This window comes from Rhizobium hidalgonense (assembly GCF_005862185.2).
Taxonomy (GTDB): Bacteria; Pseudomonadota; Alphaproteobacteria; order Rhizobiales; family Rhizobiaceae; genus Rhizobium; species Rhizobium hidalgonense.
The window spans coordinates 567,021-682,363 of the sequence record NZ_CP054027.1 but is presented as its reverse complement, the minus strand read 5'-3'; the positions used below and the strand labels follow the sequence as shown (position 1 = coordinate 682,363).

Below are 115,343 nucleotides of genomic sequence, written 5' to 3'. Positions count from 1 at the left end.
GGAGCCGGCGGTGCAGAAGCTCGGCGATGCCAAGAAGATTCTGATCGTCGGCGATTTCATGGCCAGCGGCCTCGGCGACGGCCTGACCGCCGCCTTCGAGACCTCGCCGGGGGTCGTCGTCGAAGCCCGCGGCAATGTCTCATCGGGTCTCGTCCGCGACGATTATTACAATTGGCCGGAGCAGCTGCCGCCGATGATCGACGAGCTGAAGCCGGCAATGGTCGTCGTCATGATCGGCGCCAACGACCGCCAGCAGATGGTGACCGATACCGCCAAGGAGAAGTTCCGCACCGACGGCTGGTTTAGCGAATACCGGCACCGTGTTCTTTCTTTCGGCAAGGAGATCACCGACCGCAAGATTCCGCTGCTCTGGGTCGGCCTTCCCGCCTTCGAATCCGATCAGATGACGGCAGATGCCGTGCAGATGAACCAGCTTTACCGCAACCAGGTCGAAAGCATCGGCGGCGAATTTGTCGACATCTGGGATGGTTTCGTCGATGAAAACGGCAACTTCATCGTCACCGGCTCGGATGTGAACGGCCAGCAGGTGCGCCTGCGCACCTCCGATGGCATCAACCTGACGCAGGCCGGCCGACGCAAGCTTGCCTTTTATGTGGAAAAACCGGCGCGACGTCTTCTCGGCACGCAGGCAAGCCCCGATTTGGTCCGCCTCGACTCCAGCAGTCTCCCCGGTCTCGGCCTTCCCACCAATCCGGTCGAACATACCGTGCCGATCAGCCTCTCCGATCCTAATCTCGACGGCGGCGCCGAGCTTCTCGGAGCCCGGCCCCCGCCGATGGTTTTGACGCGGTCGCCGCGCGATCTCCTGGTCGAGCAGGGCGAAATGACGCCGCCCCCTCCCGGCCGCGTCGATGACTACCGCCTGCCGGCAGCCAAGACGCCGGCCGAAGTCTCGGTCAAATGAGAAGGCCGCGCAAGACGGCCTTCCCGTAGGGGCAAATGCCTTTCGAAACGACAAATGATGTGTTCATCGTGGACCGAATTGCCTCGCGGCAAGCAGTCGCATCAGCCTGTAATCCCAAAATTGGATTTGATTTTCGCAGGCGCGGCACCTGATAATAAACTCCGCCCGGAGAGGCGGAGTCTCTATCTTCACATCTCCATACGACGGGCCATCAATTCGGCAGAACGGTGGAGCCCATCAACGCCTCGTCGATGGCACGTGCCGCCTGGCGGCCTTCGCGGATCGCCCAGACCACCAGCGACTGGCCGCGGCGCACGTCGCCCGCTGTCCAGAACTTGTCGACCGAAGTCTTGTAGTCACGGTCGTTGGCGACGACATTGGTCGAGCCGCGCTTGTCGGTGTTGAGCGTCAGCTTTCCCTCGAGTTCCTTCAGCACGCTTGTCGTGAACGGGCCGCGGAAACCGATGGCGATGAAGGCGAGATCGGCGCGGATGACGAATTCCGTGCCCGGAACCGGCCGCCGGCGCTCGTCGACCTCGCAGCACTTGACCCCGGTCAGCACGCCGTCTTCGCCGACGAATTCGAGTGTCGCCACCTGGAATTCGCGCACGGCGCCCTCGGCCTGTGAGGAGGAGGTGCGCATCTTCGTCGCCCAGAAGGGCCAGACGGCAAGCTTGTCTTCCTTCTCAGGCGGCTGCGGCCGGATGTCGAGCTGAGTGACCTTGACGGCTCCCTGGCGGAACGCCGTGCCGACGCAGTCCGAAGCCGTATCGCCGCCGCCGACGACGACGATGTGTTTGGCGCCGGCAAGGATCGGATCCGACGGCCAGCCGACGCTGTCGATGTTCTCGCGCCCAACGCGGCGGTTCTGCTGAACCAGATAAGGCATCGCATCGTGCACACCGGCAAGGTCGGTACCCGGAATGCCGGCCTCGCGCGGCGTCTCGGAACCGCCGCAATAGAGGACGGCGTCGTGATCGGCGAGCAGTTGCTCGACCTTGATGTCGACGCCGACATTGGCGCCGCAATGGAAAGTGACGCCCTCGCCCTTCATCTGCTCAACGCGGCGGTCGATGAAGTTCTTCTCCATCTTGAAGTCGGGAATGCCATAACGCAGCAGGCCGCCCGGCTTGGTCTCGCGCTCATAGACATGCACCTCGTGGCCGGCCCGGCCGAGCTGCTGGGCAGCCGCCATGCCGGCCGGGCCTGAGCCGATCACCGCGACCTTCTTGCCGGTATGGACTGTTGCCGGCTGCGGCCGGATGAAGCCGAGCTCATAGGCCTTGTCGGCGATCGCCTGTTCGACCGTCTTGATGGCGACCGGCGCATCCTCGAGATTCAAGGTGCAGGCTTCCTCGCAGGGCGCCGGGCAGACGCGGCCGGTGAACTCCGGGAAGTTGTTGGTCGAATGCAGGTTCTGGATCGCCGCTTCCCAATTGTTGTTGTAGACGAGGTCGTTCCAGTCGGGGATCTGGTTGTGAACAGGGCAGCCCGTGGGGCCGTGACAATAGGGGATGCCACAGTCCATGCAGCGCGCAGCCTGTTTCTGCACTTCCGGGTCCGACATCGGGATCGTGAACTCGCGGAAATGGCGGATACGATCCGACGCCGGCTGGTACTTCGCCACTTGCCGGTCGATTTCCAGAAACCCTGTTACCTTACCCATATCTTCGTCCCTTACCCTCATGACCGCCTCACCGCAGCCAATCTGTCTATCGTCAGTCCCGGTATCCCGAGCGAGTTGCTTATCTTGACCGCCATAGATCATATCCCTTGCAAGACATCCGTGTGATCTGGCCGGCCTTCGCTGTCGGTGTCACACGGGTCATCGAGATATTCGCCATCCGTCACCTCAGTCAGCAGGTGACGGATGTCCTGGTGCAATCATTCCGCGGCGATGCCCATCCGGCTGCGTTCCATTTCCTCGAGCGCACGTCGGTATTCCACAGGCATGACCTTGCGGAACTTCGGGCGGTAGTCGGCCCAGCTGTCGAGGATCTGCTTGGCGCGGGTGGAGCCCGTATAGTGCAGATGGTTGGAGATCAGCTGGTAAAGGCGCTCCTCGTCATGGCGGGTCATGTCGCCCGAGACGTCGACGCGTCCCTTGTGCATGAGATCGCCGCCGTGATGATGCAGCTTCTCCAGCATGTCATCCTCCTCGGGCACCGGCTCGAGTTCGACCATGGCCATGTTGCAGCGGCTGGCGAAATCGCCGGTTTCGTCGAGCACATAGGCGACACCGCCGGACATGCCGGCCGCGAAGTTGCGGCCCGTGGCGCCGAGCACGACGACGACGCCGCCGGTCATGTATTCGCAGCCATGGTCGCCGACACCTTCGACGATTGCGATCGCACCCGAATTGCGCACGGCGAAACGTTCGCCCGCCACGCCGCGGAAATAGCATTCGCCCTCAGTCGCACCGTAAAGCACGGTGTTGCCGACGATGATCGAGTTTTCAGCGACGATCCGCGAATTCTCCGGCGGCCGGATGATGATCTTGCCGCCCGAAAGCCCCTTGCCGACATAGTCGTTGCCGTCGCCGATAAGGTTGAAAGTGACGCCGCGCGCCAGGAACGCGCCGAAGCTCTGGCCTGCCGTGCCGCGAAGCGTCACATTGATCGTGTCTTCCTTCAGCCCGCGGTGGCGATAACGCTTGGCGACCTCGCCGGAAAGCATCGCGCCCACCGAACGGTCGACGTTCTTGATGCCGACCTCGAAGGCAACGGGTGTCTTGGCGGTCAGTGCCGGCTGCGCCTGCTCGATCAGCACGCGGTCGAGAATATCGTCGATGGGGTGCTTCTGCCGGATCGTCCAGAAGGTCTCCTCCTTGGGGGCGTCGACCTTGTGGAAGATGCGGCTGAAGTCGAGGCCCTTGGTCTTCCAGTGCGACAGCATCTCGTCCTTCTCGAGCAGCTCCGAAGCGCCGATGATCTCGTCGAGCCGGGTGAACCCGAGCGAGGCGAGGATTTCGCGCACTTCATTGGCGACGAAGAAGAAGTAGTTGATGACGTGCTCTGGCGCGCCCTTGAAGCGCTTGCGAAGCACCGGATCCTGGGTCGCCACACCGACCGGACAGGTGTTGAGATGGCACTTGCGCATCATGATGCAGCCGGCCGCAATCAGCGGCGCGGTGGCGAAGCCGAACTCGTCGGCTCCGAGCAGCGCCCCGATGATCACGTCGCGGCCGGTCTTCAGACCGCCGTCCACCTGCAGCGCCACGCGCGACCGCAGGCCGTTCAGCACCAGCGTCTGCTGGGTTTCGGCAAGGCCGATCTCCCAGGGGCTGCCGGCATGTTTGAGCGAGGTCAGCGGCGACGCGCCCGTGCCGCCGTCGAAACCCGCGACGGTGATGTGGTCGGCGCGCGCCTTGGCGACACCGGCAGCAACGGTGCCGACGCCGACTTCCGAGACCAGCTTGACCGAGACATCCGAGGTCGGGTTGACGTTCTTCAGGTCGTAGATCAGCTGCGCCAGATCCTCGATCGAATAGATGTCGTGGTGCGGCGGCGGCGAAATCAGGCCGACACCCGGCGTCGAGTGGCGGGTCTTGGCAACCGTCGCATCGACCTTGTGACCCGGCAGCTGGCCGCCTTCGCCAGGCTTGGCGCCCTGCGCCACCTTGATCTGTAGCACGTCGGCATTGACGAGATATTCGGTGGTGACGCCAAAGCGGCCCGAGGCGATCTGCTTGATCGCCGAGCGTTCCGGGTTCATCGAACCGTCGGAAAGCGGCATATAGCGGTCGGATTCCTCGCCACCCTCGCCAGTGTTCGACTTGCCGCCGATCTGGTTCATGGCGATCGCCAGCGTCGTGTGCGCCTCGCGGGAGATCGAGCCGAAGGACATCGCCCCCGTCGAGAAACGCCTGACGATATCGGCCGCCGGCTCGACCTCATCGATCGAAACAGGCTTGCGGCCGAGCGCCTCGGCGCTCTTGACGCTGAAGAGCCCGCGGATCGTGTTCATCCGCAGCGCCGAGGCGTTCACCATTTCGGCGAATTCGCGGTAGCGGTCCTCGGCATTGCCGCGCACGGCATGCTGAAGGGCGGCGACCGCATCCGGCGTCCAGGCATGGCTTTCGCCGCGCATGCGGTAGGCATACTCGCCGCCGATGTCGAGTGTCGTCGCCAGCAGCGGATCCGTGCCGAAGGCCGCGTTGTGGCGGTCGACGGTCTCGGCAGCGATCGCCTCCAGGCCGATGCCTTCGATCATCGTCGCGGTGCCGAAGAAATACTTGTCGACCAGTTCCGACGACAGGCCGATCGCGTCGAAGATCTGCGCGCCGCAATAGGACTGATAGGTCGAGATGCCCATCTTCGACATGACCTTGAGGATGCCTTTGCCGACCGCCTTGATGTAGCGGTAGACGACCTCGGAAGCATCCACTTCCTTCGGGAATTCGCCCTTGGCATGCATGTCGAGCAGCGTGTCGAAGGCGAGATAGGGGTTGATCGCCTCGGCGCCGTAGCCGGCGAGCAGGCAGAAATGATGGACCTCGCGCGGCTCGCCGGTCTCGACGACGAGACCGACCGAAGTGCGAAGCCCCTTGCGGATCAGGTGATGGTGCACGGCAGCCGTCGCCAGCAGCGCCGGAATGGCGATTCTATCAGGCCCGATCTGACGGTCGGAGAGCACGATGATGTTGTAGCCACCCTTGACGGCGGCTTCCGCGCGCTCGCAGAGCCGGTCGAGCATTTCGGGCATGCCGGCCGCACCGCGCTCGATATCATAGGTGAAATCGAGCGTCTTGGTGTCGAAACGGTCTTCCGTATGCCCGATCGAGCGGATCTTTTCGAGATCGCCATTGGTCAGGATCGGCTGACGCACTTCGAGTCGCTTGGCGTTGGCCATGCCTTCGTGGTCGAGAATATTCGGCCGCGGGCCGATGAAGGAGACCAGGCTCATCACCAGCTCCTCGCGGATCGGGTCGATCGGCGGGTTCGTCACCTGCGCGAAGTTCTGCTTGAAATAGGTGTAGAGCAGCTTCGGCTTTTCCGACATCGCCGAGATCGGCGTGTCCGTGCCCATCGAGCCGATCGCCTCCTGCCCCGTCGTCGCCATCGGCGACATCAGGATGCGTGTATCTTCGAGCGTGTAGCCGAAGGCCTGCTGACGGTCGAGCAGCGACACGTCGCGGCGCAGCGCCCGCGGCTCCACCGGCTTCAGCTCTTCGAGGATCAACTGGGTGCGGCCGAGCCAGCTGCGATAAGGATGCGCCGTCGCAAGCTTCGACTTCACCTCGTCGTCGGAGATGATGCGGCCTTCTTCCATGTCGATCAGCAGCATCTTGCCCGGCTGCAGGCGCCACTTCTGGATGATCTTCTCCTCCGGAACCGGCAAGACCCCGGCTTCGGACGCCATGATGACACGATCGTCATCGGTGACGAGGTAGCGCGCCGGCCGCAGGCCGTTGCGGTCGAGCGTGGCGCCGATCTGCTTGCCGTCGGTGAAGGCAACGGCAGCCGGCCCGTCCCAGGGCTCCATCAATGCGGCGTGATACTCGTAGAAGGCCTTGCGTTCGGCGGCCATCGACTGGTTGCCGGCCCACGCCTCCGGGATCAGCATCATCACGGCATGCGCCATCGAATACCCGCCGCGCACCAGGAATTCGAGCGCATTGTCGAAACAGGCCGTGTCGGACTGGCCTTCATAGGAAATCGGCCAGAGCTTGGAGATATCCTCGCCGAACAGCGGCGAGGAGACCGAGGCCTGGCGCGCCGCCATCCAGTTGACGTTACCGCGCAACGTGTTGATTTCGCCGTTATGGGCGACCATGCGGTAGGGATGCGCGAGCTTCCACGACGGGAAGGTGTTCGTCGAGAAGCGCTGGTGCACCAGGGCGACCGCGCTTTCGAAACGCGGGTCTGTCAAGTCCTTGTAATAGGCGCCGACCTGATAGGCCAGGAACATGCCCTTGTAGACCACCGTCGCCGACGACAGCGACACCGGATAGAAATTGCTCTCTTCGCCGTCGAACTCATCATAGATGCGGTTGGAGATCACCTTGCGTAGCGTGAACAGCCGGCGCTCGAACTCGTCATTGTTTTCGGCATCCTCGCCGGCGCCGATGAAGACCTGCACGTGATGCGGCTCGGTGGCGGCAATCGCTGGCGCCTTGGAGAGCGAGGAATTATCGACCGGCACGTCACGAAACCCGATGAGGACCTGACCTTCCTCGGTGACGACGTCCTTGATCACCTTCTTGAAGTGCTCGATCTGCTTTTCATCGCGCGGCATGAAGATATGGCCGACGCCATATTCGCCGGCCGGCGGCAGGGTGATGCCCTGCGCGGCCATTTCCTCGCGGAAGAACTGGTCGGGGATCTGCACCAGGATGCCGGCGCCGTCGCCCATCAGCGGATCGGCGCCGACGGCGCCGCGATGCGTCAGGTTCTCGAGCATGAACAGGCCGTCCTTGACGATCTGGTGCGACTTCTCACCCTTCATATGCGCTACGAAGCCGACGCCGCAGGCGTCATGTTCGTTGCGCGGGTCGTAGAGGCCTTGTTTCTTCGGCAGGCCGGAGGCGGATTTGGACATATTGGCCGTAGCGCGCGCCTCGGCAGCAGCAAACCGGTCAAATTCCATGGATGGCGTCTTCGTCATCATCTTTCCTCCTGTCGAAGCCCGCGAGGCCGCGGGCGGCTTTTCGTCCTGTGCCGCAACCAGAATAGGTTCGGCGCACGACAGCGCTGTTGCATGGTGAAGATCGGCCGCAGACATCTGCTTATTAAGGAAAGCAAACCGTCGCGTTCCGCGCCTGCCATTCGCCTCCGCGCGCCGCCTGGGGCTTGACGCTTGGGAGAACTATAGCGTGAAAGCCCGTCGCTGCCAGGGTTTTCGGCGCCTCTTCGGCCACAAGGGCCAAAATAGGACAGCAACACTGTCCTAATTCATCAGTTCTATGCCAGAAACGATCTCGGTCCGCAAGAGCGCCCGTTTAAAAATCGTGATTTTGCGACGGAAGATTGCCAGATAAACCCCATAGGCGAAATAAAATTACGCATTTATGTCTCATTCTTTTTATTGATTGCGTAGTTCGATTTTCGTGATGTGTCAGGGGCGATAAACTTGATCCGGTGAAGCTTTGGCGTAAGGTCCGCTGCGAACCTCCCAGCACATCCACTCCCCACGGTCTCCGCCATGTTCTTTGCTTCCGATAACTGGGCCGGCGCCCACAGATCCATTGCCGAACGTCTGCTGGCGGAATCGGCCGGCTATGCTCCTGCCTATGGCGCCGGCGATCTCGACAAGAAGGTCGAAACCCGCTTCTGCGAGATCTTCGAACGTGAGGTTTCGGTTTTCTTCGTCGCCACCGGCACGGCCGCCAATTCCCTGTCGCTGGCAAGCGTCCAGCGCCCGGGCGGCATTACCTTCTGCCATACCGAGTCGCATGTGATCGAAGATGAATGCGGGGCGCCGGAATTCTTCTCCGGCTCCGCCAGGCTCATGGCGATCGACGGCGAAGCCGGCAAGATCGATCCGGCCGGGCTTTCCAAAAAAATCGCAAACTTTCCGGAGGACGCTCTCCGCCATGGCCGCGCCAGCGCCGTGACCATCACCCAGGCAACTGAAATCGGCACGGTCTATTCCCTGCCGGAGATCGGCGAAATCGCCGCCATATCGAGGAAGCGCAACCTGCCGCTTCACATGGATGGCGCCCGCTTCGCCAATGCACTGATTGCGCTCGGCGCAACCCCGGCCGAAATGACGTGGAAACGCGGCGTCGACATGCTCTCCTTCGGCGGCACCAAGAACGGCTGCTGGTGCGCGGAAGCGATCGTCTTCTTCAATCCGGAGCAGGCAAGGGAAATGCCCTTCATCCGCAAGCGCGCCGCTCAGCACTTCTCCAAGTCACGTTTCATCGCAGCCCAGTTCGACGCCTATTTCGAAAACGGCCTCTGGCTCGACCTCGCACGCCATTCGAACGCCATGGCCGACCGGCTGCGCGCCGGTATTGCCGCCAGCAGCGCCGGGCGTCTCGCCTGGCGGACCGCTTCCAACGAGGTCTTTGCCGTCATCAGCAAGAGCGCTGCGAAAACAGCAGGGGAAAAAGGTGCGAAATTTTATGAATGGCCGGTGCCTGCGGCAGCGCCGGAACTCGTTTCCGAAAGCGAGAACCTGATCCGCCTCGTTACCAGCTTCGCAACCACGGAAGCCGATGTGGATGGTTTCCTGAAGTGCCTGGCCGCCTGACCGCCTTGCGATGCCTGCCTCCGGCGGGCCTCTCGGCGACAGCCGTGGCTCACGCCGACTTCAGCCTTCTCACCCTCTGCAGAATATCATCCGAAAGGGCGGCGACCAGCGCCTGATCGGCCCCTTTGCGCGGCACCAGCACGAATTCCACATCTTCCAGCGCCGGCAGTTTTCCCGCAGCAATCTCTTTTAATCCAGACGGAGCCATGCTGCGCGGCTGCACCAAAACGCCCATGCCGGCCCGCGCCGCCGCCGTCAATCCGCTGAGGCTCCCACAGGTGCAGACGATCCGCCACGCCACACCGTTCCGCCCGAGCGCTTCCAGCGCGATCGCCCGCGTGACGCTCGGTGGTGGGAAGGCGATTAGCGGCAAAGGGCCGGAGGTAAGCACACGCTCGGGGTCGCGTGCCAGCCAGACGAGCGGCTCACGATAGACGAGTTTTCCACGGGCATCGCCGAGCCGGCGTTTGGCGAGCACCAGATCGATCTCGCCATTGTCCTGCATTTCATAGAGGACGCCGGATAGTGCCACCGTCAGTTCGAGATCGACGGAGGGATGCGACCGGACGAAATCCTCCAGCACCGCCGGCAGCTGGCTGGTGACGAAATCCTCCGACACCCCGAGCCGCAGGCTACCGCGCAGGCTGTGGCCCCGAAACAGCGATTGCACCTGACCTTCGATGGCGAGCATGCTGCGTGCATGCGACAACAGCGATTCGCCATCGCCGGTCAGGATGACCTTATGCGTATCGCGCGCCAGGAGCTTTCGGCCGAGTGCGGCCTCCAACCGCTGGATGTGCTGGCTGACCGTCGACTGGCCGAGGCCGAGCCTTTCTGCGGCGAGCGTAAAACTGCCCATCTGCTCGACGGCGACAAAGCTGCGCAATTGCGAAAGGTCCAGCATGGAAATCCAGTTTCTCGATAACTGTTATTCCTTGCATCCTGGATCACAATGGACGACAAAACAAGGACTGTTTATTACGCCGCGAGACCGCCATGCGCCGCTTTCTGCCCGATACCTTCACCATCCTGCTCGTCTGCACGGTCATCCTCGCCTCGCTGTTTCCGGCAAGCGGGACCTTCGCGGGCTATTTCGGCATCGCCACCGATCTTGCCATCGCGCTGTTATTCTTCCTGCATGGCGCCCGCCTCTCACGTGATGTCGTCATTGCGGGCCTGCTGCACTGGCGCCTGCATCTGGTCATTCTGTTGACCACCTTCGGCATCTTCCCGCTGCTCGGCCTCGGGCTCGGATTGATCCCCGACACGATCCTGCCGCAGCCGCTATATCTCGGCATCCTCTTCCTCTGCGTGCTGCCCTCGACGGTACAGTCGTCGATCGCCTTCACCTCGATGGCCGGCGGCAACGTGCCCGCCGCCATCTGCTCGGCCTCGGCCTCCAACATTTTCGGCATGTTCCTGACGCCGCTACTCGTCGGCCTACTATTTTCCATCGGCGGCCATGGCGGCTTCTCCTTCGACGCTTTGCAGCAGATCCTATTGCAGCTGCTTGCCCCCTTCATCGTCGGCCAGATCCTGCAGCCCTGGATCGGCGACTGGATTCGCGCCAAGAAAAAGGTCCTGATGCCTGTCGACCGCGGCTCGATCCTGATGGTCGTTTATCTCGCCTTCTCGACGGCGGTGGTCGAAGGTCTGTGGCATACCTTCTCGATCGCCGATATCGCCGTCGTCATCGTCGCCGATATGATCCTTCTGGGGATCGTGCTGGTGCTGACGATGTTCGGCAGCCGCAGGCTCGGCTTCAACAAGGCCGACGAGATCACCATCACTTTCTGCGGCTCGAAGAAAAGTCTTGCAAGCGGTGTGCCGATGGCAAACGTCATATTTTCAGGCCAGTCGATCGGCGCGATCGTGCTGCCGCTGATGCTCTTCCATCAGATCCAGCTGATGGTCTGCGCCGTCATCGCCCAAAAATACGCCGCCGCGGCGGCCCGCCGCGCAACGGAACAGCAGATGAAGGACGCCGCCAGCCCGGCCTGAGGCATCATAAAAAACGGCGCCCCGATCGGAGCGCCGTCCATTTTATCCATAAGGGATAACGATCAGCCGTTGATGACCTGCGCCTCGATGGCCTTCGGAGCCTCGACCGGCTCTGCAGCGATCGCAATCTTGCGGGGCTTCATGGCCTCGGGAATGTTGCGTAGAAGGTCGATATGCAGCAGGCCGTTCTTCAGCGAAGCGGCGGTCACCTCGACATGGTCGGCAAGCTGGAAGCGGCGCTCGAAGGCGCGCTTGGCAATGCCGCGGTAAAGGTATTCACCGCTTTCGGCAGGTTCCTCGGCCTTTTCACCCTTGACGGACAGCACATGGGCATGGGCTTCGATCGAAAGTTCGGTCTCGTCGAAACCGGCTACCGCCATGGTGATCCGATAGGTGTTTTCACCGGTGCGCTCGATATTATAGGGCGGATAGGTCTGGGCCTGCTCCGGCTGGGCGAGGCTGTCGAGCATGGTGAAGAGCCGGTCGAAACCGACGGTGGAACGATAAAGGGGAGAGAAGTCTACGTGACGCATGATGTCCTCCTGTGGAAGCGACGTGTTGCGATAAATGCCCCTGAAACCCCATCTTTGGCGGCCTCGGGACGGCTGCGCGGGCCCTCTTCGGCACCCGCTGAAAGGAGATGGTGATGGGATTTGACGAGTTCAAGACCCTCCCGAAATCGCGGGACCTGCCCCGTGAACCCCGCATGAACAGCCGGTTCGGCGCGCATTCACGCGCCTTAGCCTAAAGATCGCAGCGTCGGGTGAATCTGGTCCCGATGGCTGAAGTGCATCGTCCCTTCTTCTTCAGTCTTAAACTCGGCCGGCTGCGAGCACCCTCATGCTCCTGCCGGCCCTTTTCGCACCCACCGCGTTGCAGGGTCGCCGCTTTCCAAGCCGGATGGCATGCGTTATCCCTAACGCATCGTGCTTCCGAAAATCGGAATCGATTTTCGGAAGCACGATGCGTAGATTCAGGGAATTAGAACGTCCTTTGTGCGTCCGAAAGGATGCGCGGCGCTCTAATAGGCGAAGCAGTCACCAGCGGCGCATTGGCAAAGTCATGGAACAGGTTCTCTATTCGACGCTCGACAATCCCGCCCCGGAAAACCGCACGGAGGGGTTCTTCGAAACCTATGACGGCCACCGGCTGCGTTATGCCGTCTTCCGCGCCGGCGCCCAGGTAGCCAAGGGCACGGTCGTCATCCTGCACGGCCGCAATGAATATATCGAGAAATATTTCGAGACGATCCGCGACCTGACGGCGAGAGGTCTCTGGGTCGCCACCTTCGACATGCGCGGCCAGGGCGGTTCGGCGCGGCTCTTGAAGCGCCGTAACCACGGCCACATCCGCCGCTTCGTCGATTACGAACGTGATCTCGACACCTTCCTCGAAAAGGTGGTGCTGCCGGATACCCGCCTGCCCTTCTACCTGCTCGCCCATTCGACCGGCGGGCTGATCGCGCTCTCGGCCGCGCCTTATCTTACCACCCGTATCGATCGCATGGTGCTGTCGGCACCCTTCATCGGCCTGACCGGCCAGTTGGCCTCGCCCCGTGTCATCCGCACCCTGGCCGGCATGTTGACGGCAATCGGTCTTGGTTCCTTGCCGCTGACCTCGAAACTCAAAGAGCCGGATTTCCGCGATAATCCGTTGACTTCGGACGAAACCCGCTTCGAGCGGAATGTCGCGATGATGAAGGCCCATCCGGAGCTGACACTCGGGCCGCCGACGGCCCGCTGGCTGACCGAGGCTTTTCACACGATGGACCGGGTCACCTCGCCCTACCATCTCTTTTCGATCACCATCCCGACCATCATCATCGCTCCGACGCGTGACAGCGTCGTGCCCTACACCGCGCAGGAGCGCCTCTCGCGTTATTTCCGCGCCGGCCAGCTGGTGCCGATCAACGGCGCCCGTCACGAGATCTTCCAAGAACGGGATACCTATCGTGCGGCCGCCCTTGCCGCCTTCCATGCCTTCATTCCCGGCAGTGATGCCGAAGAAAACCAGGAGGTCGCCGCCCTCGGGACCTGAGCGGGATTAGCTAGCGCTGCAGCACGGCGATCGCCTGCTCGTAAACCGCCCGGCTGCCGGCGGCGATAATCGAGCCGCCGTTTTCCGGCCGTCCGCCATCCCATGTGGTGATGATGCCCCCCGCCCCCTCGATGACGGGAATGATGCCGCCGACGTCATAGGGCTTCAGGCTGTTTTCGACGACGAGATCGATATGGCCGGCGGCAAGCAGCGCATAGGCGTAGCAGTCGCAGCCGTAGCGGAAGAGCCGCACCTGGCCTTCGATCTCGCGGTATTTCTCCATCTCCTCGCCGGCGAAGAGATGCGGTGAAGTCGTGAACAGGATGGCGTTCGAAAGCGCGTCGCACTGGCGCGTCGCCAGCCGCCGTTCGCCCTCAGGCCCGCTATAGATCGAACCATTCTGGTCGGCGAAATAACGCTCGCCGGTAAAAGGCTGTTCGATCATGCCCATGATCGCCCGCCCTTCCTTCTGCAGGCCAATCAGCGTCCCCCACACCGGCAGGCCTGATATGAAGGCGCGCGTGCCGTCGATCGGATCGATCACCCAGATGTAATCGCGGTCGAGGCCGATATTGCCGTGCTCTTCGCCGAGAATGCCATGGTCGGGGAAATTCTCTTCGATCAGCGCCCGGATGGCGAGTTCGGCCGCCCGGTCGCCCTCCGTGACCGGATCGAAACCGGAGGAAAGCTTGTTGGTGACATCGAGGCCGGAGCGGAAACGCGGCAGCGTTTCGGCCCTGGCGGCCTCCGCCAGACGGTTGAAGAACGAGCGGTCAGGAAGCATGGTCGATCCGTTTGCTGGCGGGAGTAGTGCTGTCATATCGAAAAGTAGAAGGAATGCAAACGCGGGGCGTTCGGCGGGGGCTGCCCAAAGATATCGCAACGCAATATATTGCTTGACATTTGTGCAACGCAATAGTAGCGTCTTCCGTACAGTCTTCTGACTGTAAATACCCTCCTTGGGTGTTTCCTCCCTAGACTAGCCGCGCTTCGAGCGCGGTTTTTTTTGGCCGGAAAGACTGGCCGGAAAATCTTGGCGAAATCGACGGAGGCTATTCGGCGGCCAGCGCCCGATCGCCGGCGAATTTCTCGACGTAATCCGCCATCTGCTGCATGAAGCCCGTGACCGCGTCAGCGACCGCGGCGAAGTCGGCGCGTTTTTCCAGCGTCACCTCATCGACATAGATCGCCCGGTTCACTTCGATCTGCAGCGCATGCAGGCCGCGCGAGGGCCGGCCATAATGTTCGGTGATGAAGCCGCCGGCATAGGGCTTGTTGCGGATCGCCGCGAAGCCCATTTCCTCGAGGATAGCAATGGCGGCGCGCGAAAGTTCGGCCGAAGCGCTGGTGCCGTAGCGATCGCCGATGATGAAATCGGGCCGCGAGGTGCAGCCGGCGACGCGCACATTGCCGGGCATCGAGTGGCAGTCGATCAGCACGCCGAAGCCGAACTGCACGTGGGTGCGGGCGATCAGCCGGCGCAGCGCCGCATGATAGGGCTTGTAGACCGCTTCGACGCGGTCGAGCCCTTCCTGCACCGGCAGGCGCCGCGCATAAATCTCCATGTTCTCGGCGACGATACGCGGAATGGTGCCGAGCCCGCCGGCGACCCTCAGGGAATTGATATTGGCATAGGGCGGCAGCAGCCCGTCGAACATGCGCGGATCGAGTTCGTAGGGCTCGCGATTAACGTCGAGATAGGCGCGCGGAAAGTTGGCGGCCAGGAGCGGCGCACCGAGCGCGACGGCCGATCCGAACAGCTCGTCGACATAGTGATCCTCGGAACGGCGGATGGCGATGCCCTCGAGCCTGGACTGCGCGATAAATTCCGGTGGATAAATACGGCCGCTATGAGGGGAGTTGTAGACGAAGGGAATGGTCTGCGACACGGGCTCATGAACCTCAAAAAGCTCGTATTCGCGTATCTCCGGCACTTTCGGCCCTCTTTACCATGTCATGAACTGGCTGCTTTGCGCATGTTGCCAGTTGCCCGGCCCCAAGTCCATACTATGTAGGAGGGATGCGGCCGCGCACAGGCAATTCACCGGTTGTTTACCGGGTCAAGACTAGTGTAAACGCCGGGCAGCCCACCAAAACTTATTGATCAGCGGTCTGGATTGATGACTCAGAAGATACTTCTCGCAGAAGACGACAACGACATGCGCCGCTTCCTGGTGAAAGCGCTTGAAAAGGCCGGTTACAAGGTCCTTTCCTATGACAATGGCGCCAGCGCCTATGACCGGCTGCGCGAGGAGCCGTTTTCCCTGTTGCTGACCGATATCGTCATGCCCGAGATGGACGGCATCGAACTGGCGCGCCGCGCCACCGAACTCGACCCCGACCTGAAGGTGATGTTCATCACCGGTTTTGCTGCCGTGGCGCTGAACCCTGATTCGAAGGCGCCGAAGGATGCCAAGGTCCTTTCCAAGCCTTTCCACCTGCGTGATCTCGTCGACGAGGTCAACAAAATGCTTGCCGCGTAAGGCTTGCCGGGCGGCGTATCACAAAACTGAAAAAAGCCTATTGACGGCTCCGAAGGTTTTGTGATCTATGCGCCGCCATCGGATGGGCGTGTAGCTCAGCGGGAGAGCACTACGTTGACATCGTAGGGGTCACAGGTTCAATCCCTGTCACGCCCACCATCCGATCTCCCTGACATTGTTGACAGATCCCCGGCCCGGGGACTTCCGGCCTAATCTGAGCACGCGGGTTTTCAATTGGTCGCGGGATGACCCGTGCACATGGAAAATGGGGGGAGGCATGGCGCAAAGGACTGGGACACGTAAGGCAATATCCATCATCCTTGGCCTCGTGCTGGCAGGGGTTGGCCTGCTCGGTTTCGGCTATATGCTGTTTCATGCTGTCGAACCCGTCAGCATAAAGATCTGGCTGCTTCCGATCACGTTATTCGCGGCTGGATCAGCGATCCTCTGGGACGACTTCAAAAGTTCCTAGCCTCCTCAACGTCCGTGTGACGACGGAGTAGACCAAAATTAGTCACAGAACAGTGCCAAAGGGTGGCTATAAACGCATGGCCGATTCGCCGTCGCAGACAGATGGGGTTAGACAGACAATGAGACTTTTCGCACCGGCAGCCGCCCTTTTTTCCGCCGCCCTTGCCCTGCCGGCCTCCGCTGCACCGGCCTCCCCGCCTGAGACATTTCCGGGCGCGCCCGGCGTCATTACGCTTTCCGGCAAATGCGCCAAGCTTGTTGTCGCCAAGTTCGACGCCACCAAGGGCTGCAAGAACGAGCTTGCCAGTGTCACTCTGGCCAACGGCACGGTGACGTTCATCTTCACCTCGGATGGTAAGGCGCTCGGCTTCCAAGGCGACGGCAGCGGCATCAAGCCTGCCTCCAACGGCAATGCGCGTCTGCCGCTTACCCTCGTCACCACGGGTGTCGGCAACAAGATGACCGGGGAGGTCAAAGTCGCCGGCTTCTGCACTTTCGGCAATCCCTATGCCGGCAAGCCGATCGCCATCGAATGCACGGCCGAAAGCAAGGATTCCTCGTTCACCGGCAGCTTCCGCACCGGCGGCAAGCTGGTGAAAAAGGGCAAATAGTCCCTATCAGGCGCACCATGCGCCGCCGGCGGCCCCCGGCTTGCGCGCCAGCCCCTCATTGATCAACTGCGCGCCGAAAGAGCGCCCGTCGCGCGAGACGACTCGCGGCGCGCCCGAAGGCTCCGTCTTGCCCGCGGCATTCATGGTGAAGGGGCCGGCGTTCAGAAGCCCCAGCAGCCGGGACTTGGCGGCAAAGGCCACCCGGCGTTCGCCGTCACAACGTGCCTGGTCGACGACAGGGCTTGCCATATCGGCGATCACGATCTTCTCGCCCTTGTACCAGAAGACACCGCCATCCCCGACACAGTTGATATGTGCGCCCTGGCCGCAATAGCCGAAGGCGGCCGTCCCCGTTTCCGCCGCGGAAGAGGTCTGGGCCGGCACGGCTTTGACCGGCTGGATCGCCGGCGTCGGGATCGTCGCCGGCGGCAGCAGTTGCGATTGATTTACCGGCGGTGCTGCTTTCGGCGTGGGTGTGGCAAGCGCCACCTGCTTTGGCGGCACGTCTTTCCTGGCTAGAGGTTTCGGCTCCGCCGCTTCCCGCGCGATCGGCGCCGATTGCCGAGCAAGCATCGGCTGGATACTCTTCCAGTGGTCGTGCGCGACGATACCGCCGATCGCGGCGATGCCGATTACTGCCCAGGGCAGCAATCCGCCACCGCTGCTGCGCGTTTTGCTCTTTCCTCTCGCCGGCGCCTTGCGGCGGCCGCGTGTCGCTGTCTTGGCCATCTGTCCGATTCCCGTGAGGCCGCAATTATCGCCGCCCAATCCTTTCTGAAAGGTTGGCGCGGCGGCAGGACAATGCCGGGTTCACCGATCTTTGTCTCGAAAGACCTGCGAGCAGCAGAAGCGCATCGGCGAATCCATGCGCATCAGGGAAAAAAGCCGAACAAATCCAGCGCTCACACGTTAGCCAGCGAAAAATTCACACGTTATAGGAAAAATCCATGGATCTGATCCTCGCCGACATGATACCGGCGTCGCGTATCCACTACCCCGTCATCTTCGCCCGCCTGCTCGGCGCCATCGTCTTCGGCGGGCTGATCGGCTTCGAGCGTGAGGCACGCGACCGCCCGGCAGGCTTCCGCACTCATATTCTGATCAGTCTCGCAGCCGCCCTTTTCGCCATCATTTCGATCGAGGCAGTGCACATGCCGGGTTTTGCCGATGACGAGCAGGTGCGGATCGATCCGCTGCGTGTCATCGAAGCCGTGACCGCCGGCGTCGCCTTCCTTGCCGCCGGCATGATCGTCTTTGCCAGAGGCCGGGTGCACGGGCTGACGACGGGGGCCGGCATGTGGCTGTCCGGCGCGATCGGCCTTGCCATGGGTTTCGGTTACTGGCCTGTCGCCTTCATGACGACGCTAGGCGCCATCTGCGTGCTCTTCGCCTTCGGCAAGCTGGAGCAACGGTTCGGCTACAATTCCGCACGGCGCGCCGATCGGGATGACAACCAATAGAAAAAGAGAGGCCCGGCATATGCCGGGCGCCCGTATCGAGGTGACTGTCTGCTGGTCATTCCGAGCGTGTGGCCGGAGGATCGCTTTTCCCAGTCGGTGCAGTGCCGCCGATGGAGACCAGCGGCTTCGGGCGTTTGCCGATATCGATGCGCTCGTCCGCCGCCTCGCGTAAGGCCTGCCATTCGTTTTCGTGCCGGATAAAGATCTCGCGGGGCACAAAGTTGATCGTCATATTGTTTTTACCCTGTTTCAATTCTGCCGTCAGCGCGCCAAGCAGGCTTGCGGAATTCTGGTTATTTCTTGGCGTCTCGGCCTTTGATGTCGGGACCGCCCTTGGAAAGATCGGCACCGGTAACATGGGCCGGCACGTGAATGTCGTGATAGACGCCCGGTGTCAGCGTCAGGTCGACATGATGCGGCGGCAGCACCTGCGCCCTCTGCATGCGGTTCGGCTTCGCCCGCTTCATGCGGTCGGACGCCTCGGTGCGTTTGTCGGGAACATGGGTCGAAGTGTGCATCATCGGCCTCCTTTTTTAAGCTCAACCAGGGTCTAACGAGCAGGCGCCGGGATGGTTCCAAAAAAACACTTCATCTCAGCGCGGCCGCCGGCCTTGACTGGCTGGGGAAGTTTATTAACTAAGGCCTGTCCCGCAGCCTTCCAGACATCGGCTACGGGTAATTTGGTGCCGGGCCCCTCTGGCGAGAGTTTTTTACGGCGCTCTCGTGATGTCGGTACCGCCTGCAGCTTAGCCGGCGGATTTTTCATCGATGAACAAGCTCAACATGCCTGATCCGCATGCCCGTTGTGGCATGCCGCGTTTCCCCCTCTCCCTCTCCACCATGATTTGCGGGCGCGAGGTGCGGCCATGAACCAGCCCGCGACCCACCACTCCTCACTCAGCTATTTCCGCTGGGCCTTCATCGTCACTGCCCTCGGCCTCGTTCTCGGCGCCGTGCTCGGCTGGCAGACCACAGGCACGATCGGCGGCATGGCGACCGTCTTCTTCATCTGCACGGTGCTCGCGGTGCTGGAGATTTCGCTCTCCTTCGACAATGCCATCGTCAACGCCAACAAATTGAAGGAGATGACGCCGGTCTGGCAAAAGCGCTTCCTCACCTGGGGCATCATTATCGCCGTCTTCGGCATGCGCATTGTCTTCCCGCTGGCGATCGTTGCGATCGCGGCGCGGATCGGCCCCTGGGATGCGCTTGTCCTTGCCGCCCGTGAGCCGGAAGAATATGCCCGCATCATGAATGACGCGCATCTGCCGATCGCAGCCTTCGGCGGCACCTTCCTGATGATGGTCGGCCTCAGCTATTTCTTCGACAATGAGAAGAAAATCCATTGGCTCCGCGGCCTGGAAAAGGTGATGGCGCGCTCGGCCACCATCAGGGGCATCGAGATCGCTTTCGTTCTGGCGCTGATGCTGGCTTTCTCCTGGCTGATCGGTGGCGACGAGGCCAGCGTCTTCGTCCATTGCGCCATCTACGGGCTGCTCACCTTCCTCGCGGTCGAAGTGGTTGGTGAGTTGCTCGATGCCTCGCAACAGACGATGAGCGCTGCCGCCAAGGGCGGCCTCGGCGCCTTCATCTATCTCGAGGTGCTGGACGCCAGCTTCTCCTTCGACGGCGTCATCGGCGCCTTTGCGCTGACGCAGAACCTCTTCGTCATCGCCATCGGCCTCGGTATCGGCGCCATGTATGTGCGCTCGATGACGATCATGCTGGTGGAGAAGGGGACGCTTGCCGAATACCGCTATCTCGAGCACGGCGCCTTCTACGCCATCCTGATCCTATCGGTGATCATGTATGCCCAGACCCTTGTGCACATCCCCGAAGTCATCACCGGGCTCGGCGGGGCGACGCTGATCGGTCTGTCGCTCTGGTCGTCCATTCGCCACAACAAGCGCGAGCGGGTAGAAGATCACGGCTCCGGGCAGGAAGAGCTTCACGCCTGATGTCACAGGCTGCGGCGCCGCTTCAGCCAAAAATAAAGCCCGCGACCATCCGGTTGCGGGCTAATTCATTCATGCAAGGCTTGAAGTTTTAGCGGGAGAACTGGCCGAAGGAGCTGGGCTCGATGCCGAGTTCCCTCAGGTCGGCGGCGCGTGGCCGGCGGCCGGCTTCAACGGCGGCGCTGACAGCATTTGCGGCCCCAAGCACGGCAAATGCGCGACCAAAGAAACCCGTGCGGACTGAATTGCGGATGGCGGACATTGTCCATTTCCTCTTTTTTTGATTGACTGCTTGTAGATGGTATCGCGCGGATATCTCCACAATGCTCAGAAAATCACCTCAGCTATGCAGAAACAGGAGGCCGACGCATGTCTCCATGGCCGGCCTCGAGGGAGGGGTATGTCGTGGTCTTTTTCTTGGTTCTAGTCTTCGTTTGCAGCCAGCTGCGACAGCACTTGGCCCCTGCCGCGAATCCGCAGGATCAGCGGGATGAGAAAGGCAGCCGCCGCCACGATGAGCAGGCCCGCCGCGATCGGCGACATCACCAGCGTCGTGACATCGCCCTGGCTGATCGCCAGCGCCCGGCGGAGCTGCTGCTCGGCAAGCGGCCCAAGGATCAGGCCGACGACCGCAGGCGCGATCGGATAACCGAAGAGCCGCATCAGATAGCCGAGCAGGCCGAAGGCGAGCAGCATGCCGAGTTCGAACACGGATGGATTGGCACCGATCGTTCCAAGCGTCGCAAACAGCAGGATGCCCGCATAAAGCCACGGCTTCGGGATCGTCAGCAGTTTTACCCAGAGCCCGATCATCGGCAGGTTCAAGACCAGCAGCATTGCGTTGGCGATGAGCAGGCTGGCGATCAGACCCCAGACGAGCTGCGGATTGGTGGCAAACAGCAGCGGCCCCGGCTGCAAGCCATATTGCTGGAAGCCGGCAAGCATGATGGCCGCGGTTGCCGTCGTCGGCAGGCCGAGTGTCAGAAGCGGCACCAGCGTGCCGGCGGCCGACGCGTTATTGGCCGCCTCAGGACCGGCCACGCCTTCGATCGCGCCGTGGCCGAACTCCTCCGGGTTCTTGGCCAGCCGCTTTTCGGTGGCATAGGAGAGGAACGTGCCGATCTCGGCGCCGCCTGCCGGCATGGCGCCGATCGGGAAACCGATCAGCGTGCCGCGCAGCCATGGCTTCCACGAACGTGACCAGTCCTGCGCCGTCATCCAGAGCGAACCCTTGACCGCCTCGACCTTCTCCGCGATCCGGTTGCCCTGCGCGGCAATATAAAGCGTCTCGCCGATCGCAAACATCGCCACCGCAAGCGTCGTCACCTCGACACCGTCGAGCAGGTCGGGGATGCCGAAGGACAGTCGCGCCTGCCCCGTCTGCTGGTCGATGCCGACCATGGCGAGCGCGAAACCGATGAACAGCGACGTCAACCCTCTCAATGCCGAATCGCCGAAGGCCGACGAGACGGTGACGAAGGCAAGCACCATCAGCGCGAAATATTCGCGCGGCCCGAAGACCAGCGCCAGCTTGACGATATAGGGAGCGATGAAGGCGAGCCCGAGCGTGGCGATCAGGCCGGCGACGAAGGAGCCGATCGCCGCGGTCGCCAGCGCCGGCCCGCCACGCCCGGCGCGCGCCATCTTGTTGCCCTCGAGCGCAGTGACGATCGAGGCGCTTTCACCCGGTGTATTGAGCAGGATCGAGGTTGTCGAACCGCCATACATGCCGCCGTAATAGATGCCGGCGAACATGATCAGCGAGCCGCCGGGATCGAGTTTGTAGGTGACGGGCAACAGCAGCGCCACGGTGAGTGCCGGGCCGATGCCGGGAAGGACGCCGACGGCGGTGCCGAGTGTCACGCCAACTAGCGCATAAATCAGGTTCATCGGCTGCATCGCAACCAGGATACCCTGCCATAGGAATTCGAATGTGCTCATCTTGGTGTCCCAATCGGCGTTCCCGACCATGCGATTTCAGGGTCAGGCGCCGCGCAAAATCAAAAGAGCTGACAGCGCGTCCCGCGCGGTCAGAAGAACAGATGCTCGAGTGGGCCGGCCGGCAGCGTCAGCTGTAGGAGCTGCGAGAAGATCGCCCAGACGACGAAGCTGAGGACGATGCCGAGCGGCAGCGAGATCCAGAGCTTGCGTTTGCCGAAGCCGCGTGCCGTCAGCGCGAAGAGGACGCCGGTTGCAATCGAGAAGCCGGCGACGCGCAGAAGCAGCATCTGGCCGGCCAGACCGGCGACGATCCAGATGACCGGCGCCACTTCCTGCTGCTCGCGTTCCGGAAAATCGCCGCGCCAGGCTTCGAAAGCGGTCCAGATCCCGAGACAGAAGAGGCCGAACGCCACCACTTCGGGCACCGTCGCCGGGCCGATGCGGTCGTATTGTGCGATCGTTTTCAGATGTGAGGCATCCCAGGCCATCACGCCGGCGACGACGAAGAGGAAAACGGCAATGATGAACGCCGCCCAATCAGGGCGGCGTGTCGTTGCCGAGGAGGTGTTATCCTCGCTCATTGAACAAGTCCGATATCTTTGAGAATGCCTTCAGTGGCAGAGACATCCTTTTCCAGCTGCGCCTTGAAGGCGTCGCCAGACAGATAGGTGTCGGCCCAGCCCTTGGTCTTCAGAGTTTCCTGCCAGGTGGCGGAGCTATGCAGCTTCTCGAAATCGGCGGTGACGCTTGCCACCTGCTCCGGCGAAAGGCCGGGGGCCGCGGCAACCATGCGCCAGTTCTGGATGGTGACGTCGGTGCCGGCTTCCTTCAGCGTCGGGGCATCGACGCCGTCGATGCGCTTGTCGCTGGATACGGCGAGAAGACGAAGCGTGCCGGATTTCACCTGCGATTCGAACTCGCTGTAGCTCGAGACGCCGGCCGTGACCTGGCCGCCGAGAATGGCGGCAAGCGCTTCACCGCCGCCGGAGAAGGCGACATAGTTGATCTTCGTGGGGTCGACGCCGGAGGCCTTGGCAATCAGGCCGACGGTGATGTGGTCGGTACCACCGGCCGAACCGCCACCCCATGAAACCGCGCCCGGATCCTTCTTCAGCGCCGCAACCAGATCGGCCATGGTCTTGATCTCGGACGCAGCAGGAACGACGACGGCTTCATATTCACCGGTCAGACGGGCGATCGGCGTGACGTCCTTGAGCGTCACCGGCGACTTGTTGGTGAGGATCGCCCCGACCATGACATAGCCGCCGACGATCAACGAGTTCGGATTGCCGGCAGCCTGGCTGGCAAACTGTGCCAGGCCGATGGTGCCGCCGGCGCCAGGCACGTTCTGGACCTGCACGTTGCCGGAGATCTTCTCCTGCTGCAATGCGGTCTGCAGCGAACGGGCCGTCTGGTCCCAGCCGCCGCCGGGCGCCGCAGGCGCGATGATGGTGTAGTCGGCGGCATAGGCTGGCAGCGCGATGGTCGCTGCAAGAAGAGTTGCGATGAAAGTGTGCTTCACGATGTGTCCTCCGTGGGCGGCTGAGCAAACCGCCTGTTATTCTCAAGGGAATCGGAAGGAATGGCCGGCCAGCGGACGCAGGTCCTAAATGACGAGCAGAATACCTCCCAAGGCTTCAGCTCTCCGCCTCCACGGAGAAGAAGTAGCCAAAGCCACCACAACAAGCTGTCATTTAGCTGACATCGGCGAGATATCCAGGAGAAGAGGCCACTTTTTTGCCGTAATTGGTAGCTGCCGGCCCGAATCCCGGCTCCCAAATGCGGACCGGCTCAAGCTGGCGACTTCACTGCGCCCGCAGAACCTCGTTCCAGTGCGCAATCAGCCGCGCCCGTTTCACCTGGTCGAGATAGACCATCAGCCCGGGGCTGACCGGCACTGGCCGAAGTTGGGCGCCGAGCAGTTCCTGCAGCGTATTGGCGGTATTCTCTCCCGCCACCTCTGGGCTGACGGCCGGGATCTGCAGCTCGCGCGCCATGATCGTCTGCCCCTCCCTCGACATGAAGAAGGTGAGATAGCGCCGGCCGAGCTCCGGTTCGGCGGCGGCCTGCGGCACCAGGCCGATGCGCGACATCACCACGGTATAGTCCTTCGGCAGCACGATGCCGACATGCGGATAGCGCGAGGCCCAATCGGCCGCATAGGAGCCGAGAATATTGTAGCCGAGCACGAAGCGCCCATCGGCAACACGCTCGAGGATCGCCGAACTCGTCGAATAGAGCTTGACGCCGGCCGCCCCCATCGCGCCGATCACCGACCAGATGTCGCCGAACTGCTCCTGGTCGCGGGCCATGAACAGAAAACCGACGCCGGAGCGCTCGATATCGTAGGTGCCGATCCGCCCATAGACATCATTGCCCTTGCGCTTCAGGTAATCGACGAATTCCGCCCGCGAGCTCGGAACCGGCTCATGCGCAAAACTCGGCTTATGGTAGACGAACACCGCCGGCTCAAAGGTCAGCGCATAGGCGGTGTTGCGCCAGTTTGCCCATTTCGGCCATGCAGCGCTCATCGGCAGATTGCTGACCTGCGCATATCCGTCATTGGACAGCTTCACCTGCAGGTCCATCGCCGAGGAAAAGGCGAAATCCGCCGTCTTCTTGCCGGCATCCGTCTCCCTGACGATCCGATCGTAGATATCACCGGTCAGCATGTCCTCGTATTTGACCGCAACGTCGGGATTGGCGTCCTGGAAACCCCGAATCATCGGCTGCGCCAACGGCTCGTCGAGCGAGGAATAAACCGTCAGCACCGGCGCATCGGCCTTGCCCGATTTCGCCGCATAGAAGGCCTGATCGGCCAGCGCAAAGCCCGGCCAGAACGCCAGCAGCAAGACGTAAACTCTCCACATGCCCCAACAATGCCTGAGGGCGCCGGGAGGAGCAAGGGCGGTGGACCTAGGCGACGACCCATTCCATCAGCGCATTTTGTGCATGCAGCAGAAAAGCCTTGGCGGCGCGGCATTGGCAGCGCGGATGCTCCATCGCTTCGGCCGTCACCTCCTCGCCGCGTCTAACCGGCGGGCATGGCAGGAAGATCGCATCCTTGCACAACCGATCGAGAATATCGGTACCGATCCGGTAGCCGGCGAGCACGTCTCCGGCCACGTCACCCGGCCACGAATCGGTGATGACCACGTCGGCATCCGATAGCTCGCCCATATCGGTGCTCACGCGAAAACGCTTGTTGAGCAGCGCGGCATTCCTTATGTGCCAGCGTTCGGGGTAGACCTGCACCACCTCGATCGGCAATGCGATCGACGCTTCGGCCCAGGAGCGCAGGATATTTGCATCCGCCGCCAAGCCAACGACCTTCAACCCCTCGATCGAGCCACGCCGGCTCTCGATATAGGCAAGGTCGCCGAGCGTCTCGCAAGGATGGTTGGAGCGTGTGCGCGCATTAATGACAGACACGGGCGCGGCTGCCGCCACCGCCTTCAATGTCGCAAGCTCTTTCGTGCGGATCACCAGCATGTCGAACCAGTTGCCGAGATAACCGCCAAGATCGCCGGTCTCCTCTCTGACATTGAAACCGATCGGCACCTGCACGCAGAGACCGCCCATCGCCTGGATGCCGAGATCGAAGGCACTCGTATTGCGCCAGCCGCCGTCGTCGGCAATCAACCCGACGCGTTTGCCCGCAAGGCTCTGCGGCATGGTGCGCTCATGCCAGGCTTTGGCGAGCACACCGGCACGAGCGATAATCGATCGAAGTCCGGCCTCCGGAAGATCATGAAACTCCAGAAAATTCCCGGCCGAACCTGCCATCCAAAATCTCCGCCGCTAGGAAACGTCGCCACAATAACCGGCGCCGGCCTCACGGCAACCGCGAATCACATTCCTTCCGGTGTTGGATAATCGTCCTCCCGGCCGCGCCCCTGAGCCTGCTTACGCGTCAAACTCATCGACGGCCAATTTTATAGTGTCGATCCCGAAGCATCCATCAAAGCAAATCGCGCCACCGCCTCCGATTAGAATCGTCTTTTTTATCACAAAGGATTAGAGCTGGATGCCATCCTTCACCCATTCAGAGTATTGATGAAGAGCGGCGACGCTATATGGTCGCGCTGCCGCGTCGAACCGTCGAATCCGCCCGAATTTCTATTCAGGGGGCGACTCTGCACGACAAAAACTCTATAAAAAACTGGGCTAAACTGGGAAGATCCATGGGAGGGGTCATGGAACGCCGACTGAGCGCTATTCTTGCTGCAGACGTCGTCGGCTACAGCCGACTGATGGGCATCGATGAATCCGGCACGCTGCAGGCGCTGAACCGCCATCGTTGTGAACTGGTCGACGTTCGTATTTCAGACTATAAGGGCCGCATCGTCAAACTCACCGGCGACGGCATCCTTGCCGAATTCCAGAGCGTGGTGAATGCGGTCGCCTGCGCCGCCGAAATCCAGCGCAGCATGGCCGCCCGCAACGAGAACGTGCCCCAGGATGAGCGCGTCGAATTCCGCATCGGCATCAATCTGGGCGACGTCGTGGTCGAGAACGGCGATATCTTCGGAGACGGCGTTAATCTTGCCGCCAGACTTGAGCGTATCGCAGCACCAGGCGGCATTGCCGTGTCGGCCTCGGTGCGCGATCAGGTCGGCTCCCGCCTCAATCTCGGTTTCGATTTCATCGGCGAGCATATGCTGAAGAACATCCGGCAGCCCGTGCAGGTCTATACCGTCTCCCTGACGCCGCCCTCCTCGGCGAAATTGGTCGCGCAGAACCGCAATACCTGCTTCATCGCGGTACTGCCCTTCACCAATATGAGCGGCGATGCCGACCAGGACTATTTCTCCGACGGCATCACCGAAGACATCATCACCGATCTCTCCAAGATCTCCAGCCTGCACGTCGTGCCGCGCAATACCATCTTCACCTACAAGGGCATATCGGTGAAGGTGAAGCGGCTTGCCCAGGAATTGGGCGTGCGCTACGTGCTCGAGGGAAGCGTGCGCATCTTCGGCAATCGCGTGCGCATTTCCGGCCAACTGATCGACACCGCCAATGGCGATCATCTCTGGGCCGAGCGTTATGACCGCGACCTGACCGACATCTTCGCCATCCAGGACGAGATCACCCATGCGATCGTCGGCCAGTTGAAGGTGCGCCTGCTGCCGGAAGAAAAGAAGGCGATCGCCAATGAGCCGACCGCCAATGTCGAGGCTTATACCTATTATCTCCGGGGCCGCCAGCTTTCCCACACCTGGACCAAATCCTATCTGCAGCTTGCAAGGCGCATGTTCTGCAAGGCCGTCGAACTCGACCCGGACTATGCCCGCGCCTATGCCGGTATCGCCGATTGCGACGCGGCGATCCGCGACTGGGCCCCTGACGACGTGCCGCTGAGGCGCATCCTCGACATGAGCGCCCGCGCGCTTGCGCTTGATCCCGACCTTCCCGAGGCCCACGCCTCTCACGGTCTCGCCCTGCATCAGAGCGGTTACGACGACAGGGCGGCGGCGGCCTTCGAACGTGCCCTGGCGCTCGACCCGAACCTCTTCGAGGCGAATTTCCATTATGCCCGGTTCTTCTTCATGCACGGCAACTTTGCCGAATCGGTTCAATATTTCACCCGCGCCGCTGCGATCCGCCCCGACGACTATGTCTCGCCGATCCACCTGATGTCCGCCTACCGCTCGCTCGGCCGAGTGTTGGATACGGAAAATTGGGCGCGTCTCGGCTTGCTGCGCGCCGAACGCGCGCTGAACCTCAATCCGGAAAATTCCGGCCCAGCCCATCGCGGCGCGTTGGCGCTTGCGCATATGGGTGATGTCAGCAGGGCGCGCGACTGGGCCGCCCGCGCCATCGCCATCGATCCCGACGACATCGTCGCGCAGTATAATCTCGCCTGCGTCTATTCCGTCCTTGGCGATGCCGACCAGGCGATCGATCTGCTTGAGAGGCTGCTGCCGCACAGCTCCGTCTACCATATCAAATGGTTCAACAATGATTCCGATCTCGACAACATTCGCGACGATCCCCGCTTCCAGAGACTGCTGGCCGCCGCAATGATGCAGCGCGAACGGATCGAAAGGACCGGCAGCTGAAATCCGCTTCCCCCATGCATTCACCCAACTTCGAAAATCGCTGTGACATCGCTCCGCCACCTCTGTAATCTCCGCTGAAAACAGAGGGACATCCGTGCGCATCCTGCTCACCGAAGACAATATCGCGCTGGCCGACGGCCTGTCGGCGATCTTGCGTGGCACGGGTCATGCCGTCGATGTCGTCCATGACGGCGCATCCGCCAATGCGGTCATCGCCGCGGAAAATTTCGATCTGGTCATTCTCGACCTCAACCTGCCCGAGATGGACGGGCTCGACGTGCTGCGCGCCATGCGCGCCCGGCAGAACCAGGCGGCCGTCCTCATCCTGACGGCGCGCGGCACACCCGAAGAACGGGTGAAGGGCCTCGATCTCGGCGCCGACGACTATCTGATCAAACCCTTCGACATATCAGAATTCGAGGCCCGCGTGCGTGTGCTGCTGCGCCGCCAGGCCGGCTTGCGCTCGGCGACCGTCAGCTTCGGCGGCATCTCCTTCGATCTCAATTCCCGGGCCTTTTCGGCAGGCGCCACGCCGCTTGATATTCCCGCCCGCGAGCTTGGGCTGCTCGAAATTCTTTTCATGCGGGCCGGCAAGGTTGTCGCCAAGGAAGCGATCATCCAGTCGCTGACGGCCTTCGACGACGACATTTCGGCAAACGCCATCGAGCAATATGTCAGCCGCTTGAGGAAACGCCTCTCGCCGCACGGCCTGACGGTCAAGACCGCCCGCGGCATCGGCTATTATCTCGACAAGCTCCCCGAGGCCTCATGAAAACCGCCTATTCCCTCAGGCGCCGGCTGCTCTTCTGGCTGCTTGTCTCCACCGCCGTCATCGGCACGCTGGCGCTTGCCGATACCTATCGCGAGGCGGTCCAGACCTCGAACATCGTCTCCGACCGCGTGCTCGCCGGCTCGGCGCTGGCGATCGCCGAACGCGTCGTCGTCGCCGAGGACGGCACGCTGCAGGTCGATATCCCCTATGTCGCGCTTGAAATGCTGACCTCGGCCGCGCAGGACCGCGTCTTCTACCGCGTCGACGGCCCGCCGGGTAAATTCATCACGGGCTACCAGTCGCTGCCCGTTCTCAACAAGACTCCGGCCAATGCCGCAGCCTTCGCCGACGACAGTTTCCGCGGCGAGCCGATCCGCGTCGCCACACTCGAACGCTCCGCTTCGACGGGCATCCGCTCCGTGCCCTTCGTGGTGACGGTCGCCGAAACCACCATCGGCCGCCGGCAACTGGCGCAAGCAATCCTCGTTCGCTCGGCACTGCGCCTCGCCTTCATGATCGCCGGTGCGGCCGTGATCGTCTGGATCTCGGTCACGGTGGCGCTGCGCCCGCTGTATAAGCTCGGCGACGCCATCGGCGAACGCAGCCCCGATGATCTGCATCCGATCGAGCAGACTGTGCCGAGCGAGGTCGAGCCGCTGGTCGATACGGTGAATGGCTTCATGGTCCGCCTGCAATCGGCGCTCGATGCGCTGCGCCATTTCACCGGCAATGCCAGCCATCAGTTGCGCACGCCGCTGGCGATCATCCGCACTCAGCTCGCGCTTTCCGCCCGCGCCGGATCGCTTGCGGAGGGCCAGGCGGCAGCGCTGAAGGGGGATCAGGCCGTGGCGCATGCCGAGCGCATCCTTGCCCAGCTTCTGCTGATGGCAAAGATCGACGCCGCCACCGCCAAGGAAGCGCTGACTGCCTCAGCCATTGATCTCGCCGCCATCGCCCAGGAAATCACCGGCGAGCAGATCCCGACGGCTGCCGTTGCCGGCATCGACCTCGGCTTCGAGGGCGAGAGCCCGGCGATGATCCGCGCCGAGCCGCTGCTGATCGGCGAAATGCTGCGCAACCTTGCCGGCAATGCCATTGCCTATGCCGGCAAAGGGGCTGAGGTCACCGTCCGCATCATCGCGGCAGCGGAGACGATCCGCCTCGAAGTCGAGGACAACGGCCCCGGCATTCCACGCCACAAGCTGGAGGCGGTGCGCGGGCGTTTTTCGCGCGGCAATGACACAGGTGCGCCGGGCGCCGGCCTCGGCCTGCCGATCGTTGAGGAAATCGCCAATCTTTTCAACGCCAACCTGACGCTGGAGCCAGGCCCGGACGGCAGGGGTCTGAAGGCGGCCGTCACCTTCGCCAAGGCGGCGTAAAAGCTTTCGGCCCCTACATCGCCGTGTGTCTTTTCAGACGCGCTAAGGACGCTGTAGCACTTTGAATCGCTGCATAATTGCTTAAGTCGATTCCGATTTAGGGAGAATTATGCCGGTGACCTTTCCAGCTTGCTTTCTTTCGCTGCATTGCACACACTGATTTTGGGAACAGCAAGCCGCACGACGATGCGCGCCGGAAAAAAGTAAAATATGTCGATCAAAGCCAGCATCTATCATCTGACGCATTATACCTATGACAAGCCGATCCGCCTCGGCCCACAGATCATCCGGCTGAAACCTGCCTCGCATTCGAAGACACGGGTGCTCAGTCACTCGCTGAAGGTCACGCCCGCCAACCATTTCGTCAACCTGCAGCAGGACCCCTACGGCAATTACCTTGCCCGCTACGTCTTCCCGGATCCGGTGACGGAGTTCAAGATCGAGGTCGATCTGGTCGCCGACATGACGGTCTATAATCCCTTCGACTTCTTCGTCGAGGAGGAGGCGACCAAATGGCCGTTCGGCTATCCGGAAACGATCCAGGAAGATCTGTCGATCTACATGACGCCGGAACCGGCCGGCCCGCGGCTGAAGGCGCTGTTGCCGACGCTCGACTGGTCACCCGGCCAGCCAACGGTCGATATGATCGTCGGCCTGAATGCCCGCCTGCAGCGGCAGATCGGCTACGTCATCCGCATGGAAACCGGCGTGCAGACCCCGGAGGAGACCCTGGAAAGCGCCAAGGGCTCCTGCCGCGATACCAGCTGGCTTCTCGTCCAGATCCTTCGTCATCTCGGCCTGGCCGCCCGCTTCGTCTCCGGTTACCTCATCCAGCTGACGCCGGACCTGAAGGCGCTCGACGGCCCCTCCGGCACCGAAGTCGATTTCACCGACCTGCATGCCTGGGCGGAGGTCTATCTGCCTGGCGCCGGCTGGGTCGGCCTCGATCCGACCTCCGGCCTGCTGACTGGCGAAAGCCACATCCCGCTTGCCGCCACACCGCATTACCGCAACGCCGCGCCGATCTCCGGCGGTTATTTTGGCGAAGCCGAAACCGAATTCGCCTTCGACATGAAGGTCTCGCGCGTCGCCGAACACCCGCGCATCACCAAGCCCTTCTCCGATGAAAGCTGGGATGAGCTCAACGACCTCGGCGAGAAGGTCGACCGTATCCTCGAGGCCGAAGACGTGCATCTGACGATGGGCGGCGAGCCGACCTTCGTTTCGATCGATGATTTCCAGTCCGAGGAATGGAACACTGCCGCCGTCGGTCCGACCAAGCGCGAAAAGGCTGACAGCCTGATCCGCCGACTGCACGAACGCTTCGCACCCGGCGGCTTTCTCCATTACGGCCAGGGCAAATGGTATCCGGGCGAAAGCCTGCCGCGCTGGACCTTCTCGCTCTACTGGCGCCGCGACGGCAAGCCGGTCTGGCAGAACCTCGATCTGGTCGCCGCTGAAGGCAAGGATACTGGCGTCACCGCCGAGGATGCCGGCAAGTTTCTGGCGGCGATCGCAAAGGAACTGGCGATCAAGCCTGACATGGTGCAGCCGGCCTATGAGGATCCGGCCGACTGGATCATCAAGGAAGGCAATCTTCCCGAAAACGTCGATCCGGCGAATTCGAAACTGAAGGATCCCGAGGAACGCAACCGCATCGCCCGGGTCTTTGCCCGTGGCCTCACCGTCCCCACAGGTTACATCCTCCCGGTTCAGGCATGGAACGCCAAGGCGGCTGAAAGCCGTGTTTGGATCAGCGAGAAATGGAACACCCGCCGCGGCAAGATCTTCCTCGTTCCGGGCGACAGCCCGATCGGCTACCGGCTGCCGCTCGGCACCCTGCCCTATGTTCCCCCGGCACGTTATCCCTATATCCATCCCGCCGATCCGACGATCCCGCGTGAACCGCTGCCGGACGTTTTCGTCCCGGCCGGCCGCGCCATGCCGGAAGCCTCCTTCCACGCCGGCGAGAGCAATCGCAGCCGGATCGAACAGACGCTCGGTGACATCGGCGGCGCTGTGCGCACCGCCATGTCGGTCGAGCCGCGCGATGGCAGGCTCTGCGTCTTCATGCCGCCGGTCGAGCGCATCGAAGATTATCTCGAACTGATCGCCGCTGCCGAAAACGCCGCCGCCGAACTCAAGCTTCCCGTCCATATCGAAGGTTACCCGCCGCCGCAGGACGAGCGCATCAACGTCATCCGCGTCGCCCCGGATCCGGGCGTCATCGAGGTCAACATCCATCCGGCCTCGAACTGGAAGGAATGCGTCGACATAACCACGGCGGTCTACGAGGAGGCGCGTGACACCCGGCTCGGCGCCGACAAATTCATGATCGACGGCCGTCATACCGGCACCGGCGGCGGCAACCATGTCGTCGTCGGCAGCGCCAATCCGAACAACAGCCCCTTCCTGCGCCGTCCCGATCTCTTGAAGAGCGTCGTCCTCCACTGGCAGCGCCACCCCTCGCTCTCATACCTCTTCTCCGGCATGTTCATCGGCCCGACCAGCCAGGCGCCGCGCATTGACGAGGCTCGTCACGATAGCCTCTACGAGCTGGAAATCGCCATGGCGCAGATCGCTGCCCCCGGCCGCGGCCAGCCGCCGCTGCCCTGGCTGGTCGACCGCCTGTTCCGCCACCTTTTGACCGACGTTACCGGCAACACCCACCGCGCCGAAATCTGCATCGACAAGCTGTTTTCGCCGGAAGGTCCGACCGGCAGGTTGGGCCTCATCGAGTTCCGCGGCTTCGAGATGCCGCCGAACGCCCGCATGTCGCTCGCCCAGCAATTGCTGGTGCGCGCGCTGATCGCCCGCTTCTGGGTCAACCCCGTCGACGGCAAATTCGTCCGCTGGGGCACAACCTTGCATGACCGTTTCATGCTGCCGCATTTTGTCTGGGCCGATTTCCTCGACGTGCTCGCCGACCTTCGCGAAAACGGCTTCGACGTCAGTCCGGAGTGGTTCAAGGCCCAGCTCGAATTCCGTTTCCCCTTCTGCGGCGAGGTCGAATACGAAGGCTCCAAACTGGAGCTGCGCCAGGCGCTTGAACCCTGGCACGTCATGGGCGAGGAAGGTGCGCCGGGCGGCACCGCCCGCTACGTCGACTCGTCCGTCGAGCGCCTTCAGGTGCGGCTCGAAACCAGCAATACGGCACGCTACACCGTCACCTGCAATGGCCGCGTCCTGCCGCTGACGCCGACCGGCACCTCCGGCGTATCGGTCGCCGGCGTCCGTTACAAGGCATGGCAGCCGGCCTCCGGCCTGCATCCCGTGCTGCCGATCAACACGCCTTTGACTTTTGACATTTATGATACATGGTCGAAGCGTTCGATCGGCGGCTGCATCTATCATGTTGCCCATCCGGGCGGCCGGACCTATGACACCTTCCCGGTCAACGGCAACGAGGCGGAAGCAAGGCGGCTCGCCCGCTTCGAGCCGTGGGGACATACGGCGGGCGGTTATATCCCGCGCGCCGAGACGGGTTCGCTTGAATTCCCGCTGACGCTGGATCTGCGGCGGCCCGCCGGAATTTGAAGCCGGGGGTGAAGCTAAGGTTAAGGCCGGGGGTTTAGGGCTTGGGTTTTGATGGGTAAGAGGCCGGCAGTAGAGCGCAGGGAAGAGACAGAGGACCGCACCAGCAAACGTGCGGCCTTCGACTATGCGCCGCTTCCTGGCACCGCCGACGAGATGGTCGACAACAAAGGCGTTGTCCGCCCGGTCTGGAAGAATTTCCTCTCGCATCTGAGCGCAATGCCGGAAAAGGATCTCGCCGAGCGTTTCGCCCGCGCCGACCGTTATCTCCGGGATGCCGGCGTCTTCTACCGTGCCTATGGCAGCAGCAAGGGCACCGGCGAACGCGCCTGGCCGATCTCGCATATTCCGGTGCTGATTGACGAGCGCGAATGGCAGACGCTGTCGGCCGGCCTCGTTCAGCGCGCCGACCTGCTCGAGGCCATCGTTGCCGATATCTATGGCGACAACCGGCTGGTGGAGGAAGGCGTTCTGCCGCCGGCGTTGATGGCCGCCAATCCCGAATTCCAACGCCCGCTCGCCGGCATCCGGCCGGCCTCCGGCCATTATTTGCATTTCTGCGCCTTCGAGATCGGCCGCGGACCCGACGGCAACTGGTGGGTGCTGGCCGATAGGACACAGGCGCCGTCGGGCGCCGGGTTCGCGCTGGAAAGCCGCGTCGCCACGACCCGGGCCTTCTCGGATATCTACGCCGAAACCCCCGTCCACCGCCTCGCCTCCTTCTTCGGCGCCTTCCGCGACGCGCTGCAGGGCATGAAACATTCGGGCGACGCTCGCATCGCCGTGCTGACGCCAGGCCCCGCCAACGAGACCTATTACGAGCACGCCTACATCGCCCGTTATCTCGGCTTCATGCTACTCGAGGGCGAAGACCTCACCGTCGTCAAGGGCCGCGTCATGGTGCGCACCGTCGCTGGCCTGAAGCCGATCGGCGTGCTCTGGCGCCGTCTCGATTCGGCCTTTGCCGACCCGCTGGAGCTGAACCAGAATTCGCATATCGGCACGCCCGGTCTCGTCGAAGCGCTGCGCGCCGAGAGCGTCACCATCGTCAATGCGCTCGGCACCGGCGTTCTTGAGACCCGGGCGCTTCTGGCCTTCATGCCGACCATCTGTCATCGGCTGCTGGGGCAGGATCTGCAACTGCCCTCGATCGCCACCTGGTGGTGCGGCCAAGAGGAAGAGCGCGAGCACGTCGCCAAGAACATCGAGAAGATGGTGATCGGCCCGGCCTATTCCCGCGCCCCCTTCTTCGACGACAGCGGCGAATCCGTGCTCGGCTCGTCACTGCGTGCGGCCGCCAAGGATTCCATCACCGACTGGCTGCGTTCGGACGGACCGAAACTTGTGGGACAGGAGGTCGTCACGCTCTCGACGACGCCCGCCTGGGTGGACGGCAAGCTCGTGCCGCGGCCGATGTCGCTGCGCGTCTTTGCCGCCCGCACCGCGAGCGGCTGGCAGATCATGCCCGGCGGTTTTGCCCGCATCGGCTCCGATGCCGATGTCGCGGCGATCGCCATGCAGTCGGGCGGAGCGGCCGCCGACGTCTGGATCGTCAGCGACAAGCCCGTCGAACGCCACACGCTGCTGCCGGCCGAAGGCAGCTTCACCCGCAACATGCCGGGCAGCCTGCCAAGCCGCGCGGCCGACAATCTGTTCTGGCTCGGCCGCTATATCGAGCGCGCCGAAGGGGCGCTGCGCATCCTGCGCGCCTGGCATGCCCGTTATGCCGAAGCCGCCGATCCGAGCCAGCCGCTGCTCGCCGACGTCTCCGCCTATCTCTCAGCCGTCGATATCGACACCGCCGCGGCCGTGCCGGAGACGCTCCTGCGCCACATCGACAGCGCCGTTTATTCCGCGAGCAATATCCGCGATCGTTTCTCGCCGGATGGCTGGCTCGCACTCAACGATCTCGCCAAGACCGCACGCCGCTTCCACGTCGCCGTCGCGGCCGGCGATGACGCCAGCCACGCGATGACGATCCTTCTGCGCAAGCTCGCGGGCTTTGCCGGCCTGGTGCACGAGAACATGTACCGTTTCATGGGCTGGCGTTTCCTCTCGCTCGGCCGCTATATCGAGCGCGGCCTGCACATGACGCGCCTGCTCGGCCACATGTCCGGCCCGGAAGCGCCCGACGGCGCGCTCGACATGCTGCTCGAGATCGGCGACAGCGTCATGACCCATCGCCGCCGCTACAACGTCAACACCGCACGGCTGACCGTCACCGACTTGCTGGCGCTCGACCCGCTCAATCCTCGCTCGATCCTCTTCCAGGTGAACGAGATCCATCACGAGGTCGAACAACTGCCGAACGCCCTGATCAACGGCCAGATGTCACCCTTCTACCGCGAGGCGATGCGGCTCCATTCCGGCCTGGCGGTGATGACGCCGGAGGGCATGGGGGCCGAGGTCTATCAGCGGCTCGAACGCGAATTGGAGCAGCTTTCCGATCTGCTCGCCCAGACCTATCTCGGGTGACGGCGATGCATTACGATCTTTCGCTGCGCATGGGATACAGCTACGATGTGCCGGCCTCCGGCGCCCGCCACATCATGCGCCTGATGCCGCTGTCGCTGACCAACCGGCAGCGCCTGGTCGCCGGCTCGATCACCATTTCGCCGACGCCGGACGAGCAGTCGCATTTCGTCGATTTCTTCGATCATCCTGCCACCTCCTTCATGCTGCGCGCGCCCCACGAGACGCTCGACATTCGCATGCAGGCTCGCGTGCAGGTGGAAAGCCAGCCGATCGCCGCCGATTTCTCGCCGCTGCTGGCCGACTTGCCGGAGGAGATAGCAGGCATCTGGTCCTTGGCGCCGGATTCGCCGCACCACTTCATCGGCGACAGCCCGCGCCTGACGCAGGCGCGCGAGATCAGCGATTATGCCCGAAGCTGCGCCATGCCTGATCTGACGGCAATGCAGATCGCCTATGCGCTGTGTGCCCGCATCTATAAGGATTTCACCTACGACGCCGAGGCGACGACAGTCGACACGACCCCGCTCGAAGCCTTCAGGCTGAAGCGCGGCGTCTGCCAGGATTTCACCCATATCATGATCCTGGCGCTCCGAAGCCTCGGCATTCCGGCCGGCTATGTCTCCGGTTTCCTGCGCACCATCCCGCCGCCCGGCAAGGAGCGGCTGGAAGGGGCGGACGCCATGCATGCCTGGGTGCGGATCTGGTGCGGCGAGACCATCGGCTGGATCGAGCTCGACCCGACCAACAACATACCCGCCGGCACCGACCATATCGTCGTCGCCTATGGCCGGGACTATTCCGACGTCGTTCCCGTCATCGGCGTATTGAAAAGCTATGGCGGCCAGCGCGCTGTCCAGGCGGTCGATGTGATCCCGCTGAAATAATCCCAAAACTGGAAAAATCCGCTCATTCGTTAAACTTCTATTGACGCCGTAAGGACGGCGTAAAGAAGCAGCAATGCCTAATGTAACCCACAGGGTCTATTTCGGGTGAACATGATGAGCACCTCCTTCTTGCATCCCTGCCAGCGGCGCATGTTGAGCGACCGCGGCGGGAATTTCGGTATTATGACGGCGATCATGATGCCCGTTCTTCTCGGCGCCGCCGGGCTGGCGATCGACTATTCGAACATGGCGCTTTCGCAGCGCCAACTCCAGGAAGCAACCGATTCTGCAGCACTTGCTGCTGCAACCGCACTTGCAAGTGGCACCGTCGCCGACGAGGCGGCGGCAAAGATCCTGGCGAAGAATTTCGTCGTGGGACAAATGGCCAACTCTGTCGGGGCGGCTTCGGGGAGCGCAATCAGAAATGCGACGAACGTCGACATCGACACCTCTACCTCCTCGACAGGCAAGAGCTATAGTGTCGCGGTAACGGCCTCATACAGTCTTAGTCTGACGCCGTTCATGAATATCCTGGGCCACTCCACGAAGAACATCACCACCACCAGTTCGACAACGAGCGGCACCAGCCAAACGAAGAGCGCTCTCTCGATGGAACTCGTCCTCGACCAATCCGGCTCAATGGGCGAAGACACCAATACATGCGCCCAATACAAAAAAAACGGCACCACCTGTAAGGCCTACGTCATCAAGATCGACGCCCTGAAACAGGCAGCCGCCTCGCTCTTCGATGCTCTCGACCAGGCGGATCCACAGCACACACTCGTACGCACGGGCGTCATCTCCTACAGTAACGGATTGTTGCGCGATCCCTGGACCAATAAGGTCACCAGTGTCAGCGCCATGGACTGGGGAACGACCAAATCCCGAGACTATGTCAAGACCATTGCGCCGACACTTGGCACCGATGCCACCGAACCGATGCAGTCGGCCGACGACACGATCAAGAAGAATGCGGACAACACCGACGCCGAAAGCGTGGAACATAAGAAGAAGGGCAATTCCAAGGTCGACCGGTTCATCGTCCTCATGACCGATGGCCAAATGACCGGGAATAGTGACACTTGGAACAGGGACAAAGATCAAAGCGTCCGCGACAAGTGCGATGCCGCCAAAAAGGACGGAATTACCCTCTTCACCGTGGCCTTCATGGCGCCGGACAAGGGCAAGAGCCTTCTCCAATATTGTGCGTCGCCGGGCGGCAACTACTACGAGGCCGAAACTATGGAAAAGCTGGTCGACGACTTCGAGAGCATCGCTCAGACGGCCACTAAGGCCGCAACCCTGCTCACCAACTGACGTCGCTGCGGCAGGACCGCGCTCAAACAAAAAGCCGCGCCGGAACAAACCGGCGCGGCTTTTCGTTTATCGCGGCCACATCTCGGGAAAAGCGATTGAATTCAATTCCCCTGAACCCCGTGAATATGCAGGTTTCGCAATTTTTTCGTTTGTCCAAATCCTTTGTTGCAAGTGCTTCCTAACGATGCATAAACTGTCGTTGAGACAAGCGACAAATCGATTAAATCAGGCATAACGTCCTGAAACCAAATTAAAATTGGCGAGATCTGACGATGAATAATGTTTCCAAGCCGGTTATCCCCTCTCCCGCCCCGCGCAGCTCGAAGCCGGAAATTCTCGCCGAAGAAATCATCGAACGCCTGACCTACCGCATCGGCAAGGACGCCAAGGTGGCAAAGCCGCACGACTGGCTGACGGCAACGATCCTGGTGGTCCGCGACCGCATCATCGACAGGTGGATGGCCTCCACCCGCGAGGTTTATGCAACTGGCGCCAAGCGCGTCTATTATCTGTCTCTCGAATTCCTGATCGGCCGCCTGATGCGCGATGCCGTCTCGAACCTCGGCCTGATGGAGGAGGTGCGCGATGCACTCGCCTCTCTCGGCGTCGACGTCAACGTCATTGCCGGCCTGGAGCCGGATGCCGCACTCGGTAATGGCGGCCTCGGCCGTCTGGCGGCCTGTTTCATGGAGAGCATGGCGACGGTTGACGTCCCCGCCTATGGTTACGGCATCCGCTATGTGCACGGCCTCTTCCGCCAGCAGCTGGCCGATGGCTGGCAGGTCGAACTGCCGGAAAACTGGCTCGCCCACGGCAATCCCTGGGAGTTCGAACGCCGCGAGAGTTCCTATGAAATCGGCTTCGGCGGCGCCGTCGAATTCGTCACCACCCATGACGATCAGCCGCGCTACGTCTGGAAGCCGGCCGAACGCGTCATTGCCGCCGCCTTCGACACGCCGGCCGTCGGCTGGCGTGGCAAGCGCGTCAACACGCTGCGTCTCTGGTCGGCGCAGCCGATCGATCCGATCCTGCTCGATGCCTTCAATGCCGGCGATCACATTGGGGCGCTGCGCGAAAGCAACAAGGCCGAAAGCCTGACCCGGGTCCTCTATCCTGCCGACGCCACCCCGGCCGGCCAGGAACTGCGCCTGCGCCAGGAATTCTTCTTCTCGTCGGCCTCTCTGCAGGACATCCTGCGCCGTCATTTGCAGCAATATGACGATTTCACCTCGCTGCCGGACAAGGTGGCGATCCAGCTGAACGATACCCATCCCGCCGTCTCGGTCGCCGAACTGGTGCGTCTGCTCTGTGACGTGCACGGGATGGATTTCGAGCAGGCCTGGGACATCACCCGCCGAACCTTCTCCTATACCAACCACACGCTCCTGCCGGAAGCCTTGGAAAGCTGGCCGGTGCCGCTGTTCGAGCGACTGCTGCCGCGCCACATGCAGATCGTCTACGCGATCAACGCCAAGATCCTGATCGATGCCCGTAAGGGCAAGAACTTCTCCGACGGCGAAATCCGCTCGATCTCGCTGATCGAGGAAAGCGGCGACCGCCGCGTGCGCATGGGCAACCTCGCCTTCGTCGGCTCGCACTCGATCAACGGCGTCTCGGCGCTACATACGGACCTGATGAAGGTCACGGTCTTTGCTGATCTGCACAAGCTCTATCCCGACCGCATCAACAACAAGACCAACGGCATCACGCCGCGCCGCTGGCTGCAGCAGTGCAATCCCGGCCTCACTGGCCTGATCCGTGAAGCGATCGGCGACGAATTCCTCGACGATGCCGAGAAGCTGACGCCGCTCGACAAGTTCGCCTCCGATCCGACCTTCCAGCAGAAGTTCGCCGCCGTGAAGCGCGCCAACAAGGTGGCACTTTCCAATCTCGTCGCCAGCCGCATGGGCGTGAAGCTCGATCCGTCGGCGATGTTCGATATCCAGATCAAGCGCATCCACGAATATAAGCGCCAGCTGCTGAACATCATCGAAGCCGTCGCCCTCTACGACCAGATCCGCTCGCATCCCGAGCTTGACTGGGTGCCGCGCGTCAAACTCTTCGCCGGCAAGGCGGCGCCGAGTTATTACAATGCCAAGCTGATCATCAAGCTGATCAACGACGTCGCCCGCACCATCAACAACGACCCGTCGGTGCGCGGGTTGCTGAAGGTCGTCTTCGTGCCGAACTACAATGTCTCGCTTGCCGAGGTCATGGTTCCGGCCGCCGACCTCTCCGAGCAGATCTCGACCGCCGGTATGGAAGCATCCGGCACCGGCAACATGAAGTTCGGCCTCAACGGTGCGCTGACCATCGGCACGCTCGATGGCGCCAATGTCGAGATGCGCGACAATGTCGGCGAAGACAACATCGTCATCTTCGGCCTCAAGGCCGACGAGGTCTCGAAGGTCCGCAGCGATGGCCACAATCCCCGCGCCATCATCGAGGGATCGCGCGAACTCGCCCAGGCGCTCTCAGCCATCGGCTCCGGCGTCTTCTCGCCCGATGACCGCAACCGTTACACGGCGCTGATCGACGGCATCTATTCGCACGACTGGTTCATGGTCGCAGCCGACTTCGACGCCTATGCCCAGGCCCAGCGCGAAGTCGATCAGATCTGGACCAACCAGTCCGCCTGGTACACCAAGACGATCAACAACACGGCACGGATGGGCTGGTTTTCGTCCGACCGTACGATCAGGCAATATGCCGACGAAATCTGGAGAGCCGGATGAAAACGCCGAAAAACGTCCCTGAAGTAAAGCTTTCCTGGGAAATTTCGGCAGATGAAATCGCGGCGATCCTTGCCGGCTCGCATTCCAATCCCTTTGCCGTCCTAGGGGTGCACCAGGCAGGCGACGCCTTCGTCGCCCGGTGTTTCATCCCGGGCGCAGAGGAAGTGACCGCCATGGCGCTCGACGGCAGCGTCGTCGGCGAACTGAACCAGCTCCATGCCGACGGCTTTTTCGCCGGCCCGGTTTCCCTGACCAAGCTGCAGCCGGTGCGATACCGCGCCCGGCGCGGCGATGCCGAATGGGCGGTCACCGATCCTTACAGCTTCGGTCCGGTGCTCGGGCCGATGGACGATTATTTTGCCCGCCAGGGCTCGCACCTGCGGCTGTTCGACAAGATGGGCGCCCACCTCATCAAGCATGATGGCGCCCAGGGCATCCATTTCGCCGTCTGGGCCCCGAATGCGCAGCGCGTTTCGGTCGTCGGCGATTTCAACAATTGGGACGGCCGCCGCCACGTCATGCGCTTCCGCTCCGATAGCGGCATCTGGGAAATCTTTGCCCCTGACGTGCCGATCGGCGTCGCCTACAAATTCGAGATCCGCGGCCAGGACGGCGTGCTGCTGCCGCTGAAGGCCGACCCCTTCGCCCGCCGCAGCGAGCTCCGGCCGAAAACCGCCTCGATCACCGCCGCCGATCTGGAGCAGGAGTGGGAAGACGAAGCCCACCTGAAGCACTGGCGCGAAACCGACAAGCGCCGCCAACCGATCTCGATCTACGAGGTGCATGCCGCCTCGTGGCAGCGCCGGCAGGACGGCACGATGCTGTCCTGGGATGAGCTTGCCTCCAGCCTCATCCCCTATTGCGCCGACATGGGTTTCACCCATATCGAATTCCTGCCGATCACCGAGCATCCCTATGACCCCTCCTGGGGCTACCAGACGACAGGCCTCTATGCGCCGACAGCCCGTTTCGGCGAGCCGGAGGGTTTTGCCCGTTTTGTCAACGGCTGCCACAAGGTCGGCATCGGCGTCATCCTCGACTGGGTACCGGCGCATTTCCCGACCGACGAGCACGGCCTCGGCTGGTTCGACGGCACGGCGCTCTATGAGCACGAAGACCCGCGCAAGGGCTTCCACCCCGACTGGAGCACAGCGATCTACAATTTCGGCCGCACCGAGGTCGTTTCCTACCTCGTCAACAATGCGCTCTATTGGGCCGAGAAATTCCATCTCGACGGCCTGCGCGTCGATGCCGTCGCCTCCATGCTCTACCTCGATTATTCCCGCAAGCACGGCGAATGGATCCCGAACGAATATGGCGGCAACGAAAACCTCGAAGCCGTCCGCTTCCTGCAGGATCTTAACACCCGCATCTACGGCCAGCATTCCAACGTCATGACCATCGCCGAGGAATCGACTTCCTGGCCGAAGGTCTCCCAGCCCGTGCATGAAGGCGGCCTCGGTTTCGGCTTCAAGTGGAACATGGGCTTCATGCACGACACGCTGAGCTACATGAGCCGCGATCCGATATATCGCGGGCACCATCACAACGAGCTGACCTTCGGCCTGCTCTACGCCTATTCGGAAAATTTCGTCCTGCCGCTCTCGCATGACGAGGTCGTCCATGGCAAAGGCTCGCTGATCGCCAAGATGCCGGGCGACGACTGGCAGAAATTCGCCAATCTGCGCGCTTACTACGCCTATATGTGGGGCTATCCCGGCAAGAAGCTGCTGTTCATGGGCCAGGAATTCGCCCAGTGGAGCGAGTGGAGCGAGGCGAAGTCGCTCGACTGGAACCTGCTTCAATATCGCATGCACGAGGGCATAAGGCGCCTGGTGCGCGACCTCAATTTCACCTATCGCAGCAAGCCGGCCTTGCATGAGCGAGACTGCGAGGGCGAAGGTTTCGAATGGCTGGTCGCCGACGACCACCAGAATTCGGTCTTTGCCTGGCTGCGCAAGGCGCCGGGCCAGAAGCCGGTCGCCGTCATCACCAATTTCACCCCCGTCTATCGCGAGAACTATACGATCCGCCTGCCGTCCGCAGGCCGCTGGCGGGAAATCCTGAACACCGATGCCGACATCTACGGCGGCAGCGGCAAGGGCAATGGCGGGCGCGTGCAGGCCGTCGATGCCGGCGGCGACATCACCTGCTCGATCACCTTGCCGCCCTTGGCGACAATCATGCTTGAACCTGAAAATTAGTGACTGGTGGGAGGAGAAAATGGTAGAAAAGCGTGTTCAGCCACTTGCCCGCGATGCAATGGCTTATGTTCTGGCAGGCGGCAGGGGGAGCCGTCTCAAGGAACTCACCGACCGGCGTGCCAAGCCCGCCGTCTATTTCGGCGGCAAGGCTCGCATCATCGATTTCGCCTTGTCTAACGCCCTGAATTCAGGCATCCGCCGCATCGGCGTTGCCACGCAATACAAGGCGCATTCGCTGATCCGCCACATGCAGCGCGGCTGGAACTTCTTCCGCCCTGAGCGCAACGAGAGTTTCGACATCCTGCCGGCCAGCCAGCGCGTCTCGGAAACGCAGTGGTATGAAGGCACCGCCGACGCCGTCTATCAGAACATCGACATCATCGAGGATTATGGTGTCGAATACATGGTCATTCTCGCCGGCGACCACGTCTACAAGATGGACTATGAATGGATGCTGCAGCAGCACGTCGATTCCGGCGCCGACGTCACCATCGGCTGCCTGGAAGTGCCCCGCATGGAGGCGGTGGGCTTCGGCGTCATGCATGTCAACGACAAGGACGAGATCATCGCCTTCGTCGAGAAGCCGGCCGATCCGCCGCCCATTCCCGACAAGCCGGATTTCGCCCTCGCCTCGATGGGCATCTACGTCTTCCACACCAAGTTCCTGCTCGATGCCCTGCGCCGCGACGCCGCCGACCCGACGTCGAGCCGCGACTTCGGCAAGGACATCATCCCCTATATCGTCGAGCACGGTAAGGCGGTCGCCCACCGATTCGCCAAGTCCTGCGTCCGCTCCGATTTCGAGCACGAGCCCTACTGGCGCGACGTCGGCACGATCGACGCCTATTGGCAGGCCAATATCGACCTGACGGCGATCGTCCCGGAGCTCGATATCTACGACAAGTCCTGGCCGATCTGGACCTATGCCGAGATCACTCCGCCGGCGAAATTCGTCCATGACGACGAGGACCGCCGCGGCTCCGCCACGTCCTCCGTCGTGTCGGGCGACTGCATCATCTCAGGCGCCAGCCTCAACAACAGCCTGCTCTTCACCGGCGTCAGGGCCAACTCCTTCTCCAAATTGGAAGGCGCGGTCATCCTGCCGAACGTCAAGATCGGGCGACGGGCGCAGCTCAAGAATGTGGTGATCGATCATGGTGTCGTCATTCCGGAAGGCTTGGTCGTCGGCGAGGACCCCAAACTCGACGCCAAGCGCTTCCGGCGGACGGAAAGCGGCATCTGCCTGATCACGCAACCGATGATCGACAAGCTGGATATCTGACTTATGAAAGTTCTTTCGGTTTCATCCGAAGTCTTCCCTTTGATCAAGACAGGGGGCCTGGCCGATGTGTCAGGCGCCCTGCCGATTGCTCTAAACGCCTTTGGGGTCGAGACCAAGACCCTACTGCCCGGCTATCCCGCCGTCATGAAGGTGATTCGCGATCCGGTCGCCAGGCTCGAATTCCCCGACCTGCTCGGCGAGCCGGCGACAGTGCTAGAGGTTGAGCACGAGGGCATCGATCTGCTTATCCTCGATGCGCCGGCCTATTACGACAGGCCGGGCGGCCCCTATGTTGATCCGCTCGGCAAGGACTATCCTGACAACTGGCGGCGTTTTGCCGCCCTGTCGCTCGCCGCCTCCGAGATCGCCGCCGGACTGCTGCCCGGCTGGCGGCCGGATCTTGTCCACACCCACGATTGGCAGGCGGCGCTGACCTCGGTCTATATGCGCTACTATCCGACGCCGGAACTGCCGAGCGTGCTGACTATCCACAACATCGCCTTCCAGGGCCAGTTCGGTTCCGAGATCTTTCCCGGCCTGCGGCTGCCCGCCCATGCCTTCGCCACCGACAGCATCGAATATTACGGTACGGTCGGTTACCTCAAGGGTGGCCTGCAGACCGCTCACGCGATCACCACGGTCAGCCCGACCTATGCCGACGAGATTCTGACCCCGGAATTCGGCATGGGGCTCGAGGGCGTCATCGCCAGCCGCATCGACAATCTGCACGGCATCGTCAACGGCATCGACACCGATATCTGGAACCCGGCGACCGATCCCGTCGTCCACACCCATTATGGCCCGACGACGCTGAAGAACCGCGAGGAGAACCGCCGTTCGATCGCCGAATTTTTCCATCTCGACAATGACGACGCCCCGATCTTCTGCGTCATCAGCCGTCTCACCTGGCAGAAGGGCATGGACATCGTCGCCAATGTCGCCGACGAAATCGTCGCCATGGGCGGCAAACTCGTCGTGCTCGGCTCCGGCGAAGCCGCACTCGAAGGCGCACTGCTTGCCTCCGCCAGCCGCCATCCCGGCCGCATCGGCGTCTCGATCGGTTATAACGAGCCGATGTCGCACCTGATGCAGGCCGGCTGCGACGCGATCATCATCCCGTCGCGTTTCGAACCCTGCGGCCTGACGCAGCTTTACGGCCTGCGTTACGGCTGCGTCCCGATCGTCGCCCGCACCGGCGGGTTGAACGACACCGTGATCGATGCCAATCACGCCGCACTTGCAGCGAAAGTGGCAACCGGCATACAATTCTCACCCGTGACGGAAACGGGCATGCTACAGGCAATCCGCCGTGCGATGCATTTTTACGCGGACCGAAAACTCTGGACCCAATTGCAAAAGCAAGGCATGAAATCGGATGTCTCCTGGGAGAAGAGCGCCGAACGCTACGCTGCCCTCTATTCAAGCCTCGTCTCGAAAGGCATGTGAACTAAATGAACAAGTCCGTACCCACCACGCCCTATCTGGACCAGAAACCCGGCACATCGGGACTGCGCAAGAAGGTTCCGGTCTTCCAGCAGCCGAACTATGCGGAGAACTTCATCCAGTCGATCTTCGATTCGCTGGAAGGCTATCAGGGCAAGTGCCTCGTCATCGGCGGCGACGGACGCTACTACAATCGCGAAGTCATCCAGAAGGCGATCAAGATGGCCGCCGCCAACGGCTTCGGCAAGGTCATGGTCGGCAAGGGCGGCATCCTGTCGACGCCGGCCGCGTCCCACATCATCCGCAAGTACAAGGCCTTCGGCGGCATCATCCTGTCGGCCAGCCACAATCCCGGCGGTCCGACAGAAGACTTCGGCATCAAATACAACATCAACAATGGCGGCCCGGCGCCGGAAAAGATCACCGACGCGATGTATGCGCGCTCGAAGACGATCGACAGCTACAAGATCGCCGATTTCGCCGATGTCAATCTCGACCGCATCGGCAAGGACGAGCTGCCGGGCGGCATGATACTCTCGGTCATCGACCCGGTCGAGGACTATGCCGCGCTGATGGAAGAGCTGTTCGATTTCGGCGCCATCCGCAACCTGATCAGCCTCGGCTTCCGCATTGCCTTCGACGGGATGAGTGCCGTCACCGGCCCCTATGCCAAGGAAATCTTCGAAAATCGTCTCGGCGCTCCCTTGGGCTCGGTGCGCAACTTCATGCCGCTGCCGGATTTCGGCGGTCATCATCCCGATCCGAACCCGGTTCACTGCAAGGAACTCTTCGATGAGATGATGGGCGACGACGCGCCCGATTTCGGCGCCGCTTCCGACGGCGACGGCGACCGCAATCTGATCATCGGCCGCGGCATCTTCGTCACCCCTTCCGACAGCCTGGCGATCCTTGCCGCCAACGCCAATCTCGCTCCCGGCTATTCCGGCGGCCTTGCCGGCATCGCCCGCTCGATGCCGACATCGGGTGCCGCCGACCGTGTCGCCGAAAAGCGCGGCATCGGCATGTACGAAACACCGACCGGCTGGAAATTTTTCGGCAATCTGCTCGACGCCGGCATGGCGACGATCTGCGGTGAGGAAAGCTCCGGCACCGGCTCCAGTCATGTCCGCGAAAAGGACGGCCTCTGGGCGGTGCTGCTCTGGCTGAACATTCTTGCCGTGCGCGGCGAGAGCGTCGCTGATATCGTCACCCAGCACTGGCAGACCTACGGCCGCAACTATTATTCACGCCATGATTACGAAGGCCTCGACACCGATGCGGCGAACGGCCTGGTGGACAATCTCCGCAGCCAGCTTTCCACCTTGCCCGGCAAGAACTTCGGCAGCCTGACGGTCGAAAAGGCCGACGACTTCGCCTATCACGATCCGATCGACAAATCGGTGAGCGAGCATCAGGGTGTGCGCGTGCTCTTTGCGGGCGGCTCCCGCGTCGTCTTCCGCCTGTCCGGCACCGGCACGTCTGGCGCAACCTTGCGCGTCTATATCGAGCGCTACGAGCCGGATTCGACTCGCCACAACATCGAAACGCAGGAAGCGCTCGCCGATCTGATCGCCGCCGCCGAAAGCATTGCCAGCATTCGTGAACGCACGGGACGCGATGCGCCAACCGTGATCACCTGATCCGGGGGGAACATGCGGGGAGAGAGTTCGGCGCAAAGCGGCGCGATCGTCTTCGAGACCGGCGTCGAATTTGCCGTCTGGTCGCATCATGCCGCACAGATCGAACTCTGCCTCTTCGAGGATGACGGCAACAGGGAATTTGCCCGCCTGCCGATGGCGCGCGACAGCAATCACGTCCACCGTCTTTTTGTCGACGGACTGAAGCAGGGCGCGCGCTACGGCTATCGTGCCGACGGCATTTACGCCCCCGACAACGGTCTCTGGTACGATCCCTCCAAGCTGCTGATCGATCCCTATGCCAAGGAGATCGATAGGCCGTTCCGCTACGATCCCCGCCTCGGCATCTATGGCGAGGACAGCCAGGATCTGATGCCGAAGGCGATCGTCACTGCCGATACGCGCGCCGAAATCCGCAAGCCGCTCTTCAAACCGGGCGGCTTCATTTATGAGGTGGCGGTGCGGCCCTTCACCATCCTCCATCCCGATGTACCGGAGGCTGAGCGCGGCACGATCGCCGCTCTTGCCCATCCCTCCGTTATCGCACATCTCAAGCGGATCGGTGTCGACGCCGTCGAACTGATGCCGATCACCGCCTGGATCGACGAACGCCATCTGCCGCCGCTCGGCCTGACCAACGGCTGGGGCTACAATCCCGTCGCCTTCATGGCGCTCGATCCGCGGCTGGCGCCGGGCGGCATGACGGAACTGCGCCAAACGGTCGCGGCCCTCCATGCCGAAGGCATCGCCGTCATCCTCGATCTCGTCTTCAATCATACCGGTGAGAGCGACCGTTACGGGACGACGCTGTCGCTGCGCGGCCTCGACAACCTGCATTATTATCGCCACACCCAGAATATGCCGGGCGAACTCGTCAATGACACCGGCACCGGCAACACGCTCGCCTGCGATCATCCCGAGGTGCGACGCCTCATCATCGACAGCCTACGCCATTTCGTGCTCAACGCCGGCGTCGACGGCTTTCGCTTCGATCTCGCCCCAGTGCTCGGCCGCACCGCGACAGGCTTCGAACGCGACGGCGGAACGCTGGCCGCAATCCTCGCCGACACTGTGCTTGCCGACCGGATCATGATCGCCGAACCCTGGGATATCGGCCCGGGCGGTTACCAGCTCGGCAATTTCCCCAGCTCTTTCCTCGAATGGAACGACCGGCTTCGCGACGATCTGCGCTGTTACTGGCGCGGCGACGATTGGAAGACCGGGGCGCTCGCCACCGCACTTGCCGGCTCCTCCGACATCTTCTCCCGCAATGACGGCAAAGGCACGCGCAGCGTCAATTTCCTCGCTGCCCATGACGGCTTCACGCTGACCGATCTCGTCTCCTACGCCGGCAAGCACAATGACCCCAATGGCGAGCATAATCGTGACGGTCACAACGAGAACCACTCCTGGAACAACGGCATCGAAGGGGAAACCGTCTATCCCTCGATCCGCAAGCGCCGCCGGGACGATGTGATGGCGCTGCTATCGACACTCTTTGCCACCCGCGGCAGCATTATGCTGACGGCAGGCGACGAGGGCGGCCGCGGCCAGCACGGCAACAACAACGCCTATTGCCAGGATAATGAGATCACCTGGCTGGACTGGAAGGCGCTGAACGAGGATCTCGTCGCCCATACCGCCTTCGTCGCCGGGCTGCGCCGCCGCTTCACGGTCTTTTCCGAAACAGGCTTCCTGTCAGGAAACGGCGATGTCGAATGGATCTCGCGCTCCGGCGAGCCGATGACCGTTTCCGAATGGGAGACGCCGTGGCTTTCGACCCTCGGCATGCTGCTTTCGACCGGTGACCGCTCCGCGCGCGGCAGGCAGACCCGGCTTGCCGTGCTCTTCAACCGTTCCGGCGACCGCCAATTTTTCACGCTCCCGTCCGGAACCGAACCGGCTTGGCGTCAATTGACACCGGATGGAGCCAAGAAGCCCGGCGACCGCGTCACCCTCGAGCCACGCTCCGTCGCCTTTTTCGTCGAAAAGTGACCACCTCTCCTCGCTTGCGCAAATCCTTGTCGCAATCGCCATAAATGCACGATAAGGCTTTGGCCGGCGGCCTATTTCACGAGGAATTCATGGTCACGGAAATTTCACTCTCCGACGTGCGGGGACTGATCGGCATGGAAACAGGCCTTTCGGACTGGATCACCGTCGACCAGACGATGATCGACGCTTTTGCAGGGGCGACCGACGACCATCAGTTCATTCATGTCGATCCCGAGCGCGCGGCGGCCGAGAGCCCCTTCGGCGGCACCATCGCCCATGGCTTCCTGACGCTGTCTCTGCTGACGAGGATGAACTACAACTGCTTGCCGAAAGTGCACGAGCAGACCATGGGCATCAATTACGGTTTCGATCGCGTCCGCTTCATGACGCCGGTGAAAAGCGGCGCCCGCGTCCGCGGCCGTTTCCTGCTCTCCGACGCCCGCTTCCGCGGCGGCGGCATGCTGATGACCACCTATGACGTCTCGATCGAGATCGAAAACGAGAAGAAGCCGGCCCTGACGGCAAGATGGATCACCATCATTCAATTCGACCCGAAGGATCGTCCCGAGGACGTTTAAGCAGAACGGCGCTTTTGTTCAGATAGCCGAATTGATGACGGCTTCGAGTGCGTGTCCGTCCGGATCCATCACGAACGCCGCATAATAATGTTCGCCGTAGTGAGGGCGTAAGCCTGGACCACCATTGTCACCGCCACCATGAGCGATTGCTGCTGCGTGAAATCGATCGACCGCCTGGCGGCTAGGAGCGGCAAAGGCCAGATGAAATCCCGGACCCGGCGGGCGCTGGCCATCCGGGCGATGTTTGATCGCCAGCTTGTCACCGCCACCGGGAAGGCCGTAGCCGATCGCCTGTCCCGTCTGCCCCGGCCTGATGTCATCCCACACCCTGACATAACCGAGCGCGGCAAGGGCGGCATCGTAAAATGCCGCCGACCGCTCGATATCGGAAACGCCGAGGGAAGCATGGTGCAGCATTTATCTATCCCTGAACAACCGTCTACGCAGCCAGCATTGGCCCGGCCTCAGTGCCCAGCGTCATGAGCCGCCTCGTTCAGCAGCCCGAAGACGAAATCGGAAAACGACCGCCAGCACTCCACCCGGAACGTGTCTTCGTCAGTGCGCAAAAGCACGATTTCTGCCTTGCCGAGGATCGTGCGCGACGCGGCTCCGACCGGAAACGAAGACAAGGACAGATCCTGCGGGCAGCCGCCGGCAAGCGTCTTTTCCGCGCCCGGTCCGGAGACGATGATCGCGAGATTGCGGTGAGAAACGTCGGTCGCCGAATGCACGGCACCCGCGCCAGAAAGCACCGTCATCAGATCGGCACCGTCCTCGTCGATAACAAGCCATTCGTCCGGCCCGATCCAGAGCACCGATCGCGCACCAGATCGGCTCGATGTCTTCGGGGCCGTCGGCACGGACAAGCCAAGAGCAGCGGAAAGCGCAGCCAGCGATGCCGCCGGCGCGCGCAGCGCCACCCTGCTTGCGACCGGTGCGATCGTCAGGCGTACCGTTGCGGAGCCACCGAAACGGCCGGCAAGCACCGGCTTGCGAATTGCGACATCAGCCATGGATGCGGCCCCCTTCCTTGTCAAAGAATACCAGATCCGTCACTTCGACGGCGATCGTCCGGTCCGCCATCGGCACATAGAGCGTCTCGCCCATCCGCGCCCGGCCGCCGGCGATAAGCGCGAAGGCGATCGATCGGCCGCAATTTTCCGACCAGTAGGCCGATGTGACGTGACCGAGCATGGTCATCGGCTTCGGCTCGTTCGGGTTCGCAACCACCTGCGCGCCTTCTTCGAGCACCAGCTTCGGATCCTGGGTGACGAGGCCGACGAGCTGCTTGCGCCCTTCTTTGACCAGGTCCGGGCGCTGCAGACCGCGAATCCCGACGAAGTCCTTCTTTTTCTTCGAAACCGCCCAGGCAACTCCCGCGTCATCGGGAGTGACGGTCCCGTCGGTATCCTGGCCGACGATGATGTAACCCTTCTCGGCGCGGAGCACGTGCATCGTCTCGGTGCCGTAGACGCAGGCGCCGAGTGGCTCGGCATTGGCCCAGACCGCTTCGAGCACCAACTGGCCGTAATCGGCAGGCACGTTGATTTCAAAGCCGGTTTCGCCGGTGAAGGAGACGCGGAAGAGTCGCGCCGGCACGCCGCAGACCGTGCACTCGGCAACGCTCATATGCGGGAAGGCCTCGTTCGACAGATCGAGCCCTTCGACCAGCGGCGCGACGATGTCGCGCGCCTTCGGCCCTTGCACGGCAATCACCGCCCATTGCTCGGTCACCGAGGTCAACCATACCTTCAGATCCGGGAATTCCGTCTGCAGGTAATCTTCCATGTGATGGAGAACGCGCGGCGCGCCGCCGGTCGTCGTCGTCACATGGAAACGGTCGTCCGCCAGGCGCCCGACGACGCCGTCGTCATAAACGAAGCCGTCCTCGCGGGTCATGATGCCGTAACGGGCCTTGCCCGGCTTCAGCGTGTCCCAGGCATTGGTGTAGATAAGGTTGAGGAACTTTGCCGCATCCGGTCCCACCACCTCGATCTTGCCGAGCGTCGAAGCGTCGAAGATGCCCGCCGCCTCGCGTGCGGTCCGGCATTCGCGGGCAACCGCCTGATGCATGGTCTCGCCCGCGCGCGGATAGAACCAGGCACGTTTCCAGTTGCCCACATCCTCGAAGACCGCGCCATGGGCCTCTTCCCAGGCGTGCAGCGGCGTCTTGCGCGTCGGATCGAACAGCTCTCCGCGCGAATGGCCGACCAGCGTGCCGTAAGTGACAGGCGTATAGGGTGCACGGAACGTGGTGAGCCCGACCTGCGGTATTTCCTTGCCGAGCATTTCGGCGGCGATCGCCAGCCCGTGCATGTTGGAAAGCTTGCCCTGGTCCGATGCCATGCCGTTGGTCGTGAAGCGCTTGATGTGCTCGATCGAATGCATGCCCTCGCGCACGGCAAGGCGGATATCCTTGGCGCAGACGTCGTGCTGGAAATCGATGAAGGCCTTGGCGTTGGTCTTCGGGCCCGCACCTTCGGCGGCGCCGATCATGCCACCCGTCCACTCATAGGCCTGCTCCGCCGAGAGCGCGATTTTCTCGCCGCCGCTTTTGCCGGCGGCCTGCGCCATCAGCTCACCCGCAGCAAGCGATTCCTCGATCGTCCGCTGCAGATCGTCGGTGCCGTTGCAGGCGCCGACAGAGAGGCAGTCCTGTGCATAGTTGCCGGGCAGGAAACGCTGGCTTTCGGCATCGAAGGCCACTTTGCCGCGCGACTGTGAGAAGAGATGCACGGACGGCGTCCAGCCGGCCGAAACCAGCAGCGCATCAACCGCAATCTTGCGCGGCGAACCGCCGCCATTGCGCGCCACCGTCATCGACGAGATGCGCAGACGCCCGGCCGTATTGACGACCGACTGGCCTGTGAGGACATCGATGCCGAGCGCCCGCGCCTCTTCCAGCACCGCCGCTCCCGGCGCCTGCCTGCAATCGACGATGGCGGCGATCGAAACACCGGCTCGTTTCAGATCGAAAGCCGCCTCATAGGCCGAATCATGCGCCGTGTAGACGCCAACCTTGGTCCCGACCGCGACGCCGTAATGATTGAGATACATCCGCCCTGCCGAGGCGAGCATGATGCCCGGCCGGTCGTTGTTCGGAAATACCATGTGGCGTTCGATCGCGCCATTGGCGAGGATCACCCGCTTGGCCCGCACCTGCCACAGCCGCTCGCGCGGCAGATCGTGGGAAGGCTTGGCGATATGGTCGGTGACGCGCTCGGCGAGACCGACGAAATTGTGGTTGTAGTAACCGAACGCTGTCGTGCGCACCAGCACCTCGACATTGTCCATCGCCTTCAGCCGCGCCACGGCTTTCTGTGCCCAGGCATAACCGTCCTGACCGTCGATCTTCACGCCGGCATCGTAGCGCAATGCGCCGCCGACTTCCGCCTGCTCATCGCAGAGGATCACCTTCGCGCCGGTCTGGGCCGCGGCCAGCGCCGCCGAAAGCCCGGCAACACCGGCGCCGACCACCAGCACGTCGCAATGGGCGTAGCGGCTGGCATAATGGTCGGGATCCTCCTCCGTCGGCGCAACGCCGAGACCGGCAGCGCGACGGATGATCGGTTCGTAGACGCTTTTCCAGGCGGCGCGCGGCCACATGAAGGTCTTGTAGTAGAAACCGGCGGCGAAGAACGGCGACAACAGATTGTTGACCGCGCCGACATCGAAGGCAAGCGACGGCCAACGGTTCTGCGAGTTGACGATCATGCCATCGAAGACTTCCTGCACCGTGGCGCGCACATTCGGCTGCTTGCGCGCCGTATCGCGGGCGACGTCGATCAGCGCATTCGGCTCCTCGGCCCCTGCCGACAAAATGCCGCGGGCTCGGTGGTATTTGAACGAACGGCCGACCAGATGCACGCCGTGGGCGATCAGCGCCGAGGCCACGGTATCGCCTTCGCGGGCCGTATAGCTCTTGCCGTCGAAGCTGAAGCGCGCGGTTTTGGCCGGCGTCAGGCGCCCCTTGCCGACGATACGGTTCACGCCGCTCATTGCGCCTCTCCTTCCACAGCTTCATATGTCTCGACAGGCCCATGCTGCTGGGCCGCCGCACCGATCTGAGGCCTCGGCTCACCCGCCTTGTAGGTCACGATGAACTTGTCGGTCACCGTATCGCGCGCCGCGTTGAAGAAGCGCCCGCAGCCGTGAATATGCCGCCAGCGCTCGAAGATCAGGCCCTTCGGATTGTCGCGCAGAAAGAAATAGGCCTCGAATTCCTCGTCCGAGATCGAGGCGATGTCGGCGGGCCGCACGATATGCGCGTCACCCGCGCCACGGAATTCAAGCTCGGAGCGCTCTTCCTGGCAGTAGGGGCAATGGATCAGCAGCATGTGGAATTTCCTTGGGGAAAAGGGGAGACCAGCGGTGCGGCGCCCCACAAAATCTCGGTCACAGCATTCATCATCAGTGCGCCACCGCCGCAGCCGCCGCCTCGTCGATCAATCGGCCGCTGCGGAAACGCTCCAGCGTCAGCCCGGCATTGAACTTGTGCGGCTCGTCGCGGGCAATCAGATGCGCGAAGAGATTGGCCGAGCCCGGCGTCGCCTTGAAACCGCCGGTGCCCCAGCCGCAATTGACGTAGAGCCCGGGAACCGGCGTCTTCGACTGGATCGCCGAACGATCCGGCGTATTGTCGACGATGCCACCCCATTGCCGCATCATCTTGACGCGCCGGAACATCGGGAAGAGTTCGCAGATGGCGTCGAGCGTGTGCGTGATGATCTGCAGCCCGCCGGTCTGGGAGTAGGAATTATACTGGTCCGTGCCGGCGCCGATGACGAGTTCTCCCTTGTCGGACTGGGAGATATAGGCATGCACCGTGTTCGACATGACCACGCACGGGAAGATCGGCTTCAGCGGTTCGGAGACCAGCGCCTGCAGCGGACTCGATTGCAGCGGCACGCGCACATCGGCCATCTTCATGATCGTCGTCGTATGGCCGGCGGCCGACACGGCGACCTTTTTTGCGCCGATGAAGCCACGCGACGTCTCGACTCCGGTCACCCGTCCGTCGGGACCGCGGCGGATACCGGTCACTTCGCAATTCTGGATAATATGCACACCGCGGTCCGAGGCTGCGCGCGCATAACCCCAGGCAACCGCATCGTGCCGGGCCGTGCCGCCGCGACGCTGCAGCGCCGCACCGTTGATCGGGTAGCGGGCGCTGGCCGAGATGTCGAGTGGCGGGCAATAAGCCTTGGCCTGCTCCGGCGTCAGCCATTCATTGTCGATGCCGTAGAGCCGGTTGGCATGGATATGCCGCTTGAACGACTGCTGGTCGTGAATATTGTGCGAGAGCATCATCACGCCGCGCGGCGAATACATCACATTGTAGTTGAGCTCCTGCGAAAGCCCTTCCCAGAGCTTCATCGAATGCTCGTAAATGTGCATGCTCTCTTCATAGAGATAATTCGAGCGGATGATGGTGGTGTTGCGGCCGGTATTGCCGCCGCCGAGCCAGCCTTTCTCGATCACCGCGACATTGGTGATGCCGTGCTCCTTGGCGAGATAGTAGGCAGCACCCAGCCCATGACCGCCGGCGCCGACGATGACAACGTCGTATTCAGCGCGCGGCTCAGGCGAAGTCCACTGCTTCTCCCAGCCCTTATGGCCACGAAGGGCCTCCCTCGCCACGGCAAAAACCGAATATTTCCGCATCCGCCTTCTTCTCCTTTGGGAAAGAGCTGTTCTCCGCGCCCATACAAATCGCAAATCCAAATGCGGCACAACGGCTCTTTTGCGACAGCCTAGCGCTTTGCTTTTGACACTAAGCGACATGATGCCAAAAAGCGGTCGGTTTTCGGGTGACATCCTGCGCTGGTTTCGAAGGCTGTTCGGCAGGAGGAGGCAAGCCCTTTCCTGGGCCGCCGGTCCGCTGCTAGCCCAACTGGGCGAGAAGACAAGCAGTTACTAAAATGTTAATTCACCGGCATGTTCCCGGGGTTCCTGTATCATGTGGGGTCGGCGTTCATTACTCCAGGCACTTTGCCTTGTGATCGCCGGCGCGCAACCGGCACTTACCGCAGAGGCGGTCGGCCAGGCTGTCGTCATTAAGACGGAGGTGACGGGGCAGAGCGGCCCGATCGAAGTCGACACCAGCGTTCATCGCAACGAGCGCATCAAGACATCCCCATCGGGCCTTGGCCAGTTCCTGTTCCGTGACGGCACGAAGCTCGCGGTGGGCTGGGGCTCGTCGGTGGTGATCGACAAATATGTCTTCGATGATTCTCAATCGGTCAAAAAACTCACCATCAGGGCGGCGAAGGGTACGTTCCGCTGGGTGAGCGGCAGTTCCAACTCCTCCGCCTACCAGATCCTGACGCCCGCCGGCACGATCGGCGTGCGCGGCACCGCTTTCGATTTTTACGTCGGCCCTGATGGCACCACCGCCGTCGTCCTGTTGAATGGCGCGGCCCGGTTTTGTGGCCCGGGCGGCTGCCGGCAATTGCAGCAGCGCTGCGACTGCGTGGTGGCGAAGCCGAACGGCAATATGTCGGCCGCACGCCGGGTCGATCCCAGCATTCTCGACACGCTCGGAAATCCCCGCGCCCTTCCCTTCCTCTCCGGCAATCAGCGGCTTGCGGGCGGCATCGGCATGCTCGGCGGCTGCAATATGGCCTCCGTTGCGCCGGAAAGAAAAGACCGAACACGGCCTCCGCCGGCAGTTGCGCCTGCCCCGCAAAGGCAGGATCCGCCACAGAGACAGGCCGAGCCGCAAAAGGAGCGGCCGAACAAGCCCGACAAGCCGCACCATGACAAACCACACCATGACAGGCCGCATCATGACGAACCGGATAGGCCTGACAAGCACGAGGGCCATGGCCGGCATGACGATGACGGCAAGCCGGGAAATCACGGCGAGGATCATCGTGACCACGACCGCGACCATTCTGGACATCGCGATCATGGTCATGACAACGATCGGAACCACGACAGAGGCCGGAATTTCAATCGCGGCCGCTGAAGCCCGTCAGTCTACGGCGCTCTTTTCGACCCTTTCGGGCACTTCGCGGAAATGATCGGTTCTGCCGGATAGGCGCTTGTAGAATTCCGCCAGGCCGCCGGTCACCTGCACCGCCCTCAGTTTGGCCGTACTCATAAGCTTCCGGCTGTTCCTGGAATGCGATTGCAGGGCCTGCATCAACTGCCTGTGAACGACCTCGAGCGCGGCGAATTCCTGGGATGCCGCGACGCGCTCATCGCCGACGACCGCAAGGATCTGGGTCCGGCTGCTCTTCCCCTTGAGCGGGAGCGCACCGGCTTCGATCAGCGCCATTCCCCGCACTGAGCGTGCCGTGCTGTCGGAGATGAGGATATCGAAGCCGACCTCCTTGCAGGACGATTCGATGCGGGCCGCGACGTTGACGGCGTCTCCGACGGCCGAATAGTTGAAGCGGGTCTTGGCGCCCATGTTGCCGACGCAGGCAAGGCCGGTATGGACGCCGATGCCGATCCCGACCTCCTGATCGGCCCCGAAACCGAAGGCGTCGCCGGCGTTCAGTTCGGCGAGTGTCTCGCGCATGGCAAGCGCTGTGCGAACCGCCTTTGTTTGATGATCCGCCACATCGACGGGCGCATTCCAGAACGCCATGATCGAATCGCCGATGAACTTGTCGAGCGTGCCTTCATTGGCCACGACATGGCGGCTCAGCGCATCGAGCAGCGTATTCAGGAAGGCCACCACATCCGTCGGTGCCAGCCGCTCGCTTATCTCGGTGAAGTTCCTGACATCGACGAACATGACCGTCAGCTCGCGGTCGTCTCCGCCAAGACGCAATGCATCGCGGTTATGCTCGATGCGGTGGAGCAGCGATGGAGAAAGATAATGCCCGAAGGCGCGCCGCACTTCGCGCCGCTCTCGGTCGATCACCAGGATCTTGAACGAGGTCGCGGCAAAATGGATGATCGATCCGCTGACGATCGGCGCCAGCGGATCGAGAAGAAGCCCGGCATAAAGAAACGACAGCCAGGAGGCTACGAGCGCCATGGCCGTGATCAGCAAGCCGCAGATCAGCGCGACAGCGGGGCTGACGAAGGTCGTCACCACGACGAGCAGGCATCCGAGCACAGCGATGACAAGGATTTCCAGCCCGTCCGCCCAGTCGGGCCGCGATAGGAAATGACCGGATAGGATCTGCTCGATCGCCTGGGCATGCAGCGAAACGCCGGGAACATTCTCGCCGAGCGCCGTGACGCGGATGTCCTGCAGGCCGGCCGCCGAGGTGCCGACGAAGACGATGCTGCCGTCAATGGCAGCCGCGACCGCGGGAGAAGCCCCTTCGGCCGCAAGCACCTGCCGGGCGGATATGTACCGCTCCGCCCGGTCGGGGCTGACATAGAGCCAGAGTTCGCCCGCCGCTGTCAGCGGCACGACGAATTCGCCGATCTTCACCGATGTCATGATGCCGGCGCGATCGGGCGCGCCCGACAGCACATAGGTCGAAGCCCCCTGCGCGACGCGCAGCGCCTCGATGGCCAGATTTGGATAGAGCTGCTCGCCGTCCGTCAAAAACAGCGGAACCGCCCGCACCACCGGCGAGGGATTGCCGGGGTTGAGGCTGATATGGCCGAGCCCGGCCGCATTCGCCTCCAATTGCGGCCTGAGCGGTGTCGAGGCGCCGAGATAAGGAGGAGCCGAGACGGGGCTTTCGCCCGTGAAGGCGAAACCCGCCTTCACGGGCGGCCGGTAATTGCCCACGTTGGAAAGGCCGAAACCGAGCACGACGGGCTTCTCGGCAATCGCGCCGGCGAATATCTCGTCATTGTCAGGCAGCTTCTCGGCAAGCGAAGGATCGACGCCTGCGACCTCGGCGACAACATTGCGCGGCGACAGCCGGTCGGGCTCGGCGAAAAGAATATCGAAGGCAATGGCCGAAGCGCCCATCGCGGAAAGCCGGTCCACCAGCAGCGCCAGCCGGTCCCGCGGCCAGGGCCATTGGCCGAATTCGCGTAAGGAAGCTTCGTCGATGTCGATTACGCGGACCGGCATCGGCTCGAACGACCTTGGAACCAACCGCTGATATTCATCGAACGTCACGCCGCGGATCAGCTTGAAAATCCCGGGATCGCCGGCCCGAAGGACCGTGAGCAGAGCCACGATCGCCAGGCCGATAACGACACCGATTTGCTGGACGCGCGTCATGATCTCACCGGGTGTCCCCTCCACGGCCGGCAGAACGGCCCGCACCTGTCGGCAAGCTACGCCGCTTTCGGTCCAAACGCCATTCGCACATGCCGTGCAGGTCCTCTCTTTCAAAGGCCCGCGCCATTGGCCGGCTTTTGCCTGGACGACAGGCCTTCGATCTTGCCGGGCAGCCGGCGAAATGTTCTTGTAGCGATCGAAAATCGAATGCCTTCCAGAGAAGAACGAGGGGTCGCCGTGATTTCCGAAACCGCCGCGCGCCGGAGCAGCTACTGGCTGATTGCCATGGTGCTGGCAATGCTCGCGGGACTGCCGCTGGCCGTCTGGCTTGATATCAGCGATCTCTCGGGAAATACCCTGCGGCGTCAGGCCCGCGACATGAGTTCGCTGATCTCGAGCATCCGCTCCTATTATTCCGCCAATGTCGTAGGCCGTGTTCTGGCCGCCCACGCCAGCGGTGAGGCCGATGGCACGGTCGTCTCTCACAACTATGCCAATATACCGGGCGCCATCCCGCTGCCGGCCACACTTTCCCTGGAACTCGGCGATGTCATCAAGGAACAGCAGGCTAATATCACCTACCGTTTCGTCTCCGACCTACCGTTCAAAAGCCGCGCATCCCACGACCTCGACGATTTCGAGAGCAAAGCGCTTGCCGCGCTGCGCGCCAATCCGCAACAGACGCTGAACGATCTCAATCGTATCGGATTGACCGATACGTTGCGCTTCATCACCCCCGTCGTCATGGGCCAGGCCTGCGTTGCCTGCCACAATACCCACCCCGAAAGCCCGAAGACCGATTGGAAGGTGGGCGACGTGCGCGGCATCCAGGAAGTCATCATCCGCCAGCCTTATGCGAGCAACGTTTTCGCCTTCAAATACCTGCTCTGCTATTTTCTGTTCGTTGCCGTCATCGGCATCAGCTTCATTATCCTCCAGCGGCAACAGGCGCGTGCGATCCGCAGCGCCAACCAGGATCTGGAAGCGGCAAACGAGTTCCTCGCCAGCGTTTCCCTGAAGATTTCTCGCTATCTCTCGCCACAGATCTACAAAAGCATCTTCTCCGGGCAGAAGGACGTCGTCGTCCATACCGAGCGCAAACGCCTGACGATCTTCTTCTCCGACATCAAGGATTTCACCGCGACCACCGAGCGCCTGCAGCCGGAAGCGCTGACGGCGATGCTCAACGAATATCTGACCGAGATGTCGAACATCGCGCTCGAACATGGCGGCACGGTGGACAAGTTCATCGGCGACGCGATGCTGGTGTTTTTCGGCGACCCGGAAACCAAAGGTCCGGAGGAAGACGCAAAAGCCTGTCTGCGCATGGCCGTCGACATGCAGCGCCGCCTCGGCGAACTCAAGGACAGATGGCGCAGAAACGGCACCGAGGAGCCTTTCGTCGTCCGCATGGGGATCAATAGCGGTTATTGCAACGTCGGCAATTTCGGCAGCAGCGACCGCATGGACTACACGATCATCGGGGCGGAGGCCAATCTCGCAGCCCGGCTGCAATCGATAGCCCAGGGTGGAGAAATCGTCATCAGCTACGAAACCTATGCGCTAGTGAACGAGATCGTCGATGCCCACCCGCTGCCGCCGATCACGATGAAGGGCATACAGCGCGAGATCGTGCCCTATGCAGTGGATGGCCTGACACTCGGTGCGGATCATAAGAGCAAAGTGCTCAGCGAGCACCTCGCGGGCCTCGACCTGCATCTGGACATGGGCCGGCTGGAGCCGGCCGATCGCCTCCGGGTCAGGACGGCTCTCAGGGAGGCGATTGCCGCGCTGGACGAAACCGCGCCCGAGGCAGGCAGATCGTGACCGGATAGGGGCAAGCGTGATTTTTCCGCCCGCTTCCATATGCATCTGGACTTCTTATACCCGATCTGCTATCCCGCATCACCAATCGCAAGGCTGCGGCCGCGCGAACGTTATATTTTTGCCCCTGGCGCTGCGCCGCCGCCGGCATCAACCAACCAAAGGAACGTGATTCTCGTGCAGGTACTTGTCCGCGATAACAATGTCGATCAGGCTCTCCGCGCTCTCAAGAAGAAGATGCAGCGCGAAGGCATTTTCCGCGAAATGAAGATGCGCGACTACTACGAGAAGCCGTCGCAGAAGCGTGCTCGCGAAAAGGCAGAAGCCGTTCGCCGCGTTCGCAAGCTGGCCCGCAAGCGCGCCCAGCGCGAAGGTCTGGTCGCAGCACGCTGAGCGTTGCTGTCGTTTTTTTGACGTTTTCGGATGCATTGTGGCGGGGGCGATAGGTTCGCCACCGCCTTTTTTAGTTTGCCGCTGAAGATCGCATATCCCGGTATCGGATATGCCGCATGGGGAAAGCGAGCCCGAATGGCTGTCAACACCTTCAATCCGTCCCGCGCCTGGCGCCTGCAGAAAACCGCATTCCTGCCCGCTTTGGCGCTGGCGGCAATGTTTGGCCTCGCCGGCTGTGAGACGACAAACACCACAGATGCCGTGATCCGCATCGATAAGGCGCAGGGTTCGGAAGAGAATATCGCCTCGCTGACGGCAGTCATCAACGCCAATCCCAAGGATCCCGAAGGCTACAACGTCCGCGGTTCCGCCTATGGCCGCGGTGGCCAGTTCCGCCAGGCGCTGAACGATTTCAACACCGCATTGCAGATCAATCCGCGGTTTTTCCAGGCTTATGCCAACCGCGCCCTGGTCTATCGCAACATGGGCCAGCAGGCCCAGGCGATCAGCGACTACAATGCCGCGCTGCAGATCAACCCGAGTTACGACGTCGCCTATATCGGCCGCGGTAACGTCTATCGCATGGCCGGCCAGGACGACCAGGCGTTCAACGATTTCGACAAGGCGATCCAGCTCGGCACCACGGACGGCCGCGCCTATCACAATCGTGGCCTGATCTATCAGAAGCGCAATCAGCAGGACAAGGCGATCGACGATTTCTCGAAGGCGATCTCGCTCGCGCCGAATTCGCCCGAGCCCTATAATGGCCGCGGCATTTCCTATATCGCGCTGAACGACAACGACAACGCCTTTGCCGATTTCAACCATGCAATCGAACTCAATGGCAACATCGCCGAATCCTGGGCCAACCAGGCGCTGGTTTATGAGCGGCGCGGCGACAAGGCGAAGGCTGCCCGCTCCTATCGCCACGCCGTCGGCCTCGATCCCAAATACCAGCCGGCTCGCGACGGCCTTGCCCGCGTCGGCGTCGCCCCAGCCGGCTAAGGACATCAGTCGGGCGGCCGATATCTCGGCCGCCACATGGTCCGCCGTCCTCGATGACATATTATAGTATGTTGCAACCTCGTCTTGCTCCCCCTAACATGTCGCTGCTTCGATAGCTTGCTATCGGGCGTTCGAAACAGTTTGAGGGCGGCTTGCGAGAGATGCGGATCTTTGCTTTCCTGACCGCACGCAAAAGCCCTTGCCGGCAGCCAGTGCATGAGACGTGGCGAAACAGATGAAGATCGTCGCGCTGTTCTTTCCCAAGGCCTCGATCGGCACCTATCTCGTCGCCATGGCGGTGGCGATCGCCCTGCCGATCTTCGCCTTTGTAACGCTCCTTCTGCTGCAACTTGAGGACAACCAACGTTCGACGCTGAGGCGAGAGACGGCCCAGGATGCGCTTGCGCTTTCGCGCATCATCGACCGCCAGCTTCAGGATATGGCAACGACGCTGCGGCTGCTTTCGAGCTCACCGGAGCTCGAAAATGGTAATCTCGCCGCCTTCCACGAGCGCACGGAAACGGCCCTCCGAGACAATACGCTGTTCGTCATCGCCGTCGATCGCACCGGCCAGCAGCTGTTGAACACGCGCCGGGCTTTCGGCACGCCGCTGGGCAAGACGGCGAACATCCCCTCCCTTGAAGCCGCCATGGCCTCCGGTCGCATTGAGGCATCGGACGTCTTCCGCGGCCGGACCAGCGGCGATTGGGTCTATAACGTCACCCTGCCGCGCGCGGACGATCCCGTCGCAGCCCTCATCATCACGCAGGATGCCAAGGATCTGGGCAAGCTCGTGACGACCGAGGGTCTTGCCCCGGGCTGGTCGGCCGCCGTCATCGACCAGAGCGGTCACGTCGTCGCCGCCACCGGCCCCGCCAATCTCGAACCCGGCACGTCCTTCGACCCACGCATCCTGCCGGCGTTCACCGCGTCACGCGGCGTCTTCCAGGACGAGACGATCCTGCCGCACATGCTGCTCGGTTATGCCAGGATTCCCGGCTGGTCGTGGAAAACGGTGATCTGGGGACCGATCGCCCAGGCTTCGATTCTCAGCACCTGGCGTTTCCTCATCGTCGGCGGCGTAGCCCTGGTGCTCGTCGCTGTGCTCGGCGCCTATGCCGTTGCAAGGCAGGTGCGCACCACCATCCGCGATATCGCCGAAATGGCCAACCGCATGGGCGAAGGCCATATCGTCTCGCCGGTCGAGACCAGCGTCATCGAGGCGAACCAGGTGGCGATCGCCCTTTCGAATGCCTCCTTCGATCGCAGCCAGACCGAGGACCGGCTGCGCTTCGTCATGCACGAGCTCGTCCACCGCACCAAAAACCTTCTGACACTTGCCCAGGCCATGATGCGCCAGCTCGCCAAACAGGCCGACAGCGTCGAGACCTTTCAGGCCGCCGTCGCCGATCGCCTCGAGGGGCTGGTGCGTTCGATCGAGCTGCTGACCAGTGAGCAATGGGGGGGCGTGTCGCTGCGGCGGGTCGTCGACATCCACCTGCAGGCCTTCCCGCAATCGCGCGACCAGATCGATATCTCAGGCGAAGACTTCGTGCTGAAGCCGGATGCGGTGCAGAATCTCGGCCTTGCCCTGCATGAACTCGCCACAAACTCAGTAAAATACGGTGCGCTCTCCGTCCCGCAAGGCCGGGTCCGCTTCGAATGGCGCGACGTCAGGGAGGAAGACAAGCCGGATGCCCTGCTCCGCTTCACCTGGGAGGAAAGCGGCGGCCCGCCTGTCGCAGAGCCGACCCGCTCGGGTTTTGGCACGACCGTTATCAAGGCCCATGCCGCCTCCGCCTTCCGCGGCACGGTTCAGGTCGATTTTCGGCCCGAAGGCCTGTTGTGGGTGCTGACGGCGCAGCGCGCCACGCTGGAACGGGACTAGAGCAATTCCAGAAAAAGTGCGAAGCGGTTTTCCCAGGCAAAGCGCGTAGCGCTTTTGCCGGGAATTGCGTAAAAACAAAAGGTTAGAGCGGTTCGGCGTTTCCGTGAAACCTGAACCGCTCTAACTCAGGAACAATCGCTATCTCTACCCGTTTCGAACAGGTCGTTTCCAAGGAGAAAGACCATGTTCAAGCACACGATCATTGCCGCGGCTCTGGCAGCCGCTGCCTGGGCAAGTCCAGCAGGCGCGGAAAATTATGTCACGCTTGGCCGCCTGGTCTGCGGATCGGATGGCGGCCAGGGTCTGATCATCACCTCGCAGAAGAACCTCATCTGCACCTACACGCCGGCATCAGGCGGCGCCAAGGCTGTCTATGCCGGTAAAATCGAGAAGTTCGGTCTCGATATCGGCCAGACCGGCAAGAGCGTGATGATCTGGCAGGTGCTGGCCAAGACCGGCACGGATGTCCCGCAATTCGCCCTTGCCGGCGAATATTACGGCATCGGCGCTGATGCGAGCCTTGGTGCCGGCGCCGGCGCCAAGGTGATTGCCGGCGGCACCAACAAGGCCTTCATGCTGCAGCCATTGAATGTCCAGGCCCAGGAAGGGCTGAACCTGGCGATCGGCGTCGAGAAGATGACCCTGGTGCCGGGCGAGATATGATAAAAACAGACGTCCAACCTGGTTCGAACAGCCGCCCGAAGGCGGCTGTATCTAAGTTCATCAATGCGCGATGGCCTTGTTGATATCCTCGGTCATCTTCTTGGCATCGCCGAGCAGCATCATCGTGCCGTCCTTGTAGAACAGCGTATTGTCGATACCGGCATAACCCGAGCCGAGCGAGCGCTTGACGAAGAGGCAGGTCTTGGCTCGGTCGACGTCGAGGATCGGCATGCCGTAGATCGGCGAGGTCTTGTCGTCGCGGGCCGCCGGATTGGTGACGTCGTTGGCACCGATGACATAGGCGACGTCGGCCTGGGCAAATTCCGAATTGATGTCCTCGAGCTCGAAAACCTCATCATAGGGAACATTGGCTTCGGCCAGCAGCACGTTCATATGGCCGGGCATGCGGCCGGCGACCGGGTGGATCGCATATTTCACTTCGACGCCGTTCTTCTTGAGATTGTCGGCGAGTTCGCGCAGCGCATGCTGGGCCTGGGCAACCGCCATGCCGTAACCCGGCACGATGATGACCTTCGAGGCATTGGCCATCAGATAGGCCGCATCCTCGGCCGAGCCGAGCTTGACCGTCTTGTCTGTGGTGTCAGGCCCGCTGGACGCCGTCTCGCCGCCGAAACCGCCGAGGATGACGGAGACGAAGGAGCGGTTCATGCCCTTGCACATGATATAGGACAGGATCGCGCCGGAGGAACCGACGAGCGCGCCCGTGATGATCAGCGCCAGATTGCCGAGCGTGAAGCCGATGCCCGCCGCAGCCCAGCCGGAATAGGAATTCAGCATCGAGACGACGACCGGCATGTCGGCGCCGCCGATCGGCACGATCAGCAGCACGCCGAGCACCAGCGACAGCGCCACGACAGCCCAGAAGTCGAAATGGCTTTCCGTCACGGCAAGTCCGATGATGAAGAGCACGATCAGCGCCAGCAGGGTCGCGTTGATCAGATGCCGGTAGGGTAGCATGATCGGCTTGCCGGACATGCGCCCGTCGAGTTTCAGGAAGGCAATGATCGAGCCGGTGAAGGTGAGCGCACCGATCGCCACGCCGAGCGCCATCTCGACCCGCGCTTCGGTGTGGATGTGGCCGATCTCGCCGATGCCGAAGGAGGCGGGCGTATAGAGCGCCGAGGCTGCAACCAGCACGGCGGCAAGGCCGACCAGCGAATGGAAGCCGGCAACGAGCTGCGGCATCGAGGTCATGGCAATGGTGCGGGCGACATAGGCGCCGACGCTGCCGCCGATGGCAAGGCCGAGAACGATCAGCACGAAGCCGCCGAAGTTGGGCGTCGCCAGCACCAGCGTCGTGAGGATGGCGATCCCCATGCCGACCATGCCGTAGAGATTGCCCTTGCGGCTCGTCGCCGGATGGGAAAGACCGCGAAGCGCCAGGATGAAGAGGACGCCGGAGACGAGGTAGAGGAAAGCTGCGATATTGGTCATCGATCCCTCACCTGTCCTTCTTGCGGTACATCGAAAGCATCCGCTGCGTGACCAGGAAGCCGCCGAAGATGTTCACCGAGACCAACACCAGGGCAACAAAGCCGAAGCCGGTCGCAAGCCCGCTGGTGGAGATGCCAACCGCCAGCAGCGCGCCGACGACGATGACCGAGGAGATCGCATTGGTGACCGCCATCAGCGGCGTATGCAGCGCCGGCGTTACCGACCAGACGACGTAATAACCGACGAAGATCGATAAGACGAAGATCGCTAGCTGAAAGACGAAGGGATCGATCGCCCCACCGGTGGCAGCACTTGCCGCCTCCGGGGCGTGGGCAGCTGCGGTGGCGACGGCCGTTACCGCGTCGTTCAGTTGCTGAAGCGCTCTGTCCATTGCTTCACTGGCCATCAGAGATCTCCCTTCTTCGCGCCGCCGAAGGCGGGATGCACCACGTCGCCGGCATAAGTCAGCATCGTCGCCTTGACGAGTTCGTCGTCGAGATTGACGACAACCGTCCTGGTTTCCTTGTTGACCATGGTCTCGAGGAAGGTGACGAGGTTCTTGGCGTAGAGCGCCGAAGCACTGGCCGCGACCCGGCCCGGCATATTGGCGAAACCGATCACCTTGACGCCGTCGACATCGGCGATCTCGCCGGCAACGACACCCTCGATATTGCCGCCGCGCTCGACCGCGAGATCGACGGCAACAGCGCCCGGCTTCATCGCGGCGAGCATGGCCCGCGAAACGAGCCGCGGCGCCGCGCGACCGGGGATTAGCGCCGTGGTGATGACGATATCCTGCTTGGCGATATGTTCGGCCACCAGGGCTGCCTGCTTGCCTTGATAGTCGGCGGACATTTCCTTGGCATAGCCTCCGGCTGTTTCCGCCGCCTTGAACTCCTCGTCCTCGACGGCGATGAACTTGGCGCCGAGCGAGGCGACCTGTTCCTTGGCGGCCGGACGAACGTCGGTGGCCGAGACCGCAGCACCCAGGCGCCGCGCCGTGGCGATCGCCTGCAGGCCGGCGACGCCGGCGCCCATGACGAAGACCTTGGCGGCTGGCACGGTGCCGGCCGCCGTCATCATCATCGGCATGGCGCGGTCATAAACCGCAGCCGCCTCGATGACGGCCTGATAGCCGGCGAGATTGGCCTGGGACGACAGCACGTCCATGGACTGGGCGCGGGTAATGCGCGGCATCAGTTCCATCGCGAAGGCCGAAAGCCCGGCACTTGCCAGAGCCGCGATCGCCTCGTCGTTGCCGTAAGGGTCCATGATGGCGATGACGACAGCACCGCTCTTGTAACCCGATATCTCCGATGGGCTCGGGCGGCGCACCTTGAGCACCACGTCGGCGGCGGCTGCATCGGCAAAACTGCCGATCCGGGCGCCGGCGGCCTCGAACTCTCCGTCCGGAAGGCGCGACGCCGCACCGGCACCGGCTTCGACGACGACGTCGAAGCCGAAATTCTTCATTTTCTTCACGGTCTCGGCGGAGGCCGCGACACGCGTCTCCTCGCCTGCAATTTCTCTTGCAACGAAAACGATATTGCCCAACTGCCCCCTCCTCCGGGTCAGCCAGACCGCCGCAGGCTTCCCTGCGCAGGCCAAGCACCTAAAGCATGTCGCGCAAAACTGTCCGTCGGTCCTGCGATAACGATAACGAGAAAGTAAAGACCTGAAGCGCGAAGAGCGAATCTGAAAGATCGCGACGCGCCTCGGTCACAAAGCTTCGGCGAAGCCCTCCCCTTTGCCGCGATCAGCGGAACAGGAAGACGCCGACAGCGAGTAGAATGATGAAAACGAAGAGACCGCCAAGAAGGCCGGCGCCGCCGAAGAAACCGGCGGTCATCGCAAGCAGGAGGACGATGAGAAGCATCGAGCCGTATTTCGTGGCGGTGATGAACATGTCGTAGGTCTTTTCATGTTCCTTGTAGTCCATCGGCGCGCCGGTCTCGACCGGTCCGGTATGATGTTCAGCCATAAATATCGTCTCCCTGAAATGCCTCTGCGCTGCCTGATTCCCCCGGCTGGCGAGGGAAATCCCTGCTTGCAGGAATTACACAATGAGAGAGGAAAGCGCAATGCATGAGAATGCCGCAGCCTCGCGTCAAAACCACCTATCCCGAGGCGAAAAAACATGAGGGGCGCTGACTGCGGATCTGGTCATCGCCCCTCATTATTCTAACCCAGGTCCTCTCCCGGAAGAGAGGAAGAAATCAGAGCGGCAAGTCGGTTCCAAGTTGGCCTTGCGGCACGAAGCGCGCCGTCGGAATGATGGTGAGCGGCGGCAATGTGTCGTTGGGATTGCGCGAAAACATCATGCGCTGCTCGCTGGCGCTGGAGATGAAGAAGGGGTAACGCGTCAACAGCTTGCGTCCGACCTCGATCACATTCGTCGACATCAGCGTCACGTCAACCCCGTAACTCTCCGCCAGTCGGCCGGGCACAATCGTATCGGCATAGAAGACCCGCTTATAGAAGGCGGCATGCGGCGGCCGGACGGACTGAATAACGCGGTCCGCCCGGAAATAGGCTGCCGCCACGATGGCGGGTCTCAGCGTCAGATAGGGAACCCATGGCATGTTGGCGGTGAGTTCAGGATCGGCCGCGAAACGCGCCGGGTCGATCAAGGTCAGCCCGGCGTCCAGAAGCTCATCCATCGCCTCGGGAAAGGCCTCTCCGGACCGGCTGATACGATGCTCCGGCGTCACATAGTGAATTCGAATCGTACTGACCAGTTCGCCATAATAGTACAGGCCAAAGATATAGGCATGGCTGTCGAAATCGACATCGTCCAACAGACCTTCCGGGGCAAGCGAAAGCGCACCGTGGGCCTTGTACGCCTTGTAGCGCAGCCGTTCCACCTCCTCCATGTCTTCGCTGCTCTCAACACGGCGATATTCGACGTGGTCCAAAATTTCCAAAATTTTCGTGCTGAAATCATTACGCGTGAACAGTGTGTCTGACATATTTTGATCCGCTCGTTAACGGATCATTAATCATACGCCAGCGAAATTTAGGCAAGGAAATCCGATAATTCGGCCCGTATATAAAGTATTAAGGTTAACGTCGCGAAAGGTTTTCAGCGGAAAAAAAATGTGGCAGCGGAGCGCTCAGGCGACCTTGTTGCGGCGACGCTGAACGGTCCGGCGGCCGATGCCCTGCTGTAACAGCGGGATGTTCTTGGAAGGCACCGGCTGAGAGAAAACATAGCCTTGCACGAGATCGGTGCTGCGGTGCTTGTTGAGCAGGGCGAGTTGCTCGTCGGTCTCGACGCCCTCGATGACGATCTTCAGTCCCAATTCGCGGGCGAGATGGACCGTGCCGCGCAACAGCTTGAGGCGGCGGTTATCCTCAACGATGTTGCGGACGAAGGAGCGATCGATCTTGACGATATCGAGCGGCAGCGTGTCGAGATAGCTGAGACTGGAGAAGCCGGTGCCGAAATCGTCGATGGCGATGGTGATGCCGCGGGCCCTGAGCTCCGCCAGGATGGCACGCACGGCCGCAGGCTCGTCGATCAGGCAGCTTTCTGTGATTTCGAGATGCAGCCGCGCCGCATCGAGTCCGGAATGGGCAAGCGCGTCGGCGACCACCGAGAGGATGTCGGCATCCCTAAGGTCCCGCGCCGAGAGATTGACCGAGACGGCGATATGATCAGGCCAGTTCATGCATTCGCCGCATGCCTTGAACAGGACGAAGCGGGTAATGTCGGAGATGATGCCCATATCCTCTGCGAGCCGGATGAAGACATCGGGCGGGATCGAACCCTTCTCCGGATGCACCCAGCGCGCCAAGGCCTCGGCGCATTCGATCCGCGAACCGTCGGCCCGGAACATCGGCTGAAAGACCAGATGTAATGCCTGGGCGGAAACCGCTTCGCGCAGATCCGCCTTCAGCTTCTGCTGCTCGATATAGCGGCCATCCATCTCCCGCTCGAAGCCGGATATGCCGCCCCTGAAGCGCGACTTGCTTTCGAACAGGGCAAGATCCGCCTTGACGCTCCATTCGTCCATCGCGAAGGCGGTGCTCTCGAGAATCGCGTAACCGGCACTGAGCGAAACCAGGAAGGTCAGCTCATCGACCGCGTAATGGCCCTGGATGGCAGCGTGCACGCGGCGGATCTCGACGTCGAGGGAGGCCGGCTCCTTCGCATGCGGAAAGAACAGGATGAACTGGTCGCCCATCAGCCGGCCGAGAATGGCGTTGCCGGAGGCCTGCTTGATCCGGGCGGCGATAGCGCAGAGCAGATGATCGCCGGTGACGTGGCCACGCATGTCGTTGACATGTTTGAATTCGTCGATATCGAGAACCATGAAGCCGAGCGGCCCGGACTTCCGCTGATGTTTGGCGAGATACTCCTGCACCAGTTGCCCGAAATACTCTCTGTTCGGCAGGCCCGTCAGCGCGTCGAAGCGGACCATATGCATGATCTTCTGTTCCGCCTTCACCCGGCTCGACACATCCTCGAAGATCAGCACGGCGCCGCCATCGGCCCTTCGGCTGGCGGAGAATTCCAGCGACAGACCCTCGGGGAAATGTATGAGCGTGCGCGATAGGTTGCCTTCGGCGACCTGGGTCAGTTGGCGCAGGATGAGCTCCGGCTGCGAGGCGTCCATGAAGCTGTAGCGCGCGCCGTAACGCAGCACGGCGCCGAGGTCGCGCTCCTTCAGCCGTTCCGGCGCACCGATCTTCAGAAGCTCGCAGGCCTTGCGATTGACGACCTGGATGCGGTTTTCGGCATCGACCATGACCAAGCCGTGCGGCATGTTGTTGAGCGCCGTGTCGAAACGGTCGGCGATGATGGTGATTTCCCGGCGCGCAATGACATTCTCGAAGAGAAACTCGCGCACACCATTCGCCATGGCCCGGGTCGTCAGCCAGAAAGGAATGAGGAAGATCGACAGCAGACCACGATAAAAATCCAGCGCCAGCAGGCTGCCGATGATCATCGGCAGGCAGCAAAAGAACGTCTGGAGGTCGACTGCGAAGCGCGAGCCGTAATTGCGGCCGACGACGGAAACCATGGTCGCCATGGTGACGGAAATGCAGGCAAGCTCCGCAAAGGAATCATGCACGACGAAGATGGCGTAGCCGCTGGCGATACCGAGGAGCGCGGTGGTGCAGGATCCGCTGGCAACCAGAATCCACTCCCAACGCTCGATTCGGGCGTGCGACAGACTTTGCTTGTCGACACGATCGAACTGCCGGAAGATGGCCATGCGAGCGCCGAAAACCAGAAGGAAGGCGGCCGACAGCAGGATGTAGATGGAGTATTGCGTCTTGGCAGCCACTGCAAGGCACGTCGCAACATGCACGATCACGCCAACGAGAAGCGTCATGCGGTTCCCGGAAAGGGAGCTCACAAACGACAGATACACATCTAAAGGGACCCTGTTCGGGTTATCCGGCTTCATCCACACTTTCCCTGTGCGCGGGAATTCTAGGCTCAACCCTTTAAAAATTGATTTCAATGGAATCAAACATTTGGGTAAATTTTCTAAAACCATAGGATGAACCGGACATCCTAGACGCGCCGTTGCAGCCTTTTGGCGAGATTATTGAAATTTTTTATCCACGCCAGGGTTGTTGAATTATGAGACACTCACACTGCCTGGTCATCGGATCTAAGACTATACTCTAAGGCGAGGCATTTATCCTTCCAATTTCGAAGGCCGTGGTCTACATCGATTGCAAGAGGGAAAGCTGCCGGAAAAACGGCAGGACAAGAACAAGGGAAACGAATGTCGGGACTTCTGGCGGCAAGCCGGCTGATCGATTCGGTCAGTCGGATCATGGGCAAACTTTCCGAATATATGGTGCTGTTCTGCTGTCTGATCAGCGCCGGAAACGCCATCGTCCGCTACGCCTTCAACTACAGTTCGAACGGCTGGCTCGAGATCCAATGGTATCTCTTCGCCTTCGTCGTGATGCTCGGCGCCTCGCATGCGTTGCGCAACAACGAGCATGTCCGCGTCGACCTGATCTATGGTGCGGTTTCCGACAAAGCGAAGATCTGGATCGACATCGTCGGCCTCCTCATCTTTCTCATTCCCGTCTGCATATTCCTCACTTGGCTATGCTGGCCCTTCTTCACGCTCTCCTACCAGCAGGGCGAAATATCGGGCAACGCCGGCGGACTGATCCGGTGGCCCGTGAAGCTGATCCTCGTGGCTGGCTTCGCACTGCTTTCCCTTCAAGGCGTTTCCGAGGTGATCAAGCGGATCGCCGCCCTCACCGGCGAAATCAGCATCGACACCAAATACGAAAAGCCGCTGCAGTAGCGCGCCCTGGAGGAACGGTTTTGTTTGATTTCGGCATCATTCCGCCGGCCATGTTCCTAGGCATGGTCATCTTCATGCTCTACGGGTTTCCGGTCGCTTTTTCGCTCGCCGCCGTCGGCATGTTCTTCGGCATTATCGGCATCATCACCGGCCATTTCAGCGAAGCCTTTCTGCAAGCGCTGCCGCTGCGCTTTTTCGGCATCGTCTCCAACGACCTCCTGCTCGCAATTCCCTTCTTCACCTTCATGGGAGCGATATTGGAACGCTGCGGGCTTGCCGAAGATCTGCTCGAAGGCACCGGCAAGCTCTTCGGCGGCATTCCCGGCGGCCTCGCCTATGCCGTCATCCTCGTCGGCGCCGTGCTCGGCGCGATCACCGGCACGGTGGCCGCCTCCGTCATCACCATGGGCGTGATCTCGCTGCCGATCATGCTGCGTTATGGCTACAGCCCGCGCCTTGCCACCGGCGTCATCGCCGCTTCCGGCACCATAACGCAGGTGATCCCGCCTTCGCTGGTGCTCGTCGTTCTCGCCGATCAGCTCGGCCGGTCGGTCGGCGACATGTATCTCGGCGCCATCGGCCCCTCCATCCTGCAGGTGACGATTTTCATCCTCTTCATCCTGGTGATGTCGATCATCCGGCCGAAATCGATGCCGCCGCTGCCGAAAGAGGTGCGCGGCGATTTCAACTGGGCGCTGCTGGTAAAGGTGCTGATGGGCATGGTGCCCTCGATCGTGCTGATTTTCCTGGTGCTCGGCACGATCTTCATGGGCCTTGCAACGCCGACCGAAGCGGGTGCGCTGGGCGTCGTCGGCGCCATGGCGCTCGCCGCCATGAATCGCCGCCTCACCTGGCCGCTGATCCGCGAAGCGATGACATCGACCACCCACATCACATCAATGGTGGTGATGATCCTGATCGGCTCCACCTGCTTCAGCCTGGTGTTTCAGGGCATGGACGGCTCGCGCTGGATCGAGCACATGCTGTCGGGCATTCCCGGCGGCCCAGTCGGCTTTCTGATCTTCGTCAACATCTTCATCTTCGTGCTCGCCTTCTTCCTCGATTTCTTCGAGATCGCCTTCATCGTCATCCCGATGCTCGCCCCCGTCGCCTCCAGTCTCGGCATCGACCTGATCTGGTTCGGCGTTCTGATCTGCGTCAACATGCAGACGAGCTTCATGCATCCGCCCTTCGGCTTCGCGCTGTTCTACCTGCGTTCGATCGCCAGCAAGGACGTCAAGACCTCGGATATCTACATGGGCGCGCTCCCCTGGGTCGGCATGCAGCTGATCCTGGTGGCGATCGTAATCTTCTGGCCGCAATCGGTGACCTATTGGCTGGATCACGGCCCGAAGGTCGACCCGAACTCGATCAAGATCGAAGTCCCGGGCTTCGGCGGCCAGCTCGGCCTGCCGCCACTCGGCGGCGGCAAGGACTCGCCGCAGATTCCCGGCCTGACCCTGCCGCCACTCGGCCTGCCAGGAGCACCGCCGCCCCCCGCCAAATAAAGAGCTAAAACAGAACCCCGGACCAAGTGATCCGGGGTTCTGATATTCGTGTCAGCCGCCGATGGAAGCCCTCAGAGCTTTCCGGCCCGCTGCTGGATCATCATGAACGTATCGAAAGTGTATTCCGAAAGCTGCATCCAGAGATAGGCGTCCCGCTTGAAGGCGGTCTGATCCTCGTAGATCTTTTTGAAATACTGGTTGGTGCCCGAGATTTCGCTGTAGATGCCGGTCGCCGCCTGGAAGCAGGCTTCCATGATCTCCTGGCTGAACGGGCGCAGCGTCGCACCTTCCGCAACGAGCTGCTTCAGCGCCGTCGGATTCTTCGAGTCGTACTTCGCCAGCATGTTGGTGTTGGCGAAGGCGCAGGCATCGGTCAGCGCCGCCTGATAATGCTTCGGCAGGTTGCTCCATTTCTCAAGGTTGAAGAAACCATGCACCGTCGGGCCGCCTTCCCACCAGCCCGGATAATAGTAGTACTTCGCCACCTTGTGGAAGCCGAGCTTCAGGTCGTCATAGGGGCCGACGAATTCTGCCGCATCGATCGTGCCTTTTTCCAACGCCGGATAGATGTCGCCGCCGGCGATCTGCTGCGGGACGACGCCGACCTTCTCCATGACGCGGCCGGCAAGACCGGCAATGCGCATCTTGACCCCCTTGAGGTCATCGAGCGTATTGATCTCCTTGCGGAACCAGCCGCCCATCTGCGCGCCGGTATTGCCGGCCGGCAAGGCATACATGCCCTGCGTTGCGTAGAACTCGTTCATCAGCTTGTTGCCGTTGCCCTCGTAGAACCACGCATTGGTCAGGCGGCTGTTCAGCCCGAAGGGAATGGCCGTTCCGAAGGCATAGGCCGGATCCTTGCCGACGAAATAATAGGAGGTCGTATGGGCTGCCTCGACCGTGCCGGCGGCCACCGCATCGACGGCCTGCAGGCCAGGCACGATTTCACCGGCCGCGAAGGGCTGGATCGTAAAATTGCCGTCTGTCGCGGCAGCGACATGCTTGGCGATATCCTCGGCGCCGCCATAGATCGTATCCAAGCTCTTCGGAAACGACGACGTCATGCGCCACGCGATCTTCGGATTTTCCTGCGCGATCGCAGGCGCTGCCAATGCCGTTGCGGCTACCGCGCCGGCGCTGGCGGTTCCCGCCTTCTTGAAAAACGAACGACGATCCATCAAAAACCTCCCGTATAGATGGCACTGCGCGGCCAATCTTCACCCCACCCGCAGCCGGGGCAAACCTAAGCATGGCGGGGGCCGCGATTCAAGCTTTAGTCTATTAGCCTTTGGCATCAAGACGGCAATAGGAGAATGCGAGTGCAACTATCAAAATCAGCGGCTTAGCAGCCAAGCCGGAACCAGGGCAGCTTCGGCCGTATTTTGGCCCCCCGACACAGCCAAGCGTTGACTTAAGGGCCGTTCTGGCGCCAGAAACACAGTGCAGAAAGTTTTTACCGGGGTTGATATGACGAAACCGATCGTTGCCATTCCTGCCGATATCCGCAGCTTCGACGGCGCGACGTGGCATGCCGTGCAGCATCAATATGTGAGGGCCGCCTTGAATGCAGCCGGCGTCATGGCCTTCATCATCCCCGCCTTCGAGGCAGGCTACGATACCGACGCGATCCTCGACCGCGTCGACGGCCTCCTGGTTTCCGGCTCGGCCAGCAACGTGCATCCTTCTCTCTACGGTGCCGAGGCGAACGAGCGGGACGGTCCGTTCGACCCTGCCCGCGACGCCACCAGCCTGCCGCTGATCCGCCGCGCGATCGACCGCGCCATCCCGCTGTTCGCCATCTGCCGCGGCATCCAGGAGCTGAACGTCGCGCTCGGTGGCTCGCTGGCAAGCGAGATCCACGAGCAGCCCGGCATTTGGGACCATCGCCGGCCGGACGGCGTCGACCGCGACGGCATGTACGCCGTTCGCCAAAGCGTCTACGTCAAGGAAGGCTCCTGCATCGCAAGCATTCTCGGCCCCGGCGAAATTCGCGTGAATTCCCTGCACCGGCAGGCGATCGCCAGGACCGCGCCGCGCCTGCAGGTGGAAGCGATCGCCGAAGACGGCACGGTTGAGGCCGTCTCCGTCATCGACGCCAAGGCCTTCGCCGTCGGCGTGCAATGGCATCCGGAGTACTGGGCCGAAACCGACAAGCCTTCGAACCAGCTATTTGAAGCTTTCGGCGACGCCGTCCACGCCTACGCCGCCGGCAAGCTGCCGGTCACCTCCGCGCAGGCGATCGTTTGACGGCGCAGTCGCGAGAGCAATTCCAGGAAAAGTGCGAAGCGGTTATCCGTCCGGAATTGCGTAAAAACAAAAGTGAGAGCGGTTCAGCGCTTCCGCTTTTGCGGCGTCTCCGGCACCGGCGTCAGCGCGGCTCCCGTCTCGAACCAGGCGATGAGATTATCGGCGACGAGATCGGCCATGGCGTTGCGGGTCGGCACCGACGCGGAGGCAACATGCGGCAGGAGCACCGCATTGGCCGGTTCCAACAGGCCGGCCGGCACTGTGGGCTCATCATAGAAGACATCGAGGCCGGCTGCTCCGAGCGCGCCGGAGGTTAGTGCCATGCTCAGCGCCTCCTCGTCCACGCTCCAGCCGCGGCCGACATTGACGAGAATGCCGTCCGGGCCGAGTGCTGCCAGAATCTCGGCATCGATCGTTTTATGCGTCTGCGGCGTCTTCGGAACGATGGCGATCAGCGTATCCACCGCTTCCGCCAGCCCCTTCAGCGTCGGGTGATAATCATAGGGTGCATCGGCGTGACGCGAGCGCGTGTGATAGCTGATCTTCACCTTGAACGGCTCGAGACGCTTGGCGATTTCAAGCCCAATGCGGCCAAGGCCGTAGAGCCCGACATGACGGCCATTGAGCGAGAAGCGCGACAGCGGATAGGTCACGCCCGGCTTCCAGTTGCCGGCGCGCAGCCAGGCCTCGGCCCGCGGCAGTTCGCGGATCGTATTCAGGAGCAGACCGATTGCCGTATCGGCGACCTCGTCAGTCAAAACATCAGGCGTATTGGTGACGACGATGCCCTTTTCGGCGGCACGCTTCACATCCATACCGTCATAACCGACGCCGAAGCTGGCGATCACCTCGACACCAGGCAACTGATCCATCCAGGCGCCGGGAAAAGCGCCGGAGACGGCAACGCCGCGGATGCGGCCGGCGGTCTCACCGTCGAGTGCAAGCTTTTCCGCGCGCGGAACGGCGATAATCTCAAAACGATCCTTCAGGCTTTCGAGAACACGCTCGTGTATCTTCCCAGGAACGAGAATGGCGATGCGGGACATGGCTTTTCCTCTTGGGGCGGCCGTCTTGGTTCAGGCGCGGGGCCGATGGGGACTGGTGGACTGGCGAATGCGCATTTCCGGCTTGATCAGATGCATGCCGTCGGGCTCGTGGCTGCCGGCCAGGCGATCGAGCAGCGCCCGGGCGGCCAGGCGCCCGACCTCGGCCTGGCCGTTCCAGACGGTCGTCAGCGCCGGCGTCGCAATCGACGCCTCCTCGAGATCGTCATAACCGGTAACGGAAATGTCGCGTCCCGGCATCAAGCCGGCGCGCGCAATGCCGTTCATCAACCCGATCGCCACGAGATCGTTCCAGCAGACGGCCGCCGTCGGCTTCTGCGGCAGCGACAGGAAGTGCACGGCGGCCTCGAAGCCGCCCTGTTTCGAGCGCGGGCCGGGAATGCGCAGGTTCGGATCGACCTCGATGCCGGCCTTGCGCAGCGCATTGACATAACCCTGGTAGCGATCGCGGCCAGTCGAGGTCTGGTCCGTGCCGCCGATCATCGCGATCGAGCGGTGACCAAGGCCGATCAAGTGGTTGGTGGCCAGCGAGATGCCGTAGCTGTCATCGCCGCGATAGGTCGGCAGGTCTTGGCCCTCCATCGAGCGGGCGACCAGGATCGCCGGCATGCCGTTTTCTTCCGCCAGCTGCACGTCCTCAGGCGGCGTGCCGATCGCCGGCGACATGATGACACCGTCGCCGCCGAGCTGCAGCAGCGTCTCGATGAAGGTACGCTGCTTTTCGACATTGTCGTAATGGTTGGAAAGGATGAACGTGTGGCGGCTGCGATCGAGCTCGCTTTCGATCGCCTTCAGGATTTCCCCGTAGAAGGGGTTCATGATGTCGTGCACGACGACACCGATGATGCCGGAGCGCGAGGTGCGAAGGCTGGCGGCGCGGCGATTGTAGATATAGCCGAGCGCGCGCGCCTGTTCCTTGATCTTTTCCCGGGTATTGCCGGCGACAAGCGGGCTATCGCGTAAGGCAAGCGATACGGTCGCCGTTGAAATGCCGAGAGTTTCGGCGATCGTCGAAAGCTTGATCTTCTGGACCACGTGTCCTCCTCCAGGCAGCACGCAAGACAGTGAGACCTCGCCGGAAAACCGGCGCGGCCCCTTAAAATGTTTAATTAAAAGATTTAACCGGCGGAGGCAATTCGTCTTTCAATGGAAATTTCAGTCTTCATCCGGTTCTTCGATGTGAAGGGCTTCGGCCTGCAGATTGCCGTCGATCGCTTTCAGCAGCCGGACGAGATTGCGGATTTCCTTCTCGGAGAATTCCTGCGTCGCCAGCCTGTCGCAGGCCGAGGCCGCCATCTCGATCGCCTGCACGCTGCCGCGCCCGAGTTCGGTGAGATAGACCTTGGTTAGGCGCGCATCCTCCGCATCGGGCTTGCGCTCAAGAAAACCCTGCGCCTCCATGCGGCCGATCGTGCGCGTCATCGTCGGCGCCTTGACGCCGAGCTTATGGGCAAGCCCGCCGGCCGTCATGCCGTCGCTTTCGGCAAGCGAGAGAATGACGCCGTCCTGGCCGGCATAAAGGCCGCTTTCGAGCAGGTTGCGCGAAAGCACGGTGCGCATGGAACGAGCCGCCTGGGTCAGCGCCGGAGAGAGGTCGACGAGCGTATATTCGGTCTGGTCCTTCTTCTTGGACTTGTTCTTCTTGCCGTCCTTGTGCTTCTTTCCCATAGCCATCCCTTTGATCTTTAAGCCCTGGCGCCGCTGCGATATGACATTGCCCAGGATCTCGTCATAAACAAGAGGCAACGACCGGATGATGACGCCTTCGCTCCGCTTGGACCATAGCGGCCCGGCCTTTGCCCCCGGCGGGCGCTGCCCGATCGCCGTGCTGCCGCTCGGCGCTCATGAACAGCACGGCCCGCATCTGCCCTTCGAAACCGACACGCTGATTGCCGAAGGCATCGCCGGGCGATTGAAAATGGCCCTGCCCGCCGGCCTGTCGGTCACTTTCATGCCCGCCGAATCTGTCGGCTATTCCATAGAGCACATGGATGTTGAAGGAACGAAGACGCTCGCCTTCGACGAAGCCGTCAACCGCTGGCTCGGCATCGCCGAGCGGCTGGCCAAGCGGGATATCCGCAAATTGGTGATGCTGAACGCCCATGGCGGCAATTCGCCTCTGATGACGATCGTCGCCACCGAGGCGCGGATCCGCTTCGCCATGCTGGCGGTGGCGACGAGCTGGACCCGCTTCGGCCTGCCGGATGGCGTGATCCCGCCGGAGGAAAAGGCGATCGGCATCCATGGCGGCGATATCGAGACCTCGGTGATGCTGGCGCTTCATCCAGATAGGGTCGATATGGCCAAGGCGGCGGATTTCCCCTCGCGACAGACGGAATTCGCCACTCGCTTCAAATACCTGCGTGCCTATGGGCCGCACGCCTTCGGCTGGAAGATGAGCGATCTCAACAGCCAAGGCGTGGCGGGCAACGCCGCGGCTGCGACGGCTGAGAAAGGCAAAGCGCTGATTGCCCATGCGGTGAAGGGACTGGTGGAATTGCTGGAGGATGTCGATGCCTTCGACATTACGCAGTTCCGCTGAAGTCGGGGATGCGCACCGGCCAATCGATGTGATCTTATAACATTATAAAACCCTTTGAACTGCCGCGCCCATGCCATTATATGAGACCAACCGTTCAAGCGGCCGATCCAAAACCGCTCGGCTGCACGCCTAATCCTAGAGGTTCTCATGACCGACGCGATTTCCACCCAGAAGCCCATTCCCGTCACCGTGCTCACCGGTTATCTCGGCGCCGGTAAGACCACCTTGCTCAACCGCATCCTTTCCGAAAATCACGGCAAGAAATATGCGGTCATTGTCAATGAGTTCGGCGAAATCGGCATCGACAACGACCTGATCGTCGAGTCGGATGAAGAAATCTACGAGATGAACAATGGCTGCGTCTGTTGCACGGTGCGCGGCGACCTGATCCGCGTCGTCGAAGGCTTGATGCGCCGTCCCGGCCGCTTCGACGGCATCATCGTCGAAACCACTGGCCTTGCCGATCCGGTGCCGGTCGCCCAGACCTTCTTCATGGACGACGACGTGCGCGCCAAGACCGAGCTCGACGCCGTCATCGCCCTCGTCGACGCAAAACACCTGCCGCTGCGCCTGAAGGACAGCCGCGAGGCCGAGGACCAGATCGCCTTCGCCGACGTCGTCGTCATCAACAAGAGCGACCTTGTCACCCCGGAAGAACTTGATGTGATCGACGACATCGTCCGCGCCATCAACCCGGCCGCCCGCGTCTACAAGACCAGCCGCTCCGGTGTCGACCTCGCCCGCGTGCTCGATCAGGGCGCCTTCAACCTGGAGCGCGCACTCGAAAACGATCCGCATTTCCTGGAGCACGGCCATGATGACCATGTTTGCGGCCCGGATTGCGATCACGACCACCACCATCATGATCATGATCATCACCATGATCACCACGGGCACGACCATCATCACCATGGCGCCCATCAACAGGGTGCGATGTCGGCGATCCATGATGTGACGGTGCAGTCGGTATCGCTGCGAGGCGGTCAGATGAACCCGGAGCGCTTCTTTCCCTGGATCCAGAAGGTCACCCAGACACAGGGGCCGAATATTCTGCGTCTCAAGGGCATCATCGCCTTCAAGGACGATCCCGAGCGCTATGTCGTTCAGGGCGTCCACATGATCATCGAGGGCGATCACCAGCGGCCGTGGAAGGAAGGCGAAAAGCACGAGAGCCGTCTCGTCTTCATCGGCCGCGATCTCGACCGCGAGAAGCTCGAAGCCTCCTTCAAGGCCTGCGAGGCGTCCGCCTGATGCCGACAGTTGCACCGCTTGATCTCGACGGCCACGTTCTGGCCGTCGAATTTTTAGGTGATGTCCCCTTCTTCGCCAGCGCCAACGGCACGTTTCACCGGCTGGACGGCGGCGACAGGGTTTCAGAAGCCCATCAGGGCATGCTCACCGCCATCCGCGACCCCTATAGCGAGAGCCTGATCTCGGGTGGGGAGGACGGCAAGGTGCTGCGCATTTCAGCCGACGGCAGCGTCAGCGAGATCGCCACTGCGCCGCGCAAGTGGATCTCGCAGGTTGCCGCCGGCCCGCAAGGCGCGATTGCCTATTCCTACGGCAAGAGTTCGCTCGTGCGCCTTGCCGACGGCACGACCAAGGAATTTGCCGAGGAGCGCACGGTCGAGGGCCTTGCCTTCGCCCCGAAGGGCCTTCGCATCGCAGCCGCGCGGTATAACGGCGTGTCGCTGCACTGGATTGGCATGACCGCCAAGCCGGTCGATCTCGAATGGAAGGGTGCACATACCGGCGTCACCTTCTCGCCGGATGGCAATTTCCTGGTCACCTCGATGCAGGAAAATGCGCTGCACGGCTGGAAACTCGACAGCAAGCCAGGTGCAGAAGCCCGCCACATGCGCATGACCGGCTACCCATCCAAGGTGAAATCGCTTTCCTGGTCGGTCAAGGGCAAGTGGCTCGCCTCTTCGGGCGCGCCGGCGGCCATCGTCTGGCCGTTCCAGGGCAAGGACGGGCCGATGGGCAAGGCACCGCTCGAGCTCGGCACCCGCGCCAATATCATGGCGACCGCAGTGAAATTCCATCCGCTCGAGGATATCCTCGCCATTGGCTTCATCGACGGCATGATCCTGGCCGTGCGCATCGCCGACAGCAAGGAGGCGCTGCTGCGCCGCCCCGGCAAGGGCGCGATCACGGCGATGAGCTGGAGCAAAAACGGCAAACTGCTCGCCTTCGCCTCCGAAGCCGGCGATTGCGGCGTCATCGATATTTCGGCTTGAGCCATATTGCCGGCCAGGACGACATGGTGACGGAAGCGGAAATCGTGGCGCTCGGCGCCGAGCATATGCAGGCGGCCGCAGGAATCAGGCGTGTGGCGCTCCGGCAGCGGCTGCCCTGGCTGCCGGATCTTCATACGCCAGAGGAAGAAGAGCAATACTGGCGCAAGCATCTGCTGCCGAACTGCACGATCCTCGGCGCCGCCATGGGCGACCGGCTGGTCGGCGTGATCGCCTATGGCGACGACTGGATTGAGCAGCTTTATGTTCTCCCCGATTTCCAGAGCAACGGCATCGGCTCCCTGCTGCTTGGCTGCGCCAAGGAGGAGATGGATGAAATCAGGCTGTGGACGTTCCAGCGCAATGTGGGCGCCCGTGCCTTCTATGAGCGGCACGGTTTTTCCGCGGAGGACGAGACCGATGGCGCCGAAAACGAGGAAAAACAGCCGGATATACGCTATCATTGGCGTCGGCTTCCGCAACTGCCGCCTGGCGGCTGAAACAGCGAATCAAGCCGCAGATATCGGGCTTGCCAAATGCCTTGCCCGGGAGAAACATGAATCTCGCGCAAGCATAACTGCGCAGTCGCCGACAGAGGAAACGGGAATGCCCAAATCCACCGGCCTTGGTCTGGCCGAGCAACAGCCGCAATCCCTGGACAATACATTCGTCTGGGCAGCGATCCGCGCCGAGGCCCTCGAACTTGCCGCGCGCGAACCGATCCTGCAGCGGCTGCTCGCCGCCCAGATAACCACCACCTCCGGCAACAATGAAATCATCGCCCGGGTGCTCGCCGCGCGGCTTGCTGCCACGCAAATGGAAACGGGCGATCTGTTCGATCTGATCCTGTCCACACTCGACGACGATATCATGCGAAAGGTCGAGGCCGATCTCGCAGCCGTGCGCGAACGCGACCCGGCCTGCACGACATTTCTGCACGCGCTTCTGAACCTCAAGGGGTTTCATGCGCTGCAGACGCACCGCATCGCCCATGCGCTCTGGAACGCCGGCCGCCCGGAGATCGCCAGCTGGCTTGCCAATCTCGCGTCGCTGGTCTTCGGCCCGGATATCCATCCCGCCGCCCGGATCGGCGCTTCCATCATGCTCGACCACGGCTCGGGCATCGTCATCGGCGAAACGGCTGTCATCGAGGATGAAGTATCGATCCTGCAAAACGTCACGCTCGGCGGCACCGGCAAGGAAACCGGCGATCGTCACCCGAAGATCCGCCACGGTGTGATGATCGGCGCCGGCGCCAAGATTCTCGGCAATATCGAAGTCGGCGCCTTCAGCAAAATCGCCGCCGGCAGCGTCGTGCTGAAGCCGGTTCCCGAACATTGCACAGTCGCCGGCGTGCCGGCAACACTGGTGCGCGTCCACCGCGCCGACGAAATCCCGGCAGAGACGATGGACCAGAATATCTAGAGTAACGCCGGGTTCGCCCTGTTATGCAGCCTGCTGATTTTCGCCGAAAGCTTCGACGCGGTTGCGACCTTCGCGCTTGGAACGATAGAGCGCCGCATCCGCCTTGTGCATCAGCCCGTCAAAATCTCCATCGCTTTCTGTGCGCGTGGCAACGCCAATGCTCAGCGTCGGAAAGACGGTCAGATCTGGGTGATGCAGGACGGCGGCGGCGAAGTCGAGACGGATGCGCTCGGCAATCGCCACCGCATCCTCTCCGGAAACATTCTTCAACACTGCCAGGAACTCGTCTCCGCCTTGACGGGCGAGTAGATCGCCGGAGCGCATGATGCCTCTCGAGACACTGGCGAAAAGCCGCAGGATATCGTCGCCGGCGGCATGGCCATGCCGATCGTTCAGCTGTTTGAAATGGTCGATATCGATGATCAGCAGCGACACCGGCTGCGATCCAAGCGCCGGCAGATGCTGGGCAAGGCCGCCGCGGTTGAGTGCGCCGGTCAGTGGATCGTGATGAGCAAGCTCCATCAGCTGATTGCGGCTGCGCTCTGCCGCCATCAGCACCATGGCCATGCTGCGAAGCATGATGAACGCGACCGCCGATATCGCCATCCAGCTATGGACCACGCTGCCGCCGAAAGGATCCGGCCCGCCGATTTCGCCGGTCGCCGCAAGGATGCTGCGCACCGCAAAGATCATCGCAGTGCAAAGATAGAGACCGACAAGCAGGGCGGCCGAATACAGCTTTTCGCGCCGGGCAATACCGATTGCCTCCTCGCGACAGCCAGATCGCAGAGGCAACAGATGACGGAGATGTAGAGGAGCCTCGCCGACACTGCCGAGGGATTGCTGACGATCAGCACGACAGGCACGCTGACGAGAAAGATGGCAAGCCAGAAAGTGCGCTGGCCGAGCGCCCGGCCCGCAAAGACGCGCACCGCAAAGAAAATCAGCATGTAGCCGGCGATCGTCACCACATTGCCGCCATCGACGGAGACGGAGTAGGGAACGAGATTGCGCAAGGCAACGAGGAAGGAGCCGACGCCAACAAGCAAGTTGCTTAAGCCCCACCACAGCGGCCACCTCTCGAAGCGGCCCGTCGCATAGGCTGCGAGCTGCAGGATGCCCAGAACGAAGCAGCTCACGGCAACAATGAAATAGATTGTCCTGAGATCCAGCAGCATGACGCTTTCCCGAAATTCTCGCGGAACTTACAGGAAGCGTTTTGCGGTTTGATTGGGGGCTTCGCTAGAAGTTTAACGATTATCGGATTTTTAGGCGGCCCGCACTGTGCCGATGATGTCCGCCAGCAGCGCATGCAACAGATCCCGGTATCCGTTGCGCGCCGAAGGACCGCTTTCCTCCGAGGTCATGACGACGGTCAGAAGCCCTGCTCTGGGCAGCCGCTGGCCCCGTTGCGGCAAGCGACAGGCAGAAAACCAAAAGAAGGGAGAGAACGCGGATCATGCGGCGCAAGATAGGATATCGCTGCCGCATGTTCGCGGGCCGGCGGCGCTTTTCACGCGATTGTGTTGCCATGGTTACCAGGCATCCCGGTCAACACGCGCCGCGGCGCCCGAAAAACAATCCGCGCCGCAGCCACGGCAGGCCGCCTGCCTCCATGGTCGAGCGGCGCGGATATTGCCGGCCGCGGGTAAGGACGTTCAACCCTGGCCGGCCGATTGTTAGGCGGCGCGGCGAACCGGCGCGCTGGCCAGCATGCGTCCCGAGGGGACAATCATGCCGGCCGCGCCGTCAAGCCAGCCTTCCCTAAGCTCGAGCGCCAGAAAGCGCGAGCGTTCGAACGGACCCGGCATGACAAGATGGCGGGCCTTCTCGGCAAAAAAGCCGAAACGCTCGTAATAAGCAGCATCGCCGACGAGCAAGACGGCGCCATGGCCGCGCTTCTTGGTTTCGAGGATCGCCGCGCGCATCAGCGCCGAGCCGATGCCCTTGCCGCCATAACGGGAATCGACGGCGAGCGGGCCGAGCAGCAGCGCATTGATCGGCGTGCCTTCGTCGTTGACGCCGGCCTCGATGTTCCAGAGCCGCACCGAGCCGATAACGTGGCCGTCGCGATCACGCGCGACAAGCGCCAGGCCCTCGGCCGGAACCCGGTTGCGGCGAATCTTCTCCGACGACTTCTTGCGGCGGTCCGGCCCCATGACCCGGTCGAGCAGGTTTTCACGGGCAACGACGTCCGACGGATTTTCGGCGTCGATGGCGAAAGTGGTGGGCGCAAAGAATGCGCGGACAGAATCAAGAACAGCGGCCATCTTGGCCTCCCGTACCCAATACCGTTATCAGCGGCGATGAAGGAAATTGTGAAGTTGCCGCCCCGGCTGGTTACGGGGCCGGCGGAAACGGCCTTAGATGACGTAGGCCTTCAGCGGTTCGAAACCGTTGAAAGCGACTGCCGAATAGGTCGTCGTATAGGCGCCGGTGCCTTCGATCAGCACCTCGTCGCCGATCGAAAGAGAGATCGGCAGCGGATAGAGGTTCTTCTCGTAAAGCACGTCGGCTGAATCGCAGGTCGGGCCGGCGATGACGCAGGGCTCCATCTCGTCGCCGTCGTGCTCCGTGCGGATCGGATAGCGGATGGCTTCGTCCATCGTTTCGGCGAGGCCGCCGAACTTGCCGATGTCGAGGAATACCCAGCGCGCATCGTCATTGTCCGACTTCTTCGAGATCAGCACGACCTCAGCCTTGATGACGCCGGCATTGCCGACCATGCCGCGGCCCGGCTCGATGATCGTCTGCGGGATCTGGTTGCCGAAATGCGTGCGCAGCGCCTGGTAGATCGACTTGCCGTAAGCTTCTGCCGACGGAACGTCGCGCAGATACTTGGTCGGGAAGCCGCCGCCCATGTTGACCATCTGCAGGTGGATGCCCTGCTTGGCCAGCGATACGAAGACGCGCTTGGCATCGGCGAGTGCTGAATCCCAGGCATCGACCTTGGTCATCTGCGAACCGACATGGAACGAGACGCCGTAGGACTGCAGGCCGAGCTGATGGGCGTAGACGAGAACGTCGACGGCCATCTGCGGGACGCAGCCAAACTTGCGCGACAGCGGCCATTCAGCACCTTCGCCATCGGTCAGCACGCGGCAGAAGACGCGGGCGCCGGGAGCGGCGCGCGAGATCTTCTCGACTTCCTCGTGGCTGTCGACCGCAAAAAGGCTGACGCCGAGCGCATGCGCGCGAGCAACGTCGCGTTCCTTCTTGATCGTATTGCCGAAGGAGATGCGAGCTGCAGTCGCACCGGCGTCGAGCGCCATTTCGATTTCGGCAACGGATGCGCAATCGAAATTGGAGCCGAGGCCTGCAAGCAGCTTCAACACTTCAGGGGCCGGGTTGGCCTTGACGGCGTAGTAGATGGCGCTGTCCGGCATGGCGTGACGGAAGGCGTGAAAATTGTCACTGATGACATCGAGGTCAACCACGAGGCAGGGACCGTCGGGACGTCGGGTGGCGAGAAAGTCGCGGATGCGCTGGGTGGTCATATCGTTCCCTCTTCCAGTTCCAGAGCTCCGGCATCAGCCGGAGGACAAAGGGCATACGAGAACTCGCATTGGAACCAGCCGGTGGAGACCCCGGAACCATAGCAAGCGCTCGATGCGCGGATAGTGAACCAACGCCGCGGACGCGGTGTAAGTTCGGCTTTGTCTGCCATGGATTGGAGGGAGAATCCCAACCGCACTTCCGGCAATGATGGTGTGCCTCTTCAGTAACCCCCGCTGATGGAAAGCAGGGAGAGAACAAAAAGGCCCGCACCGTCGTTGCTTCAGGCGTCCTCGCATTTTCCGGTTGGCCGAAATAGCGACTGGAGGGGTTAATTCCAGGTACCTTACCGATTTCCTCACCAATTCGAGGGTTCGGCGGACACCCATGGGCACGTGCGACTTTGGGCTGAGGTGGAAATAAGAATATTCGCCTTCATAATCAAGCGATTTTTTGATCTGAGGGTCAAAAAAATAATTGAACAAAACGAGCCGATTTGTTCAACATTCCCAAACAGCCTGAGGGATGTCCATGGATACCTTGACCCGCATACGTGCCTTCATCGATGTCGTCGAGGCCGAAGGCTTTTCCGCCGCCGCCAGGCGCACGGGCCGCTCCAAGGCGCTGCTCTCCAAATATGTGCGCGAATTGGAAGATGAGCTCGGCGCCCTGTTGCTCAACCGCACCACCAGGCAGTTCTCGATGACCGAGGCCGGCCACACCTATTACCGCAGCGCCTCGGATATCCTGAAGGAGATCGACAATCTTGCCGACCTCGTGCGCGAAAACAATGCGCAGCTAAAGGGGCGGCTGCGCATATCCGTGCCGCGCACCTTCGTCGACGCCGATGTTGGCCAGTCGCTGATCGATTTCTCCAGGGAGAACCCGGACCTTTCGCTGGAGATCGCCGCCGACGACCGGTTTGTCGATCTGATCGAGGAAGGCTTCGACGTAGCGATCCGCATCAGCAAGCTCGAAGATTCCGGCATGATCGCCCGCAAAATCTCCGATTTCCGCGTCCATCTCTGCGCCACCCCAGAATTTCTCGAACGCCATCCCGATCTCGAGCACCCCAGCGATATCTCCAACGTCCCCTTCGTTGTCGATACCAATGCGCGCACCCAGGCGAGCATTCGCTTCCACAATCCCGACAACACCTCATTCGCCGTCGCCGTCTCCGGCCCGATGGAGGTCAACAGCCCGCATGCGACATTACGCGCGGCCCTCGCCGGCATCGGCATCGCCCTCATCCCCGACTTCATCGCCCGCAAACCGATCGAGAGCGGCGCGCTGGTGACGCTGTTCAACGATTACCTCCCGACCGACCGTGGCATTTATGCCGTCTATCCGCACCGCCGCTACCTGCCGGCGAAGGTGAGGATCTTCGTCGATTACCTCAACAACTGGTTCAAGAAACATCCATAGCGCCGCCCTTGCGGCTGCGACATCTTGCCCCGCGCCAACCCGCGGCTCTCTGAATCCAATGCGGAATCGGTCCCAATTCCGTCCCAATTGCTGGCAAGAAGTCAGGGTCACCGAACAGGGCAGCGGGATAGATGAAATATTCGACGATACTGATTGCCGCGCTTGTTTCGCTGGCGCCGGCCGCCGCCTTTGCCCATCCGCACATTTTCGTGGAGGCCCGTCTCGAGGTCGTGGCCGACAAGGACGGCAATATCGAGGAATTGCGCAATGTCTGGCGCTTCGATGAGGTTTTTTCCTCCTCGGTGGTCATGGATTTCGACAAGAATACCGACCTCAAGCTGGAGCCGAACGAGCTTGCGGAGGTCGGAAAAACGGTGAAGCAGTCGCTTGCCGAATATGATTACTACATGAACCTGACGATCAACGGGAAGAACGTCACCGTCCAGAAGCCCGACATCATCCATGTTGACTACAAAGATGGCCAGCTGCTGATGTTCTTCGCGGTCAAGCCGGCGGAGAAGATGCCGCTCAAGGGCAGGCTCACCTTCGGCGTCTACGACCCGTCGCTCTATACCTCGATCGATTTCCCCACAGACAACGAACTTTCACTGGTCGGCGACGGCTTCAAGACCTGCAAACATCAGGTGGTGCGGCCGGATGCCGACCAGGTGATCTCGCAGAACAAGCAGTCGCTGACCGACGCCTTCTTCAATGATCCCACCGGCACCAACATGTCTAAACTCTTCGCCACCCGGCTGGAGGTCACATGCTGACGAAACGCCTGCCGTTCATCCTCGCCGCTTTGGTCTTGGCGCTTCTGGCGGCGGCAAGCCTCGCCCATGCGCAATCGCCGCTCGGCATCGGCACGGCGGAGCCGAGCTTCCAGCCGACCGGCGGGCCGCTCGCGCCGCTTTTGCTCTATGTGAACTATGAGCAGCAGGCCTTCTACCGGGCGTTGACCGATGCCCTGAAGGCGATGCGCCAGGACCCGTGGCAACTGGCATCGCTCATCGGCCTCTCCTTCGCCTATGGCGTCTTCCATGCCGCCGGCCCCGGTCACGGCAAGGCGGTCATCTCCTCCTACATGATCGCCAACGAGATCGAACTGAAGCGCGGCGTGGTGATTTCCTTCATTTCGGCCTTCCTCCAGGGGGTGGTGGCGGTGGCGCTGGTCGGCGGCGCCTGGCTGGTGCTGCGCGGCACCGGCATCACGCTGACGGCGGCGACCCATGCAATGGAGATCGCAAGCTTCGTCATGGTCATCCTCTTCGGCGGCTGGCTGCTATTGCGCAAACTGCGCTCGATGGTCGGCAACATGCCGCGCCGCCGACTGATGGCGACACCTGCCGGACCGGTCAGCATGATGCTCGACTGGAAGGACAATGCCGCCGAACGCCAGGCCTATGCCTTCAGCGGCAAGGCGCAGGCCGTCGAAGCCGGCCACACTTTCGTTCCCGGCATGGCCTGCGAGACCTGCGGCAACGCCCATGTGCCGGATCCCACCCGGCTTGCCGGCGACAGGTTCAGCGCCCGCGAGGCCTGGTCGGCAATCGTCGCCGTCGGCCTTCGCCCCTGCTCCGGCGCTTTGCTGGTTATGACCTTCTCGCTGCTGAACGGGCTCTATCTCGGCGGCGTGCTGTCGGTCGCCGCCATGTCGCTCGGCACGGCGATTACCGTTTCCCTGCTTGCCACGCTTGCCGTCACTGCCAAGAGTGCCGCCGTCCGCCTCTCCGGGCGCGGCTCGACCGCCTCGGTCTGGATCGGCAACACCATCGAAATCCTCGGCGCTTTGCTCGTCATCCTGATGGGCGCGCTGCTGCTCGGGGCCTCGCTGCAGGGATAACTTATTTCCCCCTGCTGCGCTGGTAACGCGCCCGCAGCCAGAAAACCGCGAAAAATGCCATGATCAGGCAGACGCCGACGACGATCGCCAGCACCGGCGAGAAATTGCCGATCCACAGAACGATGGTCGGCAGGAAATAGATGACCAGCGCGGCGGCAAACAAGATGATGCCGGCGGCAGTCGCCTGCGAGCGGCTCTCGGGGCTCATACGAGCCTTTCCTTTTGGAGATCGGCACGGATATCCTGCAGACGGCGGATCTGGTTGCCCTCGGCATCGAAATTCTCCGGCGAAAGCCAGGCCTCGAAGGCATCGTTGAGCAGCGGCCATTCACTATCGATCATCGAGAACCAAGCAGTGTCGCGGTTGCGGTGCTTGGCAATCATGTGCTGGCGGAAGACCCCTTCGAAGCTGAAGCCGTAACGCGCCGCCGTCGTCTTGCTCGCCTCGTTCTTATTGTCGCATTTCCATTCGTAGCGGCGGTAGCCGAGCTCCTCGAAGACGTGCTTGGCCATCAGATAATGCGCTTCGGTCGAAAGCGGCGAACGCTTCATCTGGGGACCATGTGCCACCCCGCCGATCTCGACGACGCCGTTTGCCGGGTCGGCGCGCATATAGTTCGCCATGCCGACAATCTTGCCGGTAGCGTTGTCGCGGAAGATATGGGTGAGCCAGCCGGACTTGGTGTAGACGGTCTCAAGCCAGTTGGCGAAATCTTCGATCCCGGAAAAATCGTCCTGCGCGAAATAGAGAAGCAGCGGGTTGATGCCCATGCCGCCAAGCCCGTCCCACAGCGCCTCGAGATGGTCGGCACGCCGATAAGGTTCGACGGTGACAAAACGGCCCATCAGCGTCACCGGCTTCGGCGCCGGGCAACCCTTGAAATCTGCAAGATCGCGCATCTTCACTCCCCTTGTCCAAGAGTGGAGTGGATAGGCCAGCCGCCCGACAAAGGCAACCGGCCTGGTTGTCACTGTGACAAGGTAACTTTCGCAGAGGACACCGTCGCCTCGATATGATCGACCAGCTGGTCGGCAAGGCCGAGCCTGCCGGCAAGCAGATCGAGATAACCGCGCTCGGCGCGCGAATCCGGCTCGATGGTGAGCCGCGAGGCGGTATAGAGTTCGACGCGCTGTTCCTCTGTCGTCGCGGCGGCCACAAGCGCGTCGATATCCGTGGGCGAAGCGAGTTCATGCTCGATGAAGGCCGCGGCCTCGCCGCTGACGTCGGCAGCCTTGACCTTGTCCATGATGAGGGCGCGTTCGGCATCGTCGATATGGCCGTCTGCCTTGGCGGCGGCGATCATCGCGCGGATCAGCACCAGCACGAACTCATTGCTGCCGGCCGGCGAGGCCGGCCCGAAACCGGATTCGACAGGCGGCGGCAGAAGGACAGGATTGTTTGCCGACGGTGCATCTGCAGGGGCTGCAGGCGCCTGGCCTGCCTGGTAATTCTTGTAGGCCTGGTAGCCGAGGCCGGCAATGGCGGCAAGACCGCCGATCGCCAATGCATTGCCGGCAATACCCCGGCCTGTCTTGGTGCCGAGAAGCGCGGCGGCGATCGCACCGGTCGCCAGCGGGTTGTTTTTAGCCGTCTGGACAGCGTCGCCAGCCCTGTCGCGGACGGAGCCGCCGAGACCCGGCACCTGCGAACCCAAGAACTGGTCGAGAAGCTTCTTCGCGTCGAACATTCCTCGTCATCTCCCTGTTGAAGCCGGAAGAGTAGATAGGCTCGCGACGGATCGAATACAAACAGAGGAGAGGGAATTGTGCCGTGAGGCTCAACCCCTCCTAAACTCAGGCCTTCAGCCCCGCAGCCTCCGCCGCGAGCCTGGTAATCCCTGCCCAGTCGCCGGCCGCGACCAGTTCCTTCGGCGCCACCCACGAGCCACCGACGCAGATGACGTTCGGCAGCGACAGATAATCATTGGCATTCTTCAGCGAAATGCCGCCGGTCGGGCAGAACAGCGTACCGGCAAGCGGCGAAGAGAGCGCCTTCAGCAGGGCCGCGCCACCGGCCTGCTCCGCCGGGAAGAACTTCAGCACCTGATAGCCTTCTTCGCGCAAAGCCATGACTTCGCTGGCGGTCGCGGCACCCGGAAGCAGCGGCACCTCGGAATCCGCAGCCGCATCGAGGAGTTCCTGCGTGGTGCCCGGGCTGACGATAAACTTCGAACCGGCTTCGACGGCGGCTTCCCAATGGGCGGCATTCAGGATCGTGCCGGCGCCGACTTCGGCGCCCTCGACCTCGGCGGCGACTGCGCGCACGGCATCGAGTGCCGCAGGTGTGCGCATGGTGATCTCGATCGCCTTCAGACCGCCTGCGACAAGCGCGCGGGCCAGCAATACGGCCGACTTGGCATCGTCGACGATCAGGACCGGAACGACGGGCTGGAGTTTCAGGATGGAAAGGAGCTTCTCTGTTTTCTCGCCCATGGCCGTGCGACTTCCTTGAAACGATTGAAATTGGTCCCCGAATAACGCCCCGGCGGAACCTTGTCGAGGTAAAACCAATTCACCTAACAAGATGGGTATGAAATCCGTGGAAATTGGGCTACCGTGCCCCGATCGTCACAAAAGGTTCACCGCTATGGCGAAAGAGATCGAGCGGAAATTCCTCGTACGCAGCGATGGATGGCGTTCCGCCGTTGAGACGAAGTCCGTTCTGAGGCAGGGCTATATCGCCTCGATGGACGATCGCTCCGTCCGGGTGCGTATCCTCGATAGCAAGAAGGCGAGACTGACGATCAAGATCGGCCGCAGCGCCATCACCCGTGACGAATTCGAATACGACATCCCTGTCGCCGATGCCGAGGAACTGTTGCAGAACGCGATCGGCATCGTCATCGAGAAGACGCGCTACCGCGTTCCGCATGAAGGTTTCGTCTGGGAGGTCGACGTCTTTGCCGGCGAACATCGTGGGCTGGTGATTGCCGAGGTCGAGATGACCGCAGAGACCGACGAGCCGGCCCTGCCCGCCTGGCTTGGGCGCGAAGTGACCGGCGATTTCCGTTATTCCAACCAGGCCCTTGCCACAGAATATGGGCACGACAGGCATGGCCTATCGCATTCGGCCTAAGGCCGATTTCACCACGGAGTTCCGCAGCGCCGCGAAAGAGCAACTGGACGACGCCATCGCCCTTATCGAAGAACAGCCGGACGGCGCGCATGAGGCAATCCATTCCTTCCGCAAGAATCTGAAACGATTGCGCTCGCTCTACCGGCTCGTGGCTCGCGAGGTGCCGGATTTCCAGTATCGCGAAAATGCCAGGCTGCGCGATCTCGCCCACTCGCTTTCGGCGATCCGCGATGCCAACGCCCTGGTCGGCACAGCGCAATATCTGCAGCAATCGGCCCGCGAGCCGGAGGAGAGCGAGGCGCTCGGCCGTATCGTCACTATTCTCGAAGGACGCCGTAACTGGATGGCGGAAGCCGAAAGCGGTCTGGAACGGCGGCTGGCGGAAACCTCGGACGTTCTGAAGGAGGCGATCGTCGCCCTGGATGCGGTCTCATTCGATGGCGGCCACCGCAAGAACGCCCGCAAGCTGGCGAAGAGCTGGCGCCGCACCGCGCGAAAGGCGAAGACAGCGCTTGCGGCCTGCCACGGCGAGGCATCGGCCGACGAATTCCATAATCTGCGCAAACGCACCTACGACTACAGACTTTATCACGGCCTTTTGCGCGATCTCTGGCCGGGCGCGATGAAGGCTAAGCGCAATGCGGCCAAGGAACTCGTCGAGGATCTCGGCCACATCCACGATCTTGCCGTGCTCTCCGAATTGGTCGAGGCCGAGCCGCAGCTCTTCACCCGCAATGACGACCTGGCACATCTTCTCGACGCCATCATCTTCCGCCAGCAGGAAGACCGGCGGCAAGCGCTTGTCAAAGCCGAAGCCGTCTTTGCCGATGATCCCGACGAGGAAGCGCAGCGCATCGAGCTTCTCTGGCTGACGGCCGGGAGTTGAAACCCGCCCCGGCGAAGGCAATTGCGCGATCCGCCGATTTTCTGTATTTCCGCCCCATGACCGACAGCCTGACACACACCAGCCCGTTTCTCGTGGCCGCACTTTACCATTTCGTTTCCGTGCCGCGCTTTGCCAGCCTGCAGGCTCCGCTGCAGGCGCTTTGCGAAGAGAGCGGCGTCAAGGGAACGCTGCTTCTGGCCCATGAGGGCATCAACGGCACGATTGCCGGACCGGATGCCGGCATCCAAGCCGTCCTCTCCTTCCTGCGCGCCCAGCCCGAATTTTCCGGCTTGGAGCATAAGGAAAGCCGCGCCTCGAAAATGCCTTTCCTGCGCATGAAGGTGAAGCTGAAAAAGGAAATCGTCACCATGGGTGTCGAGGATATCGACCCCAACAAGGTGGTCGGCACCTATGTGGCACCTCAGGACTGGAACGCGCTGATCTCCGATCCCGATACGATCGTCATCGACACCCGCAACGATTACGAGACGGCAATCGGCACCTTTCGCGGCGCGCTCGATCCGAAGACCAAGACCTTTCGCGAATTTCCCGATTGGGTGCGCAGCAATCCCGGCCTGCACAACAAGCCGAAGGTGGCCATGTACTGCACCGGTGGCATACGCTGCGAGAAGGCCACCGCCTTCATGAAGGCCGAGGGCTTCGACGAAGTCTATCATCTGAAGGGCGGCATCCTGAAATATCTCGAAGAAGTGCCGCAGGAGGAAAGTCTCTGGGACGGCGCCTGCTTCGTTTTCGACGAGCGCGTCTCCGTCGAGCACGGGCTGAAGGAAGGCGAACACCGGCTGTGCCATGCCTGTCGCAACCCGATCACCGCAGAGGAAATCACCTCGCCGCTCTACGAGGAAGGCGTTTCCTGCAGCCATTGCTACCCCACGCGCACGGAAGAGGATCGGCTGCGCTACCGTCAGCGGCAGCACCAGATCGCCCTCGCCAGGAAACGCGGCCGGCGGCATATCGGCAGCTGAGTGAGGATCCTTTCCGGATCAGCCTCATTTCACGGAAATCCGCCCGCGCCCCTCAGGCTGCGCCGAGACGGCGGCGGTCTGCCGGTTCGGCTGTATGCCGCGCGTGCAGCATCTCTGTGATGCGATCCGCCGTCATCGGTTTTCCGAACAGATAACCCTGCAGGCAATCGCAGCCGAAAAGGCGCATGGCGATTGCCTGTTCCTCGGTCTCGATGCCCTCGGCCGTCACCGGAATGTCGAGAGAGCGGGCGAGCGCCACAGTTGCCTGCAGCATCTCGCGCTGGCGCTTGTCCTCGTTGACCCCCATGACCAGCGAACGGTCGATCTTGATCCGATCGAAGCCGAACTGCCTGAGATAACCGATCGAGGAGAAGCCGGAGCCGAAATCGTCGAGCGCCACCTTCACCCCCAGCGCTTTCAGCCGTTCGATCGACTGGCGGGTACGCTGCGGATTCTGGATCATGTAGCCTTCGGTGATCTCGAGCGTGATGCGGCCGGCCTCGATCTCCGTCTGCTTCAGCACGTAGCGCACATAATCGGCGAAGGCGGGATTTCGAAACTGACCGGGAGAGACATTGACCGAGACGTTGAGTTCCGGCCATTGCTTGGCCGTCTCGCAGGCCTTGCGCAGCACGAATAGGCCGAGCGATTCGATGAGACCGCTGGTCTCGGCGATCGGGATGAAGACCTCGGGTGAAACGGGCCCGTGACCCGGACGGTTCCAGCGCACCAGCGCCTCGACGCCGGTCGGCGCATACGAGGCCGCATCGATCAGCGGCTGGTAGGCGAGCGTCAGGTCACCGCTTTCGATGGCCATCCTGAGATCGAGTTCCAGCGCATTGCGCTGCTCCCGGTCGGCGTCCATTGACGGATCGTAGAGTGTCATGCGGGCGCGGCCGGCTTCCTTCGCCTTATACATGGCAAGGTCCGAGCGGCGCACCAGCTCCTCGCGCCCGATCGTGCCGACGGGCGACATGGCGATGCCGATGCTCGCCCCGACGACGACGACGCGGCGACCGATCTCCAACGGCTCGACCAGAAAATCGAGGATCTGCTCGGCAAGCTGCAGGGCCGCGGCATTCTCGCCGTCCGAGAGAAAGGCGATGGCAAATTCATCGCCGCCGATGCGGGCTAGAACCGCGCCCTGCGGAATGAGCACGTCGAGGCCGGCCGCGACCGCGCGGATCAACTGGTCGCCGGTACCGTGGCCATAACTGTCATTGACTTCCTTGAAGCCGTCGAGGTCGAGATAAAGCAGCAGCACGTTACGTTTGGTCTGGCGCGCCTCGGCGACGAAACGGTCGACGGCAAGCCCGAGACCGTCGCGATTGGAAAGTCCGCTCAGCCGGTCACGCAGCGCCTCTTCGCGGGCGCTGTTTTCCTCGGCCTTCAACCGGCGCCCGGCAAGCCAGCCGATGACCAGCAGCACCACGAAGAACAGCCCGACGAGGCCCAGCGCCTCCAGGACCATCGGCCGCACCTGTGCGTAGCCGACATCACCCGGCGAACGCGAGGTCCAGACGAGTTTGTTGAGCGTCGCCCCCGTCGGATCGACGATCGGCACGAAAAAATCGGCTTCGAAGCTCGCCGGGGCCAGTCTCAGCCCGCCGATGACATAGGTCTGGCCGAGTGCGGCCACCCGATCATTGTCGAGATGGCGGGCAAAAACGAGATAGCGGCGGTGGCCGGCGGGCGCATCCTGCGCGCCAGATTTTTTCCGCACCAGGGCAACGCCGACGGCGGCAACACCCCGTTTAGTGGTGACGAAGCCGACCGCTTGGGGAGTACCGGCCGGGCCTGCCGCCTTCGCCGTCTCGAACAGGGTCCAGAGCGACGGCGCGAAGAAATCCGCGAGCGGCTCCTCCATCGGCTTGCCGTCGCGATAGGCCATGATCGGCTGCTTCGCCTCATCGATGACGATCGCCATGTCGAAAAGCGCACTATTGACCGACATCTCGCCGTAATTGCTCACCGTCCAAGCCATGCCGTCGGGCGAATAGACGTTGACGGCGGCATCGTCCCAGGCGGCGTAATCGTCGAGCGTCGCGCCGAGTTGGTCCTCGAAAGTCTTCAACGCCCCGATCGTCGTTTCGCGCGAGCGTTCGTCATCGAGGAGATTGGCATTTTCGGCCACGCGTTCGAGCGCCGTCAGCACCATGACGGTGACGATTGCGACGATGACGGCAAAGGAGAAAAGCACACCCGTGACGGTAATGTGACGGCCTACTCCCAATCCTTTGCTCTGCGACTTTCCGGCTGTCTGCATTACGGCTCCCTGACCGGCCGACTTTGCCAGTCAAGGGTTCAAAAACGTTTAAGCAAACGCTGCAGATCTTTGTGCCCACACGTGAGGGTTACGATCAACCCGTTTTGTGATTGCCCTTCGGGAATTGCGCCGCGAGTTCGCGATACCACTTGCCGCTGTTCTTCACCGTACGGACCTGCGTTTCGTAGTCGACATGAACGAGGCCGAAGCGCATGCGGTAGCCTTCCGCCCATTCGAAATTATCCATCAGGCTCCAGGCGAAATAGCCGCGCATGGGATAACCGTCCTTGATGAGGCCGGCCACGACATCGAGATGGTCGCCGAGATAATCGAGACGCATTGTGTCGTCCGCCTCGCCGCCGACGACATCGGTGTTGTCGCAGGCGCCGTTCTCGGTGATGTAGCATTCCGGGAGTTCATAACGGCGGTAGAGGCCCTCGACCAGGAGCTTCAATCCCGGCGCGTAGATTTCCCAGCCGATATCGGTTTTCACATCGCTTACCGGCGGCGCTTTCACCGTCCAGGGAAAATCGCCTTTTCGTTCGGCATCCTCGGCGACGCGCTCCGGCGTGTAGTAATTCAGACCCCACCAATCGAGTTTCTGGCTGATCAGCGTCATGTCGCCGTCCTCGATCACAGGCATGCGGTCACCGAGCGCCTCGACGAATTCCTTCGGATATTCGCCCTTGAAGACGGGATCGAAAAAGGCGCCGTTGTGAAACTGGTGCGCACGTTCGGCGGCGGCAAGATCGGCCGGGCTGTCGGAGCCTGGGATGATCGAGGCGGCGTTGAGCACAAGCCCGACGGGCACAGCGGGGGCTTCCGAGCGGATCGCCTCGACGCCGAGACCGTGGGCAAGGTTCATACAATGCATGGCGTGCAGGGCGGCCTGCATATTGCGCTCGCCCGGCGCATGGATGCCGTAGAGGTGGCTCAGCCAGACGATGCACCAGGGCTCATTGAAGGTCGCGACGGCGTCGAGACGGTCGCCAAGCCGGTTCATCACCGTCTTGGCGTAGCGCTGAAAGGCATAGGCGGTCGAGCGTGCCGTCCAGCCGCCGTCGCCGGCAAGCAGCAGCGGCAGGTCCCAATGATAGAGCGTCGCAAAGGTCTTGATCCCGCGCGCCTTGCAGCCGTCGACCAACCGGTCATAGAAATCGAGGCCTGCCTCGTTCACCGCACCCGTGCCGTCGGGGATAATGCGCGGCCAGGCAATCGAGAAGCGGTAGGCTTCGACACCCATACCCTTGATGAGATCGAGATCCTGCTCCAGCCGGTTATAGTGGTCGCAGGCGACGTCGCCATTGTCGCGATTATAGACGCGGCCCGGCATATTGCAGAAAGCATCCCAGATGGACGGCTTGCGCCCGTCGGCCTTGGCGGCGCCTTCGATCTGGAAGGCGGCGGTGGCGACGCCGAAGGTGAAATCGCCGGGAAGGCGGCTTGCAAGAGACTTCGCATCGATCATCTGTAAATCCCGTCTCAGCGTGTGAATGGACCGTTTGAACTCGGATTTAGCCAAGCCGGAAAACAAAGTACAGGCTTGGGAAAAGAAAAACTGCAACGTTACAGTATGCAGCGCCGGGCGGCAGTAAATGCACTATTCCGTCACCCGACCAGCGGCGATTTTCGCTCTCACTCCCTCATAACGCGGATGTCAGCAGTCGTGACTTGCTGTCGCACCCGCAATCTCTGACACAGGTCGGACATCGCAAACATGAAAGGAATCCGATGCTGTCTTCGATCCCTCTGCTGCAGCCCCATCTGCTGAGCCTGCTGCGCATCGTCTGGTCTCTCGTGCTGTTCAGCTACGGAACCCAGAAAATCCTGCATTTTCCAGCCGCGGCCAGCGTACCACCTGCAGGCTCGCTTTCGTGGGTTGCCGGGCTTATCGAACTCATCCTCGGCTTCCTGGTCCTGGTCGGATTCCAGACCCGGATCGCCGCCTTCGTGCTCTTCGGCCTGATGGCTTTTGCCTATTTCATCGGCCACGCGTCGAAGGGCATTTACCCCGCGCAGAATGGCGGCGTCGCGGCAATCCTGTTCTGCTTCATATTTCTGTATCTGGCCGCAGGTGCCAGACCGCTCAGCGTCGACAATCTGCTGAAGCGCGGTCGCACCGCGGCAGCTTGATCACCATAAACAAAACGCCGAGGCGACGTGAGTTCGCCTCGGCGTTTTTCATTCTGCGACGGGGATCGGTCAATTCACACCTTGACCCATGCGCCGTTCTTCTTGGAGGAGGCGACGCAAGCCTCGACGAAGGCCACGCCCTTCACGCCGTCATCGACTGTCGGGTAGACCACCGCCTTGTCGACGGCCTTGCCCTTCTTGCGGGCGTTGATTGCATGCGCGGCTTCCGTATAAATCGTCGCAAACGCCTCCAGATAACCCTCTGGATGCCCTGACGGCACGCGCGAAACGCGGCCGGCAGCCGCGCCCGATCCTGCGCCACCCCGCGTGATCAGCCGCTTCGGTTCGCCGAACGGCGTGTACCAAAGATAGTTCGGGTCCTTCTGGGTCCATTCAAGCCCGCCCTTGCTGCCGTAGACGCGCACCATCAGGCCATTCTCATGGCCGGGCGCCACCTGGCTACACCAAAGCATGCCCTTAGCCGGCTTCTCCGAGCCCTTGGCCTTGAAGCGCAGCATGACATGGGCGTTGTCATCCAGTCGGCGGCCGGGAACGAAGCTGTCGAGATCGGCGGCGAGACTGTCGAGTTCCAGGCCTGACATGAAGGAGGCGAGATTATACGCGTGCGTGCCGATATCGCCTGTGGAGCCGCCGACGCCCGATTGCGCTGGATCGGTACGCCAGGCGGCCTGCTTCTGGCCGGTCTGCTCGACTGCTTCAGTCAGCCAATCCTGCGGATATTCGGCCTGGACCACTCTTATATCGCCGAGTTCGCCGTTCGCGATCATTTCGCGCGCCTGACGCACCATCGGATAACCAGTGTAATTATGTGTCAGCACGAAGAGCGCGCCGCTTTCGTCGGCAATTTTCTTCAGTTTCTTCGCATCGGCAAGATTCGATGTCAGCGGCTTGTCGCAGATGACATGGATGCCGCGCTTCAGGAATTCCTTGGCCGCATCGTAATGCACATGGTTCGGCGTGACGATCGCCACCGCCTCGATGCCGTTCTTCAGCTTCGCCTCGCGGATCGCCATCTCGCGGTAGCTGGAATAGGTGCGCGACGGATCGAGGCCGAGATCGCGGCCTGACTGAACCGCCTTTTCAGGCGTCGACGACAGCGCGCCGGCGATAAGATCGTACTGATCGTCGATGCGCGCCGCGATGCGATGCACCGCGCCGATGAACGCGCCGGCGCCGCCGCCGACCATGCCGAGCCGAATGCGTGGCTCGCGGGTCTGTTCCGATGATGCTTCGATTGCCATTCTTGTCCTCCTGAAATTTAATCTGGTGCGGATGCGCCCCCTCATCCGGCTGCCGCCACCTTCTCCCCGCTCGCGGGGGAGAAGGGATCTGCGGCGACGTCGATGCCAACTCCGTCGCCCGGTGTGGCAAGTTCCCTCTCCCCGTCAAAACGGGGAGAGGGTTAGGGTGAGGGGCAGCCTCACGGCACGCTTTTTGTTTAAAGCCCCAGCATCCGCCGGTTCGCTGCCTGATCGGTACCGCTGCCGGCAAAGTCGTCAAAGGCCTTTTCAGTGACGCGGATGATATGAGCGGCGACGAATTCGGCCCCTTCGCGGGCGCCATCCTCCGGATGTTTCAGCGCGCATTCCCATTCGACCACGGCCCAGCCGTCGAAATTATTGGCCGTCATTTTCGAGAACACCGCGCCGAAATCGACCTGGCCGTCGCCGAGCGAGCGGAAGCGGCCGGCCCGTTCCACCCAGCCCTGATAACCGCCGTAGACGCCCTGACGCCCGGTCGGGTTGAACTCCGCATCCTTGACGTGGAACATCTTGATGCGGTCTTTGTAGATGTCGATATTGTCGAGATAATCGAGGCACTGCAGGACGTAGTGCGAGGGATCGTAGAGCATGTTGGCGCGCGGATGGTTCTTCACGCGCTCCAGGAACATCTCGAAGGTGATGCCGTCATGTAGGTCTTCACCGGGATGGATTTCGTAGCAAACGTCGATGCCGTTTTCATCCGCATGATTGAGGATCGGCGTCCAGCGGCGCGCAAGCTCGTCGAAAGCGGTTTCGACCAGGCCGGCGGGGCGCTGCGGCCAGGGATAAATGAAGGGCCAGGCGAGCGCGCCGGAGAAGGTTGCATGCGCCTTGAGGCCGAGGTTTTTCGATGCCGTCAGCGCCATCTTGACCTGCTCGACCGCCCATTCCTGGCGCGCCTTCGGATTGCCGCGCACCTCGGGGGCTGCGAACCCGTCGAAGGCTTCGTCATAGGCCGGGTGAACGGCGACGAGTTGGCCCTGCAGATGGGTGGAGAGTTCGGTGATCTCGATGCCGTTTTCGCGGGCCTTGCCGGCGAATTCGTCGCAATAATCCTTGGAGGTGGCCGCCTTCTTCAGATCGATCAGCTGGCTCGCCCAGGTCGGCACCTGGACGCCCTTGTAGCCGATATCGGCCGCCCATTTGGTGATCGCGTCCCACGAATTGAAAGGAGCGGCATCGCCCGCGAACTGGCCAAGGAAGAGGCCAGGGCCCTTGATGGTCTTCATGTCAGATTCCTCCCTGAATATCGACCGTAAACGTTTCTGAAATGTTGTAGCACGCAATTTGGCGGGCGCAAGGCGCCTACTCACCTCAGCTCGCGTTTGGCGCAAGGCGGGACGCGATATTGCTGCGAGCTAATCATGCTGGGCTTTGGCGGGCAAGAGGTACGTGCAGCATTTTCAGCGCGCACTGTATCGATCATAAAATGCGCCCATCCTTTCGAATGGGCGCATGTCGCCGACCGATGGATCAGAACGGAGAATCCGGGAAGTAGAAGTCCTTGGCATTGTCCTTGGTGACGAGCGTTGCGTCGAGGATGTAGCTGCCGTGAACCGGAACCTGATCGTAGAGGGCGGCCGCCGTCAACTCCATCGCCGTGCCGACCATCGCCGGCGGATAGAGAACGTCGACGGGGATCAGCTTATCGCCGTCCATGACCTTCTTGACCATGTCCTTGGAGCCGGCGCCGGCAACGACATACTGAATGTCAGTGCGCTTGGCCTGCTCGATCGCCTGCAAAACGCCGACAGCCATGTCGTCGTCCTGGCACCACACTACGTCGATCTTCGGATATTTGGTCAGATAGTCCTGCATGACCTTGAAGGCATCGTCACGGTTCCAGTTGCCGTACTGGCGATCGAGAACCTTGACCTTAGAGCCGGCAATACCCTTGTCGAAGCCGTCCTGGCGCTGCTGGTCGATCGGGATCGGCAAACCGCGGATGACGACGACTTCAGCGTCCGGCGTCTTTTCGGCAATGTACTTGCCGGCGACTTCGCCAAGCGCCGGATTGTTGCCGGCGACATAGAGGTCGCGCACGGAATTATCGTTGTTGCTCGGCGCACGGTCGACGAGGGCGACGAACTTGCCCTTGCTTTTGACTTCCTTGATGGCGTTGACGAGCGGATCCGGATCCGACGGCAGAATGACCAGGGCGTCGATGCCCTGCGTGTCGAGATCCTGCACGGCGTTTGCCTGGCTGGCGGCATCCGGCGAGGTCTTGACGATGACGTTAAGACCGGGATGTTCGGCCATCAGCAGCTTGGCGACACGTTCGGCATGGAAGACAACGCCCGAAGTCCAGCCGTGGTCGGCGGCCGGAATGGACACGCCGATCGTGAATTTCTTGTCCTGGGCGTAAGCGGCGCCGGCGAATGTCACCGCCGCAACCGCCAGGCCCAACATCAATTTACGCATGCTATTTCCTCCCAATAATGTCAGGGACTTTTCCATATCGGGACCGGACGCCCTGTAAGCCCGGTCAATTGCAATCCCGGCCATTTGCAAGCCGGATCAGTTCATGTTTTGCGCACCAGCGAACGCTGCACGAACATGGCGATGATGATGATCGCACCCTGGATGGCGCCGATCAGATACTCGCTGATGAAATTCGAAAGCAGCATGATGTTGCCGACGAGTTCGAGAATGAAGGCGCCGCAGATCGTGCCCCAGACCCTGCCGGCGCCACCCTTCAGCGCGGTCCCGCCGACCACGACAGCGGTGATCGCCTGCAATTCCCACAGGATGCCTGTCGTCGCAGATGTCGACCCGAGGCGCGGAACATAGAGCAGCACGGCGATGGCGACGCACAGGCCCTGGATGACGAAGGCAATCGTCCTGACACGATTGACCGCGATGCCGGAGTAGCGGGCGACATCGCTGTTCGATCCCACAGCGACGACGTGGCGCCCGTAGCGGGTGCGGTAGAGGATGAACGCCGCGATCGCCGTCACCGTCAGGATCACAACGATCGGCGTCGGCATGCCGGCGATATTGCCGAAATAAGCAGGCCGATAGAGCGTCTGGATATCGGCGGAGCGAAGGGTGATCGCACCGCCCTGCGACAGCCATGTGGTCAGTCCGCGATAGATGCCCATCGTGCCGAGGGTGGCGATGAAAGGCTCGATCTTGCCCACCGTGGTGATCAAGCCGTTCGCCAGACCGCAAAGCGCGCCGGCAACCAAGGTGAAGACGACCGCGACCGTCAGCATCAAAGCCGGGTTTTCGATGGCGCCCGAATTCATCAACAAGATCATCAGGCTGGCGACAAAAGCCACCATCGAACCCACCGACAGGTCGAGATCACCTGCCGAGATCACGAAGGTCGCGCCGACCGCGATGATGGCGATGAAAGCGCTGCGCGTGGCGACGTTCGCAAGGTTGGTGATGCCGATGAAATTGGGATTGACCAAGGCCCCGACGATCAGAAGCAGCGCCAGGGCGACGAAAGGCGCGACCGCGCGCAGGTCGACATCCCGCCAGGATCGGCGCCGGATTTCCCTGGTCTCTTCGTGGACACTCATTTCCAAAACCAACCTCCCGCCCATATTCTCTGGGCATCTTATCTGTCGTCCTGATCGGCGAAGCCCTGCTTCAACCCTCAGGCAGCCGCCTTCTTCTTCAGCCCGGCGGCGTAACGCATGATCTCCTGCTCGGAAATCTCATCTCCTTCGAGCACGCCGACGATATGCCCTTCGCGCATCACCACCACCCGCGTGCAGAGGCCTATGACCTCCGGCATCTCCGAAGAGACGACGATGATCGACCGGCCGTCACGGGCGAGTGCCGAGATGAAATGATAGATCTGCTGCTTGGTGCCGACATCGATGCCGCGCGTCGGTTCGTCGATGATGATGATGTCGGGCTCGGTCTCCATGACCTTGGCCAACAGCAGCTTCTGTTGGTTTCCGCCGGACATGCGACCGGCGATGATATTGCCGTCACGAACCCTGATGTCGAAACGGCGCTTGGCCTTTGCCAGCGCGGCCGCCTCGCTGGCTGGGCTGAGATAGCCGTGACTGGCGTGCCTTTCAAGCGATTGCAAAGTCAGATTGGCCACCATGCCGGAGCGCAGCAGCAGCCCCTTCGACTTGCGATCCTTGGTCATGTAGGCCAGCCCGCAGCGATTGGCGGCATGCACGTCGCCGGAGGGCACCGTTTCGCCCTTGATGACCACCTCGCCGTCAAGACGGCTTCGCAAGCCAGCAATCGCTTCCATCAGCTCGGTGCGGCCGGAGCCTATCATGCCGGAGAAGCCGATAATCTCGCCCTTGCGCACCTCGAAGCTTGCATCCTTCACATAGCCCGTCGACACCGAGGCGACGCTCAAGACGATCTCCTCGTCGACATCGGGCTCGACCTTGGCGGGATAGAGGCTGGAAAGTTCGCGCCCGACCATCAGCTGCGCGATCGATTCCCCGTCCAGAATGGAGGTCGGCGACGTCTTGATCCACTGACCGTCGCGCAGCACCGTGACACGATCGGTCAGTTCCATCACTTCATCGAGCTTATGCGAAACGAAGACGAAGCTGGTGCCCTGATCGCGCAGCTTGCGGACCTGCTTGAACAGCATATTGGTCTCTTCCCGCGACAAGACCGCGGTCGGCTCATCCATGAACACGACCCGCGCGTCGCGGCTGATCGCCTTGGCGATCTCGACCATCTGCTTGTCGGCGATGGAAAGCGTGCTGATCAGGGCATTCTCATCGACATGCGACCCGAGCGCATCGAGAACCTTGCGTGTCTCCGAGCGCATATATTTGCGGTCGAGCACACCGAAACGCGTGACTTCGCGCCCGAGAAACAGGCTTTCCGTCACGGTCAGATGTTCGGCGAGATTGAATTCCTGGTGGATGATGACAATGCCGAGCGCTTCGGCGGCGCCATTGGGCGGCAGCACGACAGGCTTGCCATCGAGCACAATCTCGCCGGATGTCGGCTGTTCGAAGCCTGACAATACCTTGACGAGCGTGGATTTTCCGGCGCCGTTCTCACCCATGAGGGCATGGATTTCGCCGGCGCGGAGATCGAAATTGACGCTGAAGAGGACCTGCACACCACTGAAGGATTTGCATATGCGCCTGGCGGACAGCACCACGGGTGCGGTGTCGGCGATCTCAACGGTCATCATGCCTCCCCCAAAGTCCGCCTCGCATCCGGCAGGAAACCCGGCGCCCACTCCATCACCTTGAACTAGCGCACATTCCCATTGTGAAAACCGTTTTGCTGTTTTCGGGCGCTGTGCGCTGCGGCTCCCGTCCGCTTTGGAGCTATGTAAACCTTTACATCAGCCATGTAAAGGTTTACATCGTGGATTAACGCAGATCCGTTGAAGCCTGCCTTTGACCTGTCGACAAGTCTGTGTAGTGTCGCGGCGAAGACAGTCCAAGGCAGAGCTCAGTGTCGAATTCCACGCCCGCAACAATCGAAGACGTCGCCCGGATCGCCGAGGTCTCCATCGCGACGGTTTCGCGGGCGATCCACACCCCGGAGAAAGTCGCCAACTCCACCCGGCTCAAGGTCAACCAGGCGATTGCCGTCACCGGCTACACCACCAATGCCATGGCTCGCAGCCTGAGGCTCGGCCGCTCCAACATGATCCTCGTGGTGGCGCCCGACATTGGCGACCCCAATTTCTCCAACATTCTCGTCGGTCTGGAGAACGAGGCGCGCGCGCACGGCTACGGCATCCTGATCGGCCACACGCAGAACGACGCCCAGCGCGGGTTGGAATATCTGAAATTCTTGAATTCCAACCAGGCGGCCGGACTGATCCTGTTCACCGGCATCCTGCCCTTCGGCCATCAGACGATGACGGCGCGGCTGCCGCCGAGCGTCGGCGTTTTCGAGCCTGTCTTCAACGGCGGCATCCCCTATGTCGGCGTCGACGATACCGAGGGCGCGAGGAAAGCGGTGGACCTGCTGCTGGCCGAAGGCCATCGCAAGATCGCTTTCATCGGCGATTCGCGCACCCGGCTGGCCTATATCAGGCGCCGCATGGGTTACGATGCCGGTCTCGATGCCGCCGGCATCCCGTCCGATCTGAGGATCGTGCTCGAAGGCGACGGCACGATCGAAAGCGGCCGGCATGCGGTCGAACAGCTCTTCATGCGCGATACGCTTCCCACCGCCTTCATGTGCGTGAACGACCAGACGGCGATTGGCGTCATGATCGGGCTCGGCGCACGCGGCTACGACATTCCGCGCGATTTCTCGGTTACCGGTTTCGACGACGTGCCGCAGGCCGTCTTCATATCGCCGTCGTTGACGACGATCCGCCAGCCGCGCACGGCGATCGGCAAACAGGCGATGGCGCTGCTGTTGGAACTCTTGTCCGATGGCCGCCCGGCCGAGACGGAAATCCTGCTGAGAGCGGATCTGGTGGTTCGAAACTCCGTCTCCGCGCCGTCGCGCACCTGGTTGAAGCGCTGAACGGTATAAGCTGGTGAAGGCGGCTGGGGAGAGGCTTGCGCCGGCGACCAAAGCCGCCGGCGCTTATTATCAGACGTATCGGTTGACAACGTTCTCAAGCAGTTCCTGCTTACCGGACCTCGGCTGCGGGTTGACGTCCTTGCTTTCGACCCATTTCGTGATCTCATCCAGCGAATATTCGCCGCGGAAGAGCTTCTGACTTTCAGCCGAATCCCATCCGGCATAACGCTCTGCGAGCGGCTGGGAGAGAGCCTTGTCCTCGATCATCTTGGCAGCAGCCTTCAGGCCGCGGGCGCAGCAATCCATGCCGCCGATATGGCCGATCAAGAGGTCTGCCGGGTCGAGCGACTGGCGACGAAGCTTCGAGTCGAAATTGGTGCCGCCGGTCTTGAAGCCGCCGCCCGCCAGAACGTGGTAATAGGCGAGCGCCATTTCGGGAACATTGTTCGGGAACTGGTCGGTATCCCAGCCGGACTGGTAGTCGTTGCGGTTCATGTCGATCGAGCCGAAAATTCCGAGCGCATTGGCAAGCGCCAGTTCGTGCTCGAAGGAGTGACCGGCCAGGATCGCGTGGCCCTGCTCGATATTGAGCTTTACCTCGTTTTCAAGTCCGTGCTTCTTGAGGAAACCATAGACGGTCGCAACGTCGTAATCATACTGGTGCTTTGTCGGCTCCTGCGGCTTCGGCTCGATCAGGATGGTGCCCTTGTAGCCGATCTTGTGCTTGTATTCGACGACGAGGTTGAGGAAGCGTCCGAGCTGGTCGAGCTCGCGGCCGATATCGGTGTTGAGCAGGGTTTCATAGCCTTCGCGGCCGCCCCACAGCACGTAGTTCTCACCGCCGAGCTTCTGCGTGGCGTCGATGCAGGTCTTCACGGTCGCGGCTGCGAAAGCAAAGACATCCGGATCCGGATTGGTGGCTGCACCCGACATATAGCGGCGGTGGGAAAACAGGTTCGCCGTGCCCCAGAGCAACTTGGTGCCGGTAGCGGCCTGCTTTTCGGCGAAATAATCGACGATCTCGTTCAGGTTCCTGGTATTTTCGGCGAAATTCTTGCCTTCCGGGCGCACGTCGGCGTCATGGAAGCAGTAATAGGGCGCGCCGAGCAGCGAGAAGAATTCGAAGGCGACGTCGGCCTTCAACTTGGCCGCCTTCATCGTGTCTTCAAACCAGGGACGCAGGAAAGTCTGGCCGCCGAAGGGATCGCCGCCCGGCCAGGTGAAGGTGTGCCAATAGGCTACTGCAAAACGCAGGTGGTCTTCCATGCGCTTGCCCATGACGATCTCGTCCGGCTGGTAGTAGCGGAAGGCCAGCGGATTGGTGCTGTCGGGGCCTTCGTATTTGACTTTCTGGATATCGCCGAAAAATCCGGTGCTCATGTTGAGGTCTCCTTGGGTTCGTATCTCTTAACAGTTCTGAATTGTTGATTTGCGGAGGCTGCCCCCTCATCCGCCTGCCGGCACCTTCTCCCCGAGGGGAGAAGGGACTTGCTGCAACGTTTCAGCTCTTTCGAAGCCGCCGCGCGGACTTCCCCTCTCCCTTCGGGGAGAGGGTAGGGTGAGGGGCCACAAATCTCAGTTCGCCAGCGATCTGATCGCCGGATAAAGTGCGCGGTAGCGCATGTAGCCGTCCTCATAAGCGTCGCTGAGTGAAACCACCGGCTCGATCGTGCCCGATGTCACCGGCGGCGCGCAGACGGCGATCGGATCGGCCCCCGTCGCGGCGATCAGACCGAGGCGGGCGGCGCCGAAGGCGGCGCCGAAATCGCCGTCGGCCGGCAGGTCGACCGGAACCCCGAGCGCGGTCGCAATCGACGCCAGCCAGTAGTGCGAGCGCGAACCGCCGCCGATCGCCGTGACGCGGGAGATCCCGGTGCCCGCCGAGCGCAGCGCTTCGAGATTGTCGCGGATGGCAAAGGCCACACCTTCGAGCACCGCCTGGGTGAGAACGGCACGGCTGCTTTCATGTTCAAGGCCGATGAAGGCGCCACGGATGACGGCATCATTGTGCGGCGTGCGCTCGCCGGAGAGATAGGGAAGGAAGGTGACGCCTGTCGGCGCCTTCAGCGTCTCGCCGAGCTCGCCGGTGAGATCGGCAGCCGACTTGCCGGTCACGCCGGAATGCCAGTTAAGCGCATCGGTCGCCGACAGGATCACGCCCATCTGGTGCCAGGTGTTCGGCAATGCGTGGCAGAAGGCATGCACGGCGCTTTCCGGCTTCGGCAGATAGGAGCCGTTGGCGGCAAACAGCACGCCTGACGTGCCGAGCGAGACGAAAGCGGCGCCGTCGCTGACCGTGCCCATGCCGCAGGCCGAGGCCGCGTTGTCGCCCGCGCCGCCGGCAACGACGGCATCGCCTGATATGTCCCATTGCGCCGCCAGGTCGGACCGTAGCTTGCCGGCCTGCGCGGTGCCCTCGACCAGCGCCGGCATCTGCTCCTCGGAGAGATCGGTGGCGGCAAGCAGCTCGGATGACCAGGCGCGCTTGCCGGTGTCGAGCCAGGAGGTGCCGGCCGAATCCGACATTTCAGAGATATATTCGCCGGTTAGCCAAAGACGTAGATAGTCCTTCGGCAGCAGCACCTTGGCGATCTTGGCGAAAACGTCGGGCTCATGCTTCTTGACCCAGGCGAGCTTCGGCGCCGTGAAGCCGGGGAAGACGATGTTGCCGGTCAGGGCGCGAAAGCGCGGATCGGCATCGAGTGCCGCAGCCTCGACATGACTGCGCGTGTCGTTCCAGAGGATGGAGGGGCGCAGCACCTTGTCGCTGGCATCGATCAGCGTCGCACCATGCATCTGGCCGGAAAGGCCGATGCCCTTGACGGCTCCAAGCTCTTTCGGATGTTTCGCCTTCAGGCCGGCGACAGCCTCCTCAGTGGCACGCACCCAGTCGGCCGGCTCCTGCTCCGACCAGCCGGAATGCGGACGCGAGACGTCGAGCGAACCATTGGCCGAGCCGACAATCTTCTGATCGCCGTCGATCAGCATCGCCTTGACGCCGGAGGTTCCGAGATCGAGACCGAGATACATGCGGTATTCTCCTTTGCCGTTACGGCAGATTGTCTTTCAGGAATATGTCGAGGCGAATGCGCTCCTGCGCGTCGATGACGGCAAGCCCGTCCGCCTTGGCTTTCAGCACACGGATTGCGCTACGCACCTCATGGCCGGCATCCTGGTTCAGGATGGCATCGATCGTGTTGTCGATGAGTGCGGCACGGGTGTGGGCAGTCAGCTCATGGGCGATCACCGTCAGCGTCCGATCGATGGCCTTCTCCTTCAACGCTCGAATGAGGCCACGATTGCCGGCGCCGAGGCTATAGATGCCGACGATGCCGGCATTGCCGAGCGCTTCGGCAACGAGCCTATGGGCGACCTCAGGGTCGTCGCGGCCTTCGAGTACCGGCAGGATCGCCAGATCGGGAAATTCTTCGGCCATGACCGCGGCAAAGCCCTCCAGCCGTTCGCGATGGTCGCGCACCAGCATCGAGCCGGCGAGCACCGCGATCTCGCCTTTTCGGGCCCCTAGAAATCGGCCGAGCAACCGGGCGGCCGTGCGGCCGGCTGCGATATTGTCGACACCGGCATAGTGATGGCGCAGCGACCCGGTGAGATCGGAAACCAGGGTGACGATGGGAAAGCGCTCGCGCACCAGCCTGTCGACGGCGGCGCGCACCTCAGGCGCATCGGTCGCGACCATCGCAATGCCGCAAGGCTTTTCGCGCGAAAGCCCTTCGAGCACGGAAACGAGGGCGGCCGGATCGAAAGCCGGCACCTCGATGGTACGGATATCGGTGCGCTCGGTTGGCGAGCGGAGGACCGCCTGCCGGATCTCGGTATTGAGCCCATGCATGAAGGAATTGTCACTGGCGGGGAGGATGAAGACCAGGGGATAGGTGCGTCCCTTGGCGAGATTGGCGGCGGCGACATCTCTGATATAACCAAGCTGGCGGATTGCGTTCTCGACCTTCTCCCGCGTGATATGACGCACACCGGGACGCTGGTTGAGAACCCGGTCGACAGTCGCGAGACTGACACCGGCGGCGGCGGCGATATCGTGAACAGTTGGCCTCATCATTCCTCCTGACGAGAGCCTTAGCGTCAAATTTGATGTACGTAAATCAAAAAATCGAGCCGGCCCATTTCCTTATCGATTTTCCGGCATTGATCGCCCGTTTCGGGCTGATCGGCCGGAGATTATCCGCCTGATGGCACGGAAGCGGGAAAACAGCAACAAAAAGGCCCTCCGGAGAGGGCCTTTTCATGGGACGGCAGGCCGGAGGTCAGTGGCCGCCACCGCCTCCCCCGCCTTGCGGCGCGGGTTTCTTGATCATCGCGACACCAAAGATCATCGCGACAAAAAGCGCGGTCAGGATCAGGAACACATCACTGAAGGAGAGGATCACCGCCTGCTTGGTGGCTAGGCCAACCATCTGCTTGATCGCGACCGAGGCGCCATCCATGCCATAGGTATTGAAGTTGGCGGTCATGTTGTTCATCTGATCGATCGCCGCCGGATTGCCCCAGTCCATATTCTCCCGCAGCCGCTCGTAGTGCACGTCCTGACGGTTGGTGAGCACGGTGTTGATGACGGCAAGACCGACAGCGCCGCCGAGGTTTCTGGTCAGATTGAACAGGCCGGATGCGCCGCGGATGCGCGAGGGCGGCATTGTACCGAGCGCGATATTGTTGATCGGCACCATGCACATCATCAGCCCGAAGCCGCGCAGGATCTGCGGGATGAACAGTTCGTAGAAATCCCAATCCGCCGTCAGGTGGATCATCATGTATGTGCCGGCGGCGAAGCTGGTGAAGCCGATCACCATCATCAGGCGCAGGTCCATCTTCGTCGACAGCCGGCCGGCGATCGGCGCGGTGAAGAACATCGCGAGCCCGGAGACGAACATCGTCTGGCCGATCATCAGCGAGTCATAGCCGCGGATACGACCGAGATAGACCGGGTAGATATAGGTGAGACCATAGAGGCCGATACCCATGACGAAGGAGAAAATCGAGCCGAAGGAGAAATTCCGGTTGGCGAATGCCTTGAGGTCGACGACGGGAAAATCCACCGTGAAGGCGCGGTAGAAGAATATGATGGCCGCAACGCCGGAAGCGACGGCGGCAATGGCGATGGAGCTGTCGTTGAACCAGTCGTTCGAATTGCCCTCTTCGAGCACATATTCCATCGCGCCGAGGAAGATGCCCATCGAGATCAGCCCCCACCAGTCGAACTTCTTGAAGAGCGACAGTTCCGGCTTGTCGAAATCGATGAAGTTCCAGGTGACGATCGTGACGATGATGCCGGGAACGATATTGACGAGGAACAGCCAGTGCCACGAGAAGGCATGGCTGAGATAGCCGCCGACAGTCGGGCCGATGGTCGGCGCCAGCGTCGCGATCAGGCCGATGATCGGCGAGACGATGCTGCGCTTCGAAGCTGGGAAGATGGTGAAGGCGGCCGCGAACACCGACGGGATCATGCCGCCGCCGATGAAGCCCTGGATGGCGCGATAGACGATCATCTGGTCGATATTCGTCGCCGTCGCCGCAAGCGCGCTCGCCATGGTGAAGCCGGCGGCCGAGATCGCGAAGAGATAACGCGTCGAGATAATCCGCGCCAGCGTGCCCGACAGGGGGATCATGATCACTTCCGCGATCAGATAGGCGGTCTGCACCCAGCCGACCTCGTCGCTGCCGGCCGAAAGACCCGCCTGGATTTCCGCAAGCGAGGCCGAGACGATCTGGATGTCGAGGATCGACATGAACATGCCGAGCACCATCGCGAAGAAGGCGATCAGCTTCCTCGGATCCATGCGCTCGTCAGCGTGGGCAGGCGCTGCCGGAATCGTCCCCGCTGTTGCTGTCGCGCTTCCGGCCATCGGACACTCCGCCTATTCTAAGGGCTACTTGCTCGGCGCCGTACGGGTGTCGACGTCGACGACGACGCTGAGACCCGCGCGTAGACGCCCGCTGTCGAGCGCATCCTGCGGCAGCGCGATGCGCACCGGCACGCGCTGGATCACCTTGGTGAAATTGCCCGTGGCATTTTCCGGCGGCAGCAGCGAGAAGACCGAGCCGGAAGCGGGCGAAATCGATTCGACGGTGGCGACAATAGGATGGTCGCTATAAGCGTCGACATGGACGTTGACCTTCGAGCCCGGCACCAGATGTTGGATCTGCGTTTCCTTGAAGTTGGCGTCGATATAGAGCTGGCGCACAGGAACCAGCGCCATCAGCCGCTGGCCGGGCGAAACGAGGTCGCCTTCCTGGACCGAGCGGTTGCCGATAATGCCGTCATAGGGCGCCTTGAGCACGGTGAAGGAGAGGTCGCGGGCGGCTTTGTCGCGCGAGATCTCCAGCGAACGTACCGAGCCTTCAGCCTCCTTGCGTTGAGCCTGGAGAATGGTGACGTTGGCTTGCGCCACCGTGATGTTGGCGTCGCCGCCGACAAGATTGGCTTTGGCCTGATCAAGGGCGATATTGGCGTTGTCGAGATCGGCGGCGGTGCCGACCGACTTTGCCTGAAGCTCGCTCTGACGCTTCTGGGTAATCTCGGCACCGCGAACGGCCGCTTCGAGTGCCACCTTCTGCGCCTGAGCCTGCAGGAGGCTCGCATTGGCGCCTTCGATCTGCGCATCGATGCGCTGCAGCGAAAGCTGTTCGGTGGCGATCTGGGCCTGCGCCTGATCGAGAGCGTTCTGATAGTCGCCGTTATCAAGCGTGGCAAGCACGTCGCCCGCTTTGACTTCCTGGTTGGCGACCACATTCACCTTCGCGACGTAGCCCGTGACCTTCGGCGAAATCGTTGCGATATCGCCCTCGATATAGGCGTCGTCGGTCGACACCATGAAGCGGCCGTTCGTCCACCATTCGTACCCATACCAGCCGCCGCCGGCGAGAAGAGCAAGCACGACGATCGGTAGCACCGGGCTGCGGCGCTTCTTCGCCGCCGCGGGCGCGGCAACCGAAGCCGGGGCCGACTGCGCCGGGGCAGACGGTTTTTCAAGTGCTTCCGCTGTCGGAGCTTCTGCAACAGCCGCGACTTCGGCCCTTACCTCTTCGGCCTCGGCGTTTTCGCTAACGATCCGCGCGACGTTGCTCTTCTGATTGCTCGACATGGCCACTTTACCGATCTTGAGTAAATAATCGAACTGAACGGTTCGGTTCAGTTGACTTAAACCTGTTTAACCGTCATATCAAGATGTATAGAACCAATCGGTTCGATTTCTTTAAGGAAAAGACGAAACCGTGAACACGGTTAAGGAGACATGACGCTGAAACCCGACCATGCTGCCGTCTTCAGTCCTCCCGTTGGCGGGGGCCGGTTTGCCGCGGGCGAAGATCCGGCCAAGCGCCAGCAGATTCTCGCCGGCGCCAAGCGTGTCTTCATGAAAATGGGCTTCGATGCCGCCAGCATGAACGACGTGACTCGCGAGGCCGGCGTCTCCAAGG

95 protein-coding genes, 1 tRNA gene and 2 pseudogenes (2 of these 98 cut by a window edge) are annotated in these 115,343 nt (G+C 61.9%); 47 read left to right on the top strand and 51 right to left on the bottom strand.

What is annotated here, in order from left to right; genetic code table 11:
• A protein-coding gene (locus FFM81_RS03170) for an SGNH/GDSL hydrolase family protein (RefSeq protein ID WP_173883756.1) crosses the window boundary here: on the top strand, window positions 1-925 show its 3' portion. The gene continues 311 nt to the left of window position 1, outside the view; 925 of the gene's 1,236 nt are visible here — the last part of the coding sequence; its start codon lies beyond the left edge, outside the window; it ends in the stop codon at window positions 923-925.
• Between the two features lie 211 nt (window positions 926-1,136).
• Here the strand turns inward: FFM81_RS03170 and FFM81_RS03165 are convergent, their stop codons facing one another.
• Together FFM81_RS03165 and gltB are read right to left on the bottom strand one after the other, a co-directional pair.
• Window positions 1,137-2,591, bottom strand: coding sequence for a glutamate synthase subunit beta (locus FFM81_RS03165; protein ID WP_025417039.1), 1,455 nt, complete (start codon window positions 2,589-2,591; stop codon window positions 1,137-1,139).
• Between the two features lie 218 nt (window positions 2,592-2,809).
• The gene (gene gltB / locus FFM81_RS03160; protein ID WP_025417040.1) at window positions 2,810-7,534 is read right to left on the bottom strand and encodes a glutamate synthase large subunit; all 4,725 of its coding nucleotides are present in this window, start codon (window positions 7,532-7,534) and stop codon (window positions 2,810-2,812) included.
• 534 nt (window positions 7,535-8,068) lie between these two features.
• Between gltB and FFM81_RS03155 the strand changes: the two genes are divergently transcribed.
• Window positions 8,069-9,121 carry a threonine aldolase family protein gene (locus FFM81_RS03155; RefSeq protein WP_138385334.1) on the top strand — a complete coding sequence of 351 codons (1,053 nt, stop codon included), beginning with the start codon at window positions 8,069-8,071 and terminating at the stop codon, window positions 9,119-9,121.
• Between the two features lie 49 nt (window positions 9,122-9,170).
• Here FFM81_RS03155 and FFM81_RS03150 read toward each other — a convergent pair whose 3' ends face one another.
• Window positions 9,171-10,025, bottom strand: a complete 855-nt coding sequence (locus FFM81_RS03150) for a LysR family transcriptional regulator (protein ID WP_138385333.1) — start codon at window positions 10,023-10,025, stop codon at window positions 9,171-9,173.
• A 92-nt stretch (window positions 10,026-10,117) separates the two neighbouring features.
• Between FFM81_RS03150 and FFM81_RS03145 the strand changes: the two genes are divergently transcribed.
• On the top strand, window positions 10,118-11,122 hold the full coding sequence (locus tag FFM81_RS03145) for a bile acid:sodium symporter family protein (protein WP_025417042.1): 1,005 nt from the start codon (window positions 10,118-10,120) through the stop codon (window positions 11,120-11,122).
• A gap of 62 nt (window positions 11,123-11,184) precedes the next feature.
• Here the strand turns inward: FFM81_RS03145 and FFM81_RS03140 are convergent, their stop codons facing one another.
• A complete protein-coding gene (locus tag FFM81_RS03140) occupies window positions 11,185-11,655 on the bottom strand; it encodes an Hsp20 family protein (RefSeq protein WP_003566531.1) in 471 nt (156 codons plus the stop codon).
• A 529-nt stretch (window positions 11,656-12,184) separates the two neighbouring features.
• Between FFM81_RS03140 and FFM81_RS03135 the strand changes: the two genes are divergently transcribed.
• Complete coding sequence (locus tag FFM81_RS03135) at window positions 12,185-13,159, top strand: alpha/beta fold hydrolase (protein ID WP_138385332.1); 975 nt, start codon at window positions 12,185-12,187, stop codon at window positions 13,157-13,159.
• Between the two features lie 10 nt (window positions 13,160-13,169).
• On the opposite strand, the gene hisN is transcribed toward FFM81_RS03135, so the two are convergent.
• Window positions 13,170-13,943 (bottom strand): histidinol-phosphatase, encoded by a 774-nt coding sequence (gene hisN, locus FFM81_RS03130; protein WP_097533138.1) that lies wholly within the window; start codon window positions 13,941-13,943, stop codon window positions 13,170-13,172.
• A gap of 268 nt (window positions 13,944-14,211) precedes the next feature.
• Window positions 14,212-15,093, bottom strand: a complete 882-nt coding sequence (locus tag FFM81_RS03125) for an N-formylglutamate amidohydrolase (protein ID WP_003566537.1) — start codon at window positions 15,091-15,093, stop codon at window positions 14,212-14,214.
• Window positions 15,094-15,279: 186 nt separating this feature from the next.
• On the opposite strand from FFM81_RS03125, the gene cpdR1 reads away from it, so the two are divergent.
• From cpdR1 to FFM81_RS03110, 4 genes are all read left to right on the top strand, one after another.
• Window positions 15,280-15,642, top strand: coding sequence for a response regulator CpdR1 (gene cpdR1, locus FFM81_RS03120; protein ID WP_003542883.1), 363 nt, complete (start codon window positions 15,280-15,282; stop codon window positions 15,640-15,642).
• An 84-nt stretch (window positions 15,643-15,726) separates the two neighbouring features.
• A tRNA-Val gene (locus FFM81_RS03115) sits at window positions 15,727-15,801 on the top strand.
• Window positions 15,802-15,919: 118 nt separating this feature from the next.
• Complete coding sequence (locus tag FFM81_RS33210; RefSeq protein WP_003566538.1) at window positions 15,920-16,114, top strand: hypothetical protein; 195 nt, start codon at window positions 15,920-15,922, stop codon at window positions 16,112-16,114.
• A 118-nt stretch (window positions 16,115-16,232) separates the two neighbouring features.
• Window positions 16,233-16,724, top strand: coding sequence for a hypothetical protein (locus tag FFM81_RS03110; protein WP_025417045.1), 492 nt, complete (start codon window positions 16,233-16,235; stop codon window positions 16,722-16,724).
• Between the two features lie 6 nt (window positions 16,725-16,730).
• Here the strand turns inward: FFM81_RS03110 and FFM81_RS03105 are convergent, their stop codons facing one another.
• Complete coding sequence (locus tag FFM81_RS03105; RefSeq protein ID WP_003566540.1) at window positions 16,731-17,453, bottom strand: hypothetical protein; 723 nt, start codon at window positions 17,451-17,453, stop codon at window positions 16,731-16,733.
• Window positions 17,454-17,671: 218 nt separating this feature from the next.
• Between FFM81_RS03105 and FFM81_RS03100 the strand changes: the two genes are divergently transcribed.
• Window positions 17,672-18,184 carry an MgtC/SapB family protein gene (locus FFM81_RS03100; protein ID WP_003566542.1) on the top strand — a complete coding sequence of 171 codons (513 nt, stop codon included), beginning with the start codon at window positions 17,672-17,674 and terminating at the stop codon, window positions 18,182-18,184.
• A gap of 55 nt (window positions 18,185-18,239) precedes the next feature.
• Here FFM81_RS03100 and FFM81_RS03095 read toward each other — a convergent pair whose 3' ends face one another.
• Together FFM81_RS03095 and FFM81_RS03090 are read right to left on the bottom strand one after the other, a co-directional pair.
• Window positions 18,240-18,416, bottom strand: a complete 177-nt coding sequence (locus FFM81_RS03095; RefSeq protein WP_003566543.1) for a hypothetical protein — start codon at window positions 18,414-18,416, stop codon at window positions 18,240-18,242.
• Window positions 18,417-18,477: 61 nt separating this feature from the next.
• The gene (locus FFM81_RS03090; protein WP_025417047.1) at window positions 18,478-18,705 is read right to left on the bottom strand and encodes a hypothetical protein; all 228 of its coding nucleotides are present in this window, start codon (window positions 18,703-18,705) and stop codon (window positions 18,478-18,480) included.
• Window positions 18,706-19,050: 345 nt separating this feature from the next.
• Here FFM81_RS03090 and FFM81_RS03085 point away from each other — a divergent pair, with 345 nt between their 5' ends.
• Complete coding sequence (locus tag FFM81_RS03085) at window positions 19,051-20,142, top strand: DUF475 domain-containing protein (RefSeq protein ID WP_003566545.1); 1,092 nt, start codon at window positions 19,051-19,053, stop codon at window positions 20,140-20,142.
• Window positions 20,143-20,230: 88 nt separating this feature from the next.
• Here the strand turns inward: FFM81_RS03085 and FFM81_RS03080 are convergent, their stop codons facing one another.
• The 6 genes from FFM81_RS03080 to FFM81_RS03055 form a co-directional block, all read right to left on the bottom strand.
• Window positions 20,231-20,401 carry a hypothetical protein gene (locus FFM81_RS03080; protein WP_003566546.1) on the bottom strand — a complete coding sequence of 57 codons (171 nt, stop codon included), beginning with the start codon at window positions 20,399-20,401 and terminating at the stop codon, window positions 20,231-20,233.
• Window positions 20,402-20,562: 161 nt separating this feature from the next.
• Window positions 20,563-22,080, bottom strand: coding sequence for a tripartite tricarboxylate transporter permease (locus tag FFM81_RS03075; protein WP_025417048.1), 1,518 nt, complete (start codon window positions 22,078-22,080; stop codon window positions 20,563-20,565).
• An 89-nt stretch (window positions 22,081-22,169) separates the two neighbouring features.
• Entirely contained in the window at window positions 22,170-22,661 is a 492-nt protein-coding gene (locus FFM81_RS03070) for a tripartite tricarboxylate transporter TctB family protein (protein WP_003566548.1), read from the bottom strand.
• Complete coding sequence (locus tag FFM81_RS03065; protein ID WP_003566549.1) at window positions 22,658-23,602, bottom strand: Bug family tripartite tricarboxylate transporter substrate binding protein; 945 nt, start codon at window positions 23,600-23,602, stop codon at window positions 22,658-22,660. Before FFM81_RS03065 ends, FFM81_RS03070 begins: the two co-directional genes overlap by 4 nt.
• A 283-nt stretch (window positions 23,603-23,885) precedes the next feature.
• Window positions 23,886-24,932, bottom strand: a complete 1,047-nt coding sequence (locus tag FFM81_RS03060) for an ABC transporter substrate-binding protein (RefSeq protein WP_025417049.1) — start codon at window positions 24,930-24,932, stop codon at window positions 23,886-23,888.
• Between the two features lie 64 nt (window positions 24,933-24,996).
• Window positions 24,997-25,866 (bottom strand): ornithine carbamoyltransferase, encoded by an 870-nt coding sequence (locus FFM81_RS03055; RefSeq protein ID WP_138385331.1) that lies wholly within the window; start codon window positions 25,864-25,866, stop codon window positions 24,997-24,999.
• A 410-nt stretch (window positions 25,867-26,276) separates the two neighbouring features.
• Here FFM81_RS03055 and FFM81_RS03050 point away from each other — a divergent pair, with 410 nt between their 5' ends.
• The 14 genes from FFM81_RS03050 (at window position 26,277) to FFM81_RS02985 (ending at window position 50,380) form a co-directional block, all read left to right on the top strand.
• Window positions 26,277-28,145, top strand: coding sequence for an adenylate/guanylate cyclase domain-containing protein (locus tag FFM81_RS03050; protein WP_097533136.1), 1,869 nt, complete (start codon window positions 26,277-26,279; stop codon window positions 28,143-28,145).
• 94 nt (window positions 28,146-28,239) lie between these two features.
• Complete coding sequence (locus FFM81_RS03045; protein WP_025417052.1) at window positions 28,240-28,917, top strand: response regulator; 678 nt, start codon at window positions 28,240-28,242, stop codon at window positions 28,915-28,917.
• A complete protein-coding gene (locus tag FFM81_RS03040; protein WP_025417053.1) occupies window positions 28,914-30,296 on the top strand; it encodes a sensor histidine kinase in 1,383 nt (460 codons plus the stop codon). The genes FFM81_RS03045 and FFM81_RS03040 overlap by 4 nt, the downstream gene beginning before the upstream one ends.
• Before the next feature lie 210 nt (window positions 30,297-30,506).
• Window positions 30,507-33,833: a transglutaminase family protein gene (locus FFM81_RS03035; RefSeq protein ID WP_138385330.1), complete on the top strand. Its 3,327-nt coding sequence runs from the start codon at window positions 30,507-30,509 to the stop codon at window positions 33,831-33,833.
• Window positions 33,834-33,884: 51 nt separating this feature from the next.
• Window positions 33,885-36,305, top strand: coding sequence for a circularly permuted type 2 ATP-grasp protein (locus FFM81_RS03030; RefSeq protein ID WP_138385329.1), 2,421 nt, complete (start codon window positions 33,885-33,887; stop codon window positions 36,303-36,305).
• A 5-nt stretch (window positions 36,306-36,310) separates the two neighbouring features.
• Window positions 36,311-37,189: a transglutaminase family protein gene (locus FFM81_RS03025; RefSeq protein ID WP_003566563.1), complete on the top strand. Its 879-nt coding sequence runs from the start codon at window positions 36,311-36,313 to the stop codon at window positions 37,187-37,189.
• 111 nt (window positions 37,190-37,300) lie between these two features.
• Window positions 37,301-38,506 (top strand): vWA domain-containing protein, encoded by a 1,206-nt coding sequence (locus FFM81_RS03020; RefSeq protein WP_003566564.1) that lies wholly within the window; start codon window positions 37,301-37,303, stop codon window positions 38,504-38,506.
• 272 nt (window positions 38,507-38,778) lie between these two features.
• Window positions 38,779-41,241 (top strand): glycogen/starch/alpha-glucan phosphorylase, encoded by a 2,463-nt coding sequence (locus FFM81_RS03015; protein ID WP_003566565.1) that lies wholly within the window; start codon window positions 38,779-38,781, stop codon window positions 41,239-41,241.
• Window positions 41,238-43,445, top strand: coding sequence for a 1,4-alpha-glucan branching protein GlgB (glgB, locus tag FFM81_RS03010; RefSeq protein WP_025417057.1), 2,208 nt, complete (start codon window positions 41,238-41,240; stop codon window positions 43,443-43,445). The genes FFM81_RS03015 and glgB overlap by 4 nt, the downstream gene beginning before the upstream one ends.
• 19 nt (window positions 43,446-43,464) lie before the next feature.
• Entirely contained in the window at window positions 43,465-44,727 is a 1,263-nt protein-coding gene (glgC, locus tag FFM81_RS03005) for a glucose-1-phosphate adenylyltransferase (protein ID WP_003566569.1), read from the top strand.
• Between the two features lie 3 nt (window positions 44,728-44,730).
• The gene (glgA, locus tag FFM81_RS03000) at window positions 44,731-46,173 is read left to right on the top strand and encodes a glycogen synthase GlgA (protein ID WP_003566571.1); all 1,443 of its coding nucleotides are present in this window, start codon (window positions 44,731-44,733) and stop codon (window positions 46,171-46,173) included.
• 5 nt (window positions 46,174-46,178) lie between these two features.
• Window positions 46,179-47,810 (top strand): alpha-D-glucose phosphate-specific phosphoglucomutase, encoded by a 1,632-nt coding sequence (locus tag FFM81_RS02995; protein WP_003566573.1) that lies wholly within the window; start codon window positions 46,179-46,181, stop codon window positions 47,808-47,810.
• A 12-nt stretch (window positions 47,811-47,822) separates the two neighbouring features.
• Complete coding sequence (gene glgX / locus FFM81_RS02990; RefSeq protein WP_138385328.1) at window positions 47,823-49,802, top strand: glycogen debranching protein GlgX; 1,980 nt, start codon at window positions 47,823-47,825, stop codon at window positions 49,800-49,802.
• A gap of 89 nt (window positions 49,803-49,891) precedes the next feature.
• Window positions 49,892-50,380, top strand: a complete 489-nt coding sequence (locus FFM81_RS02985) for a MaoC family dehydratase (RefSeq protein ID WP_138385327.1) — start codon at window positions 49,892-49,894, stop codon at window positions 50,378-50,380.
• A gap of 18 nt (window positions 50,381-50,398) precedes the next feature.
• Here FFM81_RS02985 and FFM81_RS02980 read toward each other — a convergent pair whose 3' ends face one another.
• From FFM81_RS02980 to FFM81_RS02960, 5 genes are all read right to left on the bottom strand, one after another.
• Window positions 50,399-50,797 carry a VOC family protein gene (locus FFM81_RS02980; protein ID WP_003566578.1) on the bottom strand — a complete coding sequence of 133 codons (399 nt, stop codon included), beginning with the start codon at window positions 50,795-50,797 and terminating at the stop codon, window positions 50,399-50,401.
• A 47-nt stretch (window positions 50,798-50,844) separates the two neighbouring features.
• Window positions 50,845-51,393, bottom strand: a complete 549-nt coding sequence (gene soxG, locus FFM81_RS02975; protein WP_003566580.1) for a sarcosine oxidase subunit gamma family protein — start codon at window positions 51,391-51,393, stop codon at window positions 50,845-50,847.
• The gene (locus tag FFM81_RS02970) at window positions 51,386-54,379 is read right to left on the bottom strand and encodes a sarcosine oxidase subunit alpha (protein WP_138385326.1); all 2,994 of its coding nucleotides are present in this window, start codon (window positions 54,377-54,379) and stop codon (window positions 51,386-51,388) included. Before FFM81_RS02970 ends, soxG begins: the two co-directional genes overlap by 8 nt.
• A complete protein-coding gene (locus tag FFM81_RS02965) occupies window positions 54,376-54,717 on the bottom strand; it encodes a sarcosine oxidase subunit delta (protein WP_003566584.1) in 342 nt (113 codons plus the stop codon). The genes FFM81_RS02970 and FFM81_RS02965 overlap by 4 nt, the downstream gene beginning before the upstream one ends.
• A 73-nt stretch (window positions 54,718-54,790) precedes the next feature.
• Complete coding sequence (locus FFM81_RS02960) at window positions 54,791-56,044, bottom strand: sarcosine oxidase subunit beta family protein (RefSeq protein ID WP_003566586.1); 1,254 nt, start codon at window positions 56,042-56,044, stop codon at window positions 54,791-54,793.
• A 295-nt stretch (window positions 56,045-56,339) separates the two neighbouring features.
• On the opposite strand from FFM81_RS02960, the gene FFM81_RS02955 reads away from it, so the two are divergent.
• Window positions 56,340-57,350 carry a FecR family protein gene (locus tag FFM81_RS02955; protein WP_003566587.1) on the top strand — a complete coding sequence of 337 codons (1,011 nt, stop codon included), beginning with the start codon at window positions 56,340-56,342 and terminating at the stop codon, window positions 57,348-57,350.
• A gap of 6 nt (window positions 57,351-57,356) precedes the next feature.
• On the opposite strand, the gene FFM81_RS02950 is transcribed toward FFM81_RS02955, so the two are convergent.
• Complete coding sequence (locus FFM81_RS02950; protein ID WP_138385325.1) at window positions 57,357-59,528, bottom strand: CHASE2 domain-containing protein; 2,172 nt, start codon at window positions 59,526-59,528, stop codon at window positions 57,357-57,359.
• Window positions 59,529-59,735: 207 nt separating this feature from the next.
• On the opposite strand from FFM81_RS02950, the gene FFM81_RS02945 reads away from it, so the two are divergent.
• From FFM81_RS02945 to FFM81_RS02925, 5 genes are all read left to right on the top strand, one after another.
• Window positions 59,736-61,355, top strand: a complete 1,620-nt coding sequence (locus FFM81_RS02945) for an adenylate/guanylate cyclase domain-containing protein (RefSeq protein WP_138385324.1) — start codon at window positions 59,736-59,738, stop codon at window positions 61,353-61,355.
• Between the two features lie 174 nt (window positions 61,356-61,529).
• On the top strand, window positions 61,530-61,745 hold the full coding sequence (gene rpsU / locus FFM81_RS02940) for a 30S ribosomal protein S21 (RefSeq protein WP_003542939.1): 216 nt from the start codon (window positions 61,530-61,532) through the stop codon (window positions 61,743-61,745).
• Window positions 61,746-61,880: 135 nt separating this feature from the next.
• Window positions 61,881-62,750 carry a tetratricopeptide repeat protein gene (locus tag FFM81_RS02935; RefSeq protein ID WP_003566592.1) on the top strand — a complete coding sequence of 290 codons (870 nt, stop codon included), beginning with the start codon at window positions 61,881-61,883 and terminating at the stop codon, window positions 62,748-62,750.
• A 235-nt stretch (window positions 62,751-62,985) separates the two neighbouring features.
• Complete coding sequence (locus tag FFM81_RS02930) at window positions 62,986-64,638, top strand: sensor histidine kinase (protein WP_003566593.1); 1,653 nt, start codon at window positions 62,986-62,988, stop codon at window positions 64,636-64,638.
• Window positions 64,639-64,821: 183 nt separating this feature from the next.
• Window positions 64,822-65,301, top strand: a complete 480-nt coding sequence (locus tag FFM81_RS02925; protein ID WP_003566594.1) for a DUF992 domain-containing protein — start codon at window positions 64,822-64,824, stop codon at window positions 65,299-65,301.
• 60 nt (window positions 65,302-65,361) lie between these two features.
• Here FFM81_RS02925 and FFM81_RS02920 read toward each other — a convergent pair whose 3' ends face one another.
• From FFM81_RS02920 to FFM81_RS02895, 6 genes are all read right to left on the bottom strand, one after another.
• Window positions 65,362-66,756 (bottom strand): NAD(P)(+) transhydrogenase (Re/Si-specific) subunit beta, encoded by a 1,395-nt coding sequence (locus tag FFM81_RS02920; RefSeq protein WP_138385323.1) that lies wholly within the window; start codon window positions 66,754-66,756, stop codon window positions 65,362-65,364.
• Between the two features lie 7 nt (window positions 66,757-66,763).
• Window positions 66,764-67,162, bottom strand: a complete 399-nt coding sequence (locus FFM81_RS02915; protein WP_003582338.1) for a proton-translocating transhydrogenase family protein — start codon at window positions 67,160-67,162, stop codon at window positions 66,764-66,766.
• Entirely contained in the window at window positions 67,162-68,310 is a 1,149-nt protein-coding gene (locus FFM81_RS02910; protein ID WP_003566597.1) for a Re/Si-specific NAD(P)(+) transhydrogenase subunit alpha, read from the bottom strand. Before FFM81_RS02910 ends, FFM81_RS02915 begins: the two co-directional genes overlap by 1 nt.
• A gap of 202 nt (window positions 68,311-68,512) precedes the next feature.
• The gene (locus tag FFM81_RS02905; protein ID WP_003566599.1) at window positions 68,513-68,737 is read right to left on the bottom strand and encodes an aa3-type cytochrome c oxidase subunit IV; all 225 of its coding nucleotides are present in this window, start codon (window positions 68,735-68,737) and stop codon (window positions 68,513-68,515) included.
• 235 nt (window positions 68,738-68,972) lie between these two features.
• Entirely contained in the window at window positions 68,973-69,725 is a 753-nt protein-coding gene (locus tag FFM81_RS02900) for an N-acyl amino acid synthase FeeM domain-containing protein (RefSeq protein ID WP_003566601.1), read from the bottom strand.
• Between the two features lie 144 nt (window positions 69,726-69,869).
• Window positions 69,870-72,173, bottom strand: coding sequence for a putative bifunctional diguanylate cyclase/phosphodiesterase (locus FFM81_RS02895; protein ID WP_025417067.1), 2,304 nt, complete (start codon window positions 72,171-72,173; stop codon window positions 69,870-69,872).
• Between the two features lie 327 nt (window positions 72,174-72,500).
• Here FFM81_RS02895 and FFM81_RS02890 point away from each other — a divergent pair, with 327 nt between their 5' ends.
• Window positions 72,501-73,040, top strand: a complete 540-nt coding sequence (locus FFM81_RS02890) for a TRAP transporter small permease subunit (RefSeq protein ID WP_138385322.1) — start codon at window positions 72,501-72,503, stop codon at window positions 73,038-73,040.
• A gap of 20 nt (window positions 73,041-73,060) precedes the next feature.
• Complete coding sequence (locus tag FFM81_RS02885; RefSeq protein ID WP_128399314.1) at window positions 73,061-74,548, top strand: TRAP transporter large permease; 1,488 nt, start codon at window positions 73,061-73,063, stop codon at window positions 74,546-74,548.
• A gap of 71 nt (window positions 74,549-74,619) precedes the next feature.
• On the opposite strand, the gene FFM81_RS02880 is transcribed toward FFM81_RS02885, so the two are convergent.
• Window positions 74,620-75,726, bottom strand: coding sequence for a TRAP transporter substrate-binding protein (locus FFM81_RS02880; RefSeq protein ID WP_003566607.1), 1,107 nt, complete (start codon window positions 75,724-75,726; stop codon window positions 74,620-74,622).
• Window positions 75,727-76,015: 289 nt separating this feature from the next.
• Here FFM81_RS02880 and FFM81_RS02875 point away from each other — a divergent pair, with 289 nt between their 5' ends.
• Window positions 76,016-76,795 (top strand): gamma-glutamyl-gamma-aminobutyrate hydrolase family protein, encoded by a 780-nt coding sequence (locus FFM81_RS02875; RefSeq protein ID WP_138385321.1) that lies wholly within the window; start codon window positions 76,016-76,018, stop codon window positions 76,793-76,795.
• Window positions 76,796-76,878: 83 nt separating this feature from the next.
• On the opposite strand, the gene FFM81_RS02870 is transcribed toward FFM81_RS02875, so the two are convergent.
• The 3 genes from FFM81_RS02870 to FFM81_RS02860 all read right to left on the bottom strand — a co-directional run bounded on the left by FFM81_RS02870 (window position 76,879) and on the right by FFM81_RS02860 (window position 79,527).
• The gene (locus FFM81_RS02870; RefSeq protein ID WP_138385320.1) at window positions 76,879-77,841 is read right to left on the bottom strand and encodes a 2-hydroxyacid dehydrogenase; all 963 of its coding nucleotides are present in this window, start codon (window positions 77,839-77,841) and stop codon (window positions 76,879-76,881) included.
• 30 nt (window positions 77,842-77,871) lie between these two features.
• On the bottom strand, window positions 77,872-78,894 hold the full coding sequence (locus FFM81_RS02865; RefSeq protein ID WP_003566610.1) for a LacI family DNA-binding transcriptional regulator: 1,023 nt from the start codon (window positions 78,892-78,894) through the stop codon (window positions 77,872-77,874).
• Between the two features lie 120 nt (window positions 78,895-79,014).
• Window positions 79,015-79,527: a MarR family winged helix-turn-helix transcriptional regulator gene (locus tag FFM81_RS02860; RefSeq protein ID WP_003566611.1), complete on the bottom strand. Its 513-nt coding sequence runs from the start codon at window positions 79,525-79,527 to the stop codon at window positions 79,015-79,017.
• 85 nt (window positions 79,528-79,612) lie between these two features.
• Between FFM81_RS02860 and FFM81_RS02855 the strand changes: the two genes are divergently transcribed.
• The 5 genes from FFM81_RS02855 to cysE all read left to right on the top strand — a co-directional run bounded on the left by FFM81_RS02855 (window position 79,613) and on the right by cysE (window position 84,063).
• Window positions 79,613-80,401 (top strand): creatininase family protein, encoded by a 789-nt coding sequence (locus FFM81_RS02855; RefSeq protein WP_138385319.1) that lies wholly within the window; start codon window positions 79,613-79,615, stop codon window positions 80,399-80,401.
• Between the two features lie 147 nt (window positions 80,402-80,548).
• On the top strand, window positions 80,549-81,652 hold the full coding sequence (locus FFM81_RS02850; RefSeq protein ID WP_097533130.1) for a CobW family GTP-binding protein: 1,104 nt from the start codon (window positions 80,549-80,551) through the stop codon (window positions 81,650-81,652).
• Window positions 81,652-82,641, top strand: coding sequence for a WD40 repeat domain-containing protein (locus FFM81_RS02845; RefSeq protein WP_003566616.1), 990 nt, complete (start codon window positions 81,652-81,654; stop codon window positions 82,639-82,641). The genes FFM81_RS02850 and FFM81_RS02845 overlap by 1 nt, the downstream gene beginning before the upstream one ends.
• Window positions 82,642-82,664: 23 nt before the next feature.
• Window positions 82,665-83,138, top strand: a complete 474-nt coding sequence (locus FFM81_RS02840; RefSeq protein WP_003566618.1) for a GNAT family N-acetyltransferase — start codon at window positions 82,665-82,667, stop codon at window positions 83,136-83,138.
• 106 nt (window positions 83,139-83,244) lie between these two features.
• The gene (gene cysE / locus FFM81_RS02835) at window positions 83,245-84,063 is read left to right on the top strand and encodes a serine O-acetyltransferase (RefSeq protein ID WP_138385318.1); all 819 of its coding nucleotides are present in this window, start codon (window positions 83,245-83,247) and stop codon (window positions 84,061-84,063) included.
• A gap of 21 nt (window positions 84,064-84,084) precedes the next feature.
• Here the strand turns inward: cysE and FFM81_RS02830 are convergent.
• From FFM81_RS02830 to odc2, 4 genes and pseudogenes are all read right to left on the bottom strand, one after another.
• Window positions 84,085-85,241, bottom strand: a pseudogene (locus tag FFM81_RS02830) (GGDEF domain-containing protein).
• A gap of 90 nt (window positions 85,242-85,331) precedes the next feature.
• Window positions 85,332-85,442: pseudogene (locus FFM81_RS32600) on the bottom strand (6-aminohexanoate hydrolase); the annotation flags it as partial.
• Window positions 85,443-85,742: 300 nt separating this feature from the next.
• Window positions 85,743-86,333 carry a GNAT family N-acetyltransferase gene (locus FFM81_RS02825; RefSeq protein ID WP_003566623.1) on the bottom strand — a complete coding sequence of 197 codons (591 nt, stop codon included), beginning with the start codon at window positions 86,331-86,333 and terminating at the stop codon, window positions 85,743-85,745.
• Between the two features lie 93 nt (window positions 86,334-86,426).
• The gene (odc2, locus tag FFM81_RS02820; protein WP_025417074.1) at window positions 86,427-87,560 is read right to left on the bottom strand and encodes an ornithine/lysine decarboxylase; all 1,134 of its coding nucleotides are present in this window, start codon (window positions 87,558-87,560) and stop codon (window positions 86,427-86,429) included.
• A gap of 529 nt (window positions 87,561-88,089) precedes the next feature.
• Here odc2 and FFM81_RS02815 point away from each other — a divergent pair.
• The 3 genes from FFM81_RS02815 (at window position 88,090) to FFM81_RS02805 (ending at window position 90,826) form a co-directional block, all read left to right on the top strand.
• Window positions 88,090-88,983 (top strand): LysR family transcriptional regulator, encoded by an 894-nt coding sequence (locus FFM81_RS02815; protein WP_003566626.1) that lies wholly within the window; start codon window positions 88,090-88,092, stop codon window positions 88,981-88,983.
• A 131-nt stretch (window positions 88,984-89,114) separates the two neighbouring features.
• The gene (locus FFM81_RS02810; protein WP_003566627.1) at window positions 89,115-89,756 is read left to right on the top strand and encodes a DUF1007 family protein; all 642 of its coding nucleotides are present in this window, start codon (window positions 89,115-89,117) and stop codon (window positions 89,754-89,756) included.
• Window positions 89,750-90,826 (top strand): nickel/cobalt transporter, encoded by a 1,077-nt coding sequence (locus tag FFM81_RS02805; RefSeq protein WP_025417075.1) that lies wholly within the window; start codon window positions 89,750-89,752, stop codon window positions 90,824-90,826. Before FFM81_RS02810 ends, FFM81_RS02805 begins: the two co-directional genes overlap by 7 nt.
• A 1-nt stretch (window position 90,827) precedes the next feature.
• On the opposite strand, the gene FFM81_RS02800 is transcribed toward FFM81_RS02805, so the two are convergent.
• From FFM81_RS02800 to FFM81_RS02785, 4 genes are all read right to left on the bottom strand, one after another.
• The gene (locus tag FFM81_RS02800; RefSeq protein ID WP_003566629.1) at window positions 90,828-91,034 is read right to left on the bottom strand and encodes a hypothetical protein; all 207 of its coding nucleotides are present in this window, start codon (window positions 91,032-91,034) and stop codon (window positions 90,828-90,830) included.
• Window positions 91,031-91,726 carry a GNAT family N-acetyltransferase gene (locus FFM81_RS02795; protein ID WP_003566630.1) on the bottom strand — a complete coding sequence of 232 codons (696 nt, stop codon included), beginning with the start codon at window positions 91,724-91,726 and terminating at the stop codon, window positions 91,031-91,033. Before FFM81_RS02795 ends, FFM81_RS02800 begins: the two co-directional genes overlap by 4 nt.
• A 68-nt stretch (window positions 91,727-91,794) precedes the next feature.
• Entirely contained in the window at window positions 91,795-92,514 is a 720-nt protein-coding gene (locus FFM81_RS02790) for a tellurite resistance TerB family protein (RefSeq protein ID WP_003566633.1), read from the bottom strand.
• A gap of 106 nt (window positions 92,515-92,620) precedes the next feature.
• Entirely contained in the window at window positions 92,621-93,259 is a 639-nt protein-coding gene (locus tag FFM81_RS02785; protein ID WP_025417076.1) for a 2-dehydro-3-deoxy-phosphogluconate aldolase, read from the bottom strand.
• A 154-nt stretch (window positions 93,260-93,413) separates the two neighbouring features.
• Between FFM81_RS02785 and FFM81_RS02780 the strand changes: the two genes are divergently transcribed.
• From FFM81_RS02780 to trhO, 3 genes are read left to right on the top strand one after another with little or no spacing between them, the layout of a single operon-like run.
• Entirely contained in the window at window positions 93,414-93,902 is a 489-nt protein-coding gene (locus FFM81_RS02780) for a CYTH domain-containing protein (protein WP_003566637.1), read from the top strand.
• Entirely contained in the window at window positions 93,880-94,788 is a 909-nt protein-coding gene (locus tag FFM81_RS02775) for a CHAD domain-containing protein (RefSeq protein WP_025417077.1), read from the top strand. The genes FFM81_RS02780 and FFM81_RS02775 overlap by 23 nt, the downstream gene beginning before the upstream one ends.
• Window positions 94,789-94,844: 56 nt before the next feature.
• Window positions 94,845-95,774, top strand: coding sequence for an oxygen-dependent tRNA uridine(34) hydroxylase TrhO (gene trhO, locus FFM81_RS02770; RefSeq protein WP_025417078.1), 930 nt, complete (start codon window positions 94,845-94,847; stop codon window positions 95,772-95,774).
• 52 nt (window positions 95,775-95,826) lie between these two features.
• Here the strand turns inward: trhO and FFM81_RS02765 are convergent, their stop codons facing one another.
• On the bottom strand, window positions 95,827-98,040 hold the full coding sequence (locus FFM81_RS02765) for a bifunctional diguanylate cyclase/phosphodiesterase (protein ID WP_003566643.1): 2,214 nt from the start codon (window positions 98,038-98,040) through the stop codon (window positions 95,827-95,829).
• A 94-nt stretch (window positions 98,041-98,134) separates the two neighbouring features.
• Window positions 98,135-99,508, bottom strand: coding sequence for a GH1 family beta-glucosidase (locus FFM81_RS02760; RefSeq protein WP_138385317.1), 1,374 nt, complete (start codon window positions 99,506-99,508; stop codon window positions 98,135-98,137).
• A gap of 263 nt (window positions 99,509-99,771) precedes the next feature.
• Between FFM81_RS02760 and FFM81_RS02755 the strand changes: the two genes are divergently transcribed.
• Window positions 99,772-100,173 carry a DoxX family protein gene (locus FFM81_RS02755; protein ID WP_138385367.1) on the top strand — a complete coding sequence of 134 codons (402 nt, stop codon included), beginning with the start codon at window positions 99,772-99,774 and terminating at the stop codon, window positions 100,171-100,173.
• A 74-nt stretch (window positions 100,174-100,247) separates the two neighbouring features.
• Here FFM81_RS02755 and FFM81_RS02750 read toward each other — a convergent pair whose 3' ends face one another.
• The 5 genes from FFM81_RS02750 to FFM81_RS02730 form a co-directional block, all read right to left on the bottom strand.
• A complete protein-coding gene (locus FFM81_RS02750; protein ID WP_003566648.1) occupies window positions 100,248-101,435 on the bottom strand; it encodes a Gfo/Idh/MocA family protein in 1,188 nt (395 codons plus the stop codon).
• Window positions 101,436-101,632: 197 nt separating this feature from the next.
• Window positions 101,633-102,685 (bottom strand): sugar phosphate isomerase/epimerase family protein, encoded by a 1,053-nt coding sequence (locus FFM81_RS02745; RefSeq protein WP_003566650.1) that lies wholly within the window; start codon window positions 102,683-102,685, stop codon window positions 101,633-101,635.
• Between the two features lie 244 nt (window positions 102,686-102,929).
• Complete coding sequence (locus tag FFM81_RS02740; protein WP_138385316.1) at window positions 102,930-103,877, bottom strand: substrate-binding domain-containing protein; 948 nt, start codon at window positions 103,875-103,877, stop codon at window positions 102,930-102,932.
• Between the two features lie 101 nt (window positions 103,878-103,978).
• Window positions 103,979-104,983, bottom strand: coding sequence for an ABC transporter permease (locus FFM81_RS02735; protein WP_003566653.1), 1,005 nt, complete (start codon window positions 104,981-104,983; stop codon window positions 103,979-103,981).
• Window positions 104,984-105,060: 77 nt separating this feature from the next.
• Window positions 105,061-106,587 (bottom strand): sugar ABC transporter ATP-binding protein, encoded by a 1,527-nt coding sequence (locus tag FFM81_RS02730; RefSeq protein ID WP_003566654.1) that lies wholly within the window; start codon window positions 106,585-106,587, stop codon window positions 105,061-105,063.
• Window positions 106,588-106,859: 272 nt separating this feature from the next.
• Between FFM81_RS02730 and FFM81_RS02725 the strand changes: the two genes are divergently transcribed.
• Window positions 106,860-107,891, top strand: coding sequence for a LacI family DNA-binding transcriptional regulator (locus tag FFM81_RS02725; RefSeq protein ID WP_003566655.1), 1,032 nt, complete (start codon window positions 106,860-106,862; stop codon window positions 107,889-107,891).
• A 69-nt stretch (window positions 107,892-107,960) separates the two neighbouring features.
• On the opposite strand, the gene xylA is transcribed toward FFM81_RS02725, so the two are convergent.
• The 5 genes from xylA to FFM81_RS02700 all read right to left on the bottom strand — a co-directional run bounded on the left by xylA (window position 107,961) and on the right by FFM81_RS02700 (window position 115,009).
• A complete protein-coding gene (xylA, locus tag FFM81_RS02720; RefSeq protein WP_003566656.1) occupies window positions 107,961-109,271 on the bottom strand; it encodes a xylose isomerase in 1,311 nt (436 codons plus the stop codon).
• 195 nt (window positions 109,272-109,466) lie between these two features.
• Window positions 109,467-110,921 carry a xylulokinase gene (gene xylB, locus FFM81_RS02715; protein ID WP_138385315.1) on the bottom strand — a complete coding sequence of 485 codons (1,455 nt, stop codon included), beginning with the start codon at window positions 110,919-110,921 and terminating at the stop codon, window positions 109,467-109,469.
• A 19-nt stretch (window positions 110,922-110,940) separates the two neighbouring features.
• On the bottom strand, window positions 110,941-111,963 hold the full coding sequence (locus FFM81_RS02710; RefSeq protein ID WP_128397547.1) for a LacI family DNA-binding transcriptional regulator: 1,023 nt from the start codon (window positions 111,961-111,963) through the stop codon (window positions 110,941-110,943).
• A 208-nt stretch (window positions 111,964-112,171) separates the two neighbouring features.
• A complete protein-coding gene (locus tag FFM81_RS02705; RefSeq protein ID WP_003566660.1) occupies window positions 112,172-113,770 on the bottom strand; it encodes a DHA2 family efflux MFS transporter permease subunit in 1,599 nt (532 codons plus the stop codon).
• Window positions 113,771-113,794: 24 nt separating this feature from the next.
• Window positions 113,795-115,009, bottom strand: a complete 1,215-nt coding sequence (locus FFM81_RS02700) for an HlyD family secretion protein (protein ID WP_003566662.1) — start codon at window positions 115,007-115,009, stop codon at window positions 113,795-113,797.
• 150 nt (window positions 115,010-115,159) lie between these two features.
• Here FFM81_RS02700 and FFM81_RS02695 point away from each other — a divergent pair, with 150 nt between their 5' ends.
• Window positions 115,160-115,343, top strand: partial view of a TetR/AcrR family transcriptional regulator gene (locus FFM81_RS02695; protein WP_003566664.1) — the 5' portion only. The gene runs 497 nt beyond the window's last position; 184 of the gene's 681 nt are visible here — the first part of the coding sequence; its start codon is at window positions 115,160-115,162; the stop codon falls past the right edge of the window.

Coding starts and splice junctions, on each gene's coding strand:
- FFM81_RS03165 (WP_025417039.1), bottom strand. CDS start 2,591: ATGGGTAAGGTAACAGGGTTTCTGGAAATCGACCGGCAAGTGGCGAAG.
- gltB (WP_025417040.1), bottom strand. CDS start 7,534: ATGATGACGAAGACGCCATCCATGGAATTTGACCGGTTTGCTGCTGCC.
- FFM81_RS03155 (WP_138385334.1), top strand. CDS start 8,069: ATGTTCTTTGCTTCCGATAACTGGGCCGGCGCCCACAGATCCATTGCC.
- FFM81_RS03150 (WP_138385333.1), bottom strand. CDS start 10,025: ATGCTGGACCTTTCGCAATTGCGCAGCTTTGTCGCCGTCGAGCAGATG.
- FFM81_RS03145 (WP_025417042.1), top strand. CDS start 10,118: ATGCGCCGCTTTCTGCCCGATACCTTCACCATCCTGCTCGTCTGCACG.
- FFM81_RS03140 (WP_003566531.1), bottom strand. CDS start 11,655: ATGCGTCACGTAGACTTCTCTCCCCTTTATCGTTCCACCGTCGGTTTC.
- FFM81_RS03135 (WP_138385332.1), top strand. CDS start 12,185: ATGGAACAGGTTCTCTATTCGACGCTCGACAATCCCGCCCCGGAAAAC.
- hisN (WP_097533138.1), bottom strand. CDS start 13,943: ATGCTTCCTGACCGCTCGTTCTTCAACCGTCTGGCGGAGGCCGCCAGG.
- cpdR1 (WP_003542883.1), top strand. CDS start 15,280: ATGACTCAGAAGATACTTCTCGCAGAAGACGACAACGACATGCGCCGC.
- FFM81_RS33210 (WP_003566538.1), top strand. CDS start 15,920: ATGGCGCAAAGGACTGGGACACGTAAGGCAATATCCATCATCCTTGGC.
- FFM81_RS03110 (WP_025417045.1), top strand. CDS start 16,233: ATGAGACTTTTCGCACCGGCAGCCGCCCTTTTTTCCGCCGCCCTTGCC.
- FFM81_RS03105 (WP_003566540.1), bottom strand. CDS start 17,453: ATGGCCAAGACAGCGACACGCGGCCGCCGCAAGGCGCCGGCGAGAGGA.
- FFM81_RS03100 (WP_003566542.1), top strand. CDS start 17,672: ATGGATCTGATCCTCGCCGACATGATACCGGCGTCGCGTATCCACTAC.
- FFM81_RS03095 (WP_003566543.1), bottom strand. CDS start 18,416: ATGACGATCAACTTTGTGCCCCGCGAGATCTTTATCCGGCACGAAAAC.
- FFM81_RS03090 (WP_025417047.1), bottom strand. CDS start 18,705: ATGATGCACACTTCGACCCATGTTCCCGACAAACGCACCGAGGCGTCC.
- FFM81_RS03085 (WP_003566545.1), top strand. CDS start 19,051: ATGAACCAGCCCGCGACCCACCACTCCTCACTCAGCTATTTCCGCTGG.
- FFM81_RS03080 (WP_003566546.1), bottom strand. CDS start 20,401: ATGTCCGCCATCCGCAATTCAGTCCGCACGGGTTTCTTTGGTCGCGCA.
- FFM81_RS03075 (WP_025417048.1), bottom strand. CDS start 22,080: ATGAGCACATTCGAATTCCTATGGCAGGGTATCCTGGTTGCGATGCAG.
- FFM81_RS03070 (WP_003566548.1), bottom strand. CDS start 22,661: ATGAGCGAGGATAACACCTCCTCGGCAACGACACGCCGCCCTGATTGG.
- FFM81_RS03055 (WP_138385331.1), bottom strand. CDS start 25,866: ATGGCAGGTTCGGCCGGGAATTTTCTGGAGTTTCATGATCTTCCGGAG.
- FFM81_RS03050 (WP_097533136.1), top strand. CDS start 26,277: ATGGAACGCCGACTGAGCGCTATTCTTGCTGCAGACGTCGTCGGCTAC.
- FFM81_RS03040 (WP_025417053.1), top strand. CDS start 28,914: ATGAAAACCGCCTATTCCCTCAGGCGCCGGCTGCTCTTCTGGCTGCTT.
- FFM81_RS03035 (WP_138385330.1), top strand. CDS start 30,507: ATGTCGATCAAAGCCAGCATCTATCATCTGACGCATTATACCTATGAC.
- FFM81_RS03030 (WP_138385329.1), top strand. CDS start 33,885: ATGGGTAAGAGGCCGGCAGTAGAGCGCAGGGAAGAGACAGAGGACCGC.
- FFM81_RS03025 (WP_003566563.1), top strand. CDS start 36,311: ATGCATTACGATCTTTCGCTGCGCATGGGATACAGCTACGATGTGCCG.
- FFM81_RS03020 (WP_003566564.1), top strand. CDS start 37,301: ATGATGAGCACCTCCTTCTTGCATCCCTGCCAGCGGCGCATGTTGAGC.
- FFM81_RS03015 (WP_003566565.1), top strand. CDS start 38,779: ATGAATAATGTTTCCAAGCCGGTTATCCCCTCTCCCGCCCCGCGCAGC.
- glgB (WP_025417057.1), top strand. CDS start 41,238: ATGAAAACGCCGAAAAACGTCCCTGAAGTAAAGCTTTCCTGGGAAATT.
- glgC (WP_003566569.1), top strand. CDS start 43,465: ATGGTAGAAAAGCGTGTTCAGCCACTTGCCCGCGATGCAATGGCTTAT.
- glgA (WP_003566571.1), top strand. CDS start 44,731: ATGAAAGTTCTTTCGGTTTCATCCGAAGTCTTCCCTTTGATCAAGACA.
- FFM81_RS02995 (WP_003566573.1), top strand. CDS start 46,179: ATGAACAAGTCCGTACCCACCACGCCCTATCTGGACCAGAAACCCGGC.
- glgX (WP_138385328.1), top strand. CDS start 47,823: ATGCGGGGAGAGAGTTCGGCGCAAAGCGGCGCGATCGTCTTCGAGACC.
- FFM81_RS02985 (WP_138385327.1), top strand. CDS start 49,892: ATGGTCACGGAAATTTCACTCTCCGACGTGCGGGGACTGATCGGCATG.
- FFM81_RS02980 (WP_003566578.1), bottom strand. CDS start 50,797: ATGCTGCACCATGCTTCCCTCGGCGTTTCCGATATCGAGCGGTCGGCG.
- soxG (WP_003566580.1), bottom strand. CDS start 51,393: ATGGCTGATGTCGCAATTCGCAAGCCGGTGCTTGCCGGCCGTTTCGGT.
- FFM81_RS02970 (WP_138385326.1), bottom strand. CDS start 54,379: ATGAGCGGCGTGAACCGTATCGTCGGCAAGGGGCGCCTGACGCCGGCC.
- FFM81_RS02965 (WP_003566584.1), bottom strand. CDS start 54,717: ATGCTGCTGATCCATTGCCCCTACTGCCAGGAAGAGCGCTCCGAGCTT.
- FFM81_RS02960 (WP_003566586.1), bottom strand. CDS start 56,044: ATGCGGAAATATTCGGTTTTTGCCGTGGCGAGGGAGGCCCTTCGTGGC.
- FFM81_RS02955 (WP_003566587.1), top strand. CDS start 56,340: ATGTGGGGTCGGCGTTCATTACTCCAGGCACTTTGCCTTGTGATCGCC.
- FFM81_RS02950 (WP_138385325.1), bottom strand. CDS start 59,528: ATGACGCGCGTCCAGCAAATCGGTGTCGTTATCGGCCTGGCGATCGTG.
- FFM81_RS02945 (WP_138385324.1), top strand. CDS start 59,736: ATGCCTTCCAGAGAAGAACGAGGGGTCGCCGTGATTTCCGAAACCGCC.
- FFM81_RS02935 (WP_003566592.1), top strand. CDS start 61,881: ATGGCTGTCAACACCTTCAATCCGTCCCGCGCCTGGCGCCTGCAGAAA.
- FFM81_RS02930 (WP_003566593.1), top strand. CDS start 62,986: ATGAAGATCGTCGCGCTGTTCTTTCCCAAGGCCTCGATCGGCACCTAT.
- FFM81_RS02925 (WP_003566594.1), top strand. CDS start 64,822: ATGTTCAAGCACACGATCATTGCCGCGGCTCTGGCAGCCGCTGCCTGG.
- FFM81_RS02920 (WP_138385323.1), bottom strand. CDS start 66,756: ATGACCAATATCGCAGCTTTCCTCTACCTCGTCTCCGGCGTCCTCTTC.
- FFM81_RS02915 (WP_003582338.1), bottom strand. CDS start 67,162: ATGGCCAGTGAAGCAATGGACAGAGCGCTTCAGCAACTGAACGACGCG.
- FFM81_RS02905 (WP_003566599.1), bottom strand. CDS start 68,737: ATGGCTGAACATCATACCGGACCGGTCGAGACCGGCGCGCCGATGGAC.
- FFM81_RS02900 (WP_003566601.1), bottom strand. CDS start 69,725: ATGTCAGACACACTGTTCACGCGTAATGATTTCAGCACGAAAATTTTG.
- FFM81_RS02895 (WP_025417067.1), bottom strand. CDS start 72,173: ATGAAGCCGGATAACCCGAACAGGGTCCCTTTAGATGTGTATCTGTCG.
- FFM81_RS02890 (WP_138385322.1), top strand. CDS start 72,501: ATGTCGGGACTTCTGGCGGCAAGCCGGCTGATCGATTCGGTCAGTCGG.
- FFM81_RS02880 (WP_003566607.1), bottom strand. CDS start 75,726: ATGGATCGTCGTTCGTTTTTCAAGAAGGCGGGAACCGCCAGCGCCGGC.
- FFM81_RS02875 (WP_138385321.1), top strand. CDS start 76,016: ATGACGAAACCGATCGTTGCCATTCCTGCCGATATCCGCAGCTTCGAC.
- FFM81_RS02870 (WP_138385320.1), bottom strand. CDS start 77,841: ATGTCCCGCATCGCCATTCTCGTTCCTGGGAAGATACACGAGCGTGTT.
- FFM81_RS02860 (WP_003566611.1), bottom strand. CDS start 79,527: ATGGGAAAGAAGCACAAGGACGGCAAGAAGAACAAGTCCAAGAAGAAG.
- FFM81_RS02855 (WP_138385319.1), top strand. CDS start 79,613: ATGATGACGCCTTCGCTCCGCTTGGACCATAGCGGCCCGGCCTTTGCC.
- FFM81_RS02850 (WP_097533130.1), top strand. CDS start 80,549: ATGACCGACGCGATTTCCACCCAGAAGCCCATTCCCGTCACCGTGCTC.
- FFM81_RS02845 (WP_003566616.1), top strand. CDS start 81,652: ATGCCGACAGTTGCACCGCTTGATCTCGACGGCCACGTTCTGGCCGTC.
- FFM81_RS02840 (WP_003566618.1), top strand. CDS start 82,665: ATGGTGACGGAAGCGGAAATCGTGGCGCTCGGCGCCGAGCATATGCAG.
- cysE (WP_138385318.1), top strand. CDS start 83,245: ATGCCCAAATCCACCGGCCTTGGTCTGGCCGAGCAACAGCCGCAATCC.
- FFM81_RS02825 (WP_003566623.1), bottom strand. CDS start 86,333: ATGGCCGCTGTTCTTGATTCTGTCCGCGCATTCTTTGCGCCCACCACT.
- odc2 (WP_025417074.1), bottom strand. CDS start 87,560: ATGACCACCCAGCGCATCCGCGACTTTCTCGCCACCCGACGTCCCGAC.
- FFM81_RS02815 (WP_003566626.1), top strand. CDS start 88,090: ATGGATACCTTGACCCGCATACGTGCCTTCATCGATGTCGTCGAGGCC.
- FFM81_RS02810 (WP_003566627.1), top strand. CDS start 89,115: ATGAAATATTCGACGATACTGATTGCCGCGCTTGTTTCGCTGGCGCCG.
- FFM81_RS02805 (WP_025417075.1), top strand. CDS start 89,750: ATGCTGACGAAACGCCTGCCGTTCATCCTCGCCGCTTTGGTCTTGGCG.
- FFM81_RS02800 (WP_003566629.1), bottom strand. CDS start 91,034: ATGAGCCCCGAGAGCCGCTCGCAGGCGACTGCCGCCGGCATCATCTTG.
- FFM81_RS02795 (WP_003566630.1), bottom strand. CDS start 91,726: ATGCGCGATCTTGCAGATTTCAAGGGTTGCCCGGCGCCGAAGCCGGTG.
- FFM81_RS02790 (WP_003566633.1), bottom strand. CDS start 92,514: ATGTTCGACGCGAAGAAGCTTCTCGACCAGTTCTTGGGTTCGCAGGTG.
- FFM81_RS02785 (WP_025417076.1), bottom strand. CDS start 93,259: ATGGGCGAGAAAACAGAGAAGCTCCTTTCCATCCTGAAACTCCAGCCC.
- FFM81_RS02780 (WP_003566637.1), top strand. CDS start 93,414: ATGGCGAAAGAGATCGAGCGGAAATTCCTCGTACGCAGCGATGGATGG.
- FFM81_RS02775 (WP_025417077.1), top strand. CDS start 93,880: ATGGCCTATCGCATTCGGCCTAAGGCCGATTTCACCACGGAGTTCCGC.
- trhO (WP_025417078.1), top strand. CDS start 94,845: ATGACCGACAGCCTGACACACACCAGCCCGTTTCTCGTGGCCGCACTT.
- FFM81_RS02765 (WP_003566643.1), bottom strand. CDS start 98,040: ATGCAGACAGCCGGAAAGTCGCAGAGCAAAGGATTGGGAGTAGGCCGT.
- FFM81_RS02760 (WP_138385317.1), bottom strand. CDS start 99,508: ATGATCGATGCGAAGTCTCTTGCAAGCCGCCTTCCCGGCGATTTCACC.
- FFM81_RS02755 (WP_138385367.1), top strand. CDS start 99,772: ATGCTGTCTTCGATCCCTCTGCTGCAGCCCCATCTGCTGAGCCTGCTG.
- FFM81_RS02750 (WP_003566648.1), bottom strand. CDS start 101,435: ATGGCAATCGAAGCATCATCGGAACAGACCCGCGAGCCACGCATTCGG.
- FFM81_RS02745 (WP_003566650.1), bottom strand. CDS start 102,685: ATGAAGACCATCAAGGGCCCTGGCCTCTTCCTTGGCCAGTTCGCGGGC.
- FFM81_RS02740 (WP_138385316.1), bottom strand. CDS start 103,877: ATGCGTAAATTGATGTTGGGCCTGGCGGTTGCGGCGGTGACATTCGCC.
- FFM81_RS02735 (WP_003566653.1), bottom strand. CDS start 104,983: ATGAGTGTCCACGAAGAGACCAGGGAAATCCGGCGCCGATCCTGGCGG.
- FFM81_RS02730 (WP_003566654.1), bottom strand. CDS start 106,587: ATGACCGTTGAGATCGCCGACACCGCACCCGTGGTGCTGTCCGCCAGG.
- xylA (WP_003566656.1), bottom strand. CDS start 109,271: ATGAGCACCGGATTTTTCGGCGATATCCAGAAAGTCAAATACGAAGGC.
- xylB (WP_138385315.1), bottom strand. CDS start 110,921: ATGTATCTCGGTCTCGATCTCGGAACCTCCGGCGTCAAGGCGATGCTG.
- FFM81_RS02710 (WP_128397547.1), bottom strand. CDS start 111,963: ATGAGGCCAACTGTTCACGATATCGCCGCCGCCGCCGGTGTCAGTCTC.
- FFM81_RS02705 (WP_003566660.1), bottom strand. CDS start 113,770: ATGGCCGGAAGCGCGACAGCAACAGCGGGGACGATTCCGGCAGCGCCT.
- FFM81_RS02700 (WP_003566662.1), bottom strand. CDS start 115,009: ATGTCGAGCAATCAGAAGAGCAACGTCGCGCGGATCGTTAGCGAAAAC.